Source organism: Enterobacter sp. SST3, from assembly GCF_000286655.1.
GTDB lineage: Bacteria > Pseudomonadota > Gammaproteobacteria > Enterobacterales > Enterobacteriaceae > Enterobacter > Enterobacter roggenkampii.
Map to the genome: position 1 here is coordinate 1 of NZ_ALNS01000013.1, position 115,343 is coordinate 115,343.

At 57.1% G+C, this 115,343-nt stretch carries 92 protein-coding genes, 3 pseudogenes and 1 riboswitch (1 of these 96 running past the window's edge); of the genes and pseudogenes, 46 read left to right on the plus strand and 49 right to left on the minus strand.

Features of this window, described 5'->3' with window-relative positions:
- Window positions 1–39: 39 nt before the first annotated feature.
- From asmA to udk, 3 genes are all read right to left on the minus strand, one after another.
- Complete coding sequence (gene asmA / locus B498_RS13615; protein ID WP_008500853.1) at window positions 40–1,890, minus strand: outer membrane assembly protein AsmA; 1,851 nt, start codon at window positions 1,888–1,890, stop codon at window positions 40–42.
- A gap of 22 nt (window positions 1,891–1,912) precedes the next feature.
- A complete protein-coding gene (dcd, locus tag B498_RS13610) occupies window positions 1,913–2,494 on the minus strand; it encodes a dCTP deaminase (protein ID WP_008500854.1) in 582 nt (193 codons plus the stop codon).
- Between the two features lie 91 nt (window positions 2,495–2,585).
- Complete coding sequence (udk, locus tag B498_RS13605) at window positions 2,586–3,227, minus strand: uridine kinase (protein WP_008500855.1); 642 nt, start codon at window positions 3,225–3,227, stop codon at window positions 2,586–2,588.
- Window positions 3,228–3,573: 346 nt separating this feature from the next.
- Here udk and B498_RS13600 point away from each other — a divergent pair, with 346 nt between their 5' ends.
- Window positions 3,574–6,903: a diguanylate cyclase gene (locus tag B498_RS13600; RefSeq protein ID WP_008500856.1), complete on the plus strand. Its 3,330-nt coding sequence runs from the start codon at window positions 3,574–3,576 to the stop codon at window positions 6,901–6,903.
- Here the strand turns inward: B498_RS13600 and alkA are convergent.
- Entirely contained in the window at window positions 6,862–7,740 is an 879-nt protein-coding gene (gene alkA, locus B498_RS13595) for a DNA-3-methyladenine glycosylase 2 (protein ID WP_008500857.1), read from the minus strand. The genes B498_RS13600 and alkA overlap by 42 nt on opposite strands.
- Window positions 7,741–7,870: 130 nt before the next feature.
- Here alkA and yegD point away from each other — a divergent pair, with 130 nt between their 5' ends.
- The 8 genes from yegD (at window position 7,871) to yegQ (ending at window position 21,959) form a co-directional block, all read left to right on the plus strand.
- The gene (yegD, locus tag B498_RS13590; RefSeq protein WP_008500859.1) at window positions 7,871–9,223 is read left to right on the plus strand and encodes a molecular chaperone; all 1,353 of its coding nucleotides are present in this window, start codon (window positions 7,871–7,873) and stop codon (window positions 9,221–9,223) included.
- A 268-nt stretch (window positions 9,224–9,491) separates the two neighbouring features.
- Complete coding sequence (locus B498_RS13585; protein ID WP_008500860.1) at window positions 9,492–10,694, plus strand: MdtA/MuxA family multidrug efflux RND transporter periplasmic adaptor subunit; 1,203 nt, start codon at window positions 9,492–9,494, stop codon at window positions 10,692–10,694.
- On the plus strand, window positions 10,694–13,816 hold the full coding sequence (locus B498_RS13580; RefSeq protein ID WP_008500861.1) for an MdtB/MuxB family multidrug efflux RND transporter permease subunit: 3,123 nt from the start codon (window positions 10,694–10,696) through the stop codon (window positions 13,814–13,816). Before B498_RS13585 ends, B498_RS13580 begins: the two co-directional genes overlap by 1 nt.
- The gene (mdtC, locus tag B498_RS13575) at window positions 13,817–16,894 is read left to right on the plus strand and encodes a multidrug efflux RND transporter permease subunit MdtC (protein WP_008500862.1); all 3,078 of its coding nucleotides are present in this window, start codon (window positions 13,817–13,819) and stop codon (window positions 16,892–16,894) included.
- Window positions 16,895–18,310 carry an MFS transporter gene (locus tag B498_RS13570; protein WP_008500863.1) on the plus strand — a complete coding sequence of 472 codons (1,416 nt, stop codon included), beginning with the start codon at window positions 16,895–16,897 and terminating at the stop codon, window positions 18,308–18,310.
- Window positions 18,307–19,710: a two-component system sensor histidine kinase BaeS gene (baeS, locus tag B498_RS13565; protein WP_008500864.1), complete on the plus strand. Its 1,404-nt coding sequence runs from the start codon at window positions 18,307–18,309 to the stop codon at window positions 19,708–19,710. The genes B498_RS13570 and baeS overlap by 4 nt, the downstream gene beginning before the upstream one ends.
- Window positions 19,707–20,429, plus strand: coding sequence for a two-component system response regulator BaeR (gene baeR / locus B498_RS13560; protein WP_008500865.1), 723 nt, complete (start codon window positions 19,707–19,709; stop codon window positions 20,427–20,429). Before baeS ends, baeR begins: the two co-directional genes overlap by 4 nt.
- Window positions 20,430–20,597: 168 nt before the next feature.
- Window positions 20,598–21,959, plus strand: coding sequence for a tRNA 5-hydroxyuridine modification protein YegQ (gene yegQ / locus B498_RS13555; RefSeq protein WP_008500866.1), 1,362 nt, complete (start codon window positions 20,598–20,600; stop codon window positions 21,957–21,959).
- Between the two features lie 161 nt (window positions 21,960–22,120).
- Here yegQ and B498_RS13550 read toward each other — a convergent pair.
- Window positions 22,121–22,620 (minus strand): annotated as a pseudogene (locus B498_RS13550) (DUF523 domain-containing protein).
- Window positions 22,621–22,761: 141 nt separating this feature from the next.
- Between B498_RS13550 and yegS the strand changes: the two are divergent.
- Window positions 22,762–23,661: a lipid kinase YegS gene (yegS, locus tag B498_RS13545; protein WP_008500868.1), complete on the plus strand. Its 900-nt coding sequence runs from the start codon at window positions 22,762–22,764 to the stop codon at window positions 23,659–23,661.
- 53 nt (window positions 23,662–23,714) lie between these two features.
- On the opposite strand, the gene fbaB is transcribed toward yegS, so the two are convergent.
- Entirely contained in the window at window positions 23,715–24,767 is a 1,053-nt protein-coding gene (fbaB, locus tag B498_RS13540) for a class I fructose-bisphosphate aldolase (RefSeq protein WP_008500869.1), read from the minus strand.
- 250 nt (window positions 24,768–25,017) lie between these two features.
- On the opposite strand from fbaB, the gene B498_RS13535 reads away from it, so the two are divergent.
- The 3 genes from B498_RS13535 to B498_RS13525 are packed head-to-tail and all read left to right on the plus strand — an operon-like array spanning window position 25,018 to window position 28,246.
- Window positions 25,018–26,295 carry a nucleoside permease gene (locus B498_RS13535; protein ID WP_008500870.1) on the plus strand — a complete coding sequence of 426 codons (1,278 nt, stop codon included), beginning with the start codon at window positions 25,018–25,020 and terminating at the stop codon, window positions 26,293–26,295.
- The gene (locus B498_RS13530) at window positions 26,292–27,296 is read left to right on the plus strand and encodes an ADP-ribosylglycohydrolase family protein (RefSeq protein ID WP_008500871.1); all 1,005 of its coding nucleotides are present in this window, start codon (window positions 26,292–26,294) and stop codon (window positions 27,294–27,296) included. The genes B498_RS13535 and B498_RS13530 overlap by 4 nt, the downstream gene beginning before the upstream one ends.
- On the plus strand, window positions 27,293–28,246 hold the full coding sequence (locus B498_RS13525; protein ID WP_008500872.1) for a PfkB family carbohydrate kinase: 954 nt from the start codon (window positions 27,293–27,295) through the stop codon (window positions 28,244–28,246). Before B498_RS13530 ends, B498_RS13525 begins: the two co-directional genes overlap by 4 nt.
- Here the strand turns inward: B498_RS13525 and B498_RS13520 are convergent.
- Genes B498_RS13520 through thiM form a run of 3 tightly spaced genes read right to left on the minus strand, consistent with a single transcriptional unit; the run spans window position 28,220 to window position 30,576 of the window.
- Entirely contained in the window at window positions 28,220–28,966 is a 747-nt protein-coding gene (locus B498_RS13520; RefSeq protein ID WP_008500873.1) for a GntR family transcriptional regulator, read from the minus strand. The genes B498_RS13525 and B498_RS13520 overlap by 27 nt on opposite strands.
- 42 nt (window positions 28,967–29,008) lie before the next feature.
- On the minus strand, window positions 29,009–29,809 hold the full coding sequence (gene thiD, locus B498_RS13515; protein ID WP_008500874.1) for a bifunctional hydroxymethylpyrimidine kinase/phosphomethylpyrimidine kinase: 801 nt from the start codon (window positions 29,807–29,809) through the stop codon (window positions 29,009–29,011).
- On the minus strand, window positions 29,806–30,576 hold the full coding sequence (thiM, locus tag B498_RS13510) for a hydroxyethylthiazole kinase (RefSeq protein ID WP_008500875.1): 771 nt from the start codon (window positions 30,574–30,576) through the stop codon (window positions 29,806–29,808). Before thiM ends, thiD begins: the two co-directional genes overlap by 4 nt.
- A 35-nt stretch (window positions 30,577–30,611) precedes the next feature.
- Window positions 30,612–30,708, minus strand: a riboswitch (TPP riboswitch).
- Window positions 30,709–31,323: 615 nt separating this feature from the next.
- Here thiM and B498_RS13505 point away from each other — a divergent pair.
- The gene (locus B498_RS13505; RefSeq protein ID WP_008500876.1) at window positions 31,324–32,175 is read left to right on the plus strand and encodes a YadA C-terminal domain-containing protein; all 852 of its coding nucleotides are present in this window, start codon (window positions 31,324–31,326) and stop codon (window positions 32,173–32,175) included.
- A gap of 222 nt (window positions 32,176–32,397) precedes the next feature.
- Entirely contained in the window at window positions 32,398–32,859 is a 462-nt protein-coding gene (locus B498_RS23270; RefSeq protein WP_071530958.1) for a hypothetical protein, read from the plus strand.
- 78 nt (window positions 32,860–32,937) lie between these two features.
- Here B498_RS23270 and B498_RS13500 read toward each other — a convergent pair whose 3' ends face one another.
- Together B498_RS13500 and B498_RS13495 are read right to left on the minus strand one after the other, a co-directional pair.
- Window positions 32,938–34,371, minus strand: coding sequence for a glycoside hydrolase family 32 protein (locus tag B498_RS13500; protein ID WP_008500878.1), 1,434 nt, complete (start codon window positions 34,369–34,371; stop codon window positions 32,938–32,940).
- 16 nt (window positions 34,372–34,387) lie between these two features.
- Window positions 34,388–35,629 (minus strand): MFS transporter, encoded by a 1,242-nt coding sequence (locus B498_RS13495; RefSeq protein ID WP_008500879.1) that lies wholly within the window; start codon window positions 35,627–35,629, stop codon window positions 34,388–34,390.
- Window positions 35,630–35,867: 238 nt separating this feature from the next.
- On the opposite strand from B498_RS13495, the gene B498_RS13490 reads away from it, so the two are divergent.
- The 3 genes from B498_RS13490 to B498_RS13480 all read left to right on the plus strand — a co-directional run bounded on the left by B498_RS13490 (window position 35,868) and on the right by B498_RS13480 (window position 40,069).
- Window positions 35,868–36,875, plus strand: coding sequence for a LacI family DNA-binding transcriptional regulator (locus B498_RS13490; protein ID WP_008500880.1), 1,008 nt, complete (start codon window positions 35,868–35,870; stop codon window positions 36,873–36,875).
- Window positions 36,876–37,207: 332 nt separating this feature from the next.
- A complete protein-coding gene (locus B498_RS13485) occupies window positions 37,208–38,584 on the plus strand; it encodes a diaminobutyrate--2-oxoglutarate transaminase (protein WP_032622864.1) in 1,377 nt (458 codons plus the stop codon).
- An 18-nt stretch (window positions 38,585–38,602) separates the two neighbouring features.
- Window positions 38,603–40,069: a pyridoxal phosphate-dependent decarboxylase family protein gene (locus B498_RS13480; protein WP_008500882.1), complete on the plus strand. Its 1,467-nt coding sequence runs from the start codon at window positions 38,603–38,605 to the stop codon at window positions 40,067–40,069.
- 36 nt (window positions 40,070–40,105) lie between these two features.
- Here the strand turns inward: B498_RS13480 and B498_RS13475 are convergent, their stop codons facing one another.
- From B498_RS13475 to B498_RS13460, 4 genes are all read right to left on the minus strand, one after another.
- Window positions 40,106–40,621, minus strand: coding sequence for a protein disulfide oxidoreductase (locus tag B498_RS13475; RefSeq protein WP_008500883.1), 516 nt, complete (start codon window positions 40,619–40,621; stop codon window positions 40,106–40,108).
- 76 nt (window positions 40,622–40,697) lie between these two features.
- Window positions 40,698–42,878 carry a polysaccharide biosynthesis tyrosine autokinase gene (locus tag B498_RS13470; RefSeq protein WP_008500884.1) on the minus strand — a complete coding sequence of 727 codons (2,181 nt, stop codon included), beginning with the start codon at window positions 42,876–42,878 and terminating at the stop codon, window positions 40,698–40,700.
- Window positions 42,879–42,895: 17 nt separating this feature from the next.
- On the minus strand, window positions 42,896–43,327 hold the full coding sequence (locus tag B498_RS13465; protein WP_008500885.1) for a protein-tyrosine-phosphatase: 432 nt from the start codon (window positions 43,325–43,327) through the stop codon (window positions 42,896–42,898).
- Between the two features lie 2 nt (window positions 43,328–43,329).
- Complete coding sequence (locus tag B498_RS13460) at window positions 43,330–44,466, minus strand: polysaccharide export protein (RefSeq protein WP_008500886.1); 1,137 nt, start codon at window positions 44,464–44,466, stop codon at window positions 43,330–43,332.
- A gap of 489 nt (window positions 44,467–44,955) precedes the next feature.
- Between B498_RS13460 and B498_RS13455 the strand changes: the two genes are divergently transcribed.
- Together B498_RS13455 and B498_RS13450 are read left to right on the plus strand one after the other, a co-directional pair.
- On the plus strand, window positions 44,956–45,288 hold the full coding sequence (locus tag B498_RS13455) for an RcnB family protein (protein ID WP_008500887.1): 333 nt from the start codon (window positions 44,956–44,958) through the stop codon (window positions 45,286–45,288).
- Window positions 45,233–45,718, plus strand: coding sequence for a GNAT family N-acetyltransferase (locus B498_RS13450; RefSeq protein ID WP_008500888.1), 486 nt, complete (start codon window positions 45,233–45,235; stop codon window positions 45,716–45,718). The genes B498_RS13455 and B498_RS13450 overlap by 56 nt, the downstream gene beginning before the upstream one ends.
- Window positions 45,719–45,810: 92 nt before the next feature.
- On the opposite strand, the gene apbC is transcribed toward B498_RS13450, so the two are convergent.
- Window positions 45,811–46,920 carry an iron-sulfur cluster carrier protein ApbC gene (apbC, locus tag B498_RS13445; RefSeq protein ID WP_008500889.1) on the minus strand — a complete coding sequence of 370 codons (1,110 nt, stop codon included), beginning with the start codon at window positions 46,918–46,920 and terminating at the stop codon, window positions 45,811–45,813.
- Window positions 46,921–47,057: 137 nt separating this feature from the next.
- On the opposite strand from apbC, the gene metG reads away from it, so the two are divergent.
- Complete coding sequence (gene metG, locus B498_RS13440) at window positions 47,058–49,091, plus strand: methionine--tRNA ligase (protein WP_008500890.1); 2,034 nt, start codon at window positions 47,058–47,060, stop codon at window positions 49,089–49,091.
- A gap of 110 nt (window positions 49,092–49,201) precedes the next feature.
- On the opposite strand, the gene B498_RS13435 is transcribed toward metG, so the two are convergent.
- The 3 genes from B498_RS13435 to B498_RS13425 are packed head-to-tail and all read right to left on the minus strand — an operon-like array spanning window position 49,202 to window position 52,117.
- Complete coding sequence (locus tag B498_RS13435) at window positions 49,202–49,672, minus strand: DUF1456 family protein (protein ID WP_008500891.1); 471 nt, start codon at window positions 49,670–49,672, stop codon at window positions 49,202–49,204.
- A gap of 46 nt (window positions 49,673–49,718) precedes the next feature.
- Window positions 49,719–50,438, minus strand: a complete 720-nt coding sequence (gene btsR, locus B498_RS13430; protein WP_008500892.1) for a two-component system response regulator BtsR — start codon at window positions 50,436–50,438, stop codon at window positions 49,719–49,721.
- Window positions 50,432–52,117: a sensor histidine kinase gene (locus B498_RS13425; RefSeq protein WP_032622865.1), complete on the minus strand. Its 1,686-nt coding sequence runs from the start codon at window positions 52,115–52,117 to the stop codon at window positions 50,432–50,434. Before B498_RS13425 ends, btsR begins: the two co-directional genes overlap by 7 nt.
- Window positions 52,118–52,335: 218 nt before the next feature.
- On the opposite strand from B498_RS13425, the gene mlrA reads away from it, so the two are divergent.
- On the plus strand, window positions 52,336–53,076 hold the full coding sequence (gene mlrA, locus B498_RS13420; RefSeq protein WP_008500894.1) for an HTH-type transcriptional regulator MlrA: 741 nt from the start codon (window positions 52,336–52,338) through the stop codon (window positions 53,074–53,076).
- Between the two features lie 69 nt (window positions 53,077–53,145).
- Window positions 53,146–53,259, plus strand: coding sequence for a protein YohO (locus B498_RS22710; RefSeq protein ID WP_008500895.1), 114 nt, complete (start codon window positions 53,146–53,148; stop codon window positions 53,257–53,259).
- Here B498_RS22710 and B498_RS13415 read toward each other — a convergent pair.
- The 5 genes from B498_RS13415 to bglX all read right to left on the minus strand — a co-directional run bounded on the left by B498_RS13415 (window position 53,234) and on the right by bglX (window position 59,430).
- The gene (locus B498_RS13415) at window positions 53,234–53,971 is read right to left on the minus strand and encodes an ABC transporter permease (protein ID WP_008500896.1); all 738 of its coding nucleotides are present in this window, start codon (window positions 53,969–53,971) and stop codon (window positions 53,234–53,236) included. The two genes, B498_RS22710 and B498_RS13415, sit on opposite strands and share 26 nt — an antisense overlap.
- Entirely contained in the window at window positions 53,955–54,905 is a 951-nt protein-coding gene (locus B498_RS13410) for an ABC transporter ATP-binding protein (protein WP_008500897.1), read from the minus strand. Before B498_RS13410 ends, B498_RS13415 begins: the two co-directional genes overlap by 17 nt.
- Complete coding sequence (locus B498_RS13405; protein ID WP_008500898.1) at window positions 54,898–56,055, minus strand: ABC transporter permease; 1,158 nt, start codon at window positions 56,053–56,055, stop codon at window positions 54,898–54,900. The genes B498_RS13410 and B498_RS13405 overlap by 8 nt, the downstream gene beginning before the upstream one ends.
- Window positions 56,056–56,067: 12 nt before the next feature.
- The gene (locus B498_RS13400; protein ID WP_008500899.1) at window positions 56,068–56,985 is read right to left on the minus strand and encodes an ABC transporter substrate-binding protein; all 918 of its coding nucleotides are present in this window, start codon (window positions 56,983–56,985) and stop codon (window positions 56,068–56,070) included.
- A gap of 147 nt (window positions 56,986–57,132) precedes the next feature.
- Window positions 57,133–59,430 carry a beta-glucosidase BglX gene (gene bglX, locus B498_RS13395; RefSeq protein WP_008500900.1) on the minus strand — a complete coding sequence of 766 codons (2,298 nt, stop codon included), beginning with the start codon at window positions 59,428–59,430 and terminating at the stop codon, window positions 57,133–57,135.
- A 189-nt stretch (window positions 59,431–59,619) separates the two neighbouring features.
- Between bglX and dld the strand changes: the two genes are divergently transcribed.
- Both dld and B498_RS13385 read left to right on the plus strand, forming a co-directional pair.
- Complete coding sequence (gene dld / locus B498_RS13390) at window positions 59,620–61,368, plus strand: D-lactate dehydrogenase (protein ID WP_008500901.1); 1,749 nt, start codon at window positions 59,620–59,622, stop codon at window positions 61,366–61,368.
- Between the two features lie 111 nt (window positions 61,369–61,479).
- Complete coding sequence (locus B498_RS13385) at window positions 61,480–62,034, plus strand: GNAT family N-acetyltransferase (RefSeq protein ID WP_008500902.1); 555 nt, start codon at window positions 61,480–61,482, stop codon at window positions 62,032–62,034.
- 83 nt (window positions 62,035–62,117) lie between these two features.
- On the opposite strand, the gene pbpG is transcribed toward B498_RS13385, so the two are convergent.
- Entirely contained in the window at window positions 62,118–63,041 is a 924-nt protein-coding gene (gene pbpG, locus B498_RS13380; protein ID WP_008500903.1) for a D-alanyl-D-alanine endopeptidase, read from the minus strand.
- 167 nt (window positions 63,042–63,208) lie between these two features.
- On the minus strand, window positions 63,209–63,796 hold the full coding sequence (locus tag B498_RS13375) for a Yip1 family protein (RefSeq protein ID WP_008500904.1): 588 nt from the start codon (window positions 63,794–63,796) through the stop codon (window positions 63,209–63,211).
- Window positions 63,797–63,953: 157 nt separating this feature from the next.
- Between B498_RS13375 and B498_RS13370 the strand changes: the two genes are divergently transcribed.
- Complete coding sequence (locus tag B498_RS13370) at window positions 63,954–64,526, plus strand: DedA family protein (protein WP_008500905.1); 573 nt, start codon at window positions 63,954–63,956, stop codon at window positions 64,524–64,526.
- Between the two features lie 82 nt (window positions 64,527–64,608).
- Here the strand turns inward: B498_RS13370 and B498_RS13365 are convergent, their stop codons facing one another.
- The 8 genes and pseudogenes from B498_RS13365 to B498_RS13330 all read right to left on the minus strand — a co-directional run bounded on the left by B498_RS13365 (window position 64,609) and on the right by B498_RS13330 (window position 74,861).
- Complete coding sequence (locus B498_RS13365; RefSeq protein ID WP_008500906.1) at window positions 64,609–65,373, minus strand: SDR family oxidoreductase; 765 nt, start codon at window positions 65,371–65,373, stop codon at window positions 64,609–64,611.
- Window positions 65,374–65,423: 50 nt separating this feature from the next.
- Complete coding sequence (gene mdtQ, locus B498_RS13360) at window positions 65,424–66,842, minus strand: multidrug resistance outer membrane protein MdtQ (protein WP_008500907.1); 1,419 nt, start codon at window positions 66,840–66,842, stop codon at window positions 65,424–65,426.
- Between the two features lie 201 nt (window positions 66,843–67,043).
- A complete protein-coding gene (locus B498_RS13355) occupies window positions 67,044–68,438 on the minus strand; it encodes a glycoside hydrolase family 1 protein (protein ID WP_008500908.1) in 1,395 nt (464 codons plus the stop codon).
- Between the two features lie 12 nt (window positions 68,439–68,450).
- A pseudogene (gene bglF, locus B498_RS13350) lies at window positions 68,451–70,416 on the minus strand (PTS beta-glucoside transporter subunit IIABC).
- A 24-nt stretch (window positions 70,417–70,440) separates the two neighbouring features.
- On the minus strand, window positions 70,441–71,274 hold the full coding sequence (gene licT, locus B498_RS13345) for a BglG family transcription antiterminator LicT (protein ID WP_008500910.1): 834 nt from the start codon (window positions 71,272–71,274) through the stop codon (window positions 70,441–70,443).
- A 166-nt stretch (window positions 71,275–71,440) separates the two neighbouring features.
- A complete protein-coding gene (locus B498_RS13340; RefSeq protein WP_413772415.1) occupies window positions 71,441–72,730 on the minus strand; it encodes a carbohydrate porin in 1,290 nt (429 codons plus the stop codon).
- A 359-nt stretch (window positions 72,731–73,089) separates the two neighbouring features.
- Window positions 73,090–74,022 carry a tRNA dihydrouridine(16) synthase DusC gene (gene dusC, locus B498_RS13335; protein WP_008500912.1) on the minus strand — a complete coding sequence of 311 codons (933 nt, stop codon included), beginning with the start codon at window positions 74,020–74,022 and terminating at the stop codon, window positions 73,090–73,092.
- 41 nt (window positions 74,023–74,063) lie between these two features.
- Entirely contained in the window at window positions 74,064–74,861 is a 798-nt protein-coding gene (locus tag B498_RS13330; RefSeq protein ID WP_008500913.1) for an AraC family transcriptional regulator, read from the minus strand.
- 59 nt (window positions 74,862–74,920) lie between these two features.
- Here B498_RS13330 and B498_RS13325 point away from each other — a divergent pair, with 59 nt between their 5' ends.
- From B498_RS13325 to B498_RS13300, 6 genes are all read left to right on the plus strand, one after another.
- Window positions 74,921–75,625: a type 1 glutamine amidotransferase gene (locus tag B498_RS13325; RefSeq protein WP_008500914.1), complete on the plus strand. Its 705-nt coding sequence runs from the start codon at window positions 74,921–74,923 to the stop codon at window positions 75,623–75,625.
- 190 nt (window positions 75,626–75,815) lie between these two features.
- On the plus strand, window positions 75,816–76,211 hold the full coding sequence (locus tag B498_RS13320) for a CidA/LrgA family protein (protein WP_008500915.1): 396 nt from the start codon (window positions 75,816–75,818) through the stop codon (window positions 76,209–76,211).
- Window positions 76,208–76,903 carry a CidB/LrgB family autolysis modulator gene (locus tag B498_RS13315; protein ID WP_008500916.1) on the plus strand — a complete coding sequence of 232 codons (696 nt, stop codon included), beginning with the start codon at window positions 76,208–76,210 and terminating at the stop codon, window positions 76,901–76,903. Before B498_RS13320 ends, B498_RS13315 begins: the two co-directional genes overlap by 4 nt.
- A 129-nt stretch (window positions 76,904–77,032) precedes the next feature.
- Window positions 77,033–77,917: a cytidine deaminase gene (gene cdd / locus B498_RS13310; RefSeq protein WP_008500917.1), complete on the plus strand. Its 885-nt coding sequence runs from the start codon at window positions 77,033–77,035 to the stop codon at window positions 77,915–77,917.
- A gap of 127 nt (window positions 77,918–78,044) precedes the next feature.
- Window positions 78,045–78,761, plus strand: coding sequence for an outer membrane permeability protein SanA (gene sanA / locus B498_RS13305; RefSeq protein WP_008500918.1), 717 nt, complete (start codon window positions 78,045–78,047; stop codon window positions 78,759–78,761).
- Window positions 78,762–78,885: 124 nt separating this feature from the next.
- Window positions 78,886–80,274, plus strand: a complete 1,389-nt coding sequence (locus B498_RS13300) for a glutamine synthetase family protein (RefSeq protein ID WP_008500920.1) — start codon at window positions 78,886–78,888, stop codon at window positions 80,272–80,274.
- A gap of 49 nt (window positions 80,275–80,323) precedes the next feature.
- Here the strand turns inward: B498_RS13300 and mglC are convergent, their stop codons facing one another.
- From mglC to B498_RS13265, 7 genes are all read right to left on the minus strand, one after another.
- Window positions 80,324–81,334, minus strand: a complete 1,011-nt coding sequence (gene mglC, locus B498_RS13295) for a galactose/methyl galactoside ABC transporter permease MglC (RefSeq protein ID WP_008500921.1) — start codon at window positions 81,332–81,334, stop codon at window positions 80,324–80,326.
- Between the two features lie 15 nt (window positions 81,335–81,349).
- Window positions 81,350–82,870, minus strand: coding sequence for a galactose/methyl galactoside ABC transporter ATP-binding protein MglA (gene mglA, locus B498_RS13290; protein WP_008500922.1), 1,521 nt, complete (start codon window positions 82,868–82,870; stop codon window positions 81,350–81,352).
- A gap of 79 nt (window positions 82,871–82,949) precedes the next feature.
- Window positions 82,950–83,948 carry a galactose/glucose ABC transporter substrate-binding protein MglB gene (gene mglB, locus B498_RS13285; protein ID WP_008500923.1) on the minus strand — a complete coding sequence of 333 codons (999 nt, stop codon included), beginning with the start codon at window positions 83,946–83,948 and terminating at the stop codon, window positions 82,950–82,952.
- Window positions 83,949–84,243: 295 nt separating this feature from the next.
- Window positions 84,244–85,266 carry an HTH-type transcriptional regulator GalS gene (gene galS / locus B498_RS13280; RefSeq protein ID WP_008500924.1) on the minus strand — a complete coding sequence of 341 codons (1,023 nt, stop codon included), beginning with the start codon at window positions 85,264–85,266 and terminating at the stop codon, window positions 84,244–84,246.
- 155 nt (window positions 85,267–85,421) lie between these two features.
- Window positions 85,422–86,579, minus strand: a complete 1,158-nt coding sequence (yeiB, locus tag B498_RS13275; protein WP_008500926.1) for a DUF418 domain-containing protein YeiB — start codon at window positions 86,577–86,579, stop codon at window positions 85,422–85,424.
- 19 nt (window positions 86,580–86,598) lie between these two features.
- Window positions 86,599–87,267, minus strand: a complete 669-nt coding sequence (gene folE, locus B498_RS13270; RefSeq protein ID WP_008500927.1) for a GTP cyclohydrolase I FolE — start codon at window positions 87,265–87,267, stop codon at window positions 86,599–86,601.
- A gap of 102 nt (window positions 87,268–87,369) precedes the next feature.
- Window positions 87,370–88,518 (minus strand): YbfB/YjiJ family MFS transporter, encoded by a 1,149-nt coding sequence (locus B498_RS13265; RefSeq protein WP_008500928.1) that lies wholly within the window; start codon window positions 88,516–88,518, stop codon window positions 87,370–87,372.
- 138 nt (window positions 88,519–88,656) lie between these two features.
- On the opposite strand from B498_RS13265, the gene fghA reads away from it, so the two are divergent.
- The gene (gene fghA, locus B498_RS13260) at window positions 88,657–89,484 is read left to right on the plus strand and encodes an S-formylglutathione hydrolase (protein ID WP_008500929.1); all 828 of its coding nucleotides are present in this window, start codon (window positions 88,657–88,659) and stop codon (window positions 89,482–89,484) included.
- Window positions 89,485–89,587: 103 nt separating this feature from the next.
- On the opposite strand, the gene cirA is transcribed toward fghA, so the two are convergent.
- From cirA to yieE, 3 genes are all read right to left on the minus strand, one after another.
- The gene (cirA, locus tag B498_RS13255) at window positions 89,588–91,558 is read right to left on the minus strand and encodes a catecholate siderophore receptor CirA (RefSeq protein ID WP_008500930.1); all 1,971 of its coding nucleotides are present in this window, start codon (window positions 91,556–91,558) and stop codon (window positions 89,588–89,590) included.
- Between the two features lie 225 nt (window positions 91,559–91,783).
- A complete protein-coding gene (locus tag B498_RS13250; RefSeq protein ID WP_008500931.1) occupies window positions 91,784–93,253 on the minus strand; it encodes an amino acid permease in 1,470 nt (489 codons plus the stop codon).
- 158 nt (window positions 93,254–93,411) lie between these two features.
- Window positions 93,412–94,278 (minus strand): DNA-binding transcriptional regulator YeiE, encoded by an 867-nt coding sequence (gene yieE, locus B498_RS13245; protein ID WP_008500932.1) that lies wholly within the window; start codon window positions 94,276–94,278, stop codon window positions 93,412–93,414.
- Window positions 94,279–94,375: 97 nt separating this feature from the next.
- Between yieE and B498_RS13240 the strand changes: the two genes are divergently transcribed.
- Window positions 94,376–95,422 (plus strand): YeiH family protein, encoded by a 1,047-nt coding sequence (locus B498_RS13240; protein WP_008500933.1) that lies wholly within the window; start codon window positions 94,376–94,378, stop codon window positions 95,420–95,422.
- Window positions 95,423–95,486: 64 nt separating this feature from the next.
- A complete protein-coding gene (gene nfo, locus B498_RS13235; protein WP_008500934.1) occupies window positions 95,487–96,344 on the plus strand; it encodes a deoxyribonuclease IV in 858 nt (285 codons plus the stop codon).
- A gap of 46 nt (window positions 96,345–96,390) precedes the next feature.
- Here the strand turns inward: nfo and fruA are convergent, their stop codons facing one another.
- The 3 genes from fruA to fruB are packed head-to-tail and all read right to left on the minus strand — an operon-like array spanning window position 96,391 to window position 100,161.
- On the minus strand, window positions 96,391–98,076 hold the full coding sequence (gene fruA, locus B498_RS13230; RefSeq protein ID WP_008500935.1) for a PTS fructose transporter subunit IIBC: 1,686 nt from the start codon (window positions 98,074–98,076) through the stop codon (window positions 96,391–96,393).
- 16 nt (window positions 98,077–98,092) lie between these two features.
- Entirely contained in the window at window positions 98,093–99,031 is a 939-nt protein-coding gene (fruK, locus tag B498_RS13225; RefSeq protein ID WP_008500936.1) for a 1-phosphofructokinase, read from the minus strand.
- Window positions 99,031–100,161, minus strand: a complete 1,131-nt coding sequence (gene fruB / locus B498_RS13220) for a fused PTS fructose transporter subunit IIA/HPr protein (RefSeq protein ID WP_008500937.1) — start codon at window positions 100,159–100,161, stop codon at window positions 99,031–99,033. Before fruB ends, fruK begins: the two co-directional genes overlap by 1 nt.
- 361 nt (window positions 100,162–100,522) lie before the next feature.
- On the opposite strand from fruB, the pseudogene setB reads away from it, so the two are divergent.
- Window positions 100,523–101,703: pseudogene (gene setB / locus B498_RS0121400) on the plus strand (sugar efflux transporter SetB).
- Here setB and B498_RS0121405 read toward each other — a convergent pair.
- Window positions 101,700–101,954 (minus strand): YkgJ family cysteine cluster protein, encoded by a 255-nt coding sequence (locus tag B498_RS0121405; protein WP_021241515.1) that lies wholly within the window; start codon window positions 101,952–101,954, stop codon window positions 101,700–101,702. The pseudogene setB and the gene B498_RS0121405 overlap by 4 nt on opposite strands.
- 164 nt (window positions 101,955–102,118) lie before the next feature.
- On the opposite strand from B498_RS0121405, the gene yeiP reads away from it, so the two are divergent.
- Window positions 102,119–102,691 (plus strand): elongation factor P-like protein YeiP, encoded by a 573-nt coding sequence (yeiP, locus tag B498_RS13215; protein ID WP_008500940.1) that lies wholly within the window; start codon window positions 102,119–102,121, stop codon window positions 102,689–102,691.
- Window positions 102,692–102,808: 117 nt separating this feature from the next.
- Here the strand turns inward: yeiP and uxuA are convergent, their stop codons facing one another.
- On the minus strand, window positions 102,809–103,999 hold the full coding sequence (gene uxuA / locus B498_RS13210) for a mannonate dehydratase (protein ID WP_008500941.1): 1,191 nt from the start codon (window positions 103,997–103,999) through the stop codon (window positions 102,809–102,811).
- Window positions 104,000–104,202: 203 nt separating this feature from the next.
- On the opposite strand from uxuA, the gene B498_RS13205 reads away from it, so the two are divergent.
- The 9 genes from B498_RS13205 to yejF form a co-directional block, all read left to right on the plus strand.
- On the plus strand, window positions 104,203–105,669 hold the full coding sequence (locus B498_RS13205; RefSeq protein WP_008500942.1) for a mannitol dehydrogenase family protein: 1,467 nt from the start codon (window positions 104,203–104,205) through the stop codon (window positions 105,667–105,669).
- 122 nt (window positions 105,670–105,791) lie between these two features.
- Window positions 105,792–106,778 carry a CobW family GTP-binding protein gene (locus tag B498_RS13200; RefSeq protein WP_008500943.1) on the plus strand — a complete coding sequence of 329 codons (987 nt, stop codon included), beginning with the start codon at window positions 105,792–105,794 and terminating at the stop codon, window positions 106,776–106,778.
- 33 nt (window positions 106,779–106,811) lie between these two features.
- Entirely contained in the window at window positions 106,812–107,525 is a 714-nt protein-coding gene (locus B498_RS13195) for a phosphatase PAP2 family protein (protein WP_157179049.1), read from the plus strand.
- A gap of 415 nt (window positions 107,526–107,940) precedes the next feature.
- A complete protein-coding gene (gene mepS / locus B498_RS13190; protein WP_008500946.1) occupies window positions 107,941–108,510 on the plus strand; it encodes a bifunctional murein DD-endopeptidase/murein LD-carboxypeptidase in 570 nt (189 codons plus the stop codon).
- A 127-nt stretch (window positions 108,511–108,637) separates the two neighbouring features.
- Window positions 108,638–110,194 carry a cyclic di-GMP phosphodiesterase gene (locus B498_RS13185; protein WP_008500947.1) on the plus strand — a complete coding sequence of 519 codons (1,557 nt, stop codon included), beginning with the start codon at window positions 108,638–108,640 and terminating at the stop codon, window positions 110,192–110,194.
- Between the two features lie 73 nt (window positions 110,195–110,267).
- On the plus strand, window positions 110,268–112,073 hold the full coding sequence (locus tag B498_RS13180) for an extracellular solute-binding protein (RefSeq protein ID WP_008500948.1): 1,806 nt from the start codon (window positions 110,268–110,270) through the stop codon (window positions 112,071–112,073).
- Between the two features lie 9 nt (window positions 112,074–112,082).
- Window positions 112,083–113,177: a microcin C ABC transporter permease YejB gene (locus tag B498_RS13175; RefSeq protein ID WP_008500949.1), complete on the plus strand. Its 1,095-nt coding sequence runs from the start codon at window positions 112,083–112,085 to the stop codon at window positions 113,175–113,177.
- Complete coding sequence (locus tag B498_RS13170; protein WP_008500950.1) at window positions 113,177–114,202, plus strand: ABC transporter permease; 1,026 nt, start codon at window positions 113,177–113,179, stop codon at window positions 114,200–114,202. Before B498_RS13175 ends, B498_RS13170 begins: the two co-directional genes overlap by 1 nt.
- Before the next feature lies 1 nt (window position 114,203).
- On the plus strand, window positions 114,204–115,343 hold the 5' portion of the coding sequence (yejF, locus tag B498_RS13165; RefSeq protein ID WP_008500951.1) for a microcin C ABC transporter ATP-binding protein YejF. 450 nt of this gene lie beyond the right edge of the window; only the first 1,140 of its 1,590 coding nucleotides appear in the window; the start codon lies at window positions 114,204–114,206; its stop codon lies off the right edge, out of view.

Genomic DNA, 115,343 nt, shown 5'->3' on the forward strand with positions numbered 1-115,343 from the left:
GGCCGGGTAAGGCGAAGCCGCCCCCCGGCGCAACAGGCATCAAAGCTTATCCAGCAGCTTCTTCACATCCTTGCCGTCCTGTGAATCTTTATTACGATCCGCCCAGCCGCTGAGTCGACGTTTCGCTTCATCCTGCAGATGCTTACGCAGGATCTGATCCACCTGCAGACTGTAATTCAGGGCCTGCCATTTGCCGTATACGGTCAGCGGGACCGGCGTCTCTTTCAGGAAGTCAATGAGCTTGCTTTCCCCCTGCCAGCCGGAAAGTACCCGCACGTTAAAGCGCGTGTCCGCCGTCTCTTTGACCAGATCCAGCTTACCCTCGCCCGTTAATGATAAGAGTGAAGAGGTACCCTGCATTCCGTCGAGAGAGAGTTGTCCGTTGTTCAGCGTCAGGTCCGTGGTGAAGCTGTCGAGGCGCGTGGCACTGTCGTAGTTCTCCTGGGCCTTCACATCGCTGCTGCGCTCCACCGCCTGCTGCACCAGCTGCTGAAAGTTAAGCCCTTCCATACGGGAGTTTTTCAGATCAAGATGCGCCTGCCCCTGCCACTCGCGGCGGAAAGCATCGGCATCAATTTTCGTGCCGGAGAAATCACCCGCGAGCGTCAACTGCCCCGTCAGAGAGATCGGGTAGTTAAACGCGGTCAGGATGGTCCCTATCTCAACGTTATCGAGACGCGGCTGGAATTCGGCGCTGGCAACGTCTTTACGGACATCCAGCGTGCCGGGCAGTGAGAGGTGTCCTGCGCCCATCTTGCCGCTCAGTTCGGAGATCACCAGCAAACCGTTATGGTTAAACATCTGGCTGCTCACGTCGGTAAAGTCCATGCCGCGCCAGCGCAGGCTGGTGGCTTTCAGCAGAATATCCGCCGTGAATCCGCGCAGAGCGTTATAGTCAGGTTGATCGAGATTCGACGAAATAACCGGACGTGATACCGGCGCCTGGCTTTGCCCCGTCTGCGTCGCCTCGCTGTCCGTGGCGCTGGCTGGCAGAGGTGGCAACAGGTTTTCCAGGTTGAGCTTGTCAAATTGCAGATTCAGCACCCACTTCGGCTTCTCTTCAAAGGTGACGCTCGCCTGCCCCTTAAGGCTACTGTCGTTTGCCTGCAGGTTGAGATTATCCAGCTCCAGCTGTTTTTGTTCCTCACGCCACACGGCCTGCAGCGTTCCCTGACCGGCGATCCCCTGGGTGGGCAGATTGGCCCCCGTCAGCTGCCAGTTAAGCTGCTGGATGTTCGCCGTGAGCTGATGCGGATAGTCTGACGCATTTACATTAGCATTCAACGACAGCGTCAGATCCCGCTGATCGCGGTTCACGCGCCCGCTAAATTCCACCGATGCAAGATGGTGCTCATCCTGTTCCATCTGCAGATTAATGTTGCGAACGGTGACCAGCTCTTCGTGCTCATGCTGGAAAACCAGCACGCTATCGGCCACTTTCAGTTTGCCAATATCAAAGGACCAGCCAGTATCAGACGGTTCATCAGGCAGGGTATTTTCACGCGGTGCCACCGGCGCGTTGGCATCACGGACAGCTTCAGTTTGCGGGGTGAGCTGAATCACCGCGCCTTTCAGCATCACCTGATTCACCTGCAGCTGATGGGAAATGAGCGGGATCAGCGCCACATCAAGGCGCATGTTGTCTGCGGACACCAGCGGCTGGGACGCCCCCGGCGCCGTGAGCGACATGCGGCCAGAGAGAATGCTGAGCTGCGGCCAGACGTGCCAGCGCAGCGGCCCGTCCAGCTTCAGTTGATAACCACTGCGTGCCTCAACCTGCCGCACCATATACGCGCGGAAGTCGTTAGGGTTAACCAGCAGAACCAACGCCGAAAGGCCAGCCACCAGCACCACCAGCAAAATCATCAGCGTTGTCAGAACTCTTCTCATGGCATCCTCAATGGACTAACGATCAGTCTTTATCAATACGGCTGGCAACCGCACCCTGCTGGTCGCGATATTTTGCGTCCTGACGGCGGTTATACGGCCTGTCTGCCGGGCCTGACAGCGGTTCAAAACTTAACGCGCCGATCATCATCCCCGGACGAAGCGCCAGCGGCAATTTACCGGCATTGAAGAATTCCAGCACAATACGGCCCGACCAGCCTGGATCGATACGGTGCGCGGTCACGTGTACCATCAGTCCCAGTCGCGCCAGCGAAGAACGGCCGTCAAGCCAGCCGACGAGGTCCGCAGGCAGGGTGACGGATTCAAACGTTACCGCCAGCGCCAGTTCACCCGGATGCAGATAAAAGGCTTCGCCATCTTCGATTACGATTTCGTCACTCATCACGCGATCGAGCGCGGCGCTGACTTCGTCCTTCGGTCCGCTAAGGTCAATGAACGGTGCGGTATGGCCGCTAAAGGTGCGGAATTTATTCCCCAACCGGACATCGACGGTCACCCCATTGATACGCTCAACAGGTGGACGTGGGGTAATAGACAAACGGCCTTCATCCAGCCAGGCTTCAATATCGCGATCACAAAGACGCATGCCTTTTTCTCCTTTCATGCATCGTACCCTGAGCCGGTAAGCGCTCAGGGTAAAACCAGGTTATCTCTGAACGGTACACAATTCACGCGGCTTATTCAAAAAACTGGCTGATTTTCGCTTTTAAGATATCGATCGCGATGCGGTTTTTACCCCCGCGCGGCACGATGATATCGGCGTATTGTTTGGAGGGCTCAATAAACTGCAGGAACATCGGGCGGACCGTTTTCTGGTATTGCGCCATCACGGAGTCCATTGAGCGGCCGCGTTCATTAACGTCACGCTTGATGCGGCGCATCAGGCAAATATCCAGCGGGGTATCGACGAAAATCGAGAAGTTCATGGATTCACGCAGGCGGGCGTCGGTCAGCAGCAGGATGCCTTCAAGGATAATGACCTTTTTCGGCTCGATGCGGATCGTTTCCTGGGTGCGGGTATGTTCTACGTAACTGTAAACGGGCAGTTCGATCGCCTGGCCGCTCTTAAGCGCTTCTAAATGCTGGAACAGCAGGCTGTGATCCATCGCATTTGGGTGGTCGTAGTTCGTTTTAACGCGCTCTTCCATCGACAGATGGGATTGATCTTTGTAATAGCTGTCTTCGGGAATGACGCCGATATGCTCATCACCTACTTGTTCACGCAGTTCGCGATAAAGCGTACTGGCAATTAGACTTTTACCTGAAGCCGATGCGCCGGCGATGCCTATAATGACGCACTGATGAGACTTATCAGTCATAAATTTAGCGACCTGATTAACCTGGATGTAAAGGAAGGACGACGCCGGAGCGTCAAACGCGGCAATTATAGGGATTTCGCGGGCGTGATACCAGTCGAATACTCAGGTTCTGCGAGACTGACCGAAAAGTGACGAGTTATTCCCTGAATGAAATTTAAATGCGCATTTTTTCGCCGCTTACCCGTTTTTTTTCACCGAGTAAGTATTTAATAAGTCTGTGTTGTCAAATTCTGAGCGGTCACCATATGAATTGTAAATTGTTTGTACTAGCATAAACCAAATTATCAAATTCACGCGTTCGGACATCTTCTTCCCTGACGGCATGGCGTCTCTGGATAAAGCGGTAATGAATAAACAATACCAGCGGGTTTTGGTGACCACCCCACATCCTTTATTACGACTTGTCTGTCTGGGCCTGGTCACCTTTATCTTTACCTTATTTTCGCTGGAGCTCACCCGCTTCGGCACCCTGCTGGCCCCGCTCTGGTTTCCCACCGCCATTATGATGGTGGCGTTTTACCGCCATGCCGGAAAAATGTGGCCGGGCATTGCCCTGGCCTGTTCGTTCGGCAATATTCTGGCCTCATGGATGCTGTTCTCCTGGGGGTCGGTCAGCCTCATCTACCCTGCGGTCAACGTCATTGAGGCCGTTATCGGCGCGCTGTTCCTGCGTAAATGGCTCCCGTGGTACAACCCGCTGCAGAATCTGAACGACTGGATCCGCGTGGCCATCGGCAGCGCGCTGGTGCCGCCACTGATGGGCGGCATTCTGGTGTCTCTGCTGGCACCCGGCTCTGAGCCCCTGCGTAATTTCTTCGTCTGGGTGTTGTCAGAAGCCATTGGCGCACTGGCACTGGTGCCACTGGGGCTGTTATTTAAACCGCATTATCTGCTGCGCCACCGTGACCCGCGATTGCTGCTGGAAACGCTGACCACGCTGGCCGTGACGTTAGCCCTCAGTTGGGCAGCCATCACCTGGCTGCCGTGGCCCTTCACCTGCGTGATCGTTCTGCTGATGTGGAGCGCCGTGCGCCTGCCGCGGATGGAAGCGTTCATGGTGTTTCTGGTCACCGTGATGGTGGTGTCGCTGATGATTGCCCGCAATCCTCTGGCGCTGACCACCCAGCACGCCGGGCCGATGCTGAACGCCCCCTGGCTGCCGTTCCTGATGCTGCTCCTGCCCGCTAACGTGATGACCATGGTGATGTACGCCTTCCGCGCCGAACGCAAACATATCACCGAAAGCGAAGAGCGCTTTCGTAACGCGATGGAATATTCCGCCATCGGCATGGCGCTGGTCAGCATTGAAGGCAAATGGCTTCAGGCTAACAAGGCGCTGTGCAATTTCCTCGGCTACAGCCAGACGGAGCTTCAGTCGCTGACCTTCCAGCAGCTCACCTGGCCAGAAGATCTGAATACCGACCTCGAGCAGCTCGAACAGCTGGTCAATGGCGAGATCAATACCTACTCCCTCGAGAAGCGCTATTACACCCGCGACGGGGAAGTGGTCTGGGCGCTTCTTGCCGTCTCCGTGGTGCGCCATGCCGACGGCTCGCCGCTCTATTTTATTGCCCAGATTGAAGACATTAACGATCTGAAGCAGACCGAATGGGTCAATAAGCGCCTGATGGAGCGCATTACGCTGGCTAACGAAGCCGGGGGCATCGGCATCTGGGAGTGGGATCTGGAACCCGACATTATCAGCTGGGATAAGCGGATGTTTGAGCTTTATGAAATACCGCCGCACATCAAGCCCACCTGGCAGCTCTGGCACGACACGATGCTGCCGGAGGATCGCGTCCACGCTGAGCAGGTGCTGCGGGACTCCCTGATTTCCCGCCTGCCGTTTAAGCTGGAATTCCGCATCCGCGTGAAGGAAGGCGTGCGTCATATTCGCTCCCTGGCGAACCGGGTGCTCAATAAGCAGGGGGAAGTTGAACGGCTGCTCGGCATCAACATGGACATGACCGAGGTTAAGCAGCTTAACGAGGCCCTCTTCCAGGAAAAAGAGCGTCTGCACATTACCCTCGACTCCATCGGTGAAGCGGTGCTGTGCACCGATATCAACATGAACGTCACCTTTATGAACCCGGTCGCGGAGAAAATGAGCGGCTGGCTGCAGACCGAGGCTATCGGCCAGCCGATCCTGAAGGTGTTACACATTACCTTCGGTGAAAAAGGGCCGCTGATGGAGAATATTCACAGCGGCGATATGTCCCGTTCCGATATCGATCAGGATGTGGTGCTGAACTGCCGTACCGGCGGCAATTATGATATCCACTACAGCATTACGCCGCTCAGCACGCTGGATGGACAGAATATTGGCTCGGTGATCGTCATTCAGGACGTCACCGAGTCGCGCAAAATGCTGCGCCAGCTGAGCTACAGCGCCTCCCACGATGCCCTGACCCATCTGGCAAACCGGGTCAGCTTCGAAAACCATCTCAAACGGCTCTTGCAGACCGTTCGCGAAACGCGCCAGCGCCATGCCCTGGTGTTTATCGACCTCGATCGCTTCAAAGCCGTCAACGACACGGCTGGCCACGCCGCGGGCGATGCCCTGCTGCGGGAACTGGCTTCCCTGATGTTGACCATGCTCCGCTCCAGCGACGTGCTGGCGCGTCTGGGCGGGGACGAGTTCGGGTTACTGTTACCGGACTGCAACCTGGAAAGCGCGCGCTATATCGCCGGTCGCCTGATTCATGCCATCAACGACTATCACTTTATGTGGGAAGGCCGCCTGCACCGGATCGGCGCCAGCGCCGGCATCACGCTGATTGATGAAAATAACCATCAGGCGTCGGAGATCATGTCGCAGGCGGACATTGCCTGTTACGCCTCAAAAAACAGCGGGCGTGGCATGGTGACGGTGTACGAACCCCAGCAGGAGCGGGATCATCACACGCGCAGCATGATGTCGCTTGATGAACAGTGGCACATGATTAAAGACAATCATCTGATGATGATTGCCCGCAGCGTCGCCTCCCCGCGCATCCCGGAGAGCAGTAATTTCTGGCTGCTGTCGTTACGCCTGTGGACCAGCCAGGGCGAAGTTCAGGAAGAGCATGCCTTCCGCTCGGGTCTGGCGGAGCCTGAGCTTCTGCACGCCCTCGACAGACGGATCTTTAGCGAGTTTTTCCGCACCTATGCCACCCAGATCGCCAGTAAAGGCATGGGCGTGGCGCTGCCGCTCTCGGAGGCCGGTTTAGCCAGCGTGACGCTGGTCGATGAACTGCTCGACCTGCTGGATAAAAGCCCGATGCCGGGCCGTCTGCTGCATCTGGTTATCTCTGCCGATGTGGTGTGCAACCCGGATAAGAACCTGCACAGGGGTCTGCAAAAGCTTCGCCAGGCGGGCTGCCGCGTGATCTTCAGCCAGGTGGGGCGCGACATGAACGTCTTTACCCACCTGACCGCGAATATGGCCGACTATCTGATGCTGGATGCAGAGGTGGTAACCAACGTGTATGGCAATCTGATGGATGAGATGATGGTGACCATTGTTCAGGGCCACGCCCAGCGTGTGGGAATGAAAACTATCGCGGGCCCCTGTAACCAGCCCATCATGATGGATACGCTCTCCGGCATCGGCATCGATTTTATCTTTGGTGACACCATCGCCGAGCCGCAGCCATTAGATCTTCTGCTCAACACCAGCTATTTCGCCATCAACTGACGGTGCCCAGCCGTCGGTATACCAGATGTGCAGCAGCGCGTAGGAGCGCCACGGCTTCCAGCGTTCGGCATAACGACGAATTTGCGCGGGCGTCATTCCGGCGAAGCGCTGTTTAATCAGGTAATCATCCGGCAGAAACACATCTTTCGCCTGCCAGCCGCGCAGGGCCAGATAATTTGCCGTCCAGCGCCCTATCCCCGGCCGCTGCTGTAACGCCTTCATCCCCTCTTCTGTATTCGCGGGCGGGGAAAGCGGAAACGTTCCGTCGATAACCGACTGCGCCAGATGAATCAGCGACTCCGCGCGCTTTAGCGGCATACCCAACGCCTTCAGCGCCAGCGGGTCCGCTGCCGCCAGCGCCTGGGGCGTGGGGAAGCAGAGATAGCCCGGACAATCCGCCACCGGTTCGCCACAGAGCGCCACCACGCGTGACGCCAGCTTCGCCGCCATCGCCACGCTCACCAGCTGCCCGAGGATCGCCCGGACGCCCTGCTCGTACGCATCCATCGCCCCCGGTAAACGCAAGCCTGGCCTTGCAGCACCGAGTTCGCCCAGCGTTTCTGCTATTTGCTGCGGGTTACAGCGGAGATCGAACAGGCGTTCGATGCGTTCAAGACACGCCTGCGCAACCGGAATTAACCCCGGGCTGAGCGTCACGCTCAGCGTATGGCTGGCGATATCCGGCGTCACGCGGAAAATCCCCTGATGCCCCTCGCAGGCAAAACTGCGCTCATAGTAATCGTTGGTGACGGTTTCAATGCCCGTTACCGCGCGCGCGCCAAGAAAACCAAACATCCACTGCCAGTCATAAGGGGGAAGCCAGGTGAGGGTATACATCGTTGCTCCTTTTTTAGTGTTATCAGCATAAACGTAAAGACCCTGTTTTGCCTTGCTTTCATATTCCTGTTGTCGCCATGCAGACATTTCGTTAAAGTCTCGCCCCTTCTCACCGGCATGGGGATTCATCGTGTTTATTGGATTTGACTACGGTACGGCAAACTGCTCGGTTGCGATTATGCAAGACGGGCAGCCACGGCTCCTGAAAATGGAAAAAGAGAGCACGCTGCTGCCGTCTATGCTCTGCGCACCGACGCGTGAAGCGGTGAGCGAATGGCTGTTCCGCCACCATCAGGTTCCGGCCACGGCAGCGGAGACCCAGGCGCTGCTGCGCCGGGCGGTCAGCTTTAACCGCGAGGAAGATATCGACGTTACGCCCTCCAGCGTGCAGTTCGGCCTCGCCTCGCTCGGGCACTACATTGAAGACCCCGAAGAGGTCTACTTCGTTAAGTCGCCAAAATCCTTCCTCGGCGCCAGCGGCCTGAAGCCGCAGCAGGTCGCGCTGTTTGAAGACCTGGTGTGCGCGATGATGCTGCATATTCGCCAGCAGGCGCAGACGCAGGTCTCCGATGCGATTACCCAGGCGGTGATTGGCCGCCCGATCAACTTCCAGGGGCTGGGCGGCGACGAGGCCAACCAGCAGGCGCAGGGGATCCTGGAGCGCGCGGCGCACCGCGCAGGCTTCCGCGACGTGGTATTCCAGTATGAGCCGGTTGCCGCAGGGCTGGACTTCGAAGCCACGCTGACGGAAGAGAAGCGCGTACTGGTCGTGGACATCGGCGGGGGCACGACGGACTGCTCGCTGCTGCTGATGGGGCCGCAGTGGCATCACCGTCGCGATCGTGAAAACAGCCTGCTCGGGCACAGCGGCTGCCGGGTAGGCGGTAACGACCTCGATATCGCCCTGGCCTTCAAGAGCCTGATGCCGCTGCTCGGCATGGGGGGGCAAACCGAAAAAGGGATCGCCCTGCCGATCCTGCCGTGGTGGAACGCGATTGCCATCAACGACGTGCCTGCGCAGAGTGATTTTTACAGCACCGCCAACGGCCGCTTCCTTAACGATCTGGTGCGCGATGCCCAGGACGGCGAAAAGGTCGCCCTGCTCTATAAAGTGTGGCGTCAGCGTCTCAGCTACCGCGTGGTGCGTACGGCGGAAGAGAGCAAAATCGCCCTGTCCGACCGCGCTGAGCATGCGGTTTCCCTGCCGTTTATCAGTGACGAACTGACCACCGCCATTTCGCAGGACGGGCTGGAGACGGCGCTCGCACAGCCGCTGCAGCGCATTCTGGAACAGGTGCAGCTCGCGCTGGAGAACGGCAAAGAGAAGCCGGACGTCATCTACCTGACCGGCGGTAGCGCCCGTTCACCGCTGATTAAGAAAGCGCTGGCCGAACAGCTGCCGGGCATTCCAGTTGCGGGTGGCGATGACTTTGGTTCCGTTACCGCTGGTCTGGCGCGCTGGGCGCAGGTGATGTTTAGCTAGTGCGGTTGTGCCGGGTGGCGGCTTCGCCTTACCCGGCCTACAAAACGTGTGTTTTTGTAGTGCGGTCTGGTGCCCTCTCCCACAAAACACCAAAAACGGCAACATCCGTTGCCGTCCGCATTTACCTTGTAGGCAGGGTAAGCGAAGCGTCACCCGGCAACACTCAGACAATTCCCGACAGTCTTCCATATTTCCTCCATTTTTCCGCTGTGTTGCCTGACTAAACTAGTATCATTCCCCGAAGTATTCAGGATGAGAACGTATAACGATGAAAGGCAGTAACAAATCCCGCTGGGCAATAGCCGCTGGCATCATTGTGGTGGCCCTTGCCGCCGCCTGGTACTGGCACAGTCAATCCGCGAACACCGCCGCACCGGCCGGCGCCACCAGCCAGGCCCAGCGCCCCACGGGTGGAGGTCGTCACGGCATGCGCGGCGGCGCGCTGGCGCCGGTTCAGGCGGCGACGGCGGTGAATAGAGCCGTTCCTCGCTATCTCACCGGTCTCGGGACCATTACCGCTGCCAACACCGCCACGGTGCGCAGCCGCGTCGACGGCCAGCTCATCGCGATCCACTTCCAGGAAGGTCAGCAGGTCAAAGCGGGCGATCTGCTGGCGGAAATCGACCCGAGCCAGTTTAAGGTCGCCCTTGCCCAGGCGCAGGGACAGCTCGCGAAAGACAACGCGACCCTCGCCAACGCCCGGCGCGATTTAGCCCGCTACCAGCAGCTGGTGAAAACAAACCTGGTGTCCCGTCAGGAGCTGGATACCCAGCAGTCGCTGGTCAGTGAAACGCAGGGCACGATCAAAGCCGATGAAGCCTCGGTGGCCAGCGCCCAGCTGCAGCTGGACTGGAGCCGCATCACCGCGCCGATTGACGGACGCGTCGGCCTGAAGCAGGTCGATATCGGCAACCAAATCTCCAGCGGCGATACCACGGGCATCGTGGTGATCACCCAGACCCACCCGATTGATTTAGTCTTTACCCTGCCGGAAAGCGATATCGCGACCGTCATGCAGGCACAAAAAGCCGGTAAAGGCCTGGTGGTGGAAGCCTGGGACCGCACCAACAAGCAGAAGCTGAGTGAAGGGTCTCTGCTCAGTCTGGATAACCAGATCGACACCACCACCGGCACCATCAAGCTGAAGGCGCGCTTTAATAACCAGGACGATGCCCTCTTCCCGAACCAGTTCGTCAATGCGCGCATGCTGGTGGCGACCGAAGAAAACGCGGTCGTGATCCCCACCGCTGCGCTGCAGATGGGTAACGAAGGTAACTTTGTCTGGGTGCTTAACAGCGACAATAAGGTCAGCAAGCACTTGGTTAAAACCGGTATCCAGGACAGCCAGACGGTGGTCATCAGCGCCGGGCTTTCCGCAGGCGACCGCGTGGTCACCGACGGCATTGACCGTCTGACCGAAGGGGCCAAAGTGGAAGTGGTGGAACCGGCGAAACAGGGAGCGACCTCCTGATGCAGGTGCTGCCGCCGGGCTCTACAGGTGGGCCGTCACGCCTGTTTATCCTCCGTCCTGTCGCCACCACGCTGCTGATGGTGGCGATCCTGCTCGCCGGGATTATCGGCTATCGCTTCCTGCCGGTCTCGGCGCTGCCGGAGGTGGATTACCCCACTATTCAGGTGGTGACGCTCTATCCCGGCGCCAGCCCGGATGTCGTGACGTCCGCCATCACCGCCCCGCTGGAGCGCCAGTTCGGCCAGATGTCGGGGCTAAAACAGATGTCCTCCCAGAGTTCAGGCGGGGCGTCCGTCGTGACGCTGCAGTTCCAGCTGACGCTGTCGCTGGACGTCGCCGAGCAGGAGGTACAGGCCGCGATTAACGCCGCCACCAACCTGCTGCCGTCGGACCTGCCTAACCCGCCGGTCTACAGCAAAGTGAACCCGGCCGATCCGCCGATCATGACGCTGGCCGTCACCTCCTCCGCCATGCCAATGACCCAGGTCGAAGACATGGTCGAAACGCGCGTGGCGCAGAAAATTTCTCAGGTCTCCGGCGTCGGCCTCGTCACCCTGGCGGGCGGACAGCGCCCGGCGGTGCGCGTCAAGCTTAACGCGCAGGCCATCGCCGCGCTGGGCCTCACCAGCGAAACCATCCGCAGCGCCATCAGCAATGCCAACGTCAACTCGGCGAAGGGCTCGCTGGACGGCCCAACCCGCGCCGTCACGCTCTCGGCGAACGACCAGATGCAGTCCGCCGACGAATATCGTCAGCTGATTATCGCCTACCAGAACGGCGCGCCGGTGCGTCTGGGCGACGTGGCGACCGTAGAACAAGGCGCGGAAAACAGCTGGCTGGGGGCCTGGGCCAACAAGCAGCAGGCGATCGTGATGAACGTGCAGCGCCAGCCGGGCGCAAACATCATCGAAACCGCCGACAGCATCCGCACCATGCTGCCGCAGCTGATCGAAAGCCTGCCCAAATCGGTCAGCGTGAAGGTGCTTTCCGACCGTACCACCAACATTCGCGCGTCGGTCACCGACACCCAGTTCGAGCTGATGCTGGCGATTGCGCTGGTGGTGATGATCATTTATCTGTTCCTGCGCAACGTTCCGGCGACCATTATTCCCGCCGTCGCCGTACCGCTCTCGCTGGTCGGCACCTTTGCGGTGATGGTGTTCCTCGATTTTTCGATCAACAACCTGACGCTGATGGCGCTCACCATCGCCACCGGGTTCGTGGTGGATGACGCTATCGTCGTTATCGAGAACATCTCGCGCTATATCGAGAAAGGTGAAAAACCGCTGGCCGCCGCGCTGAAAGGCGCAGGTGAAATCGGCTTTACCATTATCTCGCTGACCTTCTCGCTGATTGCGGTGCTGATCCCGCTGCTGTTTATGGGCGATATCGTCGGGCGTCTGTTCCGCGAGTTTGCCGTGACGCTGGCGGTCGCCATTCTGATCTCCGCCGTGGTGTCGCTGACCCTGACGCCGATGATGTGCGCCCGCATGCTGAGCCATGAGTCCCTGCGCAAGCAAAACCGCTTCTCGCGCGCCTCCGAGCGCATGTTCGAGCGCATTATTGCCGCCTACGGTCGCGTGCTGGCGAAAGTCCTTAACCACCCGTGGGCCACGCTCGGCGTGGCGCTGGGAACCTTGGCGCTCAGCGTGATGCTGTGGATTTTCATTCCGAAAGGCTTCTTCCCGATCCAGGACAACGGCATTATTCAGGGCACGCTTCAGGCCCCACAGTCGGTCTCTTTTGCCAATATGGCGCAGCGCCAGCAGCAGGTATCTGACATCATCATGAAGGATCCGGCGGTAGAGAGCCTGACCGCTTACGTCGGCGTGGACGGCACCAACCCGTCGCTCAACAGCGCGCGTCTGCAGATCAACCTTAAGCCGCTGGATGAGCGCGACGATCGCGTCAACGCCGTCATTGAGCGGCTGCAAAGCGCCGTCGCCCGCGTGCCGGGCGTTGAGCTGTACCTGCAGCCGATTCAGGATTTGACCATCGATACCCAGGTCAGCCGCACGCAGTACCAGTTCACGCTGCAGGCCACCTCGCTGGACGCGCTCAGCACCTGGGTGCCGCAGCTGGTGGATAAACTCAAAACCCTGCCGCAGCTCGCCGACGTCAGCAGCGACTGGCAGGACAAAGGGCTGGCGGCGTACGTGAACGTCAACCGCGACGCCGCCAGCCGTCTGGGCATCACCATGGCGGACGTGGATAACGCCCTGTACAACGCCTTCGGTCAGCGTCTGATCTCCACCATCTACACCCAGGCGAACCAGTACCGCGTGGTGCTGGAGCACAACACCGACAACACGCCCGGCCTGGCGGGGCTGGACTCGGTGCGCCTGACCAGCAAAGATGGCGGCATTGTGCCGCTGAACGCTATCGCCACGGTGGAAGAACGCTATACCCCGCTGTCGATTAACCATCTGGATCAGTTCCCGTCCACCACCATCTCCTTTAACGTGCCGGACAATTACTCTCTGGGTGAAGCGGTGGAGGCCATTCAGGCGGCGGAAAAAGCGGTAAGCTTCCCGGCTGATATTCAGACCCAGTTCCAGGGCAGCACCCTGGCGTTCCAGGCCGCGCTGGGCAACACCATCTGGCTGATCGTGGCGGCGGTCGTGGCGATGTACATCGTGCTCGGTGTGCTGTACGAAAGCTTTATCCACCCGATCACCATCCTCTCTACCCTGCCGACGGCGGGCGTGGGGGCACTGCTGGCATTAATGCTGGCGGGCAGCGAGCTGGACGTGATTGCCATCATCGGTATCATCCTGCTCATCGGGATCGTGAAGAAAAACGCCATCATGATGATCGACTTCGCCCTGGCCGCCGAGCGCGAGCAGGGCATGTCGCCGCGCGATGCGATTTTCCAGGCCTGCCTGCTGCGTTTTCGCCCCATCCTGATGACCACGCTGGCCGCCCTGCTGGGCGCGCTGCCGCTGATGCTCAGCACGGGCGTCGGCGCGGAGCTGCGCCGTCCGCTGGGTATCGGCATGGTCGGCGGTCTGCTGGTGAGCCAGGTGCTGACGCTGTTCACCACGCCGGTGATCTACCTGCTGTTTGACCGCCTGGCGCTGTGGACCAAAAGCCGCTTCCCGAAACGTGAAGAGGAGGCATAAGTGAAGTTTTTCGCCCTCTTCATTTATCGCCCGGTGGCGACGATTTTAATCTCGCTCGCCATTACCCTCTGCGGCGTGCTGGGCTTCCGGCTGCTGCCGGTGGCGCCCCTGCCGCAGGTGGATTTCCCGGTGATCATGGTCAGCGCCTCGCTGCCGGGCGCCTCGCCGGAAACCATGGCCTCGTCCGTTGCCACGCCGCTAGAGCGTTCGCTCGGGCGGATTGCGGGGGTCAACGAGATGACCTCCAGCAGCTCGCTGGGCAGCACGCGCATTATTCTGGAATTCAGCTTCGACCGGGATATCAACGGCGCGGCGCGCGACGTGCAGGCGGCCATTAACGCCGCACAGAGCCTGCTGCCGAGCGGGATGCCGAGCCGTCCGACCTACCGCAAGGCCAATCCGTCCGACGCGCCGATCATGATCCTGACGCTGACCTCGGATACCTACTCGCAGGGGCAGCTGTACGATTTTGCGTCTACCCAGCTGGCGCAGACCATCTCACAAATTAACGGCGTCGGGGACGTGAGCGTCGGCGGGAGTTCCCTGCCCGCGGTGCGCGTGGGGTTAAACCCGCAGGCGCTGTTTAACCAGGGCGTGTCGCTGGACGACGTGCGCTCCGCCATCAGCAACGCCAACGTGCGCAAACCGCAGGGGGCGATTGAGGACAACAGCCACCGCTGGCAGATCCACACCAACGACGAGCTGAAAACCGCGGCGGAATATCAGCCGCTCATCATCCACTATAACAACGGCGCGGCGGTGCGCTTAAGCGACGTGGCCAGCGTTACCGACTCGGTGCAGGACGTACGCAACGCCGGGATGACCAACGCCAAGCCGGCGATTCTGCTGATGATCCGCAAGCTGCCGGAGGCCAACATTATTGAGACGGTGAACAGCATTCGCGCCCGTCTCCCGGAGTTGCAGGAGACCATCCCGGCAGCAATCGATCTGCAAATTGCTCAGGATCGCTCCCCGACCATTCGCGCCTCGCTGGAAGAGGTGGAGCAAACGCTGGTGATCTCCGTCGCGCTGGTGATCCTGGTGGTCTTTCTGTTCCTGCGATCCGGCCGCGCGACGCTGATCCCGGCGGTGGCCGTGCCGGTCTCGCTGATCGGTACCTTTGCCGCCATGTACCTGTGCGGGTTTAGCCTCAACAACCTGTCGCTGATGGCCCTGACGATTGCCACCGGCTTCGTGGTGGATGACGCCATCGTGGTGCTGGAAAACATTTCCCGCCATCTGGAAGCGGGCGTGAAACCGCTGCAGGCCGCGCTGCAGGGCACGCGCGAGGTGGGCTTTACGGTGCTCTCCATGAGCCTGTCGCTGGTGGCGGTCTTTCTGCCGCTGCTGCTGATGGGCGGGCTGCCGGGCAGGCTGCTGCGCGAATTTGCCGTCACGCTGTCGGTTGCCATTGGCATTTCGCTGGTCATCTCCTTAACGCTGACGCCGATGATGTGCGGCTGGATGCTCAAGCGCAGCAAGCCGCACTCGCAGCCGCGCCGCAAAGGCTTTGGCCGCGTGCTGATGGCGATGCAGGAAGGCTACGGCAAATCGCTGAAGTGGGTGCTGAACCACACAAGGCTGGTCGGCCTGGTGCTGATCGGCACCATCGTGCTCAACGTGTGGCTGTATATTTCCATCCCGAAAACCTTTTTCCCGGAGCAGGATACCGGCGTGCTGATGGGCGGCATTCAGGCGGACCAGAGCATTTCCTTCCAGGCGATGCGCGGCAAGCTGCAGGACTTTATGAAGATCATTCGTGAAGACAAAGCCGTGGATAACGTTACCGGCTTTACCGGCGGGTCGCGCGTCAACAGCGGGATGATGTTTATTACCCTGAAACCGCGCGGCGAGCGCAACGAAACCGCCCAGCAGGTGATTGACCGCCTGCGGGTGAAGCTCGCCAAAGAGCCGGGGGCAAACCTGTTTTTGATGGCCGTTCAGGATATCCGCGTCGGCGGGCGACAGGCGAACGCCAGCTATCAGTACACGTTACTCTCGGACGACTTAGCCGCCCTGCGCGAGTGGGAGCCGAAGATCCGCAAGGCGCTGGCCGCCCTGCCCCAACTGGCGGACGTAAACTCCGATCAGCAGGACAACGGTGCCGAGATGGCCCTGACCTACGACCGTGAAACCATGTCGCGGCTGGGCATTAACGTTGAAGCCGCCAACAGCCTGCTGAACAACGCCTTCGGCCAGCGCGAGATCTCCACCATCTACCAGCCGATGAACCAGTACAAGGTGGTGATGGAGGTTGATCCGCGCTACACCCAGGACATCAGCGCCCTGGATAAAATGTTTGTCATCAACAACGACGGTAAGGCGATTCCGCTCTCCTACTTCGCAAGCTGGCAGCCTGCCAACGCGCCGCTGTCGGTGAACCACCAGGGGCTGTCGGCGGCGTCGACCATCTCCTTTAACCTGCCCGCCGGTTCGTCACTTTCCGAGGCCAGCGACGCAATCAACCGCGCGATGACGCAGCTTGGCGTGCCGTCCACCGTGCGCGGCAGCTTCGCCGGGACCGCGCAGGTATTCCAGGAGACGATGAACTCGCAGGTGATTTTAATTCTGGCCGCCATCGCCACGGTCTATATTGTGCTGGGCGTGCTGTATGAAAGCTACGTGCACCCGCTGACCATCCTCTCGACGCTGCCGTCGGCGGGCGTGGGGGCACTGCTGGCGCTGGAGCTGTTCGGCGCGCCGTTCAGCCTTATCGCACTCATCGGGATCATGCTATTGATCGGCATCGTGAAGAAAAACGCCATCATGATGGTGGACTTCGCGCTGGACGCCCAGCGCAACGGCAACCTCTCGCCGCAAGAGGCCATCTTCCAGGCCTGCCTGCTGCGCTTTCGTCCGATCATGATGACCACCCTGGCGGCGCTGTTTGGCGCGCTGCCGCTGGTGATCTCGGGCGGCGACGGCTCAGAGCTGCGCCAGCCGCTGGGGATCACCATTGTCGGCGGCCTGGTGATGAGCCAGCTGCTGACGCTGTACACCACGCCGGTGGTCTATCTGTTCTTCGACCGCCTGCGGCTGCGCTTTTCGCGTAAAAACAGAGAAACGGTAAACGGGTAAATGACAGAGCTTCCCAGCAACGTTCGCTGGCAATTATGGATAGTCGCCTTCGGCTTCTTTATGCAGTCGCTGGATACGACCATCGTCAACACCGCCCTCCCCTCCATGGCGAAAAGCCTCGGGGAGAGCCCGCTGCATATGCACATGGTGATTGTCTCCTACGTGCTGACGGTTGCCGTGATGCTGCCCGCCAGCGGCTGGCTGGCCGATAAGGTCGGCGTGCGGAATATCTTCTTTACCGCCATCGTGCTGTTTACCACCGGCTCGCTATTTTGCGCGCAGGCCAACACCCTCGACCAGTTGGTCATGGCGCGCGTGCTGCAGGGCATCGGCGGGGCAATGATGGTGCCCGTCGGGCGACTAACGGTGATGAAGATTGTGCCGCGCGAGCAGTACATGGCGGCGATGACCTTTGTCACCCTGCCCGGTCAGGTGGGGCCGCTGCTTGGGCCTGCGCTGGGCGGTATGCTGGTGGAGTACGCCTCCTGGCACTGGATCTTCTTAATCAATCTCCCGGTAGGCATCATCGGCGCGATGGCCACCCTGGCGCTGATGCCGAACTACAAAATGCAGACCCGGCGCTTTGATTTCTTCGGCTTTATTCTGCTGGCGGCGGGCATGGCCACGCTTACCCTGGCACTCGACGGGCAAAAGGGGCTGGGGATTTCGACCCTGATGCTCGGGTTGCTGGTGGTTATCGGCATTTCCACCATTGCAGGGTATTTGTGGCATGCTCGCAGCAATGACCAGGCGCTGTTCAGCCTGAACTTGTTTAAAAACCCTACCTACCGTCTCGGGCTGTTCGGCAGCTTTGCCGGACGCGTCGGCAGCGGCATGCTGCCGTTTATGACGCCCGTTTTTCTGCAAATTGGCATGGGCTTTTCGCCATTCCACGCGGGCCTGATGATGATCCCAATGGTGCTCGGCAGCATGGGGATGAAGCGCATGGTGGTGCAGGTGGTGAACCGCTTTGGCTACCGTCACGTGCTGGTGGCCGCCACGCTGGGGCTGGCGCTGGTCAGCCTGCTGTTTATGGCCGTGGCGCTGATGGGCTGGTACTACGTCCTGCCGCTGGTGCTGTTCTGCCAGGGGATCATCAACTCCATGCGCTTCTCGTCGATGAATACCCTGACGCTGAAGGACCTGCCGGACGATCTGGCGAGCAGCGGCAACAGCCTGCTGTCGATGATTATGCAGCTCTCCATGAGCGTGGGCGTGACGATCGCGGGGTTGCTGCTCGGCATGTACGGCCAGCACCATCTCAGCGTCGACACGCCGGTGGCGCATCAGGTCTTTATGTATACCTACCTCAGCATGGCGGTCATCATCGCCCTGCCCGCGTTCATCTTCGCCCGCGTGCCGGATGATACCAGCAAGAACGTCGTGATTAGGCGCGGCAAAAGGAGTGGCTCATGAAATTCTGGCGTCCGGGTATTACCGGCAAGCTCTTTCTGGCGATTTTTGCCACCTGTATTGTTTTGCTGATCACCATGCACTGGGCGGTGCGGGTCAGCTTTGAGCGCGGCTTTATTGATTACATCAAGCATGGCAATGAGCAGCGTTTGCAGGGCTTAAGCGATGCGCTGAGTGAACAGTACGCCCAGCACGGCAACTGGCGTTTTCTGCGCAATAACGACCGCTTTATTTTCCAGATCCTGCGCTCGCTGGAGCACGATACCGGTGACGACCGTCCGGGCCCGGGCATGCCGCCGCACGGCTGGCGCACCCAGTTCTGGGTGATCGACCAGGACATGCGCCCCCTGGTTGGCCCGCGCGCGCCGATACCGCCGGACGGCACCCGTCGGGCGATTAAAGTGAATAACGCGACCGTCGGCTGGGTTATCGCCTCGCCGGTGGAGCGCCTGACGCGCAACACCGACATCAACTTTGACCGCCAGCAGCGTCGCACAAGCTGGCTGATTGTCGCCCTCTCCACGCTGCTCGCCGCGCTCGCCACCTTCCCGCTGGCGCGCGGCCTGCTCGCCCCGGTAAAACGTCTGGTGGAAGGCACGCACAAGCTCGCCGCCGGGGATTTCACCACCCGCGTCGATACCCGCAGCCAGGACGAACTGGGCAAGCTGGCGCAGGACTTTAACCAGCTCGCCAGCACCCTGGAGAAGAACCAGCAGATGCGCCGCGACTTTATGGCCGACATTTCACACGAGCTGCGTACGCCGCTGGCGGTGCTGCGCGGCGAGCTCGAAGCCATTCAGGACGGCGTGCGCCAGTTTACGCCGGAATCGGTGGCTTCCCTACAGGCGGAGGTGGGCACGCTCACCAAGCTGGTGGACGATCTCCACCAGCTCTCCATGTCCGACGAAGGCGCGCTGGCCTACCAGAAGGCGCCCATAGACGTCATTAACGTGCTGGAAGTGGCGAGCGGCGCCTTCCGCGAGCGCTTTGCCAGCCGCAACCTGAAAATCGACCTCTCCCTGCCGGACAGCGCGGTGGTGTTTGGCGACAAAGATCGGCTGATGCAGCTGTTCAACAACCTGCTGGAAAACAGCCTGCGCTACACCGACAGCGGCGGCGGGCTGCTGATTTCCGGCAGACAGGAAAACGGGCGCTTTGCCCTCACCTTCGCCGATTCCGCCCCCGGCGTGCAGGACGCGCAGCTGGGAAAACTGTTCGAGCGCTTTTACCGTACCGAAGGCTCCCGCAACCGCGCCAGCGGCGGTTCCGGCCTGGGGCTGGCGATTTGCGTTAACATCGTCGAGGCGCATAATGGCACGATCCGCGCCGCCCATTCGCCTTTTGGCGGGGTTAGCATTACAGTAGAGTTACCTCTGGAACGGGATTTATCGAGAGAAGTATGACCGAGTTACCGATTGACGAAAACACGCCGCGCATTTTGATCGTCGAAGACGAACCCAAGCTGGGACAGCTGCTGATCGACTATTTACGCGCGGCCAGCTATGCCCCGTCTCTGATCGGCCACGGCGACCAGGTGCTGCCGTACGTGCGCCAGACTCCGCCGGATCTGATCCTGCTGGATTTAATGCTGCCTGGCGTTGATGGCCTGACCCTGTGCCGGGAAATTCGCCGCTTCTCCGACGTACCGATCGTCATGGTCACCGCCAAAATTGAAGAGATTGACCGCCTGCTGGGGCTCGAAATCGGCGCGGACGATTATATCTGCAAACCCTACAGCCCGCGTGAAGTGGTCGCCCGCGTGAAAACCATTCTGCGCCGCTGCAGGCCGCAGCGCGAGCTTCAGGTGCTGGACGCCGAAAGTCCGCTGATTGTGGATGAAAGCCGCTTCCAGGCGAGCTGGCGCGGCAAGCTGCTGGACCTGACGCCTGCGGAGTTCCGCCTGCTGAAAACCCTCTCCCACGAGCCGGGAAAAGTCTTCTCCCGCGAACAGCTGCTGAACCATCTGTATGACGATTACCGCGTCGTGACCGACCGCACCATCGACAGCCACATCAAAAACCTGCGCCGCAAGCTGGAGGCGCTGGACGCCGAACAGTCGTTTATTCGCGCGGTGTATGGCGTGGGGTATCGCTGGGAAGCGGATGCGTGCAGGATAGCCTAGCCAGCAGAGGGTCAATCCAGGCCGGGTAAGGCGAAACCGCCACCCGGCACAATAACTTTACCTCCCTGCCCCGCAGCGCTACAATGCCCGCCCTTAAAGTGGGGGATCTCCCCTTACCGCTGCACCAGGTGCACGCGGATCTGACCTGTCATCAGAACGAGAACAAACATGTTTAAACCGGAACTCCTTTCCCCGGCGGGAACGCTGCAAAATATGCGTTACGCTTTCGCCTATGGCGCCGACGCCGTGTATGCGGGCCAGCCGCGCTACTCGCTGCGCGTGCGTAATAACGAATTCAACCACGAGAACCTGCAGCTCGGCATCAACGAGGCGCACGCTCTGGGTAAAAAATTCTACGTGGTGGTCAACATCGCGCCGCACAACGCCAAGCTGAAAACGTTCATCCGTGACCTGAAGCCGGTGGTGGATATGGGGCCGGACGCGCTGATCATGTCGGACCCGGGTTTAATCATGCTGGTTCGGGAGAACTTCCCGGAGATGGATATCCACCTCTCCGTACAGGCTAACGCCGTCAACTGGGCGACGGTGAAGTTCTGGAAGCAGATGGGGCTGACCCGCGTCATCCTGTCCCGCGAGCTTTCGCTGGAAGAGATCGAAGAGATCCGCACCCAGGTGCCGGATATGGAAATCGAAATCTTCGTTCACGGCGCGCTGTGCATGGCCTACTCCGGCCGCTGCCTGCTCTCCGGCTATATCAACAAGCGCGACCCGAACCAGGGCACCTGCACCAACGCCTGCCGCTGGGAATATAACGTCCAGGAAGGCAAAGAGGACGACATCGGCAACATCGTCCACAAGCACGAGCCGATCCCGGTGACCAACGTTGAGCCTACGCTGGGCATCGGCGCGCCAACCGACAGCGTGTTTATGATTGAAGAAGCCAAACGTCCGGGCGAGTACATGACCGCCTTTGAAGACGAGCACGGCACCTACATCATGAACTCGAAAGATCTGCGCGCCATCGCCCACGTCGAGCGCCTGACCCAGATGGGCGTCCACTCCCTGAAGATTGAAGGGCGCACCAAATCCTATTACTACTGCGCGCGTACCGCACAGGTGTACCGTAAAGCCATCGACGATGCGGCCGCCGGTAAACCGTTCGATACCAGCCTGCTGGAAACGCTGGAAGGCCTGGCGCACCGCGGCTATACCGAAGGCTTCCTGCGCCGTCACACCCACGACGACTACCAGAACTACGAGCACGGCTACTCCGTTTCCGAGCGCCAGCAGTTTGTCGGTGACTTCACCGGCGAGCGCAAAGGCGCGCTGGCGGCCGTGGCGGTGAAAAACAAGTTCACCAAAGGCGACAGCCTGGAGCTGATGACCCCGCAGGGCAACATGAACTTCACGCTGGAGCATCTGGAAAACGGCAAAGGCGAAGCGATTGAGGTCGCGCCGGGCGACGGGCACACCGTCTGGCTGCCGGTTCCGGAAGAGGTGGAGCTGAAGTTCGCACTGCTGATGCGTAACTTCAACGGTGAAAGCACCCGAAACCCACACGGCAAATAGTCAATCAGGGAAATTTTTTCGCGCTGGGATAATTCTTAGAATCGGATCACATACCGCTTCGTTCAATACGGGTATTATCCCCCCGCTGAAAAACATAACCCATAAATGCTAGCTGTACCAGGAACCACCTCCTTAGCCTGCGTAATCTCCCTTACGCGGGCTTATTTTTTGCCTTCTCTCTCCTCAATCCAGGCAATGAGTTCGTCGATTTGCTTCTCTGAGAACACGGCGATCCCATTCTCAGCGAGCAACGACGCAGCAACCCCCTCCCCGCTTTCTGTATACCGCGAAACGATCCGTCATAAATAAACTCACTGCCGCACGTTGGGCTGCCATCGGTTAACAATGCAGCGCTACACCCCGACGCCTGAGCAGCGCGTAGCGCGAGCCAGGCTGCAAGCTGATAATGTGCGGTCACATCCTGCCCGGTATTTTCCATAATTCTGGCTTGCCCGAGCATCACGTTTTTCCCATCAGCAGACATAATCTCTGCCGGTGGACGAGGCACAGGCAACCCGGCTGCAAGCTCTGGGCAGTGGATAACCAGACGTTGTTCCTGTTGCCAGCGAGCGAGTTGCGCGTTCATTCGCGCTTTTTCACTTCCGTTATAACGGACCCTGAAGCCCATCAGGCAAGCGCTTACCAAAATTTTATTCATCATCACTTTCCTGTGATTACATTAATCTCATCGCTGAAGTGTAACGCGCTTTTGTGCCTGTTTTGTTCCTTTCATCCTGTTCTTACCCGCTTTTTCCCTCTCTGCTATACACTCTTACTAACGCTAAAAAAGGGAGCAGCGCGGATGGCAACCTATCCAGACAGTTTATTGATTCTCAACGGCAAAAGTGCAGGCAACGATCTGCTGCGTCAGGCCATTCAGGGTTTGCGTGACGACGGGGCGCGCATACACGTAAGGGTAACCTGGGAAAAAGGCGACGCGGCACGCTATATCAATGAAGCCCTCGGGCTTGGCGTTGAGACCATCATTTCCGGCGGCGGCGATGGCACCATCAATGAGATCGCGTCAGCGCTGATCGACCTGCCCCCGGCAGACCGCCCGGTGATGGGTATTTTACCGCTCGGCACCGCCAATGATTTTGCCACCAGCGCCGGGATCCCGGAGGCGTTAGAGAAAGCGCTTCAGCTGGCGATCCTCGGTAAAACGACCGCGGTAGATATTGCGCAGGTGAATGACAAAACCTGCTTTATCAATATGGCCACCGGCGGGTTCGGCACGCGCATCACCAGCGAAACGCCGGAAAAACTGAAGGCTGCGCTGGGCGGCGTGTCGTATCTGATCCACGGTCTGATGCGCATGGATACCCTCAAGCCTGACCGCTGCGAAATTCGCGGCGAAGATTTCCAGTGGCAGGGCGACGCGCTGGTCATTGGCATTGGCAATGGGCGTCAGGCAGGCGGCGGGCAGCAGCTGTGCCCGGAGGCGCTGATCAATGACGGTCAGCTACAGCTGCGGATTTTCACGGGTGACGGCCTGCTGCCCGCGCTGTTTACCACGCTGACGCAGCCGGAAGAGAGTCCGAATATCATTGACGGGAAATCCGCATGGTTTGAGGTAAATGCCCCGCACGGTATGACCTTTAACCTCGACGGGGAACCGCTCAGCGGGACGCAGTTCCGCATTGAGGTGTTGCCCGGCGCGCTGCAGTGTCGGTTGCCGCCAGACTGTGTGCTTTTGCGCTGATGGTATTGCCGGGTGGCGGCTACGCCTTACCCGGCCTACGCTTCGCCCTCAGGTCAGGCAATCGTGACTTTGCTGTCCAGATAGACGTCCTGAACCGCATTGATCAGCTTCACGCCGTCAGCCATCGATTTCTTAAACGCCTTACGGCCCAGGATCAGCCCCATGCCGCCCGCGCGTTTGTTGATTACCGCAGTACGCACCGCGTCTGACAGATCGGTATCGCCGCCCGCCGCGCCGCCGGAGTTAATCAGCCCTGCGCGGCCCATGTAGCAGTTCGCCAGCTGGTAGCGCACCAGGTCGATCGGGTTATCGCTGGTCAGCTTGCTGTAAACGCGGTCATCGGTGTAACCAAAGTTCACTGCTTTATATCCGCCATTATTCTCGGCCATTTTCTGCTTCACGATATCCGCGCCGATGGTCGCCGCCAGATGGTTCGCCTGGCCGGTAAGATCGGCCGACACGTGGTAATCCACACCGTCTTTTTTGAACGCCGAGTTGCGCAGGTACGCCCACAGCACGGTCACCATACCCAGCTCGTGCGCGCGCTCAAACGCCGCAGAGATCTCTTCAATCTGACGACGAGACTGTTCTGAGCCAAAATAGATGGTCGCCCCAACGGCAACCGCCCCCATATTGAACGCCTGCTCGACGCTGGCATAGAGCGTCTGGTCATATTCGGTGGGGTAGCTCAGGGTTTCATTGTGGTTCAGCTTCACGAGGAACGGAATGCGGTGGGCATAGCGACGCGAGACGGAGGCCAGCACGCCGTAGGTGGACGCCACGCAGTTACAGCCCGCTTCAATCGCCAGCTCAACAATGTTCTTGGGATCGAAATAGAGCGGATTCGCCGCGAAGGAGGCGCCCGCCGAGTGCTCAACGCCCTGGTCTACCGGCAGAATAGAGAGATATCCGGTGCCGCCGAGCCGACCGGTGTTATAGAGCGTCTGCATATTTCTTAGCACGGCAGGCGGACGGTTGTTATCGACCATCACGCGGTCAACGTAGTCATGACCAGGCAGATACAGCTGGTCGGCTGGAATGGTCATACAACGATGCTGTAAAAGGCTGTCGGCGTCTTTGCCAAGCAACTGCGCAATATCAGTCATGTGATACTCCCGTAAGTTCGACGTCATGTCGGTGTGCGTTTATCCAGTCCCATCTTTTATGGGCAGACTAAGCCTGGTACCGACTTAACAGATTTTCCACCCTTTGCAATTTTTTTCAGCACAATCTGCTGGCTCGATTCGTGTACAACAAAACTGTTACATTGATCAAACAATCGCCACAAAGGTATTTAAAAGGTATTATTGAATGGTATGTTAAAGGCGTACCCTCTCTGACATGCAGGATTAAAAAATGAAAACGAAAGTCCAACTGTCATTCATGATGTTTGTTGAATGGTTTATCTGGGGCGCGTGGTTTGTGCCGCTGTGGCTGTGGCTGAGCAAAAGCGGTTTTACCGCCGGGGAAATCGGCTGGTCTTATGCCTGTACCGCCATTGCCGCTATCCTCTCCCCAATTCTGGTCGGATCGCTGACGGACCGCTTCTTCGCCGCACAGAAAGTACTGGCGGTGCTGATGTTTGCCGGCGCGATTCTGATGTACTTCGCGGCACAGCAAACCCAGTTCAGTACCTTCTTCCCGCTGCTGCTGGTTTACTCCCTGACCTACATGCCCACCATCGCGCTGACCAACAGCATTGCCTTCGCCAACGTGGACGACGTCGAGGCCGATTTTCCGCGCATCCGCGTGATGGGTACGATCGGCTGGATCGCCTCCGGGCTGGCGTGCGGCTTCCTGCCGCAGATGCTGGGCTATAGCGATATTTCCGATACCAATATTCCGCTGCTGATGACCGCCGCCAGCTCCGCCCTGCTCGGCGTCTTTGCCCTGTTCCTGCCGAACACGCCGCCGAAAAGTACCGGCAAGCTGGACTTCAAAGTGATGCTGGGGCTGGACGCGCTGATCCTGCTGCGCGACAAAAACTTCCTCGTGTTCTTTTTCTGCTCGTTCCTGTTCGCCATGCCGCTGGCCTTCTACTACATTTTCGCCAACGGCTATCTCACTGAAGTGGGGATGAAAAACGCCACCGGCTGGATGACGCTCGGCCAGTTCTCTGAAATCTTCTTTATGCTGGCGCTGCCGTTCTTTACCAAACGCTTTGGTATTAAGAAGGTCTTACTGCTGGGTCTGATCACGGCCGCCATCCGCTACGGGTTCTTCGTTTACGGCGGTGCGGAACAGTACTTCACCTACGCCCTGCTGTTCCTCGGCATTCTGCTGCACGGCGTGAGCTACGACTTCTACTACGTTACCGCGTACATCTACGTGGATAAAAAAGCGCCGGTGCACATGCGTACCGCCGCGCAAGGCCTGATTACGCTGTGCTGCCAGGGCTTTGGTAGCCTGCTGGGTTACCGCCTGGGCGGCGTGATGATGGAAAAAATGTTCGCCTACAAAGAGCCGGTGAGGGGGCTGACCTTCAACTGGGCCGGAATGTGGACATTTGGCGCAATCATGATTGCCGTGATTGCCGTGCTGTTTATGCTGTTTTTCCGCGAATCGGACAAAGAGATCGCTGCAATTGCGGTGGTTGATGGCGATGCCGCGCTGACACAAGGGGAAGTTAAATGAAACAAGAACGTGTTCTCGGTGCCCTTTACGGGCAGGCGTTAGGGGATGCGATGGGCATGCCGTCGGAGCTGTGGCCGAGAAAGCGCGTCAAAGCGCACTTCGGCTGGATCGACCGCTTTTTACCCGGCCCGGCAGAAAATAACGCGGCCTGCTATTTCGGGCAGGCAGAGTTCACCGACGATACCTCAATGGCGCTGTGCCTGGCCGATGCGATCATCGAGTGCGACGGGGAGATTAACGCAGACGTTATCGGCAAGCATATCCTTAACTGGGCGCTCGATTTCGACGCGTTCAACAAGAACGTGCTTGGCCCCACTTCCAAAATCGCGCTGAATGCGATTCGTGACGGGAAACCGGTCAGCGCGCTGGAGAACAACGGCGTGACGAACGGGGCGGCGATGCGCGCCTCCCCGCTGGGCTGCCTGCTCCCGGCGACGCGGCTGGAACACTTTGTTGAACAGGTGGCGCAGGCCTCCAGCCCGACCCATAAATCGGACCTCGCGATTGCCGGCGCGGTGGTGATGGCCTGGGCGGTTTCCCGCGCCATCGACGGCGAAAGCTGGCAGAACATCGTTGATGCCCTGCCGGGGATCGCCCGCTATGCGCAGGAGATGAAAACCACCACCTTCAGCGCGTCGCTGGCGGCGCGTATTGAGCTGGCGCTTAAGACCGTACGGGAAGCCAACGGTATTGAGTCCGCCAGCGAGCAGGTTTATCAGCTGATTGGCGCGGGAACCAGCACCATTGAGTCCGTTCCGGCGGCCATTGCGATGGTGGAACTGGCAGGAACCGACCCGAACCGCTGCGCCATCTTATGCGCCAATCTGGGCGGTGATACGGACACTATTGGCGCCATGGCGACGGCCATCTGCGGCGCGCTCCACGGCGTGCAGGCGATTGATCCGGCGCTCAAAGCCGAACTCGACGCCGTCAACCAGCTTAACTTCGGCCATTATTGCGAGAAACTGCTGCACTTCAGGGAGCAAAGGGAGGGCGTATGAAGGCATTTGCCCAACGTCTCGAAAATCTGCACGCCACGCGCCCGGTGACGGTGCTGGGCGCCGCGGTGATTGACGTCATCGCCGACGCCTACGCCCTGCCCTGGCGCGGGTGCGATATCGAACTTAAGCAGCAGGGCGTGAATATTGGCGGCTGCGCGCTGAACATTGCCATCGCCCTGAAACGCCTCGGGATCGCCGCGCAAAATGCCCTTCCCGTCGGCCATGGCGTGTGGGCGGATATTATCCGCAACGCCATGGCGAAGCAGGATCTGCACAGCGCCGTAGAGGCTGAAACCGGCGACAACGGCTGGTGTCTGGCGCTGGTGGAGCCTGACGGCGAGCGCACCTTTATGTCCTTTAGCGGCGTGGAAAACCAGTGGCAGCAGCGCTGGCTGGATGCGCTTCACGTTCCGCAAAACAGCCTGGTTTATCTCTCCGGCTACCAGCTGGCCTCGCCGTGCGGCGAGCTGCTGACAGGCTGGCTGGAGGGATTACAGGACGTGACGGCCTTTATCGATTTCGGCCCACGCATCGCGGATGTTCCTGATGCGCTGATGGAGAGAATCATGGCCTGCAGGCCAATCGTGTCGCTCAATCGTCAGGAAGCGGGGCTCGCGGCTGAAAGACTGGGTGTGGAGGCTGAAAACCTCGGTGCGGAGTGGCAGCAGCGCTTCGGCGCCGCGCTGATTGTGCGCCATGATAAAGACGGTGCTACGTGGTATGACGGTGACGCCTCGGGCGTTGTTCCGGCGTTTCCGGCTACGGTTGTGGATACCATTGGTGCAGGCGACAGCCACGCGGGCGGCACGCTGGCCGGGCTGGCTGCGGGTTGGTCACTGGCAGATGCCGTTCTGCTGGGGAATGCCGTGGCGTCATGGGTGGTCAGCCACCGCGGCGGGGATTGCGCCCCGACGCGCGAGGTACTACTCCTCGCACACAAAGACGTATAGATCGCTGCGACAGTAGCTGATGCTGTACTCAATCGGCCGGTGCTGCTGGTCAAGCGCGACCTGCTTGATCACCAGCACCGGTATTTTTTCGTCCATCTTAATGTGCGCCTGAAACTCGCTGTCGGGCATGCGGGCGCTCACCCTTGAGCGGGTGCGCTGCGGGAAGATATTCTGACTGCGGAAGTAGTCATAGAGCGAAATGCCAATCGCATCCGGGTCGGGAATTAACCCGACGGGGACCCAGGACTCTTCAATCGACACCGCATCATCATCGACATAGCGAATGCGCTTGAGCAAAAAGACCTCGCTGTCCGGGGAGATCGACAGGTGGTTGGCCACCTCTTCCGGACACTTCACCACCCGCTTGTTGACCCAGAGCGTATTCGGCTTCTTGCCGCGCAGCACCACCTGCTGGGAAAAACCGCGCGCCTCTTTCAGCGAATATTCGAAGATATTGTTGATTTGCGTGCCATAGCCACGGGCGCGCGTCACCACGCCCTCTTCTTCCAGCGCCTGCATCGCTTTACGCACGGTGATGCGCGACACCCCGGTCAACTGGCTCAGATCGCGCTCGCCGGGCAAAATATTCCCGTGCTCCAGCACCCCGCTGCGCACCGCATTTTTTACCGTTTCGGCAAACTTCAGGTACAGCGGCGTGTTATCGGGCGCGGCGATCCGTTCATTCAGTTGAGCGATTAACCGGGTATGCGCTTGTTCCATCTCTGTTTTCTCAGGCGTGATGTATTCTGCCAGTATACTGGCTTACCACCATGCATGAAAATGGTGTACCGGCCCAATACCGTGACCGACTTCCAGAGTATCGGCTTTTGCCAGCGCCGCCGAGAGCCAGGCTTTTGCTTCGCTAACCGTATCGGCCCAGCTTTCATGACGTGGGCGCAGCGCCGCCAGTGCGGCCGAGAGCGTACAACCCGTGCCGTGGGTATTTTTGGTCTGCACGCGCGGCGCGGTAAAGCGTACTTCGCCGTCGCGGGTAAAGAGCCAGTCCGGACTTTCCGGATCATCAAGATGCCCGCCCTTCATCAGCACCGCCCCGCAGCCCATCGCCAGCAGCGCATTGCCCTGCTCTTTCATTTCCCGTTCAGTTTGCGCGTGCGGCGCGCCCAGCAGCGCGGCGGCTTCCGGAAGATTGGGCGTGATGAGCGCCACCTGCGGCAGCAGCTTATTGCGCAGCGTCTCGACGGCGGAGGCGGAGAGCAGCGGATCGCCGCTTTTTGCCAGCATGACCGTATCCAGCACCACGTTTTGCACCTGATAGCGCTTAAGCCGTTCGGCCACCGCTTCCACAATGTCCGTTTCGGCCAGCATGCCGATCTTGGTGGTATCAATACGCACGTCGCTGAACACCGAATCCAGCTGCGCGGCAACAAAATCTGGCTCGATGCGGTAGACCGACTGCACGCCGCACGTGTTTTGCGCCACCAGCGCGGTGATGACCGAGCAGCCGTACGCGCCCAGCGCCGAGAAGGTTTTCAGGTCTGCCTGGATACCCGCGCCGCCGCTGGGATCGGTGCCGGCAATGGTCAGGGCGTTAATCCGCTTCATGCCTGCTCCTCCAGCGTGTAGAGCGCGTCGAGGAACGCGCTGGCAAAACTGCCCGGGCCGCGCGAGTGCGCAACGGCCACCGTTCCGGCCCGCTTCATCCATCCGCAGGCGGCGGCGATGTTATCCAGCCGGTCACCCGGCAGCGAGCAACTCGCCGCCACAACGGCAGAGAGCGCGCACCCGGTTCCCACCACGCGCGTCATCAGCGGGTCACCGCCGGTTACCGTTCGGGTGCGTTGCCCGTCCGTGATGTAGTCCACCTCGCCGGTGACCACCACAATCGTATTGATCTGCCGTGCCAGCGCCTGGGCAGCAGGCACCGCGCTGGCGGCGGTATCGGTCGTATCGACGCCGCGCCCGCCCGCGCTCATCCCGGCGAGGGCAAGGATTTCGGAAGCATTGCCGCGAATGGCGGCCGGTTTCAGGGCAAGGATTTGATGGCAAAACCGGGTGCGGAACGCCAGGGCGCCCACGGCAACCGGGTCCAGCGTCCAGGGTTTGCCTGCCGCTACCGCACTTTCAATAGCACGACGCATCGACTGGGCGCGCGGCGCGGTCAGCGTGCCAACGTTAACCAGCAGCGCATCGGCTATCGCGGCAAACTGCTCGGCCTCTTCGGCCTCGATCACCATCGCCGGAGATGCGCCCAGTGCCAGCAAAACGTTGGCCGTAAAGGTCTGTACGACGTCATTCGTCATACAGTGGGTCAGCGGAGAACGGGTTCGGAAGTGGTGTAAAACGTGTAAATCGAGCAGGTCAGGCTGCATGGGTTCGCTCCTGCCTTGCGTGAAGAAGCGATGACCGGGAAGGCATCTGACTTCCCTACGCTGGCATTATCCAGATCAGGTAATACGGGTATTTCTCAGCCTTCACAAAGAAGGGCACCCCGAGTCAAAATACTTTTAAAACAATGATTTATTAAAATCAATGTTCTCAATCAGTGTAACCGTGGCCACAGGCCAGGCGCAAGGAGTTTTGATTTATCACGGCAGCGTTCGCGTTATGAATCTCCCTAAACACGTTTTCGCTAGCATCTTCAACATAAATATTTTTTCCTGGTATATCCCGGAACAAAAATGAGCTGAGTTCATTTTCATTCGAAGCTGATGAAAGGTTCGATAATAAATAATCGGCAAAAACCCATAAATTTACATAAACTGTTATGTGTATTATTAACCCATTTTAATCAAAACACTTAAATACAATTAATGTATTAGTGTTTTATATCTAATTTCACCTCCATCAATTATAAACGGCTATCTTATTGTATTATAAGATTATTAAGCCGAGCCTTTCTGGATCGACTCGTTTAGCTATTCCTGCTATTTATGATTTAGATCAATAATCAAAATTACACATTCATAGATAGTTACTGCACGTTACGAAATAAGTTATCAAACCAAAATCATCAACCTTATTATCGAATTTATACAGATATAACAAGACGTTGTATCTTCCCGCCAGGATAGCGCCCTTACTTTATTTTTTCTTGTAGTGATGATGAGAGCTTTAAAATGAACTATTTAAATACAACAGCTATCGCTGTTTTTGGTTTTGTGTTCGCTGGTTCAATGAATACTGCAAATGCTGCGGAAGTAAACGTAAACCTTTACGATAACGTCAATAATCCAGGTGCTCACATTCAAATTCAGGGTACCGATAAAACCGCCTATAACCTTGATAACATCGAGGGGAGTAACATTAAGCAAGACGGGCAAATCTATAACCTTCAGGGCGATATTGAAAGAGCAAATACAGCTATTAATAAAGCACAAGATACAGCTAACACCGCTCAAGATGGCGTAAACGCTAACACTCAAGCGCTGGCAGGTAAGGTAGATAAAAGCATTTTCAACGCCGATCAGGATAGACAAGATCACGCCCTTCAGGATGCCTCTGACAAAGCGACTCAGGCATTTAATACGGGCGCTTATGCGCAATCTTTAGCGGTTGATGCACAAACGGTAGCCGCTGCTAACAAAGCTGCTGTTGCTAACGTTCAGTCACGCCAGCAAGCACAAGAAACGACGATTCAGAATCACAGCGCACAATTAGCGAATCATGAATCACGTATTACTGCGTTAGAGAGTCAAAATAACGCTAAGTTCTCTTCTCTGGAGAATCAGCAGAATGAGGATCGCAAGGAATATCGTGCTGGTATCGCTGGCGCTGCTTCTCTTGCTGGTTTGCATTACGTTGATACCGATAACGCGGTTGCCGTCGGTGCTGCCAACTTCAAAGATGCGCAAGGTTACGCAGTCGGTTACCGTCATAAGTTCGCTGAGAATATAGCCGCTACCCTCTCTACATCAGGTACATCCAACGGTGATGAAATTGTTGCGGCGTCCGCATCTTACGGATGGTGATTTAACAATATTAAATTAAAATGCCAGCAAACCGCCAATCAGCTAAAAAACTCACCATTGAGTTTAATTAGCTGGCTATAACTCAATACATTGCTGCTAGCACAAAAATGACAAAGTACATTTTTATTTCCGCTGTTTTGTATCTCACTTTTATTTTATTAGGGATATGGATCGGCTTGATGTTAGGCACCTATATTTATAATTGTAATTACTGAGGCAATAATGAAAAAGTTAATGATGGTAGCGGCTATATTATCTCTTGCTGCGTGTTCCTCACCAGCTCAACGGATGGCTGATTGTCAAAGCAAAGGAGTGAGTAAAGATGCTTGTTATAGTGCAGAGCAAAACCGCACCACAGCCATTAACGCTGCGGCTGAAAAACAGGCTTTAGAGAATGCTGCTCAACTTGCACAGTCAGCGCACAGGCGCCTTCCTGAAGGCTGCACTCAGGTTATGGATGCTGCCGGTCGTTGTGATAGCAAGCCAGCCAAAGTAAGCGGTGATTTAAAAAAGTTATCAGGTGATGCGGATCACGTTATGAATAAGCCTGTCTCTGATGCTGCTGAATATCTGCTTTCGAAAGGCTGGAAGCCAAATAAAGGTTCATGGCACAAGGGTAGCTATATTATGCAGCTGGTTGTCGAAAAAGAGAGAGTTGTAAACGCACAATTATCAAAAATGTGATCTTTGCAGGACGCTACCACCTGATAAGATTTACGTAGCCCCATGTTTATGGGGCTTTGTTTTAGCTCGTTAATAGATTTACTCCAGCAGCCACGCCCCGCCGTGAATAAGCGATGCCCCTCCCATCCAGGCAAATAACGCCAGCTCGCGGCAGTCGGCATCAGGATATATACGGCTGCTGAGGCACGCCTCACCCTCGTTAACAAACACTTCCACGGAGGAGCTATCAAAGAACAAACGAAGATTAAGCGCGTTGCTAAGGTTAAGCGCGACGCTTCGGGTCCCGCACAGGCCATACTGCGGATAGTCTCGCTCCAGCACCAGGCGCTGCATCTGCGCATCAACATAAAGGCGTAACCCGTCGCCAAGACGAATGCCGTACTGCTCCGCGCTGCTGTTGGCGCAATCCCACTGCAGAATGACCTCCATCGCATCGCAGTGTTCCACCAGCGTCATCTGCTGGTTATTAAGCGTACTTATCGGCCAGGGGAACCACGCCCCGCGCAGGCTTTCAACTTCTCTGGCTGGCTGCATTTGCAGATGGTTATCGGCACTCAGCGTCAGCTCGCGCGGTAAGGAGAGCATACCTGCCCAGCCATCCTCCTGTTCCGGCTGCGGGGATTCCCACATGTCCAGCCAGCCGATGACGATGCGTCGGCCATCCGGCGTCAGGAAACTTTGCGGCGCATAGAAATCATGCCCGTAGTCCATCTCCACAAATTCACCTTCACGCACAAAAGGCTGACCAGGCTGCCATTCGCCTACCAGATAGCCGCTCTGGAAGAGATTGCGATGTTTAAATCCGTCTGCCGCCAGTCCCTGAGGCGAAAACATCAGCACGCGTTTACCATTGAGAGTGAAAAAGTCCGGGCATTCCCACATATAACCCAGCTCTTTTTCAGCCACCGCGAGCACGCCCCTGTCCTGCCACTCGCGCAGATCGGCAGACCGGTACACACGCACCTGGCCCGTATCCCCCTCGCGCGCGCCAACGACCATGTACCACCACGCCCCTTCACGCCATACCTTCGGATCGCGGAAGTGATGCAGCCCGGGCGGTGTATCAATGACTGTCCCGTGCCGCACAAAATGGATGCCGTCACGGCTGGTTGCCAGGCACTGAACCTGGTAGAGATTAGCCTCATCGTCTGGATCGCCGTGGAATTTGTGGCCGGTGTAAATCAGCGCCAGCGTGTCGCCATCCACCACCGCTGAGCCGGAAAAACAGCCGTCCTTGTCGTCCGGCCCTTCCGGGGCCAGCGCAACCGGCAGGTGCTCCCAGCGGACTAAATCTTTGCTGCGCGCATGGCCCCAGTGCATTGGCCCCCACTGGGTCGAATACGGATGGTGCTGATAAAAGGCGTGATACCAGCCGTCAAACCAGACCAGGCCGTTCGGGTCGTTCATCCAGCCAGCACGCGCGGCGAGGTGGTAACGGGGGTACCAGCGCAGGTTAAGCCCTTCGCGCCTGGACTGCAGTTCCTGTTCTGCTTTCGTAATGGAATACATCATTTCTCTACTCTTTCGATCAGATGGTGGAAGGTTGCGGCATGAGCGGGTCAGAAGAGGACCTACCCGAGCGCAACAGGAAGATGGAGATAAACGTGGTGCTGAAGACCAGTAGCCCCATGATGAGATAGGACTGGGCAAAGCCGTATTTCTCATAGCTGTAACCTGCCAGCGGCGACAGCACCGAGGCAATCACCGAGCTTGTACAGGCAAAGCCCACCAGATAGAGGGTGGAAGAGAGCCGCTTATCAAAATGCAGGCTGTTGTATTTAAAGATGGAGACCAGCAAAACGGGCAGTTCAACCGCGTGCAATAGCTTGGTAATGGAGATCAATACCGGTCCCTCAACCAGACCCGATGCCACCATACGCATCGCCATCACCATTCCGGCGAAAATCAGGCCGTTTTTCGCACCGAGGCGATTCACCAGCCACGGGGCGCAGAACATGCCCGCCGCTTCCAGGAAAACCTGAAAGGAGTTGAGATAGCCGTACATGGCGTTTCCTTCCTGCAACGTCGGGAACTGTGAGGAGAAATAGACCGGGAACTGCTGGTCGTAGACGCCGTAAATACAGGTGCCAATAACGAAAAACACCAGCGCCCAGAAGCGCGGCAGCGTCAACAGGCGTAAGGCATCCTCCAGCGTGACCTTACCGCCGGATACCGCCTCCTGCATGGCGTGCGGCGCGGAAGAGACTCTTAGGCGCGCCAGCAACACAAAAAACACCAGCCCGGCGCAGCTCGCCACCGCGAAGTTCAGCTTCGGATTGATGTTGAACAGCAGACCAGCAAAAAAGGTTGCCACCGCCCAGCCAAGGGATCCCCACATCCTCGCCTTGCCAAACTCAAACTGACTCTGGCGGGCCACGCGCTCGGTATAGGATTCCAGTACACCAATCCCGCCGTTAAACGTCAGCCCGATATAAATCCCGCCGAAAATACTGCCGAGCAACACGTTAATCTGCAGCAGATAACCAAACAGCAGGAAGGCCGGACCGGAAAGAATGAGCAGGCTGGTCAAAAACCAGAGCAGGTTTTTTCGCAGGCCGAGTTTGTCCTGAATGAAGCCGTAGCAGATTTGCGCGCACAGCGCGGAGACAGACAGCACGGCATAGATGACCCCCGTATCCCCTGCCTTTAACCCCACCTCCTGGTGAAGCCAGATAGAGAGCAACGAGCCGGAAGATGACCACGTGACAAAAAAGAAAAACAGTAATGCGCTTAATAAAGGGTAGCTGTGAGAGTGATGCGTTTTCATCATGACATTCTCATGTTGGAGTAATGACGCAATGGTAACGTTAACATTTACGTTTTCTCATGCTGTTTGGCTGAAATTTAAGATGTTAATCACGAAAGTTAACGTTAACATTAAGAGAATGAGATCGCGATCAAATATTCATCACTGAGGTAAACATGACCCGGCCTGGGCATCAGCCTTTCTTTTACATCAGCGACTTAGTTGTATACCCTTTCACGCAGAGCATTCACGGAGTAAGACAATGGCTTCCCTGAAGGACGTCGCAAAGCTGGCTAACGTATCGCTGATGACGGTCTCCCGCGCGCTGAACAGCCCGGAGCGCCTTAAGCCGGAAACGCTGGCGCGCGTTCAGCTGGCTATCGAGCAGACCAGCTACGTGCCCGATCTGTCCGCCAAGAAAATACGCGGCGCGCATGCCTCGCCTAAAACCATAGGGGTACTGGCGCTCGATACGGTGACGACGCCGTTCTCGGTGGAGATCACGCTGTCTATTGAAGAAACGGCCAGAATGCACGGCTGGAACAGCTTCGTGATGAATATGTTTACCGATGACAATCCGGACGCCATTGTCGACCTTCTCCTCTCTCATCGGCCCGACGGAATTATCTACACCACCATGGGGTTACGTCAGGTTCCTCTCCCGGCCAAACTCCTCACCCTTCCCTGCGTGCTGGCCAACTGCGAAAGCGACGGCGAAAAGGTCGCCAGCTATATTCCCGATGATGAGCAGGGGCAATATACCGCCGTGCGGGCGTTACTCGCGGAGGGTTATCGACGCCCTCTCTGCCTGCATTTACCTGAGGGGCATCTGGCCACAACCCGCCGTCGTCAGGGGCTGGAGCGTGCATGCCGTGAAGCGGGGCTCGATCCGGACGGCCTGGAGCACTGCTATATGGCACTCGGCGATGAGCACTATCGCGACATTCCGGCCGTGTTGCTGGCGCACATGCAGAATGGCATTCCCAGGTTCGACGCCGTTATCTGCGGTAACGATCGTATCGCGTTTATGGTGTACCAGACGCTACTGGGACAAGGGCTTCGTATACCGGACGACGTCGCGGTGATCGGCTATGACAATATGGTGGGCATTGGGGAGTTGTTCCTTCCTCCTCTCACGACGGTACAACTGCCGCACTATGAAATTGGTCGCCTGAGCGCCCTGCATATTATTAACGGTGAAGAACATCAGGAAACCACGCGCGTAGAAAGTCCATTTTTACTGCGTGATTCCGTTGCACAGGCAACGTGAGCACCGTTTTCTGCACCTGCCGGATAAACAGGGAAAGCTTCCCTCCTTTTATGCCGTTCAATGGCACGATTTGTCACACTCTTTTCTGCGACTTTACACACCGGGCAAATAGCCTGTAACTAGCTGTTTTTATTTGGCATAAAATACAATTTTCATTTTAAAAAAGGGGATATTTCCTCGCTATACACACGTGTCACAAAACAGTAAACAAATTAACCATTGAGCCCCGTGGCAAAAGGCTCTATATTGGCGGCGTTTTTTTCAGGCCCCTTCTGTTTTTTAACTTTTTATTCAATCGTGGCTCATAACGAAGCGGCGGTTGTAGGAGTGATATGATGACGGATAAAGTCCGTATTGACACCGTAGATGCCCACAAAAGCAACGAAACCTATCTGGCCCGTCAGGCCGAGTTTGAATCTAACGTCAGGAGTTATCCGCGCAAACTGCCTTTAGCCATCACTAAAGCAGAAGGCGTGTGGATCACCGATGCAGATAATAAAGAATACCTTGACTGTTTAGCAGGTGCAGGGACCCTTGCGCTTGGCCATAACCATCCTGATGTGCTGAAAAGCATCCAAAATGTCATTACCAGCGGCTTGCCGTTACATACTCTGGATCTGACAACGCCTCTGAAAGACTCGTTTTCCGAATACCTGCTCTCTCTGCTGCCTGGCCAGGGCAAAGAGTACTGCCTGCAGTTCACCGGTCCATCCGGTGCTGACGCCGTTGAAGCAGCGCTGAAGCTGGCGAAAAAAGTGACCGGCCGTAGCGGTATCATCAGCTTCTCTGGTGGTTACCACGGCATGACCCACGGCGCACTGTCCGTGACCGGCAACCTGTCACCGAAAGAAGCGGTAGACGGTATGATGCCAGAAGTGCAGTTCATGCCTTACCCGCACGAATACCGCTGCCCGCTGGGTATCGGTGGTGAAGCGGGCGTGAAAGCGCTGACTTACTACTTCGATAACCTGATCAACGACGTTGAAAGCGGCGTGCGTAAACCTGCTGCGGTGATATTGGAAGCGGTTCAGGGCGAAGGCGGCGTGAACCCGGCTCCGGCTGAGTGGCTGCAGCGCATCCGTAAAGTGACTCAGGAACACGGCATTCTGCTGATCCTCGACGAAGTTCAGGCTGGCTTTGCCCGTACCGGTAAATTCTTCGCCTTCGAACACGCGGGCATCGAGCCAGACATCATCGTGATGTCTAAAGCAGTCGGTGGCGGTCTGCCGCTGGCCGTACTCGGTATCAAAAAGCAGTTCGACGCATGGGCGCCAGGTCACCACACCGGTACCTTCCGCGGCAACCAGCTGGCGATGGCAACCGGTCTGACGACGCTGAAAATCCTGAAAGACCAGAACATCGCAGGCAAAGTGGCGGCACAGGGCGAATGGCTGAAAGGCCAGCTGAAAGAGATGGCGAAACGTTATCCGGTTATCGGTCACGTTCGCGGTCTGGGCATGATGATCGGTATTGAGATCGTTAAGCCGCACGAAGCCGCTGACCACATGGGCTGCTTCCCGGGCGACGGCGAGCTGTCTGCACTGATTCAGAAGAAGTGCTTCGAAGCCGGTCTGATTCTGGAGCGCGGTGGTCGTAACGGTATCGTTCTGCGTCTGCTGCCTTCTCTGCTGATCAGCGATGAAGAGCTGAAGATCTTCCTGGATAAATTTGAGCAGGCACTGCTTGCTGCGGGCGTTCGCCCGGCGTAACCGGAGTTATTGATTACGATGTCTGATTCAAACCCAATTTTGTTCTCCTCTGCGCAGAGCATTGAAGCTTACCAGCAGGCGATTGAACAAAGCACTCAGGCTGTGATGCAGTGGCTGAAACAGCCTGAGATGTACCAGGGCAAAACGGTCGCGGAACTGCGCGACCGTATTAAGCTGGATTTCAACCCGAAAGGGCTGGGCAACGAAGCGGCGATTGAACGCGCCGTGGAGTTCTTCCTGAAAGACAGCCTGTCCGTTCATCACCCGCAGTGTGTGGCGCACCTGCACTGCCCAAGCCTGGTCGTAAGCCAGGCGGCGGAAGTGCTGATCAACGCCACTAACCAGAGTATGGACTCCTGGGATCAAAGCCCGTCCGCAACCATCATCGAGATCAAACTGATCGAGTGGCTGCGTACCCGCGTGGGTTATCAGGCTGGCGACGCCGGTGTCTTCACCAGCGGCGGAACCCAGAGCAACCTGATGGGCCTGATGCTGGCGCGCGATGCGTTCTTTGCGCGTCAGGGTCACTCCGTTCAGCAGGACGGTCTGGTGGGCGATCTGCGTAAGATCCGCGTACTGTGCTCTGAAAACGCGCACTTCTCCGTGCAGAAAAACATGGCGCTGATGGGTCTGGGCTACCAGTCCGTGGTGCAGGTGAAAACGGACGAATTCTCCCGCATGGATCTGACCGATCTGGCGGCGAAAATCGAACAGTGTAATGCGAACGGCGAGCAGATTCTGGCGATCGTCGCAACGGCAGGTACCACCGATGCCGGCGCTATCGATCCGCTGCGCGCCATTGCTGAACTGGCGGCGAAGCAGAACATCTGGGTACACGTTGATGCGGCCTGGGGCGGCGCGCTGCTGATGTCTGAGCAGTATCGTCACTACCTGGACGGCATTGAGCTGGTGGATTCCGTCACCCTGGACTTCCACAAGCAGTTCTTCCAGACCATCAGCTGCGGCGCCTTCCTGCTGAAAGAGGCGCGCCACTATGAGCTGATGCGCTATCAGGCGGCTTACCTGAACTCTGAGTTCGACGAAGAAGCCGGCGTGCCGAACCTGGTGTCCAAATCGCTGCAGACCACCCGTCGTTTCGACGCGCTGAAGCTGTGGATGAGCCTGGAAGCGCTGGGTCAGGAGCAATACGCGGCGATCATCGATCACGGCGTGACCCTGGCACAGCAGGTTGCGGCGTACGTGAAAGCGCAGCCTGCGCTGGAACTGGTTATGCAGCCGCAGCTGGCAAGCGTGCTGTTCCGCTTCCGTGGCGAGGTGCAGGCAGATGATGCCGGTATCACCCTGCTGAACCAGAAAATTGGTGATGCGCTGCTGGAATCCGGCCGTGCAAACGTCGGCGTGACCGAGCATAACGGCGTGACCTGCCTGAAGCTGACGCTGCTGAACCCAACCGTGACGCTGGAAGATATCAAAATCCTGCTGTCTCTGGTTGAGCGCACCGCGCAGGAAGTTCTGGCTAAGTAATATAAAACCCCTCTCCCGCCGTGAGAGGGGTTATTCTTATAAGCCCGCCCACCACATCCTGATTTTTAATCCCCAGTAGCTCGTCCAGCCCGTTGTGGTACTGACCACGTTCCCCTTCGATACAATGACTAACGTCGGCGTCACGCTCACCTGCCACGCCTGCGACAGCGCACCGTTTTCATCGTTTATCACCTGCATTTTAAGCTGTTTCTTGTCAACCCAGCGTGCAAGCTTTGCGTTATCACCAGAGCGCATGGCGATACTCACCACGTTCCCGCCCTCTTCTGCCAGCTGATTAACCGCAGGCGTGGTGTAACGGCAAATGCTGCACCAGGTCGCCCAGACGTAGATCAGCAGCGGACGCTCCTGGCTGAGCGCCGCAATATCATGCATTTTTCCGTCGATGCTCGTCATCGGTGTTGCACTAAAACTGGCGGGAAGTGTCGGTTTTCGGTATTGATCAACTCCCCACGCCACGGCCAGCGTCAGCAGAACGAGTATTACCCCTTCCCGCGCCCAGCGGCGCAGTCGATTGATTTTGCAGTTATCCATTGTGACCTCGCGTTTTAACGAAGGTCATCTTAACGGGCAATACACCATCACGCTGTAAAGAAATGTCGCGCCAGGGTTACTCCCGGGTATAGCCATAGTCGTAAGCGCTATACCCCGAGTTGTAATAGAGCGCCGCCGATTTCACAATGTCATTGAGGATCACGCCATTCACCTTTACGTTCATCCGTTCCATACGCTTAAGGCTGGTCTCGATCTCTTTCACGCTGGTTTTACCAAAGCGAGCGACCAGCAGCGTAGTGGCTGCTGCTCTGGCGATCAGCAATGCATCCGTCACGGCAAGCACAGGTGGAGTGTCGATAATCACGATGTCATACCGCTTTTCAATCTGCGCCATCACATCCTGGAAGCGTTCACTCATGAGCAGGTCAACGGGATGCGTAGGTTGAGGTCCGCAGGTCAGTACATCAAAACCGCCTTTCTCAAAGCGTTGAACCGCCTCCTGCCACTCAACGGTTCCGTCGAGCACGCAGGACAACCCCCGATGATTGTTCAGCCTGAACACATTGTGGACATACCCTTTACGCATATCCGCATCAATAAACAGCACCCGCTGTCCGGCCTGTGCCACAATCGACGCCAGTGAAGTACTGACCAGCGTCTTTCCGCAGTCCTGCGTGGGGCCAGACACCACGACAACCCGGTTTGCGGTATCCATCATGGTAAAATGCAAACTGGTGCGCAGCCCACGCATCGCCTCGACAAACGTATCAGCCGGACGGTCAATGGGCAGGAAAGGCACGTTGGATATCCTGTGCTTCCAGTGGGAAGTAAACAGGTTTCTCCTTCGCAGGTGCGTTTTTTTCCATAACCATACCGAGCGCGGAAGCGTTACCAGCAGCGGCATCCCGAACTCTTCCAGTTGTTCTGACGAGGTAATGCCCCGCTTGAAGGCGGAACGCACTAAAACCGTTCCGGCAGAGAGGAGCAGCCCTATCATCATACCAAACAGAATGATGAGGGCTTTGCGCGGTTTGACAGGGGCCGGCTGCGTCACCGCCGGGTCTATGATCCGCACATTCCCGATAGCGCTGGAGCGCGAGATGCTCAGCTCTTGCTGACGCGTCAGTAACTGCATGTATACGGCGCGCCCGGATTCAACATCACGACTCAGGCGTAATATTTCCTGCTGCGTGGATGGCATGGAGGAGACGCGGCTATACAGGCGCGCGCGTTCCCGCTCAAGCGTTTGTTTTTTCTCCAGTAAAGCACGGTAGGTGGGATGGTCCTTTTTGAACAGCTGAGAGACCTCTGCCTCGCGAAACGTCAGCGCGTTAAGCTGATTTTCCACGTTAACCACCTGATCAAGAACCGACTTTGCCTCAAGAGATAAATCGACCGAATCGCTTTGCTCTCGATAAGCATTCAGTCGCGCCTCGGCTTCATCCAGTTCGCGACTGATTTTAGGTAACTGATCCTGTAAGAACGTGAGGCTACGGGAATCTTTAGCTTCCTGGCGCGCAATGTTCTGGCTGAGAAAATTTTCGGCAATCGTATTAAGTACCGTAGCGGTCTTGCCGGGATCGTCACCCGTTAACGTTAAGGCGATCATTCCACTCTGTTTCGACGACTCCACAACCGTCAGTCTGCTCTGAATGGCGTTGATCGCCTCAAGCCTGGTAACGATGTTGAGGGTAAACTGGGTTCCCGGTGCCGCATTGAGGGAGGTCACCAGAAGAGAGACGCCCTCTTTAAGTAGCGCTTTTCCAACAATGCCTTCTGCCTCAAGCGTTTGTCCCTCAAGACGATATCGCCCTTGCTCAAGAACAGTGAGTAAAAGCGTTTGTGGATCCCCCTCCACAGACGGAATATTCAGCGAGCCAATCGTGATTTCAGCGGGGTTGCGCCCGTGAACGTGCTCCCAGAAAGCCCCAATGACGGGGAACAAGCGCCTATTAACCTCGTAGGTCAGCCCTAACCGATCAACGGTCTGTCCGAGGACCATCCGTGATTTAAGGAGTAAAAGTTCTGGAGCGACATCGGGTGAGAGATCGGATCTGAGCGAGGTCAGGTTCTTGAGCAGCGCGTTGCCCTGCTTCGCTTCGACCTGCACCAGGGCATCAGCCTGATAAACCGGCGTGACGCTGAAGGCGTAGATCCCCGCACATACCGTGAACAGAAGCGTAACACACGCGATCATTACCCGGTGATCGAACATCTCAGCAAGCAACTGAATGAGATCCATTTCGTTATTCTGCGGTGTCGCAGCACTATATTTGTCTGATTTAGAAGACGACATTACGGCTTCATTCCTTGTTAACTCAAACGACGAGCCCATTCCTGACTGGCTTTCCCCAATTGCCCGAAAACATATTCAAAGGCTTCACGGCTTTTGCGATACGGGTCGGGAATGTCCTGGGTTTCCAGCCATTGTCCAAATAGCAGCGATTTTCCCCGGTTCTCCGGGGCCATTGTGGCAATAAAACGAAGGTGTTCCGGCTCCATCACCAGAATCAAGTCGGACTGTTGCAACAGACTGCACGTCACCCTGCGGGCAACGTGCCCCTCCAGCGAAAGGCCGTGACGCAAGGCCACAGCCTGCGCACTCGCATCCGCCGGGCGTCCTTCAAGTCCGAAAATACCTGCAGAGGTGACCTGCCTGCCGGGTAATAGCTGACGCAATAGCCGCTCACCAATGGGTGAGCGGCAAATATTGCCGGTGCAGACCACTAAGATCGAATGGAACATGACTACGGCCACGATCGGATGTTACGAACGGTTTCGGTCAGGTCATGTACGCCGCTGATGGTGGGCACCAGTTGGGAGATCACGCGATTCCAGCGCGATAGCGGTGCCGTGGTGACGTAGACAATGTCATACGGCTCAAGCTGGAATTCCGTACCCAGCACCATGGCTGAAGCATCTTCCGCATTCAGCTGATAGATATTGGCGATTTTGTCGGTGTCACCTTTTTTCGATACCTGGCGAATAACAAAAATGCCGGTTGCATCGGCCATATTTTGGTTAAGCCCCCCGGCATTGCCCAGGGCCTCGGCCAACGTCATGCCGCTACGATCCATCTTAAGGGTGCTCTGTTTCACCACCTCGCCCATTACGAACACTTTCAGCGCGTCGTTCCGGGGAACAAACAGGATATCGCCAGGATAAAGCAGCTTATTTTGGGTCAAATCGCCATGCTGCATCAGGGCATAGAGTGAGAGGTGGGCGTCCTGTCCATTGTGTGTGAGCACTACGTTACGCCAGTCGGCATCCGCCGAGAGCCCACCCGCGGCGTTAATCGCATCCATCACCGTCAGCGGAATATTGGTTATCGGCTGTTGACCCGATTTTTCCACCTCTCCGGTGACGTAGGCTTTTTGTGAACGGAAGGAGGCTACGCTGACGTCCACCTGCGGGCTCTCAATGACGCTATCCAGTCGAGCCGTAATCTCTTCACGTACCTGTGAAACCGTTTTTCCTGCCACCCGCAGTTTACCGACATAGGGATAAAAGAGCGTACCGTCAGCGTTGACCCAGTTGCCTGTATCGCTCGCGCTACGATATTGTCCTGCGGGCGTTGTTAATTCAGGATGATCCCAGACGGTGACCGTCAGGATGTCGCCTGCGCCAATACGGTATTCCCAGTTTTTGATCTGCTTGTCCAGATTAGGATTTGCCTGAGATTTCGACACGGGCGGGCGCAGTTTTTCAATCCACTCCGGCGTCAGCGGAAAAATTTCCACGCGCTTATCAAGCTGATAATTTGCCTCTTCCGCCGAAATAACTTTCTTACCTGACACACTTAAGTTCTGACCAGGTGAAAAAACACACCCTGTTAACTGACTAATACTGAGAAATAACAGCGAAAATGCAGTTGTACTTTTCATTAATATAAATATTTCTTTTTAACGTTGCGTTTATCGTTAAGCCTGTAAAAAGACCCAATCCAACCCCATGAAATGTAATCAATTATGCTTATGAGAGATGAACTTCCTGCCCTTATAAAACACACCTCACCCGCGCTTTAAAAAACAGATCCTATACTCGACCTGGTTAAAAAAACGGATGTCAGCACGCTTCATCCGGAGGCAATATTGAATACTCTTCAGAGAGAAAGCATTCGCCTCGCTTTCTAACTTTGATATGGAAAGTTATTTTCAGAATTAATTAATGAAATGATAAATATTAAAAATATAATGCATCGACAATATTCCCGATACTGATAAACATCACGCAATTGGGCTACACAAAACCGTCCACTTTTGTTACATTTTTTTTTCAAACATACCCTGCGTTGATACTTAAAATGGACTGTCTGCTTCGCTTTCGACGTCCCGCAGACGAAAAGTATCTGTAACGATATCACTGGAGAAAAAATGGCTAAGCGTAAACTGCTGCTTCTGGGTGTATTACTGTCTCTGGCGGGATCCGCATTCTCTGCCCCGCAAACGGCCGCTGCACCCTCCGGCATCAAGGCCTATGAAGAACAAGAGTTCATCGCTGACTTCACGAAATTCAAGATTGGCGACACGGCGCCGGCGCAGTATCAAACGCCGGAGTACACCATCAAACAGTACCAGCTGCGAAACCTGCCGGCTCCGGATGCCGGAACCCACTGGACCTACATGGGCGAGAACTACGTGCTGATCGGCGATGCGGACGGCAAAATCTACAAAGCCTATAACGGAGATATTTTCTATCACCGCTAAGACCATTCTGATCCGCCCCTGGCAGGAAAGCGATCGTCCTTTCCTGCGCACGCTCTTTCTCCACGCCCGGCGTGAGGCCTGGCCATGGCTGGACAGTTCAGACTGGCAGCTGGAAGACTTTGACGCGGCCACCCGTGACGAAGTGATTTGGGTTGCCACGCAGAACGGCCATCGCCTGGGCTTTGCCTCCGTCTGGGCGAACGATAATTTTCTGCACAACCTCTTTGTTGACCCGCAGTATCAAAGCCACGGCGTCGGGAAAATGCTTCTGGAACAGGTGCAGAAGACGTTTACCAGTACAGGTTCGCTTAAGTGTCTGGTGAAGAATGCGCGGGCTGTCGCGTTTTACCAGCGGCACGGCTGGCACATTGAGGCGACGGGGGATTCTCCGGAGGGAGAGTATTATTTGATGCATTATCGGCTTGGGTAAAGTCAGGTGGCGCTTCGCTTACCTGACCTACAAAACCGTATTTCGTAGGCCGGGTAAGGCGAAGCCGCCACCCGGCACTAAGCGAAGAGGTATTACACCGCGCGGAACGCGATTTCGCCCGGGATGACTTCGCCCTGCCAGTAAAGCTGCGCCGCAACGCGTCCCGCCAGCTGACGATACATCTCTGCAAATTCGCTGTCCGGACGGCTGACGACCGTCGGCTTGCCGCTGTCCAGATCTTCACGCAGGGTAATGTGCAGCGGCATCTGTCCCAGCAGTTGGGTGTGATACTTCGCAGCCAGTTTTTCTGCCCCGCCCGTACCGAAGATAGGTTCATGGTGACCGCAGTTGCTGCAGATGTGCATGCTCATGTTCTCAACGATACCGAGCACCGGCACTTCCACCTTCTCGAACATCACGATGCCTTTTTTGGCGTCGATCAGCGCGATATCCTGCGGCGTGGTCACCACAACGGCACCCGTCACCGGAATGTTCTGCGCCAGCGTGAGCTGAATATCACCGGTGCCCGGCGGCATGTCCAGCACCAGATAATCCAGATCCGGCCACATCGTCTCCTGCAGCATCTGCAGCAGCGCTTTGCTGGCCATCGGGCCGCGCCAGACCATGGCGTTATCGTCAGTCACCAGGTAACCGATGGAGTTGGTCGCCAGACCGTGCGCCATGATCGGCGCCATGTGGGTCCCATCGGGCGAGGTTGGACGCTGGTTTTCCGCGCCCAGCATGTTTGGAATAGACGGGCCGTAGATGTCGGCATCAAGAATACCGACCTTTGCCCCTTCCGCTGCCAGCGCCAGCGCCAGGTTTACGGCAGTAGAGGATTTCCCCACCCCGCCCTTGCCCGAGCTGACGGCAATGATGTTTTTCACGCCGTTGACGCCAGGCTGGTTTTTCACGCGCTTCAGCGTGGCGATGCTGTGGCTCAGCTTCCAGTCGATCGCCTTCGCGCCGGTAATGCGCAGCAGCTCGGCGCTGGTCTGCTCTTTCAGCGCGTCAAAGGCGCTGGTCCAGACGAACGGCATCTGCAGCTCAACGTGCAGCGTGTCGTCCAGCCAGGCAACGTGGTGTAACGCTTTCAGCGTAGTGAGATTGTGCTTCAGGGTTGGATGCTGAAAGTTAGCCAGCGTCCCGGCGACCATTGCTCGTAAGGCTTCCGGTGATTTGGCCTGGGATTGAGAACTCATCCCGACTCCTTTGTTCTTGTGAATAAGACCTTAGATGAACAAGTTTACCTGAAAGGCCGTGGTTTGTGCTTACTTAATAATGCCCCTTTTGGTAATATCAAAAACCCTTTTCACAGTTAAAAGAAGTAATGCCTACTATGACTCAAGTCGCGAAGAAAATTCTGGTAACGTGCGCACTGCCGTACGCCAACGGCTCAATCCACCTCGGCCACATGCTGGAGCATATCCAGGCTGATGTCTGGGTCCGTTACCAGCGAATGCGCGGCCACGAGGTTAACTTCATCTGTGCGGACGATGCCCACGGCACGCCGATCATGCTGAAAGCGCAGCAGTTGGGGATCTCCCCGGAGCAGATGATTGCCGAAATGAGTCAGGAGCATCAGACCGATTTTGCTGGCTTTGACATCAGCTATGACAACTATCACTCCACGCACAGCGACGAAAACCGCGAGCTGTCGGAGCTGATCTACACCCGTCTGAAAGAGAACGGTTTTATCAAAAACCGCACCATCTCTCAGCTGTACGATCCGGAAAAAGGCATGTTCCTGCCGGACCGCTTCGTCAAAGGCACCTGTCCGAAATGTAAATCCCCGGACCAGTACGGCGATAACTGCGAAGTGTGCGGCGCGACCTACAGCCCGACCGAGCTTATCGAGCCGAAATCCGTGGTTTCCGGCGCCACGCCTGTGATGCGTGACTCCGAGCACTTCTTCTTCGACCTGCCGTCCTTCAGCGAAATGCTGCAGGCATGGACCCGCAGCGGCGCGCTGCAGGAGCAGGTAGCGAACAAGATGCAGGAGTGGTTCGAATCCGGCCTGCAGCAGTGGGATATCTCCCGCGATGCGCCGTACTTTGGCTTCGAAATCCCGAACGCGCCGGGCAAATACTTCTACGTCTGGCTGGACGCGCCAATCGGCTACATGGGCTCTTTCAAGAACCTGTGCGACAAGCGTGGCGACACCGTCAGCTTCGACGAATACTGGAAGAAAGACTCTACCGCCGAGCTGTACCACTTCATCGGCAAAGACATCGTTTACTTCCACAGCCTGTTCTGGCCGGCCATGCTGGAAGGCAGCAACTTCCGCAAGCCAACCAACCTGTTTGTTCACGGCTACGTGACGGTGAACGGCGCCAAGATGTCCAAGTCCCGCGGGACGTTCATCAAGGCCAGCACCTGGCTGAACCACTTCGACGCGGACAGCCTGCGCTACTACTACACCGCGAAGCTCTCTTCCCGCATCGACGATATCGACCTGAACCTGGAAGATTTCGTGCAGCGCGTGAACGCGGACATCGTGAACAAGGTGGTGAACCTGGCGTCCCGTAACGCGGGCTTTATTGCCAAGCGCTTTGACGGCGTGCTTTCTGCCGAACTGGCCGATCCGGCGCTGTATAAAACCTTCACCGATGCCGCCGCTGCGGTTGGCGAAGCCTGGGAAAGCCGTGAATTCGGTAAAGCGATTCGCGAAATCATGGCGCTGGCCGACGTTGCCAACCGCTATGTGGACGAGCAGGCCCCGTGGGTGGTCGCGAAACAGGAAGGCCGTGACGCCGACCTGCAGGCGATCTGCACCATGGGTCTGAACATGTTCCGCGTGCTGATGACCTGGCTGAAGCCGGTTCTGCCGCAGCTGGCAGCCCGCGCTGAAGCGTTCCTGAACACCGAACTGACCTGGGATGCTATTCAGCAGCCGCTGCTCGGCCACAAGGTCAACACCTTCAAAGCGCTGTACAACCGCATCGAGATGAAGCAGGTTGAAGCCCTGGTGGAAGCCTCTAAAGAAGAGGTGAAGGCAGCTGCGGCACCGGTCACCGGCCCGCTGGCGGACGATCCGATTCAGGAAACCATTACCTTTGACGATTTCGCCAAAGTCGACCTGCGCGTGGCGCTGATCGAGAACGCGGAGTTCGTGGACGGCTCTGACAAGCTGCTGCGCCTGACGCTGGATCTGGGCGGCGAGAAGCGCAACGTCTTCTCCGGGATCCGCTCTGCCTATCCGGATCCGCAGGTGCTGATCGGCCGTCAGACCGTGATGGTGGCGAACCTGGCGCCGCGCAAAATGCGCTTCGGCATCTCTGAGGGGATGGTGATGGCCGCAGGCCCTGGCGGGAAAGATATCTTTCTGTTAAGCCCTGACGAAGGCGCGAAGCCGGGCCAGCAGGTGAAATAACAAAAAAGCCGGAGATTATCTCCGGCTTTTTTTTGCCCGGCGGCGCTACGCCTGCACGGGCCTACGGGTTTTGTAGGCCGGGTAAGGCGAAGCCGCCACCCGGCTAAACATCACGCCTTCGGGTGATGCACCCGGTGGGTCAGCCCGCGCAGGAAATTACGCAGGAACTGGTCGCCGCACTCGCGGTAGTTTTTATGATCCGGTGCGCGCATCATGGCGGTCACTTCCGGCACGGATACGCGGAATTTTTGCTCGGTCATGATCGCCACGATATCGTCCGTTTTCAGCGAGAACGCGATACGCAGCTTTTTCAGCACCGTGTTGTTGTTCACCCGACGCTCCAGCGCCAGCTCTGGCGCGGCCGGATCTTTGCCGCGCTTATCGTAAATCAGGCCGTTCAGGAAGCCCGACAGAATGATATCAGGGCAGCGGACAAACCCCTCTTCGTCTTCTTTGGTCATCCACGTGTCAAAACTGGCAGACGTGGATTCCATGTCGGAAAGCGCAAGAATGCGCACCATGTCGTTATTGTTCGCTTTCAGGGTGTAGCGCAGGCTACGAAGAATATCGTTACTTAGCATAGTGCCTTCGAATGTCGATGATGCAATGGCGCGCAGTGTACCAGCTTTACAGCCCAATCGCCTCTTTCAAACTCTTCAGGTAGCGGCGGCTGACCGGGACGGTTTGCCCGGCGCGCAGCACCAGCTCGGCCTGGCCGTTATCTTCCAGGCGGATCTCCTTCAGATGCGCCATATTCACCAGGTACTGGCGGTGACAGCGAATCAGCGGCGTGCGGCTCTCCAGCGTGCGCAGGGTCAGCTCGGTAAACCCTTCGTTCCCTTCCGCGCTGGTAACAAATACCCCGCTCAGGCGGCTGCTGACAAAGGCCACATCATCCATCTGCAGAAGATAGATCCGGCTGTGCCCGGTGCAGGGGATAAACTTCAGCGGCTGCTGGTTCTCCGCCAGCAGCGTGACGTCCTGCACGGTGCGCTCCTGGCGTAAACGGGTGAGCGTTTTATCCAGACGCTTCTCTTCAATCGGCTTGAGTAAATAATCAAACGCATGCTCCTCAAAGGCCTTAACGGCATATTCGTCGAACGCCGTCAGAAACACGATGTAGGGACGATGGTCCGGGTCAAGCATGCCGACCATCTCCAGCCCGCTGATGCGGGGCATCTGAATATCAAGGAACAGCACGTCCGGGCGCAGCTTGTGCACCGCGCCGATAGCCTCAATGGCGTTGGCGCACTCCCCCACAATCTCAATATCCGGCTGCTCCTGCAGCAGAACGCGCAGGTTTTCCCGTGCCAGCGGCTCGTCATCCACAATCAGCACTTTTAACATGCGTTTTCCTCCAGCGGCAGTCGTAGGGTAATACGGGTAAATCGGTCGGGCTCGCAGGCGACGGTAATGCCACAGTCATCGCCAAAATGGGCGCGCAGGCGTTTATCCACCAGGCTCATCCCTAATCCGCCGGAGGCGGAAGGCTGATAAAGCCCGGCATTATCTTCAATATCCAGCACCAGGTGATGGTTGAATCGGCTGGCGGCAATGGTTATCTCCCCCCTTCCCAGCAGCTGTGATGTACCGTGCTTAATGGCGTTTTCGACAATCGGCTGCAGGGTAAAGGCCGGAAGATGCTGATACGCCAGCTCGTCCGGCACGGAGAGCGACACCTGCAGACGCGACTGGAAACGCGCCTGCTCAATCTGCAGATAGGCATTCACGTGCTCAATCTCATCGGCGAGGGTCACGATCTCCGACGGCCGTTTCAGGTTCTTGCGGAAAAAGGTCGACAGAAACTGCACCAGCTGCGCGGCCTGATCGCTGTCGCGGCGGATCACCGCTTTGAGCGTATTGAGGGCGTTGAACAGGAAATGCGGATTGACCTGCGCATGCAGCAGCTTAATCTCCGACTGCGTCAGCAGGGCTTTCTGCCGCTCATACTGCCCGGCGAGGATTTGCGCGGACAGCAGCTGGGCGATCCCCTCCCCCAGCGTGCGGTTGATGGAGCTGAACAGACGGTTTTTCGCCTCATACAGCTTGATGGTGCCCATCACCCGCTGATTCTCGCCGCGAAGCGGAATCACCAGCGTGGAGCCCAGCTTGCACTGGGGATGCAGCGAACAGCGGTAAGGCACTTCGTTACCGTCGGCATACACCACCTCGCCGGTTTCGATGGCGCGCAGCGTATAGGCTGAGGAGATCGGCTTGCCCGGCAGATGGTGATCGTCGCCCGTACCGGTAAAGGCCAGCAGCTTTTCCCGATCGGTTATCGCCACCGCGCCGATATCCAGCTCCTTGTAGAGCACCTGGGCCACCTTCATGCTGTTCTCTTCGTTGAACCCCTGGCGCAGGATCCCTTCCGTCGAGGCGGCAACCTTCAGCGCCGTGGCGGAAAAGGCCGAGGTGTACTTCTCAAACATGGCGCGCTTGTCGAGCAGGATGCGCATAAACAGCGCCGCGCCCACGGTATTGGTCACCATCATCGGAGCGGCAATGCTGCTGACCAGGTGCAGCGCATCCTCAAACGGACGGGCAATCAGCAGAATGATCGCCATCTGCGCCATTTCGGCCACAAAGGTAATGGCACCGGCGGTGAGCGGACTAAATACCTTGTCCGGGCGACCGCGCTTGATCATATAGCTGTGCACCAGACCGCCGAGAAGCCCTTCAACGATCGTGGAGATCATACAGCTCAGCGCCGTCATCCCGCCCATGGAATAGCGATGCAGCCCCCCCGTTAAACCGACAAGCCCCCCGACGACGGGACCGCCGAGCAGCCCGCCCATCACCGCGCCGATAGCGCGCGTATTGGCAATAGAGTCTTCGATATGAAGACCAAACCAGGTCCCCATAATGCAGAATATGGAAAATACGACGTAGCAGAGGAATTTGTGCGGCAGACGGACGGTGACCTGCATCAGCGGGATAAACAGGCGCGTTTTGCTCATCAGCCAGGCAATGACCAGAAACACGCACATCTGCTGAAGCAACAGCAGCACCAGGTTAAACTCGTACATACTCAAAACCGCACACGCTAAAAAACGCGTAACATACACGGATGCGGCTCAACTTTCTTTGAAGCATCCCAAAAAAGCGTAAAATCGTGCCCGTTATCACACCTTTTTCAGAATATCGCATACGCTTCGCATTCTTTGTGCAAAAAACAATCAATTCTTCCTGGTTCGGCAAAGTGGGTCTACAGTTAAGCTGGGGACGCGTAAGCCAGGGGGCGAATATGGCGCTTTACACGATCGGTGAAGTGGCACTCCTTTGTGATATCAATCCCGTTACCCTACGGGCGTGGCAGCGACGGTATGGATTACTCAAACCGCAGAGGACCGACGGTGGGCATCGCCTTTTTAATGATGACGATATCGACCGCATTCGCGAAATCAAAAGCTGGATCGACAACGGCGTGCAGGTTGGGAAAGTGAAGTCCCTGCTGAGCCACGACGACCCGGATACGCAACATCTCTGGCGCGAACAACAGGAAACCCTGCTGCGGCTCCTGCAGGCGGGCAACCTGCAGCGCCTGCGTGGATGGATAAAAGAGCAGGGTCGCGATTACCCGGCGCAGACGCTGATATCCCATCTTTTCATTCCGCTCCGGCGACGCCTGCAGTGCCAGCAGTCCACCCTGCAGGCGCTGCTCAGCATGCTCGACGGCGTGCTGATCAACTACATTGCCGTCTGCCTTGCCTCAGCGAAGAACAAAGCCGGAAAAGATGCGCTGGTTGTCGGCTGGAACGTACACGACACCACCCGCCTGTGGCTGGAAGCGTGGATTGCCACCCAGAAGGGCTGGCGCGTGGATGTTCTGGCGCACTCGCTGGCGCAGCTCAGACCTGAGTTTTTCGACGGCCAGACCCTGCTGGTCTGGTGTGGCGAAGTGCCGTCCGCCTCGCAGCAACAGCTGCTGACGGAATGGCGTGAGAATGGTTACCCGGTCTATTCCCTCGGTCCGGATGAGCCATAACGGCATTTAATGGTTCATTAACAGCTGCGCTTCACCGTATAATTGTTCCGTTAACAACAGGAGCACATGATGAAGGCAACCAAACTGGCCATTATTACCCTTTTTGTCCTGATGGCCGTAAGCGGTATCGGCGGCGTGATGCTGGCAGGATACTCGTTTATTGTTCGCGGCGGTGTCGGCTGAGGTACAGCGCCAGCCGCTCAAAAGCGCGATCGACGACGATTGCCGCCAGCGCAACCAGCAGCGCTCCCTGCACAATATACGCCGTATTAAACCCGCTTAAGCCGATAATGATCGGCGTGCCCAGCGTATTAGCGCCGACCGTCGACGCAATGGTCGCCGTCCCGATGTTAATGATGACCGACGTGCGGATCCCGGCAATGATAACCGGTGCCGCTAGCGGCAGTTCAACCTTGCGCAGCCGCTGACCGCGACTCATCCCCATCCCTTCCGCCACGCTCAGCACGGACGCAGGTACCGCCGCGAGGCCCGCCAGCGTGCCCTGCAGCACCGGCAATACGCCGTACAGAATCAGCGCAATGATGGCAGGCTGTTGGCCAAAGCCCATCACCGGCACCGCTATCGCCAGCACCGCCACCGGGGGAAACGTCTGTCCGATGGCCGCAATCGTCTCCACCAGCGGGCGAAACTCCCGGCCCGCGGGCCGCGTGACCGCGATGCCCGCCCCCACGCCCAGCACAACCGCGATGGCGCTTGAGAGCGCCACCAGCCAGAGATGCGCCAGGGCGAGATTAATGAAGCTCTCCTGCTGATACACCGGCCGCGGCAGCCCGGGAAAGAGACTGTTAAACAGCGCCGCGCTGTGGGGCATCAGAAACAGTAAGCCGACAAAGAGCGCTACCAGCCAGAGAAGCGGATCACGCAGTGCCTTCACGCGTCACCTCCCCGGCCAGCAGATCGCGAAAGTGTAAGGTGCCGCACGGCGCGCCCCGGGCATCCGAAACGGGCAATACTTCGCACTGGCGCGCGACAAACGCGGAGAGCGCATCCCGCAGGCTCATCTGCGCCTGCAGCGGTTCGCCGCTCACCGGCGCCGCCTCCCGACGCATATAGTCGCTGACCGTTCGCAGGGAGAGCAGCCTGACGCCCAACTCGCTGCGGCCAAAAAACTCGCGCACAAAGTCGTTCTTCGGCCAGGTTAACAGCTCAAGCGGCGAGCCCTGCTGCACAACTTCGCCATGATCCATCAGCACCAGATGGTCAGCCAGGCGCAGGGCTTCATCAATATCGTGCGTCACGAGTACGATCGTGCGTCCGAGAATGCGGTGAATGCGGGTCATCTCCGCCTGCAGCGCGCCGCGCGTGACCGGATCCAGCGCGCCGAAGGGTTCATCCATCAGCAGCACCTGCGGGTTGGCCGCCAGCGCGCGCGCCACGCCCACGCGCTGCTGCTGCCCGCCGGAAAGCTGGTGCGGATAGCGGTCGCGCAGCGCGGGCTCTAGCCCCAGCAGAGCCATCAGCTCATCAACACGTTCGGCGATTTTCGTCCGCGACCATTTCTCCAGCTGCAGCACGGTGGCGATGTTCTGCGCCACCGTCCAGTGCGGAAACAGGCCGATAGACTGTATGGCATAGCCCATCCGACGGCGCAGCTCCAGCACCGGCAGGCTGCGGATCTCTTCCCCGGCAAAGCGGATCAGCCCGCTGTCATGCTCCACCAGCCGGTTGATCATCTTCAGGGTGGTGGATTTGCCCGACCCGGAGGTGCCAATCAGCACGGAAAACGCCCCCTCGGCAAAGTTCAGGTTCAGGTGGCTCGCCGCCGGGCGACCGGCAAAGGTTTTACTGACATCATGAAATTCAATCATTGGCTCTTCTCCCGAGCAGCGCGAGCCATAAGGCAAACAATGCGTCGACGACCACCGCCAGCGCAATCGTGGGCACCACGCCCAATAACACCAGATCCAGGGCACTGCTCAGCAGCCCCTGGAAGACCAGCGCGCCAAAGCCGCCCGCGCCAATCAGCGCCGCAATCACCGCCATGCCGACGGTCTGGACTGCCACCACCCGCAGGCTGCGCAACAGCAGGGGCAGCGCCAGCGGCAGCTGAATTTTCCAGAAACACTGCCGCGCGCTCATTCCCATCGCATGGGCGCTTTCCAGCACGTCAGGTGCGACCTGACCTAAGCCCGCGACCACGCCGCGTACCAGCGGCAGCAGGGCATACAGCACCAGCGCGATAAGCGCGGGCGTTAATCCCGTTCCGGCTATTCCCAGCATTCCCAGCGCCGGAAACGACTTCACCAGCCCGGCCAGCGGCGCAATCAGCAGGCCAAACAGCGCGACGGAAGGAATGGTCTGGATAACGTTGAGCACGGTAAAAACCCCGCCCTGGCGTGAAGGATGGCGATAGCACCACATACCAAGGGGGATCCCAACCAGAAGCGCCGGAAAGAGCGTACCGAAGAGGATCGTCAGGTGCTGCGCGAGGGCATCATCAAACACCTCCTGACGGTTGGCATACTCTTTTAACAGCGAGAGGTTGTTCAGCTCCCCGCTGAACAGCAGGAGTAAAGGAATACACCATATCTGCGCATTGAGCACCCATCGCCAGACGGCGCTGGGGATGAGTCGACGAATCGCATCGCTGCAGGCCAGCAGGCAGAGCGCCAGCCACAGCCACAGGCCGCTGCCGATAGTGGTTCTCGCCAGCGGGCTTTCCGCCGAGGCCATATGCGTCGCCGCCAGCCCGGCGCTCCAGAACAGGAGAATAAACAGCCCTTCAGAAAGAAGCAGCGTCAGCCACTGGGCCGGGCGTCCCTGCCAGAGCGACAGGATCACCCACGCGCCCAGCGCCGCCGCCAGCCACCCCGGCGTAAATGACCAGACCTGCCAGAGCGCTTTTCCCTCCCCCGACATCAGGCGGTTTGGGGCAACGTTGACAAACGGTAACGCGACCGCCGCGATGGCCACGCAGGCCAGCAGCAGCAGGACGCGGTTATGACATTTTATTGGCACAGCCTTTTCCCGTTACTTCACAAGCCCTTGTTGTTTCAGGAAGTCGGCGGCCACTTTTTTGGCATCCAGCCCCTCGACGGCAATGCTGGCATTCAGCTGCTGCAGCGTTTTTTCATCCAGCTTTTCGAAGACCGGTTTGACCCATTCTGCAATGTCCGGGTACGCTTTCAGCACCGCCTCACGCACCACCGGGGTCGGCGCGTAAATTGGCTGTACACCTTTTGGATCGGTCAGGGTCTGCAGGCCAAGCGCCGCCACCGGGCCGTCGGTGCCGTAGGCCATGGCCGCGTTAACGCCGGAAGTTTGCTGTGCCGCCGCTTTGATGGTCACCGCGGTATCCCCGCCCGCCAGCGAGAGAAGCTGCGCCTGGTCGAGCTTGAAGTCGTAGGCTTTTTCAAACGCGGGCAGCGCGTCAGGACGCTCGATAAACTCCGCCGACGCCGCAAGCTTAAAGTCGCCCTTCTCTTTCAGGTAGCGGCTGAGATCCGCCAGGGTAGTCAGCTTCCCTTTCTCCGCCACGTCCTTGCGCACGGCGATAGTCCAGGTATTGTTGGCCGGTGCCGGGGTCAGCCAGACCAGTTTGTTCTGTTCCGCGTCCAGCTTTTTGACTTTCTCATACCCGGCTTTGGCGTTTTTCCATGCCGGATCGTTTTCATCTTTGAAGAAGAATGCGCCGTTGCCGGTGTATTCCGGGTAGATATCCAGCTCGCCGGAGGTAATCGCGCCGCGCACGACGGGCGTGGTGCCGAGCTGAACTTTATTGACCGTTTTCACGCCGTGGCTTTCCAGCACCTGCAAAATAATATTGCCGAGCAGCGCGCCTTCGGTATCGATCTTCGAACCCACTTTTACCGGCTCCGCCGCCTGTAACGGCAGGCTCAGCGCCGCCAGTAACACCGCAGATCCCAACATCCCCTTTGCAATCGTCATTCCGCTATCCTCATTTTTTTGCTGCCTTTTTCAGAGGCTTGAGAGAAAAGCGTAGCTTAAAACGGCGGAATTAACCGTCAAAATGCCTTTTTAGCATAAGGTAAGACGCCTCCCCCGCAGGACGGGGGGAGGCAAAGGAGGGAAAGGTTACAGCAGCTCGAACTCGCCTTTATTCACGCGGGCGGAGTCCACGCCGATAAAGACGTTAAACTTGCCCGGTTCCGCATCGTATTTCATCTGCTGGTTCCAGAACTTCAGCGCATCCACGTCGATCGGGAAGCTGATGGTTTTGGTTTCCCCCGGCTTCAGGTTGACCTTCTCAAAACCGCGCAGCTGTTTCACCGGACGGCTCATCGACGCGGTGACATCCTGCACGTACATCTGGATCACCGTAGCCCCTTCGCGCTTGCCGGTGTTGGTCACCTCAACGCTGGCGGTGACCTTGCCGTCACGCTTCAGGGTCGGCGCCGACATTTTCACGTCGGAGACCTTGAAGGTGGTGTAGCTCAGGCCGTAACCAAACGGATAGAGCGGGCCGTTAGCTTCGTCGAAGTAGCGAGAGGTGTACTTGTTCGGCTTGTCGGCGTTATACGGGCGACCGGTGTTCAGGTGGCTGTAGTACACCGGAATCTGCCCGACGGAGCGCGGGAAGGACATCGGCAGCTTGCCCGACGGGTTGTAATCGCCAAACAGCACGTCGGCGATGGCGTTACCGCCTTCGGTACCGGCGAACCAGGTTTCCAGAATGGCGTCAGCCTGCTGGTCTTCCTTCACCAGCGCCAGCGGACGACCGTTCATCAGCACCAGCACCAGCGGCTTGCCGGTGGCTTTCAGGGCGGCGATCAGATCGCGCTGGCTCTGTGGAATGGTGATATCGGTACGGCTGGAGGCTTCGTGCGCCATACCCTGCGCTTCACCCACGACCGCAACAACGACGTCAGACTGCTTCGCGGCGTTCACCGCTTCGTCAATCATCTCCTTCGGCGTGCGCGGATCGACCTTCACCGCTTCCTCGTACTGGTTGAGGAAGGTCACGATATCTTTATCGTTGGTGACGTTCGCCCCTTTGGCGTAAACCACTTTGGCGTTTTCACCGACGGCACTCTTGATACCGGTCAGCACGGTCACGGACTGGTCAGCCACGCCCGCCGCAGACCAGCTGCCCATGACGTCGCGCTTGCTGTCGGCCAGCGGCCCCACCACGGCAATGGTGCCGGATTTTTTCAGCGGCAGCGTGTCGAGGCGGTTCTTCAGCAGCACCAGGCTTTCGCGCGCGACGTCACGCGCCTCTTTGCGGTGCAGGCGGCTTTCGGCATTGGTATCTGCCGGGTCAGAATCTTTCGGCCCCAGGTGGCTGTACGGATCGTTAAACAGCCCCATGTCGTATTTCACGTTCAGCACGTGACGGGTGGCATCGTCCAGCTCCGCCATCGTCACCTTGCCGCTCTTCACCAGCCCCGGCAGGTACTTGCTGTAATACTCGTCGCTCATGCTCATGTTGATGCCGGACTTGAGCGCCACGCGCACCGCGTCTTCCGGATCGGAGGCGGTACCATGCTTGATCAGCTCTTTAATCGCGCCGTGGTCAGAAACGGTGATGCCTTTAAAGCCCCACTGGTCGCGCAGAACGTCTTTCAGCAGCCAGGAATCAGAGGTCGCAGGCGTGCCGTTCAGCGAGTTCAGCGCCACCATCACCGCGCCGCTGCCCGCATCCAGCCCTGCCTTGTACGGCGGCATGTAGTCGTTGAACAGGCGCTGCGGGCTCATGTCGACGGTGTTGTACTCTTTACCGCCCTCCACCGCGCCGTAGGCCGCAAAGTGCTTGACGCTGGTCATCACCGAGTAGCGGTCCGCCGGGCTCTTGCCCTGCATCGCTTCCACCATGGTTTTACCCATCGTGGAGGTTAAAAACGTATCTTCACCAAAGCCTTCCGAGCCGCGGCCCCAGCGCGGATCGCGCGAGACGTCCACCATGGGCGCCCAGGTCATGTTCAGCCCGTCGTCCGCCGCTTCATAAGCCGACACGCGCCCGACGGTTTTCACCGCGTCGAGGTTAAAGGAAGACGCTAAGCCGAGGCTGATGGGGAAGACGGTACGCTGGCCGTGCACCACGTCGTAGGCAAAGAACAGGGGAATTTTCAGGCGGCTGAGATCCATCACCTGGTCCTGCATCTTGCGGATATCCTGGCGGGTGACGGTATTAAAGATGGCACCTACCTGCCCGTCTTTGATCATCTCGCGGATGGCCTCTTTCGGGTTATCCGGGCCGACGCTGATCAGACGCAGCTGGCCGATTTTCTCATCGACCGTCATTTTCTTGAGCAATTCCGTGACAAACGCGTCCCGCGCTTCAGGCGTGAGCGGGTGATTGCCAAACAAATCCTCTGCCAGCGCAGGTTGCAGCGCCAGGCTGACGGCGACACCTACAGAACATAGCCATTTCATGTCGTTTTACTCTCTCATCAATAACCGCCGGACGATCTCGGCCATACCGTGCGAAAAGCGCAGTGTGCCACAAACCCTCCGATCGTTGCAGGGTTATTCTCTGATTTTTCTCGTGAATACTCGACCGCTTAACAGTTAATCGCGCTATGCTTTACAGCGAGAAATTTGCCCCACCACAAGGAGTGGAAGATGTCTTCTGTTCGAACTGACGATAACAAAACCTTTATTAACGAACTGTCGCGCCTGGTTGGCTCCTCTCACCTGCTTACCGACCCGGCTAAAACCGCCCGCTACCGCAAGGGCTTCCGCTCCGGTCAGGGCGAGGCGCTGGCGGTGGTTTTCCCCGGCACGCTGCTGGAGCTGTGGCGCGTCCTGAGCGCCTGCGTCGCCGCCGACAAGATTATTTTAATGCAGGCGGCCAACACCGGCCTGACCGAAGGCTCCACGCCGAACGGCAACGATTACGATCGTGACATCGTGATTATCAGCACCCTGCGCCTCGACAAGCTGCACCTGCTGGACAAGGGCGAGCAGGTGCTCGCGTTCCCCGGCACGACGCTCTACTCCCTCGAGAAAGCGCTTAAGCCGCTGGGCCGCGAACCGCACTCGGTGATCGGCTCCTCCTGCATTGGCGCCTCGGTGGTCGGTGGGATCTGCAATAACTCCGGTGGCTCGCTGGTGCAGCGCGGCCCCGCCTATACCGAGATGTCCCTGTTTGCCCGTATTGACGAAAACGGCAAGCTGACGCTGGTGAACCACCTGGGAATCGATCTCGGCGTCACGCCAGAACAGATCCTCAGCAAGCTCGACGACGATCGCGTGAAGGATGAAGACGTTCAGCACGACGGTCGCCATGCGCACGATCATGACTACGTGACCCGCGTGCGGGATATCAATGCCGATACGCCGGCGCGCTATAACGCCGACCCGGATCGCCTGTTTGAATCCTCCGGCTGCGCGGGCAAGCTGGCCGTTTTTGCGGTACGTCTGGACACCTTCCCGGCCGAGAAAAAGCAGCAGGTATTCTACATCGGCACCAACCAGCCTGAGGTTCTGACGGAGATCCGCCGTCATATTCTGGGCGAATTCACCCATCTGCCGGTGGCGGGCGAGTACATGCACCGGGACATTTACGACATCGCCGAGCGCTACGGCAAAGACACGTTCCTGATGATCGACAAGCTCGGCACCGACAAAATGCCGTTCTTCTTCACCATGAAGGGCCGTACCGACGCGATGCTGGAGAAAGTGTCGCTGTTCAAACCCCACTTCACCGACCGCTTTATGCAGAAGCTGGGCAACGTTTTCCCGGCGCATCTGCCGGAGAGGATGAAAACCTGGCGCGACAGGTACGAACATCACCTGCTGCTGAAAATGGCCGGAGACGGGATCGCCGAAGCGCAGGCCTGGCTGACCGAATTCTTTAAAACCGCCGAAGGGGATTTCTTTGCCTGTACGCCAGAAGAGGGCAGCAAAGCCTTCCTGCACCGCTTTGCCGCCGCAGGGGCCGCCATCCGATATCAGGCGGTACATTCCGAAGAGGTGGAAGATATTCTGGCGCTCGATATCGCCCTGCGGCGTAACGACACCGAGTGGTTTGAACACCTGCCGCCGGAAATCGACAGCAAGCTGGTGCACAAGCTCTATTACGGCCACTTTATGTGCTATGTCTTCCATCAGGATTACATCGTCAAGAAAGGGGTCGATGCACACGAACTGAAGGAGCAGATGCTCGCCCTTCTGCGTGAACGCGGCGCACAATATCCTGCGGAACACAACGTCGGACATCTTTATAAAGCCCCTGACGCACTTAAGCAGTTTTATCGCGCGAATGACCCTACAAACAGCATGAATCCCGGCATCGGTAAAACAACGCGGAAGAAATACTGGAAAGAGAGCGCAGACGAGGAGCGGCACATAACGCAAACGTCTGATTAATTCCTACAGCCAAATTTGAGAGATTGTTAAGCGCTCCTTAATCGTAATAGAGTAACCGCTTATCGCCGGAGAAACGTGTCTCCGGCCTTCGATAAGAGGAGCAGGCACATCATGTCGGCTATTGATGTTTTATCCGAGACCGAGCTGGAAGTGCGCGACGCCCGTCCCGATGATGTGCATGCCATTGCCGCGATCTATGCCTGGCATGTGCTTCACGGGCGCGCGTCATTTGAAGAAGTCCCCCCGACTATTGACGAAATGCGTCATCGCATGAAAAGCGTGGCGGAGAACGGTTTACCGTGGCTTATCGCGCTGTACCGCGGCATTGTGGTGGGCTACTGCTATGCCACCCCTTACCGACCGCGACACGCCTACCGCTATACCCTGGAAGAGTCGATTTACGTGGATGCCAGCATCACCGGGCGCGGTTTTGGCACGGCACTGATGGATGCACTGATCGCACGCTGCGAGCAAGGGCCGTGGCGGCAGATGATTGCCGTGGTAGGAGATGGCAATAACAATGCCGGCTCGTTACGTCTGCATAAAAAACATGGTTTCGTGATTGTCGGTCAGCTGCGCAGCGTAGGCTACAAGAAAGGTGACTGGCGGGATACGGTGATTATGCAGCGCCCGCTCAACGATGGTGACTGGACGCTGCCGGAATAAACGCAAAACGGTAACCTGGGTTACCGTTTTTAGTGTTTGTAGGCCGGGTAAGGCAAAGCCGCCACCCGGCGCTGACAGACGGCTCAGTCGTTCTGCGCCGTCGCCATCTGCTCCGCTTTTTGCTTTTTATACGTCAATGCCGCGGCCGGGACAGGCTGCACTTTTCCTGTTTCAATCCAGGTACGCAGGCGGCTCGCGTCGGCGAAGTGCGTATATTTGCCGAAGGCATCCATCACTACCAGTGCCACCGGTTTACCGTTAAATACGGTGCGCATCACCAGACAGTGTCCCGCCGCGTTGGTAAAGCCGGTTTTGGTTAGCTGAATATTCCAGTTATCCCGGTATACCAGATGGTTAGTATTGCGGAACGGCAGCGTATAGGCCGGGTTCGCAAAGGTCGCCATCTCTTCACGGGTGGTACTGAGCTGACCAATCAGCGGGTACTGTTTGCTGGCAATCAGCATTTTCGTCAGATCGCGCGCCGTGGAGACGTTGTTGATCGACAGACCCGTCGGTTCCACATAGTGCGTATTGTTCATCCCCAGCGCTTTGGCTTTCGCGTTCATCGCGCGGATAAACGCGTCGTAGCCGCCCGGATAGTGGTGCGCCAGGCTCGCCGCCGCGCGGTTTTCAGACGACATCAGCGCCAGCAGCAGCATATTTTTACGGCTGATCTCACTGTTCAGCCGCACGCGGGAGTAGATCCCTTTCATCTCCGGCGTGTGGCTAATATCCACTTTCAGTTTTTCGTCCAGCGGCAGATGGGCATCAAGCACCACCATCGCGGTCATTAATTTGGTAATTGAGGCGATCGGTCGCACCAGGTCCGGATGGCTGGCGTAAATCACCTTATTGGTGTTGAGATCGACAATCATCGCGCTGCCGGACGCAATTTGCGGCTGAGCAGCAGCGGTGGTCACCGCGGGCGTTTTGGCGACGGCCGGTACGACTGCGGACGCACCCAGCAACAGCGCCAGGCTAAGTAAAGAGACTCGGAATTTCAGCATGGTGAGACTTCTGATAATTATTCACGCACGTTATGACGTACACCGCCTGGGTTGTTGGATAAACACAGGCTGGCCTCGGCATCATAGCCGTCAGCGGGCGTTGTCGCCAGAGGATAATCGTGAACGGATGCTGCATTGCTGGCATTTACGCCAGCAATGCAGTGAACTCAGAAGAGTCGGTATCCATAACCCCAAAGAATCACCGTCAGCGCCAGGAGCGCCTCCAGCACCAGCACCCCGATGGCGAGCGTTGAGCTCGAGAAGCTCAGCCCCTCTTCTTTATTGATATTCAGGAAGGTAGGAACCCCCAGATACAGCAGATAACCGGTGTAAAAGAGGGCAATGGTACCGATCAGCGCGCACAGCCAGACCAGTGGATAGAGCGCAACAATACCGCTTAAGAACAGCGGGGTCGCGACATACCCGGCAAAGACCATACAGTGCGCCAGCGATGGACGCTGCGGATAGTTACGCGCCATCCAGTGAATGACGCGCCCCATGACCGCCACCCCCGCCAGCATCAGCCCATAAAAGATGATGGCAAGATAGAGTCCGGTAAACCAGGAAAGCTGAACCACGGTGCCGTCACCGAAGTTCCAGCCGATTTGTGTCGTTCCGATAAAAGCGCATATTACCGGCACCGCGGCCATCAGCAGCACGTGGTGCGTGTAATGATGCGAGACCGTTTCGTTCTCACTTTTAATGACATGCATTTCACGATCGGGATGGGAGAAAAGTCCCCAGACATGGTTCATAGCGCCCCCTTGTTGTCGGCCCGTCAGCGATACCTTAAGTATAATGCAGGCTTTAGATTATTTTATGTACAGTGGGAAATTTCCGTTGATTTCCCCGCCGTTGATTCAAGGGGTATATGATTAAACGAGGCACGCAGAGGGAGAAAACCGTTACGTAATGGATATTAACGCACTCATTGAGCAATATGGCTATGCCGCGCTGGTCATCGGCAGCGTGGCAGAAGGTGAAACCATCACGCTGTTAGGGGGCGTCGCCGCGCATCAGGGGTTACTGAAGTTCCCGCTGGTTGTTGCCGCGGTCGCGCTGGGCGGGATGATAGGCGATCAGCTGCTCTACTTTCTGGGGCTGCGCTTTGGGCCCACGCTGCTCAAGCGTTTCGCAAAGCATCAGAAGAAAATCCGCCGCGCTCAGCGGCTCATTCAACGTCATCCCTACCTGTTCGTTATTGGCACGCGCTTTATGTATGGCTTTCGCATTATCGGGCCGATACTGATTGGCGCCAGCCATCTGCCGCCCAAAATTTTTCTGCCGCTCAATATTGTGGGCGCGATTGCCTGGGCGCTGATCTTTACGACGCTCGGTTATGTAGGGGGGGAAGTGATTGCGCCCTGGCTGCATAATCTCGACCAGCACCTGAAGCACTGGGCGTGGTTGATTCTGGTGGTTGTGGCGGTGATTGCGGTGCGACTGTGGCTGAAGCACCGTGAAAAGACGCGGGATGAGGAGTGAGTGCGGCCTGATGCCCTCACCCTAACCCTCTCCCACAGGGAGAGGGAACTAAAAATACCCTCTCTCACAGGGAGAGGGGAATCTATCCCTCCGGCTTAAACTGCGGGTTCGCCAGCATAAAGCCCCCGTCGACGATAAACGATTGCCCTGTTGTATAGCTGGCGTCGCTGTCACACAGCCACGCCACCAGGCTGGCAATCTCTTTTGTGTGGCCCGGCCTGGCCAGCGGGATTTCCGGCATGGAGCCTTCCTTCACTTCGCTGTCGTCCATGTCGTTCATCGGCGTGGCAATCGCACCCGGCGCGACGGCGTTCACCAGAATGTTGTGCTTCACCAGCTCCATCGCCATGGATTTGGTTAAGCCGCCGAGCGCGTGTTTTGCCGCCGTGTAGGCACTCGCTTGCGGCAGAGGCGTGTGTTCATGCACCGAGGTGATGTTCACAATCCGCCCCCCTTCCCCCTGCTTCACCATCTGCCTTGCGGCTATCTGTGAACAGAGAAACGCACCGTCCACGTCGACGGTGAAAATATTCCGCCAGTCGTCAAACGGCATCTCGAGGAACGGCGCTTTGGTCATCGCCCCTGCATTATTGACCAGCACGTCCAGCCGGCCAAAGCGCGCAATCAGCGTCTCTATGGCCTCAGCGCCTTCCGGCAGTGTGCTTAGATCAAGATGGACAGCCTCCGCGCGCTGCCCCTGCGCTTCGACTTCACGGCAGGTTTCCAGCGCCCCTTTCTCATCCGAGTGCCAGGTGACGCCAATATCAAACCCGCGCTCTGCCAGCATCAGGGCCGTGGTTTTACCGATCCCGGAATCCGATGCGGTCACAATCGCTACTCTGGTCATACTCACCTCCTGAAAAACTGCAAAGAGGTAAGTATAGTTAATGACCTTTTTTAGCCATGATGATAGCCACCGCCCAGCGCGGAGGTCAGCTGCAGCGTGGCGTCCACATACTGCCCCTTCAGCAGCAGTCCTTCGAGGTGCTCTTTAAGGGCCGGTATTCTGGCTTCACTGACCCGGGAGCCCGCAACGATCCCCGCGCTGAAACGCGCCTGCGCCAGCGCTACAACCCGTGCCGCATCTTTTTCAACCTGCTGCTGGTGGCTGTTTTTCGCCATGAGCGTTTCGACTTCACTGGCCGTGTGTGCCACCTGATTGACGGCCTCTACCACCGCTTTGTTGTAGTTGGCTACTGAAAGGTTGTTCTGCGCCTGAGCGATATCCAGCCCGGCGTTAAGCCTGCCGCTGTCGAAAATCGGCAGCGTCAGCCCGGCGGTCACGCCCATCTGCTGCGCGGACGAACGGAACAGATCGCTCAGATGGAGGGCATCCTGCTGTAAGAACGCCATCAGGTTCACGTCAGGATAAAACGCCGCTCGGGCGGCCTCCACTTCACTCATGGAGGCTTCGATATACCAGTGCGCCTCCTGCAGATCCGGACGGCGTGCCAGCAGTTCATAGCCGAGCGTCGACGGTAGCGAGGCTTCCACCGTTGGCAAAGCGTGCCGCGTCAGCTTCACGGAGGAGGCGTTCGTCAGCGCGACCAGGCGCGCCTCAATGGCTTTCATTTTCCCGTTGACTTCGGCCAGCTGCTCTTCGGTTTTGCTGGCGTTGATATCCGTTTCAACGCCCTCCACGGAGGAGGTGATCCCGTGCTGATACAGCTCGCGATCGGCACCGATAATATTGTCCTGCTCATGTTTAATCTGCGCGAGGACCTCCCCCACGGCGGCCTGCGTTTGCCACTCCCAGTAGAGCCGCGCCACGCTGCTGGCCAGCAGCTGACGGGTCTGCTCCAGCTCCGCTTTTTGCGCATTCACTTTGCCAATCCGGGCTTCGACCTGCGCGCGATTTTTTCCCCACAGATCGAGATCCCAGCCTGCCGTCAGGCCAAAGGTGCCGTTGGTGTACCACGGCCCGGTTGTCCCTGCCGCCGGGTCGGTAATGGCAAAGGGCCCCATCAGCCCCTCGGCGGACATTTTCTGACGTTCGGCATCCGCTGAAAAATCAATCTGCGGACCGTCGGCAGCCATAGCCGCTTTGGCCTGGGCTTCCGCAAGCGTAATGCGCTGACGGGCAATCTGCATATCCGGCGCATCGCTTAATGCTTTCGCAATAAGCCCGTTAAGTTCCGGATCGTTATATGCTTTCCACCACTCATTTTTCGGCCAGTCCTGATGATTCAGAACCGTATTCACCGACGCCGCCGTGGTTTGCGTTTTAATGGGAGATACCGTGGCATGTTCAGGCGCACAGGCCGCCAGAATAAAAACGAAGGGAGCACTCAGAGATAAAATAAGAGAACGTTTCATGACGCCATAAACTCAAAAAATAAAGGCGCAAATTACGCTCGATTCTCTTTATTTTTTTAGTAATGCGTGGCAATGCGTAAATTGTCATAGATTTAAATATACGGAAAAGTATTCACCAAAATTATTATTTAAATTGAATTATGCAAATGAAAAATAATCAACCCGACAGGGTGAACATCCTCTGTCAGGTTGATCGCTTTATTAAACTTTCAGCGAAGCGCCTTTTGTCGCAATAACCTCTTTATACCAGTAGAAACTTTTCTTACGGCTGCGCGCCAGCGTGCCTTTCCCGCTGTCATCGCGATCGACGTAAATAAAGCCGTAGCGCTTAGAGAGTTCAGCTTTTGATGCGCTTACCAGATCGATGGGCCCCCAGCTGGTGTAGCCCATCACCTCAACGCCGTCTTCGATCGCTTCACGCACCTGCACCAGATGGTCGTTAAGGTAGCTGATGCGGTAGTCGTCCTGCACCACGCCGTCTGCGTCCGGTTTATCCTTCGCCCCGAGGCCATTTTCCACGATAAACAGCGGCTTCTGATAGCGATCCCAGAGCACGTTTAGCAGAGTACGCAGGCCGATGGGGTCAATCTGCCAGCCCCATTCGGAACTGGCCAGATGCGGGTTTGGCACCATGCTCAGGATATTGCCGCGCGCCTGCTGGTTGAGGGCGTCATCCGCGGTGACGCAGCCCGTCATGTAGTAGCTGAAGGAGATAAAATCGACGGTAGTTTTCAGCGCCTCGCGGTCGGCGTCAGTGACCTCTAGCTGAATGCCGTTGTCGCGGAAGAAGCGCTGCATATACCCCGGGTAGGCGCCGCGGCACTGCACGTCGCCAAAGAATTGCCACGCGCGGTTTTCCTGCAACGTCTCCAGAACATCTTCCGGCTTGCAGGTCAGGGGATACATCAGGCCGCCCAGCAGCATGTTGCCGATTCTGGCATCCGGGATAATCTCATGGCAGGCCTTCACCGCCAGCGCGCTGGCCACCAGCTGGTGGTGGATCGCCTGGTACACCTCCCCTTTGCTGCGGGTTTCCGGCAGACCGACGCCGGTCATCGGCGCGTGCAGAGACATATTGATCTCATTGAAAGTCAGCCACAACTTGACCTTCTCTTTGTAGCGCGCAAACACGGTACGGGCATAGCGCTCAAAGAAGCCGATAGTCTGACGGCTGCCCCACCCGCCGTACTGCTTCACCAGCCCCCACGGCATTTCATAGTGCGACAGCGTCACCAGCGGCGTGATGTTGTGCGCGGCCAGCTCGTCAAACAACCGGTCGTAAAACGCCAGCCCCGCCTCGTTCGGCTGCTGCTCGTCACCGTTCGGAAAAATGCGGGTCCAGGCAATGGAGACGCGCAGGCAGCTAAAGCCCATCTCGGCGAACAGCTTGATGTCTTCCGGGTAGCGATGATAGAAGTCGATGGCGACATCCTTGATGCCGCTGTCCCCAGGGACGCGCTCAACTACCGGGCCGAAGACACCCTGCGGCTGAACGTCAGAGGTGGACAGCCCTTTCCCCTCCTCCAGATACGCACCCTCTACCTGATTCGCGGCAACCGCGCCGCCCCATAAAAAATCGTCCGGGAAAGTTTTCATCACGTTCTCCTGTTATTGATGACTGACGCTGAGTAACGGCGCACCGGCAATGACGGACGTTGCCGCCACGGTCGCCACCTCGCGATACTCGTCGCTGTTACTGATAATAATCGGGGTCGCCAGGTCGTATCCGGCATCGATAATCGCCTGTCGGTCAAACTCCAGCAGCAGATCGCCGGGCTGCACCTTGTCACCGACCTTCACATGGGCGGTAAACGGCCTGCCGTCGAGCTTCACAGTGTCGATACCCACGTGGATCAACACTTCAATCCCGCTGTCACTGAGCAGGCCGATGGCGTGTTTGGTCTGGAACAGCGAAGCCACCACGCCGGCAAACGGGGCAACCACTTTGTTATCGGAGGGAATAATCGCGGCGCCGCTGCCCAGCAGGCCGCTGGCAAACGTGGTATCCGGCACCTGGTCGAGAGCAAGAACGGTACCGGTCATCGGCGATAGCACATCGTTTTCGCCCGCGGAGACCACATTCTCTGGCGCGGTGTTTCCTGGCATACCGGCGAGCAGCGTCAGGCCGCAGCTCAGCACCAGCGCCACCACCGTGCCGATAATGCCTCCCCACAGCGTGGCGTCCACGCCGCCCGGCGGAATCATCTGGGCGATGGTAAAGATATTGGCGAAGCCGAAGGAGTAAACGTGGGTGTCACTGAAGCCGACAATCGCCCCACCGATAGCGCCAGCCACGCAGCCAAAGATAAACGGACGGCGCAGCGGCAGGTTTACGCCATACACTGCGGGTTCGGTGATACCGAAAATACCTGCCGTCACGGATGAACCGGCCAGCATTTTCTGACGCGCATCGCGGGTACGCAGGAAAATGCCCAGCGCCGCCCCCACTTGGCCAAACACCGCAGGCAAAAGCATGGGCAGCATGGAGTCATGCCCCAGCACCGCCAGGTTGTTGATCATCAGCGGCACCAGCCCCCAGTGCAGGCCAAAAATAACGCAGACCTGCCACAGCGCGCCCATCGCCGCGCCCGCCAGCCACGGTGCCAGAACGTAAATAGTCTGATAGCCGTTCGCCAGCATCTGGCTCAGCCAGGTCGCCAGCGGCCCGATAACGAGGAAAGTCAGCGGCACGGTCACGCCCAGACAGATCAGCGGCGCGAAGAAGTTTTTCATCGAGGAAGGCAGCAGCCTGGTGCTCTGTTTTTCCAGCCAGCAGCTGACCCACGCGGCGAGAATAATCGGGATCACCGACGCGCTGTAGTTGAACCACGTGACGGGGATGCCCAAAAAGGCTTCCGATACCGCCCCCGGCTGCTGGCTGGCGTTAAATGCCGCAATCATCACCGGATGGGTGAGCGCCCCGCCGATCACCATGGTAATAAACGGGTTGCCGCCGAACTTTTTCCCGGCGGTATAACCCAGCACCAGCGGGAAGAAGAAAAACAGCGCATCGCTGGCGGCAAACCAGATTTTATACGTGCCGCTCTCGGTCGTGAGCCAGCCGCAGACCACGGCCAGCGCCAGCAGCCCCTTCAGAATACCGGACGCGGCCAGAATGCCGATAAACGGGGTAAAGATCCCGGAGACGATGTCAATCAGGCGGCCCAGCAGGTTCCCCTTTTCGCCCTTCTCTTCCACGACAGGGGCGTCGTCGGTCAGGCCTGCTTCATTGCGGACAGCCTGCCAGACGTCGTGAACGTGGTTGCCAATCACCACCTGAAACTGGCCGCCGCTTTCGACCACCATGATCACGCCCGGGTTTTTCTTGAGCCCTTCCGCATCCGCCCGTTGATTCTCTTTCAGTTTGAAGCGAAGCCGGGTCGCGCAGTGCACAAGACTGACGATGTTCTCTTTTCCGCCAACGTGGCCGAGAATATCCTTCGCTAACGCCTGGTATTCCATCTCGATTTCCTTACATCCGATGCCCGCAGGCACCTGTTGACTGAGTACAAAAATAAAAAAACCCGAGAACGACCTTCTGACGAAGGCCGCGCTCAGGTTTTGCCTGCGTGATGCAGTAACAATCCTGTTTTGAGGCTTAACGCCCCTCTTTTCTCACCCGCTCGATATGAATGGCGAGGAACATAATTTCTTCGGTTGTCAGCTCACGCTGATAGCTTTTGTTCAGGTGCTGCGCAATTTTCTCGGCGCATTTCCACGCCTTCGCGTAGTTGTCTTTGACTGCGGTATGCAGGGAGACATCGTCATCTTCCACCACGGTGCGGGTGAGCATCCGCTGGGCAAAAAACTTCAGGTGGGTGACGAAACGCTGGTAGCTGAGCGACTCTTCGTCATACTCAAGCTGCAGCTGATACTTCACCAGCTGCAGGATCTCCTGCATCACCCGCGTCACGTGCATCACCTCCGGCATTTCGCTGTTCAGCTGCGCGGTGACCAGATGCAGCGCGATAAAACCGGCCTCATCCTCCTCCAGTTCGACGTTAAGGCGTCTGGCGATAATGGCCCGCGCCTCCTGCCCTAACTCAAACTCCTTCGGATACAGCCGTTTAATATCCCACAGCAGCACGTTTTTGATGGCCAACCCGTTCTTCTGCCGCTCAATCGCAAAGTAGCAGTGATCGGTGAGGGTGATATACAAGCTCTCCTGCAGCTTGCCCAGCCGCTGCGCCGCCAGCCCGATGATGCGGTCGCAGGTGGTCATCACCTCCAGCGGAATCTGACTCAGCAGCTCGCCGAGCCGACGCACCAGTTCATCGCTTTGTAACGCAAACACCTTTTCAACCCGCGCGGTATCCAGCGCTTCACCGACGAGCTTCTGAAAGGCCAGCCCACGGCCCATCACCACCTGTTCGCGCCCGCGCTCATCCTGAACAACCACCACGTTATTATTGAGTATCTTGGCGATTTTCATCTGAACCCCAGAAACAAAAAAACCTGACCTCCGGCAGATGCCAGAAAATCAGGTTTTGCCTGCCTAAGCAGTAACAATCCAGTTCTGGCACTCTATCAGTTTCATTCGTAGCCTCAATGCGTCACGCGTCAGAAACGTGACGCGGATCGAACTTGCTACCGTGATATCAGAAGGTCACCACCGTTTTCAGCTCGGTGACCCAGGCATCCTGGGTGCTACTGACCCCGCCGGGATGGTGCCAGTACTGAATGCCCGGCTGCAGTTCAAGCCATGGCACCGGACGAAAGCGGTAGTAAAACTCGCCGTTCAGGGAATGGCCCGGGACCGGGTGATATGCCGGATTGTTGTAGTCGCTCACGCCGCTCAGGCTGTTCAGGTAACGCTGGTTGCGGGCGTACTGGCTGCTCATATCAATCCAGGTTAAGCCAAAGCCAATCCAGTCTTCCGGTCGGGCATCAAACAGTCCGCGATAGCGCAGCGAGGCGGCGTAAACCTGATGCATGTAGTTAGTGAGCTGATCCGCAAGGCTCATGCTGAACGAGGTGCTCAACCCGCGATTCGGGTCATCCTGATGCTGCGTAAGCTGCTGGTTCAGCCCGGCGTACATGAACCAGGTCCGGCTGTGGGTATCGAATCCGTCCGGGTCCGTCGCCCCCGCCCCACCGGATTTGCCGCGATAGAGATCGGTTTGCGGCGCGTTGGTAAACACCACGCCCAGGTTGTACGCGCCCGGCAGGCCGTTAATCAGCGGACGCGCTTCGATTTCAACCGGCAGTAAGATCCCTTTGCTGCCCTTCGTCGACCAGCTCCAGGCATGGCTGCGGCTGGCGGCCTGCGGATTCTGCTCCATCACGCCGCCTTTTAAGGTCAGCGTCGGCGTGAGTTTATAGGCAAGCGTGGTGCCCCAGGTGTGCACGTTCCAGTTGTTCCAGGTCAGCGAGTTGGCTGACTTTCCGCCGCACTGGGACAGCAGCTGGAAATCACAGGGGATAATTTGATCGAAGGTTTGCACCTTGTTCATCATCCCGATGCGCCAGGTCAGACGCCGGTCGTCAAAGCTGCGGGCAAAGGTCAGCCAGCCCAGACGGGTAATCGACTGCCCGCCCCAGCTCTCCTGGGTCAGATCGTTGAAGTTGACGCGCGGGTCCTGCACGCGTTTGGTGGTGAGATCGTCATTGTGGTTGCGGTTGACGATGTTCCCCTCGATACGCGCGTCCGGGATACCGGTCCAGCGCTCCAGATCCTGGTTGAAGGTCAGCGCGAACTGGTCAATATAGGCCACGTGGGAGTCGTGGTTATATCCGCCACCGCCGTTCCAGCCAATTTCATTCAGGTATCCGAGGTTATAGGTAAAACCGTTATCGTTAAGGATTTTACGTATGCCGAGCATTTCGCCCAGCACAGGCTCCGGCGGAGCTTCAAACCCTAATACCGTACCGTTCCAGTCTTGCGCCATCGACAGCGGGGATATCGCCAATAAGGCGAACGCATAGAGTTTATTTTTATATGCCATGATAACAACCTGTGATTGAGTATTGAGTGCGTAACCGGCCGCAGGAAATTTTTCTATTTCCTGTCGATATTTCTTTTTTTAAAAATCATTAAAAAGTGCTAAGCCAAATATCTCTCCTGCGTAAATGACAGGCAAAAAAAAACCTAAGCGCCCCACAGCGAAAATGCTGAGGAACGCTTAGGTTTTGCCTGTTAACCAGTCACAATCCTGCGTTGAAAACAGTGGCACCTTAACACCGTCGCGCCACGTTGAAAACCTGAACTGTTTTCTGTTTTAAAAAAGTGTGAGCAATTTAACGCTTATTATTTGGACTGAATCACCCGCGCAATATCAGCCGACGTCTGTAAAGTACGAATCTCCTGAAATAATTCCAGCGCTTCCTCGTACTCTTTGCGTAAATAACTCAGCCACTGCTTAATACGCGCGACGTGATACAAACCGGTGTCGCCCTGCTTTTCCAGACGGCTGTATTTTTGCAGCAGCGTGACGACATCTGCCCAGGGCATACGCGGTTCGTTATATTTCACCACCCGGCTGAGGTTGGGCACATTCAGCGCGCCGCGGCCGATCATGACCGCATCGCAGCCGGTGGCCTGCAGACAGGCCTGCGCGCTCTCGTAATCCCATATTTCGCCGTTGGCGATCACCGGAATGGAGAGGCGTTTGCGGATCTCACCGATCGCCTGCCAGTTTATGCGATCGGCTTTGTAGCCATCTTCTTTAGTGCGGCCATGCACCACCAGCTCGGTGGCCCCGGCCTGCTGCACCGCATCGGCGATCTCGAACTGTCGGGCATCGCTGTCCCATCCCAGCCGCACCTTTACCGTCACCGGCAAATGCGCGGGCACGGCCTCGCGCATGGCTTTCGCGCCGCGGTAAATCAGCTCAGGATCTTTCAGCAACGTCGCCCCGCCGCCGCTGCCGTTCACCAGCTTCGACGGACAGCCGCAGTTGAGATCTACCCCGTAAGAGCCCAGCTCAACCGCGCGGGCGGCGTTTTCCGCCAGCCATTCCGGGTACTGGCCGAGCAGCTGAATCCGCACCAGCGTGCCGGAAGAGGTTCGGCTCTGGTTGTGCAGCTCGGGGCAAAGCCGGAAGAAGGATTTTACCGGCAACAGCATATCCACCACGCGCAAAAACTCCGTCACGCAGAGATCGTAGTCGTTCACCTCGGTCAGAAGCTCGCGCACAAGGGAGTCGAGCACGCCTTCCATTGGGGCCAGTAAAACACGCATAGCAGTACCTGTGAAAAAAGACGCGCTATAGTAGCCGCTCTCTATTTCGCTGGGAAGCGCTTCTGTTCAGGCAGAAAGTCACCCGGCGTTGCCCCAACAATGGCGCGAAACGCCGCCGCAAATGCCGCCGGGCCGGAAAACCCCAGCATCCAGGCCACCTGCTTAACCGGGTATCCGTTGGCGAGAAGATCCAGCGAGGCACAAATCCTTGCGCGCTGTCGCCAGGCCCGGAAACTAAAGCCGGTATCGTTGATAAACGCACGTGAAAATGTGCGTTCTGACATCGCGGCCCGTTCCGCCAGCCTTTCCAGAGAGAGATCCCAGAGATTGTTGGCAATGATGTCACAGGCCACGCGATGTAAGCGCTCATCCACGGGCATCGGCAGCTCGGCTGAAATCTGCTGCGTCTCGCTGAGGATGTCGAGCAGCAAAACGGCCATGCTGCGCTGGCTTGCCGGCCGGTATTCCGCGCTGAACAGCCCGGCAATCAGCTCTTTGAACAACGCTGTGGCCATAATCACGTGAACCTCGTCTTTCCGCTTAAAAGGTTCGCATTGCGAAATCAGTGCCGGGCTAAACCAGACCGCGCGAAGCTCCGTTGCGGATAACACGCTGTAGGTATGCTCCTGAAAGGGAGGGATCCACAGCGCGCGCTGCGGCGGTATGACCCAGCGTTTGCTGCCGGTTTCGACCAGCATGACTCCTTTGATGGCAAACAAAAGTTGTCCCTGCGAATGCTGGTGAGGCGGATCGACTTCGCCGCGCGTATAGCGAATTGCCCCTCTTGACCATCCGATGGCATCGTCGTGAATTGGCGTTTTATCGATAACGGTTGGCATTTCACATTCTCCCCTTCCTCTTATGATGCTGCTTGTACACGTAACCGGAGAGAGACGCAATGCACATCCATTTTATTATTCATGAACATTTCGAGGCGCCAGGCGCCTATGAAATCTGGGGGAAAAGTCGCGGCTGCAGTCTGAGCTACACCAGAGTGTATCAGGGCGAACCGTTACCTGAGGAACTGGGGCACACAGACCTGCTAATCATCATGGGAGGCCCGCAGTCCCCCGCCACCACGCGTGAGGAATGCCCCTGGTTTGATGCGCAGGCGGAAAAGGCACTCATCAGTCGCGCGATAGAGGCAGGTAAAACGGTGATAGGCGTTTGTCTGGGCTCACAGCTTATCGGCGAAGCGCTGGGCGCCGCGTTTTGCCACAGCCCGGAAAAAGAGATCGGCAAATTTCCCGTCAGGCTCACAGATGCAGGCAAGGCGAACCCGCTGTTTGAGGGCTTTGGCAGCGTGCTGAACGTCGGTCACTGGCATAACGACATGCCTGGGTTGACGCCGCAGGCTAAGGTTCTGGCTTACAGCGAGGGCTGTCCCCGCCAGATCGTGCAGTACAGCGAACGGGTTTACGGTTTCCAGTGCCATATGGAGCTAACGCCGGAGGTGGTAGAGTTGCTGATTGAGCATTCGCAGAATGACCTCCGCCGCGCGGGTGAATTCCGTTTTGTCGAAACGGCGGAAAAACTCCGCTCGCATGATTATCGCGAAATGAACCAGGTGCTGTTTTCTTTTCTCGATAAACTGACCGCCTGACGCTGATGCCTTCTCTGGCGCGTTACTTCGCCAGCGCAATCCCTTTCCTCTAAACTGTAGCCTGCACCAGTAAGGTGATACCGGACGTTCCATTCCGGAATGTCTGGTATGCTCAAAATTCATGATGTGATCCGTGGCACATTTTAAGGTTTAATTGTATGATGAATGCGTTTCAGCAAGGACTATCACCATGAGCAAATCATTGAACATTATCTGGCAATATCTGCGCGCATTCGTCCTGATTTACGCCTGCCTGTATGCCGGGATTTTCATCGCGTCGCTGCTGCCCATCACCATTCCCGGCAGCATTATCGGCATGCTGATCCTCTTCGTGCTGCTGGCGCTGCAAATCCTGCCTGCAAAGTGGGTCAACCCCGGCTGCTTCGTCCTCATTCGCTATATGGCGCTGCTTTTCGTGCCTATCGGCGTCGGGGTGATGCAGTATTTTGATTTGCTCAAAGCCCAGTTCGGCCCGATCGTTGTTTCCTGCGCGGTGAGTACGCTGATGGTTTTCCTGGTGGTGAGCTGGAGTTCACATCTGGTGCATGGCGAACGTAACGTGATTGGGGAGAAAACAAAAAAATGATGGACAATATCTGGTGGTCCCTGCCGCTGACCCTGGCAGTGTTCTTCGCCGCACGTAAGCTTGCCGCGCGTTTCAAAATGCCCTTGCTGAACCCCCTGCTGGTGGCGATGGTGGTGATTATCCCGTTCCTGCTGCTCACCGGCATTCCTTACGAACGCTACTTTGCCGGCAGCAAAATCTTAAACGACCTGCTGCAACCCGCCGTCGTGGCGCTGGCGTTTCCTTTATATGAGCAGCTGCACCAGATCCGCGCCCGCTGGAAATCCATCATTACCATCTGTTTTGTGGGCAGCCTGGTGGCAATGATCACCGGCACGTCGGTGGCGCTGCTGATGGGTGCTTCCCCACAGATTGCGGCGTCAATCCTGCCTAAATCGGTGACCACGCCTATCGCGATGGCGGTTGGGGGCAGCCTCGGCGGCATTCCGGCCATCAGCGCGATGTGCGTCATTTTCGTCGGTATTCTCGGCGCGGTGTTTGGCCACACCCTGCTGAACGCGATGCGTATTCATACTAAAGCGGCACGGGGGCTTTCGATGGGCACCGCCTCGCACGCGCTGGGCACTGCCCGCTGCGCGGAGCTGGATTATCAGGAAGGGGCGTTTAGCTCCCTGGCGCTGGTGATCTGCGGGATTATTACCTCCCTGCTGGCCCCGTTCATTTTCCCGCTGATTCTGGCAGTGATGGGCTAAAATTTGCGATGCGTCGCGCAAATTTCATTTTGATTTCATAAGTTGCATACATAATGAGAAGTGGATCACATATAAAGCCCTGACGGCTCCGTAAACTACCGATCCATTAACCTTTATGAGGCAAACGCCATGCACCCACGTTTTCAAGCTGCTTTCGCCCAGCTTGCAGAGAATTTGCAGTCAGCCCTTGCTCCCGTTCTGGCAGATGCGCACTTCCCCGCCCTGCTGACCCCGGAGCAGGTCACGATGCTGAAACAGGCAACGGGACTGGACGAAGACGCGCTGGCTTTCGCACTGCTTCCTCTGGCTGCCGCCTGCGCGCGGGCCGATCTCTCCCACTTCAACGTCGGGGCCATTGCGCGCGGCGTCAGCGGCACCTGGTACTTCGGCGGCAACATGGAGTTCCTGGGCGCAACCATGCAGCAAACCGTTCACGCCGAGCAGAGCGCCATCAGCCACGCCTGGCTGCGCGGTGAAAAAGCGCTGAGCGCCATTACCGTGAACTACACCCCCTGCGGCCACTGCCGTCAGTTTATGAACGAGCTGAACAGCGGGCTGCAGCTGCGCATCAACCTGCCGGGTCGCGCGCCGCACACGCTGGCGGATTACCTGCCTGACGCGTTTGGCCCGAAAGATCTGGAGATCAAAACCCTGCTGATGGACGAGCAGGACCACGGTTTCGCCCTGTCCGGCGATGACCTGAGCCAGGCGGCGATTGCCGCCGCCAACAAGAGCCACACGCCGTACAGCACGTCCCCGAGCGGCGTGGCGCTGCAGTGCCGCGATGGCCGAATTTTCACCGGCAGCTATGCGGAAAACGCCGCGTTTAACCCAACGCTGCCGCCGCTGCAGGGCGCACTCAACCTGCTGAGCCTGAACGGCTATGATTATCCTGACATTCAGCGCGCCATTCTGGCTGAAATTGCCGATGCGCCGCTGATTCAGTGGGATGCCACTGCCGCAACGCTTAAAGCGCTGGGCTGTACGACGATTGACCGCGTGCTGCTGGCGTAACCCTTCCGGCGGGCAGAAATGCCCGCCAGTTTGCTGAAAAACCCCTCAGTTGAGTCGCTGTTTCTTGCGCTAACCAGGCGGGTAAAGTAGCCTGAGTTAAATTTCACCTTCGGTACGAGCCATCTGCATGTTAAAGCGCGTTTTTTACAGCCTGTCTGTCCTGGTCGGCATACTGCTGTTGATCGTGCTCGGCCTCGACCGCTGGATGAGCTGGAAAACCGCCCCCTACATCTTTGATGACCTGCAGGACCTGCCCTATCGTCAGGTTGGCGTGGTGCTCGGCACCGCCAAGTATTACCGCACCGGCGTCATCAACCAGTATTACCGTTACCGCATCCAGGGCGCGCTGAACGCCTACAACAGCGGCAAGGTGAACTACCTGCTGCTGAGCGGCGATAACGCGCTGCAAAGCTACAATGAACCGGTGACGATGCGTAAGGACCTGATTGCCGCGGGCGTGGATCCTGCCGATATCGTGCTCGACTACGCCGGGTTCCGCACCCTGGACTCCATCGTGCGCACGCGCAAGGTCTTCGACACCAACGACTTCATCATCATCACCCAGCGCTTCCACTGCGAGCGTGCGCTGTTTATTGCCCTGCATATGGGTATTCAGGCGCAGTGCTATGCGGTGCCGTCGCCAAAAGATATGCTGAGCGTGCGCGTCCGCGAGTTCGGCGCCCGCTTTGGTGCCCTGGCCGATCTGTATATCTTTAAACGCGAACCACGCTTTTTAGGCCCGCTGGTGCCGATTCCGGCGATGCACGAAGTGCCGGAAGACGCGCAGGGTTATCCGGCCGTCACGCCCGAGCAGCTGCTCGATATGCAGAAAAAGGAGAAATAGCGGGACCGCCTTTATACTTTCTTTACGGCCGGCCTGATGCTTTTTATCTCCCCTTTACGTCTGCTCTTTTAAGCTGAGTTCACTGCCGCTACGGCTTCATTGAAGAATGACTATGAACTCGATAATGAATGCGTTTTTCCTCAAAAGTCTCCGCCCGTACTTTAACTTTCCCGGTTTATCACTCCCTGGCGCACTTACTTCTGGCCTCTGGCTGGATGAAAAAATTGACGCCCTGCAGCACAACGTTGCCGTGGAAGTGGCCGATTACCTGGAACGTTACCCGCAGACGAAACATGTTGACGTTTACCTGAACGATATCAACGGCATGATGCGCGGCAAGCGCCTCTCGGTAGAGAGCATGCTGAGCCTGGAAAAAGGCTGTTATTTTCCGCTTTCCGTCTACTCAATGGACCAGAAGGGAAACATCGCCGCCCCGCTTTATGATGAACCCGACCGGCTGTGCGTCCCGGTCGCCGGCTCTTTGCGTCCCTGTCCGCAGGATCCGGAGCACACCGCGCAGATCCTGCTGACGATGAAAGACAGCGACGGTAATCCCTGCCCGCTTGAGCCGCGCGCGATACTGCAGAACGTCGTGGCCCGCTTCCACCAGCACGGCCTTTTCCCGGTCATTGCCCCGGAAATTGAGTTTTACCTGACGGGACAGGGCGAACGCGATCCGCAAAATCAGGGCTGTTTTCATATGGATACCTCGTCGGCGCATGCGGCGCTGTTTGACGAGCTGGAACAGCTGGCGCACCTGCAGCGCATCCCGCTGTCAGGGGTCGTAGCGGAAGCCGAGTCCGGACAGTACGAATTAAACCTGAAGCACAGCCAGCGCGTCGTTGAGGTCTGTGATAACGTGCTGGCCCTGCGCCGCCTGACCCGCTATGTCGCTGAAAAGCACGGTCTTCAGGCCAACTTTATGGCTAAGCCGTTCAGCCAGCTCTCCGGCAGCGGTTTGCACATCCATTTCAGCCTGAACGATAGCCGTGGCGAAAACGTTTTTGCCTCGCCGGTGAACGCGCTGAGCAGCATGATGCGTTTGTGCATCGCGGGCCAGCTGGCGCTGATGCCCGCCTCCGTCGCCATTCTTGCGCCGGGGGTCAACGCGTTTCGTCGCCTGCGTAAAAACCTGACGGAACCCGTCTTTAACTCCTGGGGCTATAACACCCGCTCCGCCGCCTTGCGTATTCCCTGTTCGGATGAGAGCAACCGTCGTATCGAGTACCGGCTGGCCGGGGCCGATGCGAATCCGTATCTGGTGGCGGCCACTATCCTGACTGGCATGCTGTACGGGCTGGAACATATCGACGAGGGGGATCTCCCTGAGCCGCAGCATGACCAACCCGAACTACCGCTGTTCCAGCAGGAGGCGATTGAGGCCTTTGCCCGCTGTCAGTATCTCACCGACAGCCTGGGCGACGCCTTTTCCGAACAGTGGGTCGCCTGCAAGCTTTCTGAACTCGACTGGTTTGAGCGGATTGTGACGCAGGAGGAGTCCCATCTGGCATAGGGCATAAAAAAGCCCGCTCGGTGAGCGGGCCGGGTATGGCGAGAAACGATTACTTCTTACGGGCGTACTTCAGTGAATCCAGCGCAACCGCGAAGATAATGATGGCGCCCTTGATGATGTACTGCCAGTACGGGTTCACGCCGATGTAGGTCAACCCGTAGTTGATGACGGTGAAGATGATCACACCGGTCACCACGCCGAGTACGGTACCCACGCCGCCGCTGAAGGAGACGCCGCCCACCACGCAGGCTGCGATCGCATCCAGCTCGTACATGAAGCCAAGGTTGTTCGTTGCAGAGCCGATGCGGCCCGCTTCCAGCATCCCGCCGAAGGCGTAGAACACCCCGGACAGGGCATAGATGATGAGCAGGTTCAGGGCAACGTTTACGCCGGAGACTTTCGCCGCTTCCGGGTTACCGCCGATAGCGAAGATGTTTTTGCCAAAGCGCGTTTTGTTCCACAGGATCCAGACAAAGGCGACCGCAATCAGCGCATAGAAGGTGATATACGACAGGCGGAAGCTGCCCAGCGCGATAAACCCTTGCGTAAAGGTCGAGAAGCCGCTGTCAAAGCCCGAGATGGGCGAAGCACCGACGAAGTCGTAGTACAGGGAGTTGATACCGTAAACGATGATCATCGTGCCCAGGGTGGTGATGAATGGCGTCACGTTCAGGTAGGCGATGATAATACCGTTGATCAGACCAATCACCGCACCGATGGCGCAGACAATCAGGATCACCACGAAAATCGGCATGGTGGCCATTTCCGGGAAGACCTTGTTGGCGTTTTCCATCGACTGCAGCAGGGTTGCCGCGATAACCGCCGCCAGACCTACCTGGCGACCGGCAGAAAGGTCCGTCCCCTGGGTCACGATCAGGCCCGCCACGCCCAGCGCAATGATAATACGCACGGAGGACTGGGTCAGAATGTTACTCAGGTTCAGCAGGCTTAAGAACGTAGGGTCCTGGAAAATGATGATTGCCAGCAAGACTAAAAGAACAACGTAAATACCGCCTTCTTTCAGGTAAGTGAGAAAACTTTTTTTATTTAACGCACTCATGAGGAGCCCCTGATCTTAAAGGTGCAAAGACGCAAGACGCAAAATTTCGTTTTGCGTTGTCGTTTTGGTGTCAACAATACCGGCGACGAGACCATTGCTCATAACCAGAATACGGTCTGTGATCCCTAACAGTTCCGGCATTTCGGAAGAAATGATAATGATCCCTTTATTCTTTTTCGCCAGCTCGGCAATCAGCTGATAAATTTCAAACTTCGCGCCGACGTCAATACCGCGGGTCGGCTCATCCAGCATCAGGATTTCGGGCTGCGTTAATAACCAACGGCCAATAATCACTTTCTGCTGGTTACCGCCTGACAGCGAACCAATCTGGGTGCGGTGGCCTGGCGTTTTCACGCGCATGGAGTCAATCACCCACTGGGTATCGCTTTTCATGCGGGAATTATCCAGCAGCCCGACTTTGTTTTTGTAATTGCGAATGTTAGAAATTAACGAGTTAAAGTTAATATCCAGATAAGCATAAATACCGGTCGAACGACGCTCTTCCGTCACCAGCGCAAAACCATTATTAATGGCTTCGTTGGCGTTGTGGTTATTGATTTTCTTACCGTGCAGCGTAATGGTGCCTTCGGCTTTCTCACGAATGCCAAACAGGGTTTCCACGATATCGGTACGCTTTGCCCCCACCAGGCCAGCAATCCCCAGGATTTCACCCTTGTGCAGGTCGAAGGAGACATCGCGGATAGACGGCTGACGTAACGAAGTCAGATTGCGCACTTCCAGGATCACTTCGCCCGGCTTGTTCTCTTTATCCGGGAAGCGCTGGTTCAGGGAACGGCCGACCATCATGGCGATGATCTTGTCCATGTCCAGCCCTTCCAGCGGCTGCGTGGCGATCCACTGGCCGTCGCGCAGGATGGTGATCTCATCGCACAGCTGGAAGATCTCTTCCATTTTGTGGGAGATGTACACAATGCCGCAGCCGCGATCTTTCAGCTTACGAATAATGGTAAAAAGGTGGTTAACCTCTTTTTCCGTTAATGAGGATGTCGGTTCGTCCATGATGACAATTTTCGCATCATAGGAGAACGCTTTGGCAATTTCGATCATCTGCATCTGGGAGACGGATAATGTTCCCACGCGGGCGCGCGGATCGATATCAATATCCAGCTCGTCGAAAATCGCCTTGGTGTCGCGATACATTTTGTCCTGATCGACAAAAACACCTTTGGTGGGATAACGCCCCAACCACATGTTATCCATAACTGAACGCTGCAGCACCAGGTTTAATTCCTGGTGAACCATCGAGATACCGTTTTCCAGTGCTTCTTTCGCTGAATGGAAATCGATCTCTTTCCCCTGAAAAAGAATGCTGCCAGAATCTTTTTGATAGATCCCAAAAAGACATTTTAATAATGTTGATTTACCCGCACCGTTCTCCCCCATTAAGGCATGAATAGAGTGAGGACGCACTTTTAAATTAACATTATCGAGTGCCTTAACGCCGGGAAATGACTTGTTGATACCGCTCATTTCCAACAGGTATTCACCGGATGACTGAGTTGTTGTGCTGACCATAATTATACCTTGTTGGCCTCGCATATCGCGTTATAAAAGGGCGCAACTCGTTGCGCCCAGTGAAGACAAGTTAACTCTTTTATTTACCGATAAACTCAGCCAGGTTGGACTGGTCTACGCCCACGTAAGGTACGCGAACGATTTTGTTGTCAATTTTCCAGTTGGTGCCATCTGCTGCACCTTTGCCATCGGCCAGGTTTTTCGCCAGGTCGAAGGTGGCTTTCGCCTGGTTGTTGGCATCGTTCAGCACGGTACCGGCCATCGCACCGGATTTAACCAGCGCCAGCGCTTCTGGCAGCGCATCTACGCCGAATACCGGGATAGAGGATTTGTTGTGTGCTTTCAGCGCTTCTACCGCACCCATTGCCATCGCATCGTTGTTGGCGATAACCACTTCGATTTTGTTGGCGTTAGGGCCGGACAGCCACGCGTCCATCTTATCTTTCGCCTGAGCGGTATCCCACATCGCGGTATCTAACGCCAGCTGCTGGGTTTTCAGGCCCTTGTCGTTCAGCTCTTTGATAACGTAGGTGGTACGCGCTTCAGCATCCGGGTGGCCAGGTTCGCCTTTCAGCAGCACGAACTGAATCTGACCGTCTTTGTTCAGGTCCCAGTTCGGGTTCGCCGCCCAGTGTTTCGCGATCAGATCGCCCTGAATAATACCGGACTCTTTGGAGTCGGTACCGACGTAATACGCTTTGTCGTAGCTATCCAGCGCCTTACGGGAAGGTTCTTTGTTGAAGAAGACGATCGGCACGTTCTGGCCGCGCGCTTTTTCAATAACCGTGCCTGCTGCAGCCGGGTCAACCAGGTTGATGGCCAGGGCTTTCACGCCTTTCGCCAGCAGAACGTCGATCTGGTCGTTCTGTTTGGACTGGTCATTCTGGGAGTCGTTCATCAGCAGCTGAACGTCTGGCGCTGCTTTCGCATCTTTCTCAATCGCTTTACGCACAACAGACATGAAGTTGTCGTCGTATTTATAGATGGTCACACCAATACGGGTATCCGCAGCGTGCGCTGCTGCACCAAAAAGCATGCTTGCCATTACAGCAGACAGGGTCAACACCTTCTTATTCATGGTATCTCCGGTTTTTTTTATGCAGGGTAGTTCTTGTGAATAACGAGCGGCGGGCAGATGTTAATAAAACGTTACTGACAGCCGAGGTTCACTTATAAAATTTCTCTCTTCCGTGTTCGGTAACGCTCCAGAAATGCGTTTTATTCGTTGTTTGCGGCACATTGGCTATAGTGAAAGTGAATAATCACTGTTACATAGCGTTTCAGCCCCTAAAACGCTGACATCATAGTCAGCGCCTTGTTAAGATACTGTGAATTTACTCACAGATTGAAAACGGTTACATCACCACATGTAATCAGTTAGTGATCGGAACCACAATTTGCCGGGCCGCGACGGAGTGGCGACGCACTAAAGTCGGCATGAAACAGTGTGTTGCCCCCGGATCCAGCATGCCTGCGGCCCCCTGTAACGCCAGCTCAGTCGCCAGTTTCGCCATAGAGGCAATCGGGTAGCGCACGGTTGTCAGCTGCGGGTCGGTGTAACGGGCAATCGGAATATCATCGAAACCAATGAGTGACAAATGCTGTGGCACCGCAATGCCGTTATCCTTCAGCGCCGTCAGGGCGCCTGCCGCCATGCTGTCGTTATAGGCAAACACCGCAGACAGCTGCAGATTGCGGCCCAGCAGCTCCACCATCGCCGCTTCACCGCCCTGCATGTCCGGCGTGCCGGTCCCCACCCAGCTCTCGGATGGCGTAATGCCGTGCTCTTTCAGGGCGTTTTGCCACCCCTCGCGCCGCAGTTCGTCATCTTCAATCGCGTGGCTGGAGGCCAGATAACCGATCCGCTGATGCCCGTTATTGATGAGCATTTTCGTGGCCATCATGGCGCCGCTGACGTTATCCAGCCCGACGCAGCGGTGGGCATAGCCGGGGACGATGCGGTTGATCAGCACCATGCCCGGGATCTGCTCCATCAATCCGGTTAGCTCTTCATCGCTTAAGGCTTTTGAGTGAACAATCAAGGCGTTACAGCGCTGGCGGATCAGCACTTCAATGGCATGGCGTTCTTTTTCCGCCTCATGATAGCTATTGCCGATCAGGACATATTTCTCATGTTGCTGGGCGACCATATCGACCGCTTTCACGAGTGCGCCGAAAAAGGCATCCGAGACATCCATCACCACCACGCCGATGGTGTCGCTGACCTGCGTCGCAAGCGCCTGGGCATTGGCATTTGGCCGGTACCCGAGCTGGGTCACGGCTTTCATTACGGTTTCTCGGGTTTCAGGGCTGACCAGCGCGCTATTGTTCAGCACGCGTGAGACGGTAGCCACAGAAACGCCCGCCTGACGGGCGACGTCACGAATGGTGATCATATTCACCATCCTTCAAAGGATTGCAGCAACTCACAGACACCCCCTGTGTTTAGCAAGGTGGCTATTTTGGCAGCGAGAGAAAGGGGACTACGTGAAGAAGCTCACAGTCATGAAAACGCTTACATCCGTTTTGTTAATGATTGTGATCCAGATCGTTATCTGGATGTATTTTTCAATGATATCCCTGAAGCACGTGCGGTTAACTGACGCCATACCCACTCCAGCGGTCCCTGGCGGAAATAGCGTAGCCAGAGAACAGAAAACGCCAGGTTTACCGCCCAGACCGGAATAACAAACGCCAGCAGCGTAAGGCGGTCGAATTTCATAAACAGGCCAAAGCGATAGAAAAGCGTGGTGCAGATTAGCGTTTGCAGGAGGTAATTGCTTAACGCCATGCGTCCCACGCAGGCGATAGCGCTGACCATCCACAGACGAGAAAGCGAGGGCCAGAAGCCGTAGATCAGCGCCGCGTAGCCGATGGTCTGGAACGGCGCGCTCAGTTCACGCGGCACCTGGAGCAGGAACGCGCACCAGCGGTAATCCCAGTGAATATGCCACTGCGCCATCACCGCCGGGAGGTTAATCAGCACGCCGAGCAGCACCAGACCGGCGCCTGTGCGACGATAGTGACGCAGGCTGAATTCCCCTTTCAGCCAGCCGGTGCGCATCAGTGACGCGCCCATCAGCATCATGCCCGCCAGCTGCCAGCCGTATTGCGCGCCCAGCGCGAGGAGGTTATCCCCCAGCATATCCGCGCGGTTGCTTATCGCTTCCGTACCGCCCTTCAGCTTCCAGAACTGTTCGTACTGCAGGTTAGCGGCATCCGGGATCCAGGCACGATTCGTCGTCTCCCCGGAGATCATCCCCAGCAGCAGCAGTACCCCAAGCCCCATGACATAGAGCATCACGCCGGTGTTGAACAGGCTTTTAACGCTGTGCGCATCGCGAATGAGGCGCCAGCAGATGAGCCCGACTAACCCATACGCGAGAAGAATATCGCCGTCCCAGAAGAACAGGCCATGGATAAAACCGAGGATAACCAGCAGCGTCAGGCGCGACTGGATCCAGCGCGTACCACGTTTGAGGAGAAGCTGCAGGCCTGCGCCAAACAGCAGGGCGAAGAGCGTAAGGAATTTGACCTGCGCAAAGAGATCGAGGATTGCCCAGGTACAGGCATCACTGCGGGTGATGTCGCCATACCACGCGGGATTGAGATACGCCGCCTTCGGCAAACCGAAGGCGGTGATATTAAGCAGCAGGATACCGAGAATGGCGACGCCGCGAACAAAATCGAGCGTGACGTTTCGCTCCATGGTCCCTGCCCTGTCAGACTTAGTTGTGGTGACGTACGGCGCGCAGGAACTCCTGGCGGGTATTCTGGCTCGATTTAAACAGACCGCCCAGCGAGGTTGTGGTGGTCGCACTGGTGGCATCGCGCACGCCGCGCGCTTTCACGCAGTAGTGAACCGCGTCGATAGAGACGGCCACGTTATTGGTGCCCAGCAGCGTTTGCAGCGCGGTCAGGATCTGCTGGGTCAGGCGCTCCTGCACCTGCGGACGCTGAGCGAAGAACTGCACGATGCGGTTGATCTTCGACAGGCCAATCACCGTATCTTTGGGGATATACGCCACGGTCGCTTTACCGTCGATGGTCACGAAATGGTGTTCGCAGGTGCTGGTCAGCGTGATATCGCGGACCGTTACCATCTCATCCACTTTCATCTTGTTTTCAATGACGGTGATTTTCGGGAAGTTGGCGTAATCCAGGCCGGAGAAAATTTCGTCGACGTACATTTTCGCGATGCGGTGCGGCGTCTCCATCAGACTGTCGTCACTCAGATCGAGATTCAGCAGCTCCATGATGTCGGTCATGTGACCGGCAATCAGACGCTTGCGGGTTTCATTGTCCAAATCCTGTACGGGCGGACGCAGTGGCGTTTCAAGACCGCGCGCAACCAGGGCTTCGTGGACCAGGGCAGCTTCTTTACTGAGTGATGACATTTTGTTCTCCTGCAGGTGTGGCGTCTTTTGCCCTCGTTGTGGCAAAAGTATGCGTTCATTGTGCGTGAGGCGGCGCACATAATCCAGTATTCACGACGATAATTATTGCGATTGCTGTTGCCTTTCAGCGTGACGATTCCAGACCAGGGCCCCACCAACGAACAGCGCAATGCCCGCCAGCCCCAGCGCCGGCTCCAGCCGGTGGGTAAGCCAGGTTGATAACGCCGAGGTGACCGGACCAATCAACTGCCCAATCGCATACCCGGTGGTGAGCAGGCCTGCCATATAACGCGTGTGGTTTGGCGCCAGCTCGCGGCCGTATAAAAGAGAGAGCTGCACGGCACACAAAAAGCCGCCGCCCACCAGCAGCCCGCCCGTCAGCAGCCCGCCAATCCCCGGCAGCAGCCAGGCCGCCAGCACGCCTGCGCCCTGTAACCACAGTACGATCGCCAGCCTGCGGTTAGCCGTTGAGGTATGGCGTAACAGAATACTGAGCCCAATGCCCACTACGGCAGCGAGACCAAAAATCGGCCAGACAAACTGGGCAAACAGGCTGCCGGGAAAACGCACGGCCGCCATTTGCGACAGGAAGGTCGCCGGGAGGATATAGCCAAACCCGGCCAGGCTGTAGCTCCAGACCAGACGCGTTAAATCCGCCGTCAGCACCAGCGGCTCCGGCGCGGTGCCGGGTCGATGGAGCTGCCCGGATCGTGGCAGATAGCGCGCCACCAGCGCAATCAGCACCAGCGCCAGCACGCCGTAGATTTGCCATGCCGCCCCGGCCGACAGGGACTTCGCCTGAATATAGACGGCGAGCAGCCCGCTCAGGGCAATGCCCGCCCCCGGTCCGGCAAACACCGCAGCGCTCAGGCCCGGTTTACCCAGCTGCCCCAGCCGTTCGTTGGTCCAGGCGGCAATGAGTACCATCGACCAGCCGCTCATGCAGCCAATCACGAAGCGCAGCAGGCCGTGCACGACGGCGTTATCCGCTGCCGCGGAGAGCAGCGTCAGCGCCACCGCGCCGGTGATGCCCAGCCAGAGGCGTGTTTCAACGAAGCGGTGCGCACGCATCGCATCCCACGCACCCACCAGATAGCCCAGATAATTCATCGCCGCCACCAGACCCGCGCTGGTCAGCGTAAGCTGTCCGGCAGCAATCATCAGCGGTACCTGAGGCGTAAAGGCAAAGCGCCCTATCCCCATCGCCACCACCAGAACGACAAACCCACTGAGCGCAATACGCAGCGCCATGACCGCTCCAATTGTTAAAGAAAAGTAAATTTATGATGCAGCATCTCGCCGCCTGGCGAAAGTGAAAGTTACTCACAGGTCAATGAAAAGGCTGTATTATGGGTTTTATGAATACGCATTCTCATTAAGGAGCCCTGCATGGAACTGCTCGAAGAGCACCGTTGTTTTGAAGGTCGACAGCAGCGCTGGCGGCACGACTCCACCTCTCTGAACTGTGCAATGACGTTCAGCATTTTCCTTCCGCCGACGGAAAACCCGCCGGTTTTGTTCTGGCTTTCCGGCCTGACCTGTAACGACGAAAACTTCACCACCAAAGCGGGCGCGCAGCGTATTGCCGCCGAGCTGGGCATTGCGCTGGTGATGCCAGACACCAGCCCGCGTGGCGACGATGTGGCCGACGATGCCGGATACGACCTGGGCAAAGGCGCCGGGTTTTATCTCAATGCGACCGAGCAGCCCTGGGCACGCCACTACCGCATGTATGATTACCTTCGCGATGAACTTCCTGCGCTGGTGCAGTCGCAGTTTGCGGTTGGCGAGCGCTGCGCGATCAGCGGCCACTCGATGGGCGGACACGGGGCGCTCATCATGGCGCTGAAAAATCCGGGTAAATACGTCAGCGTGTCGGCATTTGCGCCAATTGTGAACCCAACGCAGGTGCCGTGGGGGCAGAAAGCCTTCACACACTATCTGGGTGAGGATGCGGAAAAATGGCAGGCATGGGACAGCTGCGCGCTGATGCTGGCCAGCAAAGCTGAAGAGGCCATTCCCACCCTTATCGATCAGGGTGATGCGGACCAGTTCCTCGCCGGACAGCTGCAGCCTGCGGTGCTGGCAGAAGCGGCACGCCAGAAAGACTGGTCGCTGACGCTGCGCATTCAGCCGGGATACGATCACAGCTATTATTTCATCGCGTCCTTTATTGAGGATCATCTCCGCTTCCATGCGGAGCATTTATTTGCATAAGCACCGCCTGTTTTGCCCGGTGGCGCTTCGCTTACCGGGCCTACGGGCCTGTGCCCTTATGTAGGCCGGGTAAGGCGCAGCCGCCACCCGGCACATGGCTGAATCAGAACTTATAATCCACGCCGACAAAGTAGCGACGGCCATCTTCCGTGTAGCTGTAATCGTCGCGGCTCAGATCTTTGTCCAGCAGGTTCTGCACGCCCGCGCGCAGCTTCACGCTTTTCGTCGCCTGCCACGCGGCGCCGGTATTCCAGATAACATAGCCACCCGGCGTTGGGTCGCTGCTGGTCAGCGCGCGTTTCTCACCGGTGTAGTTGCCCTGAACATAGAACGACCAGTCCTGCGTCGCCTTCCAGTCAACGGTCCCGTTGGCGGTGTGGAACGGCAGATCGGACAGCGGCTTGTTGCCGCCGTTGCTGATATCACGACCGTCGTTGTAGGTGTAGTTCAGCGTCACTTTCCAGTCGTCCGCCAATGGGAATTTCAGCTCGGTCTCCACCCCACGGATGCGCGCCTTGTTGACGTTGTAGTAGCGGAAAATCGGTTCACCGTCCGCATTCAGGCCAACGTAGTTAGGGTAGCTCTGCGCCTGCTTCGCATTGGCCGTACGGCTGATGCTGATGCGGTCATCGACGTTATTCTGGAAGGTGGTCACGCTGGCCTGCACGCCCTCTAACCAGCCCTCTTCCCCGCTGTAGTACAGGCCGAATTCGAAGCTCTCGCTGGTTTCCGGCTTCAGATCCGGGTTACCGACAATCTCACAGGCACCGCGGCACGAGCCGGTGACCCAGTCCGGGCTCAGCTGCAGCAGTGACGGCGCTTTAAACGCGGTCGCCCAGCCCCCTTTCACCGTGACGGTATCGGTCGCGTTGTAGACCAGATAGGCGCGCGGGCTCCAGTGGTCGCCGTAGGTATCATGGTCGTCCATACGGATGCCGGTGGTCAGCGCCAGAGGTTCAAAAATACGCCACTCGTCCTCCAGGAACAGGGCATACTGGCTTGTCGACGTACTGCTGCTGGAGCCGCCCGTCAGGTTGACCGGATCCTTCAGCTTATCGTGACGCCATTCGCCGCCGAAGGTCATCAGCTGGTTGATGTCGCCCAGCGGCAGCACGTATTTCCCGTCTACCGCGTTGCTCTCGGAGGTGATCGGATTGCTGTTGCCCGGGTTTTTGTTATCCACCTTCTCGCCGTAAACCTTCAGCTCGCTGTTGCCGACGCCCCAGCGGCCGTTGTGGCTGAGAGAGTAGTTCTGACGCTCAAGGCGGTTTTTGTCGAGGGAATCCGAGTCACGATCCTGACGGTCGAAACCGTAGCCCGCCGTAAAGTCGTGATTTTCAGACGGCGTCCAGGCGAACTCCACATTCGCATCGCGGCTGGTGAAGCCTTCAATGCGCGGTGTTTCACCGCTCGCCGTGGTAGAGGACTTCTGCTGACCGTCTTTCTCACGCTTTGCGAGGCTACCGTAGGCTTTCAGCCCCAGCAGGCCGTCCACCAGCGGACCGCTGGTATAGAATTGACCGTTGTAGGTGTCTCCACGGTCGCGATGTTCCTGAATTGTGGAATCGGCGCTCAGGGTGCCCGTCCATTTCTGGCCGATTTTTTTGGTGATAATGTTCACCACGCCGCCCAGCGCATCGGAGCCATAAAGCGAGGACATCGGCCCGCGCACGACTTCGATTCGTTCGATGGCGTCAACCGGCACCCAGTTGAGGTCGAAATCATTATGGCGGAACACTGCGTTACGGGAATTGACGCGCTTGCCGTCGATCAGGATCAGCGTGTAGCTGCTGTCCAGCCCGCGAATACTTACCCCTTTACGGTTGTCCCCTTCGCTCGTGAGCTGCACGCCCGGCACATCCCGTAACACATCTTTCAGGTTCTGAACGGGTTTGCGCTGCAAATCTTCCTGGGTAATCACGCTGATGCTTGCCGGTGCGTCTTTCAGGTTTTGCTCGGTCGCGGAGGCCGTAACAACCATTGTGTCGCCGGATTCCGCTGCGATAACAGGCAGGGCCAGGGACATTGCGGACGCACAAAGTCCTCCCCTGACGAAGGGATTCAACCTAAACATTCCATATCTCCATGAGGTAAATACAACTCAATCAAATCATCATTGCTCACAGCGTCTTCCTTGCCGCCCACATCTCCGGTGGGTCGGTGACACGCTTATTTTTGATAACGATAAAGCAAACGATAATTATTATCAATTAAATTGTTAAGAAATATATCTTTGTGACAGGGGGCGGAAATAAAAAAGCCCGCTCAAACGAGCGGGCTAAAGAGAGAGGAAGTGCGATTATTGTTTAAATCGTTCCGGGAATTCCATTTCACTGTAGCGAACGAAGTGTGTTCCTTTCGTCAGCTTGTAGCCAAACCAGATGACGAGGAACAGCGGAATACCAATGTAGGTTGCCGTGACGGCGCCCCAGTCAATGGTGTCCGCCAGGAACGCTTCATAGTTCTGTCCCAGCGTAATAATCAGGCACAGAATGAAGGCGAAAATGGGACCCAGCGGGAAGAACCCTGAGCGATACGGCAGCTGGTTAACGTCATAACCCTGTTTGACGTAGCCACGGCGGAAACGATAGTGGCTAATGGCAATCCCCAGCCAGGCAATAAAGCCCGTCATCCCGGAGGTGTTAAGCAGCCACAGGTACACCGTCTGGTTGCCAAACATAGAGGTCAGGAAGCACAGGCCGGCAATCACCGTTGTGGCGTACAGTGCGTTGCGCGGTACGCCGCCACGGGACAGCTTCGCGAAAATACGCGGCGCTTTACCGTCGCATGCCAGCGTGTAGAGCATACGGGTGGACGCGTACATTCCGGAGTTACCGGCAGAAAGTACGGCGGTCAGGATAACGGCGTTCATCACTGCTGCGGCTGAAAGCAGGCCGGCATGCTGGAAGACCAGCGTGAACGGGCTGACGCTAATGTCTTTGACGTCATTACGCAGCAGGCTTGGATCGGTGTACGGAATGATCAGGCTGATAATCAGGATCGCGAACACGTAGAACAGCAGGATACGCCAGAAGACCTGACGAACCGCGCGCGGAATATTCTTCTCCGGGTTCTCTGACTCACCGGCAGCAATGCCAATCAGCTCGGTTCCCTGGAAGGAGAAGCCGACAATCATTGCCACGCCAATCATTGCCGACAGTCCACCGGCAAACGGCGCATCGCCTATTGTCCAGTTACTCCAGCCCGCAGGTTCAGCGCCTTTGAAAATACCAACGATCATCGCCACACCGACGACGATAAAGATGATGACGGTTGCCACTTTGATCAAAGAGAACCAGTATTCCGCTTCGCCGAAACCGCGCACGGAGATGTAGTTCAGCAGGAAGATGACGGCCAGGAACAGGGCGCTCCAGATCCAGCCCGGCGTATCCGGGAACCACCAGTTCATCACCAGCTGTGCGGCGACAAGGTCAACGGCGATGGTGACCGCCCAGTTGTACCAGTAGTTCCAGCCCAGCGCGAAGCCGAAGCCTTCTTCAACGTATTTTTGACCGTAGGTCGAGAACGAACCGGATACCGGCATGTACGCGGCCAGTTCGCCGAGACTGGTCATCAGGAAGTACACCATCAGGCCAATCAGGATATAAGAGAAAAGTGCCCCACCCGGGCCGGCTGCCGAAATCGTTGCGCCAGAGGCAACGAAAAGACCTGTACCGATGGAGCCGCCAATGGCGATCATCGTCAGGTGACGCGCCTTGAGTTCACGACGTAGCGTGGGCGCTTCTGTGGTTTTAATTTCTGAAACCATATGAAAATGCTGTCCATTTAATAAATGAGGCGCGATTGTAGCAGACGATCCGCGTTCCTTCCGGCAGAAATACTCAGTTATAAGAGAGCTTCATGACGCGGCCAGGATTATAAGTAAAGCATAATTTTTCCCTCTTCCCTTTGGGGTGAGGGACGATGTCAGATTTCGCAATAGCGCAGAAAACGCTGCAGGGAGCTGGAAAGGTGTTTCTGGCGATGATGAATGCACCACAGCGTGCGCACCAGTTTCGGGAGCGGAACGGGAATCTCCACCAGCGATCCGGTTTCCAGCTGTTCGGCAATAACGCGCCGGGAAAGACAGCTGATACCCAGCCCGTGGCGCACCGCGTGCTTAATCGCCTCTGAGTTCCCCAATTCCATCCCCAGCTGGAAATGCGGCAGATGGGACAGCAGCAGGTAATCGACAATTTCACGCGTGCCGGAGCCCTGCTCGCGCAGGATCCACTGCGCCTGCGCCAGCCGCTCCAGCGTCACCTCGCCCTGCAATAATGACGAGGCCGGGGACGCAAACACCACCAGCTCGTCTTCCAGCCAGGGCTCGGCAATGATATCGACGTTGTGGCAGGGTCCTTCGATGAGGCCGATATCCACGCGGAAGTCGATCACCGCGTTGATGACGTCCTGGCTATTGCCCACGCTCATCTCCAGCGGCAGGGTGGGAAAATCCCGGCGATAGCGGGCAATAACTTCCGGCAGAATGTAGTTCCCGATGGTGCTGCTGGCGTAGACGCGGATCGCGCCGTTATCTTCGCGGAACAGCTGTTCGATTTCGATAGCCTGCTCCAGCAGCGCCAGCGCGCGTGGATAAAGAAGACGACCGTGTTCGTTGACCACCAGACGCTTCCCTACCCTGTCGAAAAGCTGAACGCCCAGCTGTCCTTCAAGATCGGTCAACGCCGCGCTGACCGCAGACTGCGAGAGCGCCAGCATTTGTGACGCCTGGGTCGTCGAGCCGCTTTTCAGCACCTCGGCAAACACTTCCAGCTGACGCAAAGTAATGTGCATGGTTGCTTACCACTTATATAGATTGATTATAAGTATATAATCAATTTTATTTTTAAGCCAGACCGCCGTAACCTTTAGCCAGACAAAGGAGAAGGTTATGTCAGAAATCACCTTACAACATCATCGTACAGTGTGGCACTTCGTGCCGGGTCTTGCGCTCAGCGCCGCAGTGACCGCCGTCGCGCTATGGGGCGGCGGCATCCCGGCCATCGCAGGCGCAGGTTTCAGCGCGCTGACGCTCGCCATTTTGCTCGGCATGGTCGTGGGTAACACCGTTTATCCACATATCTGGAAATCCTGCGACGGCGGCGTAATCTTTGCCAAGCAGCATCTGCTGCGTCTTGGGATCATTCTTTATGGCTTTCGTCTCACCTTTTCGCAGATTGCGGATGTGGGTGCGAGCGGGATCGCCATCGACGTTCTGACCCTGACCAGCACCTTTTTACTGGCCTGCTTTATCGGTCAGAAAGTGTTTGGCCTGGACAGGCAAACCAGCTGGCTGATCGGTGCCGGGAGCAGTATCTGTGGCGCAGCGGCGGTGCTGGCAACGGAGCCGGTCGTGAAAGCCGAAGCCAGCAAGGTAACGGTTGCCGTCGCGACGGTGGTGATCTTCGGTACGCTGGCGATTTTCCTCTACCCGGCCATGTATCCGCTGGTCGCCCACTGGTTTAGCCCGGAAACCTACGGCATCTATATCGGCTCGACCATGCACGAAGTGGCCCAGGTGGTCGCAGCAGGACATGCCATTAACCCGGACGCTGAAAACGCGGCGGTGATTGCCAAAATGCTGCGCGTGATGATGCTGGCGCCGTTCCTGATTTTCCTGGCCGCACGGGTTAAACAGCTGGCACCGGCTGGCGGCAGCGAGAAGAGCAAAATCACCATTCCGTGGTTTGCGATCCTGTTCATCGTGGTCGCTATCTTTAACTCCTTCCACCTGCTGCCGAAAGCGGTGGTGGATATGCTGGTGACGCTGGATACCGTACTGCTGGCGATGGCCATGGCGGCGCTGGGGGTGACCACACACGTCAGCGCGCTGAAAAAAGCCGGTGCGAAACCGCTGCTGATGGCGCTGGTGCTCTTCATCTGGCTGATTGTCGGCGGTGGCGCAATTAACCTCGCGGTCCATAGCCTGATGGCATAAACCACTACATCCTTCTCCTGTTAACCCGCTATCATAGGCATTTCGGGTTAACAGGAGTCCCTTTATGAAATATGTTGGAGCGCACGTTAGCGCTGCAGGTGGCCTTGCGAATGCCGCCATTCGCGCCGCCGAAATTGAGGCGACCGCTTTCGCCCTGTTCACCAAAAATCAGCGCCAGTGGCGCGCCGCACCGCTCACCGCTGAGGTGATTGATGATTTCAAAGCCGCCTGTGAGAAATACCGCTACGGGCCCGGCCAGATCCTCCCCCACGACAGCTACCTGATCAACCTCGGTCACCCGGTTGAAGAAGCGCTGGAAAAATCCCGCGAGGCGTTTCTGGATGAAGTGCAGCGCTGCGAACTGCTGGGGCTGACGCTGCTGAACTTCCATCCGGGCAGCCATCTGATGCAGATCGACGAAGATGCCTGCCTGGCGCGCATTGCGGAGTCCATCAACATCACTCTGGATAAAACCAAAGGCGTGACGGCGGTGATTGAGAACACCGCTGGTCAGGGCAGCAACCTCGGCTTTAAGTTCGAACATCTGGCGGCGATTATCGACGGCGTGGAGGACAAATCCCGCGTCGGCGTGTGCATTGATACCTGTCACGCGTTTGCCGCCGGTTATGACCTGCGCACCACCGAGGCAACAAAAAACACGTTTGATGAGTTCGAGCGCATTGTGGGCTTTAAATACCTGCGTGGAATGCACTTAAACGATGCGAAAAGCGCCTTTGGTAGCCGCGTTGACCGCCATCACAGCCTGGGCGAAGGCAACATTGGCCACGATGCGTTCCGCTTTATTATGCAGGACGCCCGCTTCGACGGTATTCCGATGGTGCTTGAAACCATCAATCCGGACATCTGGGCAGAAGAGATTGCCTGGCTGAAGGCACAGCAAACCGCTGAACAGGCGGCATAAAAAAAGCCGGGTTGCATTAGCACCCGGCTTTTTTATTGCTTACCGCTTACGCTGCTTTCGCCACAACTTCCGCTTCCGGACGTTTCAGCACCGCGTAAGAGAGGCCCGCCACCAGCGTACCGGCAACAATCGCCAGCAGGTAGCCCAGTACAGGGGTGATGGCGCCAGGGATCAGCAGCACGAACAGACCGCCGTGTGGTGCCATCAGTTTTGCGCCAATCGCCATGGAGATTGCACCCGTTACCGCACCACCCGCGATACAGCACGGCAGCACACGCATTGGGTCACGCGCCGCGAACGGAATCGCACCTTCGGTGATGAAGCACAGACCCAGCACCAGCGCGGCTTTACCACCTTCCTGCTGCGCTTTATCGAACTTACGACGGGCAATAATTGTCGCCAGGCCGAGCGCCAGCGGAGGCACCATGCCTGCCGCCATGATCGCCGCCATTGGCGCGTAGGTCTGGGTACTCAGCAGGCCCACACCAAAGGCGTACGCCGCTTTGTTCACCGGACCACCCATGTCGGTACACATCATGCCGCCGAGAATCGCACCCAGCAGAACCGCGTTCGCGGTGCCCATGGTCTGCAGCCAGTGGGTCAGACCCGCCAGGATGCCTGCAACCGGCTTACCAATCAGGTAAATCATCGCCAGGCCGACCACCAGGCTGGAAATCAGCGGGATGATCAGGATCGGCTTCAGCGCTTCCATACTCTGCGGCAGCTTCAGCTTCGAGCTAATCAGCTTCGCGACGTAACCGGCAAGGAAGCCCGCGATGATACCGCCGATAAAGCCAGAACCGGTGCTCACGGCCAGCATACCGCCGATAAGACCCGGGGTCAGACCCGGGCGGTCAGCAATGGAGAAGGCAATAAAGCCCGCCAGTACCGGCACCATCAGGGCGAAGGCTGAGCCCCCGCCGATCTGCATCAGCGCTGCCGCCAGCGTTCCTTCTTCTTTAAACGCGGTGATACCAAACGCGAACGAGAGCGCGATACACAGACCGCCCGCGACCACCATCGGCAGCATGTAAGACACGCCGGTCAGCAGGTGACGATAGGCGCCTGCGGACTCTTTCTTCCCTTCCGTCGCGGTCTGACGCGCGCCGGTTGCCTGATACGGCTTCGCTTCCACCAGCGCTTTATCAAACTCCTGCGCGGTCTTTTTCAGCGCCAGGCCGGTGGAGGTGCGGTACATTGGCTTACCGGCAAATTTCGCCAGGTCCACTTCGATATCCGCCGCCACAATCACCAGATCGGCCTCAGCCACTTCCTCTGGGGTGATGGCATTGCCGGCACCGACGGAGCCGCGCGTTTCAACTTTTACCCACCAGCCGCGTTTTTTTGCTTCGGTTTCAATGGCTTCAGCCGCCATAAAGGTGTGAGCCACCCCCGTCGGGCAGGCCGTCACCGCCACAATGCGTTTCGGGCCCGTGGCCGCAGCCGGTGCCGTCGCGACAGGCGCGCTGTAGACAGACGCGTGACCTTTCGCTTCGCTCAGGAACAGTTCCGGATGTGCCACCGCGCGATTAATATCGCCCAGCCACACTTTTTTGCCGTTCAGCGCACTGTCAGCCGGGATGTTGTCGCCCAGGACAATGGCCAGTTCGGCATCGCCCGGGTTATCAGTCATCTCGAGATGTGCTTTGTTCGCCGCCGCTCCCAGCAAGGTCTTCGCCATATAGGCGCGTGCCTGTCCGAGACCGGAGTCAATGATCAGCAGCGTTTTCATTATTCCTCTCCTGCTGTTAGTTAAAAGGTTTTAAGTCAACGCGCGCCATCATCGCGGCTAACTGGGTACGATCGGTAATACCGACATTGCTCTGGCTGACGGCCAGGGCAGCAACGGCAGTGGCAAGACGTAAAGTATGTTCACTGGATTCCCGCATCAGCAGACCATAAATCAGTCCGCCAACCATGGAATCCCCTGCGCCAACGGTACTCACAACCTCCATTGACGGCGGTTTGGCGATCCATTCGCCAGACGCGTTAACCCACAACGCGCCTTCTGCACCAAGCGAGATCACCACGTGAGCGATACCCTGCTCGCGCAGCGCATGGGCAGCGTCAATCACATCTTTTAATTCTGGCAGCTTACGGCCGGCCCAGATCTCCAGCTCGCGGCGATTAGGCTTCACCAGCCACGGAGAGGCTTTCAGGCCCGCGACCAGCGCGTCACGGCTGCTGTCAAAAATAATGCATGGGCACTGGCTGCGCAGGCGCGTCATCCAGTCGGTAAACGCTTCCGGACTGACGCCGGACGGCAGGCTGCCGCTGACGCACACCATGTCAAACTGCCCCAGCCAGGTCAGCGAGTCGTTGACAAAGCGTTCCCAGTCTGACGGCGTCACTTCGAAGCCAGAGAAGTTCAGATCGGTCACTTCACCGTCTTTCTCCGTCAGCTTAACGTTGATACGGGTACGGCCCTGAACAACCTGGAAACGGTTGGCAATGCCCAGCTCGCTGAACAGCTGCTGGAAACCATCCTGGTTGTCTTTGCCGAGGAATCCGCCCACGGTGACATCGATACCGAGATCCTTGAGCACTTTCGCGACGTTAATCCCTTTGCCCGCAGCATGCAGGCCGGTGGTACGCACGAGGTTAACTTCGCCGCGCTCAATTTCCGGGCAAAACCCCACCAGGTCATAAGCCGGGTTCAGCGTAATAGTCGCAACACGTCTGCTCATTATGCGCCCTCCCCCAGACCCGCCGCGATGGCATCGCCAATCGCTTTCAGCGCCTGTTCAGCATCGGCACCCTGCGCGGTGAAGCGCAGACGGTGGCCTTTCTTCACGCCCAGCGCGACCACTTTCATCAGACTACGGCCGTTGGCCGGTTTGCCCGTGCCGTCAAGATTCGCCACGGTAATCTCACTCTCAAATTGTTTAATGGTATTCACCAGCATGGTGCCCGGACGGGCATGCAGGCCGTGCTCGTTACGCACCACGAACTCCGCGGTTAGCACGTCATCCGTCAGCGCATCATCACTGGTCAGCAGTGCCAGCACGGTGGACGCATCAGCGTTCAGCAGTTTTTCAGCTTTGTTGTTCAGCAGCAGATCGCCAAGACGCTTCAGCACGGAAACCGGCTGTTCATCAGCCATCGCGACGGTCACCAGCATGGCTGCGCGCTCGCCTTCTACCTCAAACGCCGAGGCAGCACGGCTCACGGCAATCGCACTGCGCAGGTTGCCTTCAGCACTGTCGTTCAGCCAGATGCCCTGACCCAGATTCAACGGCTTATCGTTAATCACGCGCGTCACAAAGGTGGCATCCGCCGCGCCGGCTTCTTTCAGACGACCCGCGTTCAGCGCCTGCAGCGTCACCAGATCGGAAGCAACCACATCCAGCGTCAGCGTTTCATTATCCAGTTTCAGCGCTTCACTCTGTTTTTCGCCCATCAGCAAGGCGCGCAGCTCTTCCGCGGTGGTGGCGGATTTAAGCTGTTCAGCCACCGCGTCATCGCTCAGGACATGCGTCAGCTGACGCAGCAGACCTAAGTGTTCATCGCTGCTGGCCGCGATACCGATGGCCACATAGGCCACCTGACCGTCGCCCCAGAGCACGCCCTGCGGGAACTGATACACCTTAACGCCGGTTTTCAGCACCTGATCGCGGGTGTCGGTGGTACCGTGCGGAATGGCAATGCCATTGCCGAGGAAGGTTGAAGTCTGCTGCTCGCGGGCCAGCATGCCGTTGACATAGCCGTCCGCGACGTTACCCGCCTGCACAAGCGCAGCGGCAACCTGGCGAATAGCCTCTTCTTTATCCCCGGCCTGAGCGCCCGGGTGGATATCCTGAACAGATAACTGGAACATGGTTCTCCACTCCTGCTGAACTTGAATCGTTTCAGCTTTAATGAGAAAAAATGCGCTAGCCTGCTCCGTTTGTTAAAACAAGATAGCGCTGAAACGTTTCAAAAAGTCTTGCGCTTTCTGCTGTACCTTGCAAGTAAACTCGTCTTTCTGATATCAGAATTTAGAGATACAGCACATTTCTTCTTCATTGAGCTGAATTTTGCTGAAGTTCAGCAAGTCAGTTTCAGCTAAGGTCAGCAGCGTGAGAGGCAAGTTGAAATGCCATTTTGATTTTTCGTGGCATCATTGACCGCACCCACTGTTTATTTTTTAGCTGACGGCGTACACTCCGCCCCTCTCTGCTACTCGCTAATTATAAAACATGCATAACACCCCTGCGGCTGCCTCGCCAAAGCCCTTTGACTTGACCTCAGCGGCCTTCCTGATTGTTGCCTTTTTCACGGGCATTGCCGGTGCGTTACAGACCCCGACGCTGAGCTTATTTCTGACCAATGAGGTTCATGTTCGTCCGGCGCTGGTTGGCTTCTTTTTTACCGGAAGCGCCATCATCGGCATCCTGGTCAGTCAGTTTCTGGCGGGGCGATCCGACAGAAAAGGCGATCGTAAAGCCTGATCGTTTTCTGCTGCCTGCTGGGGGTCATGGCCTGCGTTCTGTTTGCCTGGAACCGCAACTACTTCATTCTGCTTTTCGTCGGGGTATTCCTGAGCAGCTTTGGCTCGACGGCTAACCCACAGCTGTTTGCGCTTGCCCGCGAACACGCCGACCATACCGGACGTGAAGCGGTGATGTTCAGCTCTGTCCTGCGTGCACAGGTGTCGCTGGCGTGGGTGATTGGCCCGCCGCTGGCCTACGCGCTGGCGATGGGTTTTGGCTTTACGGTGATGTACCTGAGCGCGGCAGTCGCGTTTGTGGCGTGCGGCGCGCTGGTGTGGTTCTTCCTGCCGTCCATGCGCAAAGAGCCCAAGGTGGCAACGGGTGTGCTGGAAGCGCCGCGCCGTAACCGCCGCGATGCCCTGCTCCTGTTCGCGATCTGCACGCTGATGTGGGGCACCAATAGCCTGTATATCATCAATATGCCGCTGTTTATCATTAATGAACTGCACCTGCCGGAGAAGCTGGCGGGCATCATGATGGGCACCGCAGCCGGGCTTGAGATCCCGACCATGCTGATCGCAGGCTATTACGCAAAGCGCTTCGGGAAACGTTTTTTAATGCGCATCGCCGCCGTCGCCGGTCTGCTGTTTTATATCGGTATGCTGACGGTACATACGCCGGGGCTGTTGCTGGCGTTACAGCTGCTGAACGCTATCTATATTGGTATTCTCGCCGGGATAGGCATGCTTTATTTCCAGGATCTGATGCCGGGCCAGGCAGGCTCCGCCACCACCCTTTATACTAATACCACCCGCGTGGGCTGGATTATTGCCGGTTCAATGGCCGGTGTCGTGGCCGAAATCTGGAACTATCACACGGTGTTCTGGATTGCGCTGGTGATGTGTACGCTGACGATTGGCTGCCTGGCGAGGATTAAAGACGTTTAAGGCGCGGTGAGCGCTTCCAGCTCAAGAAGGTACGTTATCGCCTGCTCTCGCGTGCTGCCGCACATTTCAGCCGTGGGCTGAAGCCCGGAGCAGACCTTCGGGCGCAACGGTGAGCCAAAGATCATGCATAGGTTCGTTTCCGAGAGCTGAACGCAGCGGGTATTGGCAGGCTTGCCCTCGGGCATTCCTGGAATGGGGCTTGAAATGGACGGTGCAGTACAGCACGCGCCACAATCGGGACGACAATCCATAAATGCTCTCTTTCGCTGGCGAATGCCCGTACGGTCGGGCATCGCGCGCACAGTAACACCTTATGTGTATTGATAGCAAAAGCCACGAATTCCTCTTGCCTGAAAGGCCGCGCGCGAGTAATTTGGCGCGATATTTTTTACCTCCCGTAAACAGGATTACTGCAATGCCAAGAGCGAACGAAATTAAGAAAGGTATGGTACTGAATTACAACGGCAAATTGCTGATTGTGAAAGATATCGATATTCAGGCACCAAGCGCCCGTGGTGCAGCTACGCTGTACAAAATGCGTTTCGCCGATGTGCGTACCGGCCTGAAGGTGGAAGAGCGCTTTAAAGGGGACGATATCGTCGATACCGTGACCCTGACCCGTCGCTATGTTGATTTCTCCTACATCGACGGCAACGAATATGTGTTCATGGACAAAGAAGATTACACCCCGTATATCTTCACCAAAGACCAGATTGAAGAAGAGCTGCTGTTCATCCCGGAAGGCGGTATGCCTGATATGCAGGTTCTGACCTGGGACGGGGTGCTGCTGGCGCTGGAACTGCCTCAGACCGTCGATCTGGAAATCGTTGAAACGGCACCAGGCATCAAAGGCGCATCCGCCAGTGCCCGCAACAAACCGGCTACCCTGACCACCGGCCTGGTTGTGCAGGTGCCGGAATACCTTTCTGCTGGCGAGAAAATCCGCATCCATATCGAAGAAAAACGCTATATGGGTCGCGCTGACTGATTGCGGCGTTTGTCGGGTGGCGCTACGCTTACCCGACCTACGAAAAAACCGGCCCTGAAGCCGGTTTTTGTGTTTTTGTAGGCTGGGTAAGGCGAAGCCGCCACCCGGCAATTCCGGTTACAGCAGCTCCGGATACTTCGTCATCTTCAGCGCCAGCTCAACGCCGCGCACTTCCGCCATCCCTTTAAGACGGCCAATCGCCGAATAGCCCGGGTTGGTTTTCTTACGCAGATCGTCCAGCATCTGGTGTCCGTGATCCGGACGGAACGGGATAGGACGCACATCGCCAGCCTGCTTGCGACGCGCCTCTTCCGCCAGAATAGCGTCCACCACCGCGACCATATTCACATCACCGCCCAGGTGCGCCGCCTCGTGGAAGGTTTTTGGGTTCTCTTCACGGCAGGTCGCACGCAGATGCGTAAAGTGAATACGATCGCCGAAGGTTTCAATCATCCGCACCAGATCGTTATCGGCCCGCACGCCGTAGGAGCCGGTACACATGGTAAAGCCGTTGTGGATGCTGTCGACCGTCTCTTTCAGCCACTGCATATCTTCAATCGTAGACACGATACGCGGCAGGCCGAGGATAGGACGCGGTGGATCGTCCGGATGTACCGCCAGGCGAACCCCCACCTCTTCCGCGACCGGCACAATTGCGCGCAGGAAATACGCCATGTTTTCACGCAGCTGCTGCTTATCAATATTGCCGTACTCCGCCAGGCGGGCGCGGAACTGATCCAGCGTATACCCCTCTTCGGCACCCGGCAGGCCCGCAATAATATTACGGGTCAGCTTTTCGATATCCGCGTCGCTGGCGGCATTGAACCATTGGAGCGCCTGCTGCTGCTCTTCCGCGGTGTAATCCGCGTCGGCGCCAGGGCGTTTCAGAATGTGCAGTTCGAATGCCGCAAAGGCAATCTGATCGAAGCGCAGCGCTTTTGAGCCGTCCGGCATTTGATATTCGAGGTCTGTACGCGTCCAGTCCAGAATGGGCATGAAGTTGTAGCAAACGGTATCAATACCGCAGGCCGCGAGGTTACGGATGCTCTGCTGATAGTTGGCAATCCAGGTCTGATACTCGCCGGAATGGGTTTTGATGTCTTCGTGAACCGGAATGCTTTCCACCACAGACCAGGTTAATCCCTTTTCCGCCAGCAGCGCCTGACGCGTCTGGATTTCCTCTACCGGCCAGACCTGACCGTTAGGAATATGATGCAGCGCCGTGACGACACCCGTTGCGCCAGCCTGACGCACATCATCAAGAGAAACCGGATCGTTCGGCCCGTACCAACGCCAGGTTTGTTCCATTGCCTCACCCTCTTAAGTTGTTATACCAATATGCGTTACTACAATGACGACTACCATACATGTTTACCGCGAAGGGTCAATACACCGCCACACATTGATTGATCAAACTCACATAACGGGGATATTTACGGCTCACCAATTTTATTTGCTGTCATATAACTTTACACTGGCATTGTTAATTAATGGTTAATCAGGTGTATCTCATGAAGACAATTGCCTCCACCACCCTTCCTGCCCGGGTTCAGCAACCGCGCTACGATCGTCAGCAACTGCGCTCCCGCATCGTCCACTTTGGCTTTGGCGCGTTTCACCGTGCGCACCAGGCCTTGTTAACAAATCGGGTGCTGAATGAAAAAGGCGGCGACTGGGGGATTTGTGAGATTAGCCTCTTCAGCGGCGACGTGCTGATGAGCCAGCTGCGCGCGCAGGATCACCTGTTCACCGTGCTGGAGAAAGGGGCTGAAGGAAATGAGGCGATTATCGTCGGTGCCGTCCATGAATGCCTGAACGCAAAGCTGGACTCCCTGCCCGCCATTATTGAGAAATTTTGCGAGCCTCAGGTCGCGATTGTCTCGCTCACCATCACAGAGAAAGGCTATTGCATCGATCCCGCGACCGGGAAACTCGACCTGAATAACCCCCGGATCGTCCACGACCTTGAAAACCCCTCAGAGCCACATTCCGCCCCTGGGATCCTGGTCGAAGCGCTCCACCGCCGCCGCGAGCGCGGCCTGCCCGCCTTTACCGTGCTCTCCTGCGACAATATCCCGGACAACGGGCACGTGGTGAAAAACGCCGTGCTGGGCATGGCGCAAAAACGTTCCGCAGGGTTATCTGAATGGATCGATACCCACGTAAGCTTCCCCGGAACGATGGTCGACAGGATTGTTCCCGCCGCGACGGAGGCCTCGCTGGCGGAAATCACCGACGCGCTCGGCGTGGAAGATCCGTGCGCCATCAGCTGCGAGCCGTTCATTCAGTGGGTAATAGAAGATAATTTTGTCGCCGGCCGTCCCGAGTGGGAAGTGGCGGGTGTCCAGATGGTGCAGGATGTTCTGCCGTGGGAGCAGATGAAATTACGCATGCTCAACGGCAGCCACTCTTTCCTGGCGTATCTCGGATATCTTGCCGGCTACGCGCATATTAATGAATGCATGGAGGACACAGCGTTCCGAGAAGCCGCCCGTCGGCTGATGCTGAACGAGCAGGCCCCCACGTTACGGATTAAGGATGTCGACCTCACCGCGTATGCCGATAGCTTGATCGAACGCTTTGCCAACCCGGCCCTCCAGCATCGGACCTGGCAAATCGCGATGGACGGTAGCCAGAAGCTTCCGCAAAGAATGCTGGACGGGACCCGCGTTCATCTTGAGCGAAACACGCCGTGGCCGCTGCTGGCCCTGGGCGTGGCAGGCTGGATACGCTACGTCAGCGGCACCGACGAGCGCGGCAACGCGATTGACGTTCGCGATCCCCTCAGCGATAAAATCCGCACGATCGTCGACGCCAGCAGCGACATCGACCGCGTCCCCGCGCTGCTGGGGCTGAGCGAAGTGTTTGGTCACGATCTCGCGCACAATCGTGTTTTTGTTGAGGCTGTTAGCCAGGCCTATCAGCGCATCACCCGTCACGGCGCACGTCAGGCTGTTATCGAAACGTTAAATATTTAACGATTGTTGCGCTTAACGCGAACGGATAAAGCCTCCGTTCGCCCTTCCCCTTCTCACAGGTCACGTTTTTCGCCAGGATAGAGAACAGTGTTATCGCATCATCATTCTCATCTGGAGCGCACGTGACCAAAACCAACCTCATCACCGGTTTTCTCGGCAGCGGTAAAACCACCTCAATTCTCCACCTGCTGGCGAATAAAGATCCGGCCGAGAAGTGGGCCGTGCTGGTCAATGAATTTGGCGAGGTGGGCATTGACGGCGCGTTACTGTCATCCAGCGGCGCGATGATTAAAGAGATCCCCGGCGGATGCATGTGCTGCGTCAATGGCCTGCCGATGCAGGTGGGGCTCAATACCCTGCTGCGTCAGGGCAAACCCGACCGCCTGCTGATTGAGCCGACCGGGCTGGGCCACCCGAAGCAGATCCTCGATTTACTGACCGCCCCGGTTTACGAGCCGTGGATCGATCTGCGCGCCACACTGTGCCTGCTCGATCCGCGTCAGCTTCTGGATGACAAGGCGGTGGCCAACGAGAACTTCCGCGATCAGCTCGCCTCGGCAGACGTTATCGTCGCCAACAAGGAAGATCGCGCCACGCCTGAAAGCCAGGCCGCGCTGGAGGCGTGGTGGCAACATTTTGGCGGCAATCGCACGCGGGTGCAGACCACCCAGGGGAATATTGATAGCACCCTGCTTGACCTGCCTCGTCTGAACCTCACCGAGCTGCCCGCCAGCGCGGATCATGCGCACAGCCATCCGGTTAAGCAGGGTCTGGCAGCCCTGAGTCTGCCGGAGCACCAGCGCTGGCGTCGTAACCTGAACAGCGGCCAGGGATACCAGGCCTGCGGATGGATTTTCGATGCTGAAACCGTTTTTGACACCATTGGGATCCTGGAGTGGGCCCGCCTTGCGCCCGTCGATCGCGTGAAAGGGATCATGCGCACGCCGGACGGACTGGTGCGGATCAACCGCCAGGGCGACGATTTCTTCATTGAAACGCAGAACGTGGCGCCGCCTGACAGCCGAATAGAGTTAATTAGTGCGGTTAACGCCGACTGGAATGCCCTCCAGTCCAGCCTGTTGAGGATTCGTTTAAGTTCGGGCGGCTAACGTTACCCCAGTTTTCACTCTATGCAGAACGTTATGACAACTCGATTTCCCCTGATATTACTGCTTAATGTCGCCGGTCTGGCGCTTTTCTTCTCCTGGTATATCCCGGCGAATCATGGTTTCTGGTTCCCCCTGGATTCTGGCATCTTTCACTTCTTCAACCAGGCGCTGGTGAAGAGCGACGCATTCCTGTGGCTGGTGGCCATCACCAACAACCGCGCCTTCGACGGCTTCTCGCTGCTGGCCATGGGCTGCCTGATGCTCTCTTTCTGGCTGAAAGAGGATAAAGCGGGACGTCGGCGTATTCTGATTATCGGTCTGGTAATGCTGCTGTTTGCTGTCGTCATTAATCAGCTGGCTACCGCGGTTATTCCGGTTAAGCGTTCCAGCCCTACGCTCTTTTTCACCGATATTTATCGCGTCAGTGAGCTGCTGCATATTCCAACAAAAGATGCGTCGAAGGACAGTTTCCCCGGCGATCACGGCATGATGCTGCTCATTTTTTCCTCAGTCATGCTTCGCTATTTCGGCCGAAAAGCGTTTGCCATAGCCCTGATTATTTTTGTGGTTTTTGCCTTCCCGCGCGTAATGATTGGCGCTCACTGGTTCACCGATATTGCTGTCGGTTCGCTCTCCGTTGCGCTGATTGCGCTGCCGTGGTGTTTAATGACCCCGCTGAGCGACAGGATAATAGCGTTGTTCGATCGCTATCTTCCCGGTAAGGCGCAACAACAATTAAACAAATAACTAACCTAAATTAACGTGAGCTATCAGGGATCGACATGATCCCCGATAGCCTTCCCGCCACGATCTTTTCCCTCTGTCATATTCCTGTCATCACATTCATGATAAAAATGAAGCAATTGCGCGATCACGCGTCGGATCCGACCGCATTTTAAGCAATTACGGATTTTTACTTTCTGTATCACATTTTCTTATAAAAAAAAGGCTTTTTTTACTCGCAATACCCCTGGCAATCGGTTAATCTCGAACTCGTTTTGCCCCATAGGGATAATTATTTCGATGGTAAATAATTTTGTGCGCTATGCCACAAATGTGACCAGAAAGAATTGTCTCGATGTGAACAGATAATTAGTCTCGTCACGTTTGGCATTTTTATAACGATATTTGTCGTTAAGGACTTCAAGGGAAAATAAACAAAATGGTCAAATCTCAACCGTTTCTGAGATATATCTTGCGGGGGATCCCGGCGATAGCAGTCGCGGTACTGTTATCTGCATGTAGTACATCGAACACCGCGAAGAATATGCATCCTGAGACGCGTGTTGTGGGAATGGAAGATTCCTCTTCACTGCAAGCCTCTCAGGATGAATTTGAAAATATGGTACGTAATCTGGACGTGAAATCCCGCATTATGGACCAGTATGCTGACTGGAAAGGCGTGCGTTATCGTCTTGGCGGCAGCACGAAAACAGGTATTGATTGTTCCGGTTTTGTACAGCGTACGTTCCGCGAGCAATTTGGGTTAGATCTTCCGCGTTCAACCTATGAACAGCAGGAGATGGGCAAGTCGATTTCACGTACCAAACTGCGCACCGGCGATTTAGTTCTGTTCCGCGCGGGGTCTACAGGTCGACATGTTGGCATCTACATTGGTAATGACCAGTTCGTACATGCCTCCACCAGCAGCGGTGTGACCATTTCCAGCATGAACGAACCGTACTGGAAGAAGCGTTATAACGAAGCGCGCCGCGTACTGACCCGCAGTTAATATAACTATTGTATCGTTGGTTATCCCTTGGCTGGCGATATGATGAAAAAAAGCACTGCTTCGGCAGTGTTTTTTTTTGCCCGTTACACTGAATACATCAAGCGGCTTTTCAGGAATCACGACGTCTATGCTCACCCGCTACTTCTCCAGTAATCGTAAAATACTGATCCTCAGTATTATCACGGGTCTCATCACCGCCCTGCTCCTGGGTTCCCTGCAATTTTCGTGGAGTTACCACAAGCGGGAAGTCAAATTCGACACCCTGGTGAATGATGTGAGCGCCTACATGGGGAGCTATTTCGAAGACCTAAAAAAAGCGGTCAATGTCCTCCAGCCTCTCACGCTGAACACGTGCCAGGACGTCAACCAGGAACTCACCTCACGCGCGGCCTTCAGCATTAACGTTCGCGCCTTCCTGCTGGTCCGGGACAAGATGGCATTCTGCTCCTCGGCAACAGGCCCGATGAATGCCCCGATGGAGACGCTCATACCTGAGCTGAACATCAATAAACAGATCGATATGGCGTTGCTTCCGGGTACCCCCATGCTGCCTGATGAACCTGCGATTGCGATCTGGTACCGCAACCCATTAGTGAAGGACGGCGGGGTGTTCACTTCTGTGAATATTAATCTGACGCCTTACCTGCTCTATACTGAGCGCCAGGACGAGTTCGCGGGTATCGCTATCATTATCGGCGATAACGCCTTGTCGACGCGGTCCAGCACGCTGGTTCATACCCGCGACTTGCATGACATCCCGGTCCGCACGGCGACGCTGAAAGACCTCCCCCTGACCATCAACCTGTATGCGGACGCATGGACCAGCGATGAAATTCTCTACGCGCTGTTCTTCGGGCTGGTATGCGGGATTTGTGCCGGATCGCTTAACTACTACATCCTCAGCATTCGGCTCAACCCGGGTAAAGAAATTTTAAGCGCTATCAAGCGCGGTCAGTTTTATGTGGTTTATCAGCCCGTCGTCGATGCCAAATCGCTCAGGATGACCGGGCTTGAAGTCCTGATGCGCTGGAAACACCCGACAATGGGGGAAATTCCGCCGGACGCGTTTATCAATTTTGCCGAAGCACAGAAGCTGATTGTCCCGCTGACGCTGCATCTCTTTGACCTTATCATTCACGATGCGCCCGTGTTACAAACGCTGTTACCTCCGGGCGCAAAGGTGGGTATTAACATTGCACCGGGGCATCTGCATGCGGAAAGCTTCAAGGACGATATGCGCACCTTCAAAGCCCTGCTGCCGCCGGATTACTTCCAGATCGTGCTGGAAATTACCGAGCGCGATATGCTCAACCATCGGGAGGCCAACACCCTTTTCGAATGGCTGCATAACGAAGGGTTTGAAATCGCCATTGATGATTTTGGTACCGGCCACAGCGCGCTGATTTACCTTGAGCATTTCACCATGGACTACCTCAAAATCGACCGTGGTTTTGTTAATGCGATCGGTACCGAGACCGTGACGTCGCCGGTGCTGGATGCCGTTCTGACGCTGGCAAGACGACTGAATATGTCGACCGTCGCCGAAGGGGTAGAGACGCCGGAACAGGCGGCCTGGCTGCGCGAACACGGCGTTAACTTTTTGCAGGGATACTGGATTAGCCGCCCGATGCCGCTGGCGCAGTTCCGCGAATGGCGGCCTGATATTTCGCCCGAAGGCGATTAATTTCACATTGCCCGTGACGTCACTTATTATTCAGCTTAACCGAGCCGGTCTGTAGAGAGGGAGCTGCCGCGAGATGCTTATGCGCTTTATGTTGCTGATGTTGGCATTCACGAGCCTGTCCAGCCAGGCGCAAACCATCAAAGAGAATATCGCCTTCGCGGTGATTGGCGAGCCTAAATACGCGGTCAATTTTACGCACTTCGATTACGTCAACCCTGCCGCGCCAAAAGGCGGTAAGGTCACGCTTTCCGCCACGGGAACCTTCGACAACTTCAACCGCTACGCCCTGCGCGGCGTGGCGGCCGCGCGAACGGAATCGCTTTATGATACGCTTTTTGTCACGTCTGATGACGAGCCCGGCAGCTACTATCCGCTCATTGCCGAGAACGTGCGTTACGCCGATAACTTCGCCTGGGCGGAAATCTCGCTGAACCCGCGGGCACGTTTTCACGATGGCACACCGGTGAAGGCCAGCGACGTTGCGTTCACCTTCCATAAATTCATGACCGAAGGCGTCCCCCAGTTCCGCATCGTGTATAAAGGCGCGTCGGTCAGAGCCATCGCGCCGCTCACAGTGCGCATTGAGCTGAGCGAACCGAACAAAGAGAATATGCTCAGCCTGTTCTCGCTGCCGGTGATGCCGGAATCGTTCTGGAAAAATCATAAGCTGAGCGACCCGCTTTCAACGCCTCCGCTGGCTGGCGGCCCCTACCGCATTACCGACTGGCGAATGGGGCAATATGTCGTCTATTCCCGCGTCAAAGACTACTGGGCGGCCAATCTGCCGGTCAACCGCGGACGCTGGAACTTCGACACCCTTCGCTATGATTACTACCTCGACGATAACGTGGCGTTTGAAGCGTTCAAAGCCGGGGCATTCGATTTGCGCGTCGAGAGCAGCGCCAAAAACTGGGCGACCCGCTATATCGGCAAAAATTTCGCCAAAGGCTATATCGTCAAAGACGAACACAAAAATGAATCTGCCCAGGACACCCGCTGGCTGGCGTTTAATATTCAGCGTCCGGTATTTAATGACCGCCGGGTGCGGGAAGCCATCTCCCTGGCCTTTGATTTTGAGTGGATGAACAAAGCGCTGTTTTACGGGGCTTATAGCCGCGCCAACAGCTATTTTCAGAATACCGAATACGCCGCGCGTGATTATCCGAAAGCCGACGAGCTGGTCCTGCTGGCCCCCCTTAAAGCAGAGGTACCGCCAGAGGTGTTTACAACGGTGTTTCAGCCGCCCGCATCGAAGGGTGACGGTTACGACCGCGACAACCTGCTCAAAGCCAGCAAGCTGCTGGATGACGCAGGCTGGCACCTGAAGAATCAAAAACGTGTGGATGCCAAAACGGGCAAGCCACTCAGCTTTGAACTGCTGCTCTCGTCCGGGGGCAACGACCAGTGGGTGCTGCCGTTTAAGCACAACCTTGAGCGGCTGGGCGTAACCATGAACATTCGCCAGGTTGATAACGCGCAGATCACCAGCCGCATGCGCAGCCGTGATTACGACATGATGCAGCGCCTGTGGCCCGCGCAGCCGTGGCCTAGCTCGGACCTGCAAATCTCCTGGGCCTCCAGCTACATCGACTCCTCGTACAATGCGCCGGGGGTAAAAAGCCCGGCGATTGATGCGCTCATTGCGAAAATCGTGGCGGCGCAGGGGGATAAAGACAAGCTCGTGCCGCTCGGGCGCGCCCTCGACAGGGTCTTAACCTGGAACTACTACATGCTGCCGATGTGGTATATGGGCGAAGATCGCCTTGCGCGCTGGGATAAGTTCTCCGTGCCTGCCGTGCGCCCGGTCTATTCTCTGGGCTTTGACACCTGGTGGTATGACGTTAACAAAGCCGCCAGACTTCCCGCTGAGCGGCGATAAGGAATTATCATGGGTGCCTATCTTCTCCGCCGTCTGCTGCTGGTCATCCCCACCCTGTGGGCCATCATCACGATTAACTTTTTCATCGTGCAAATCGCTCCTGGCGGGCCGGTCGATCAGGCCATTGCCGCCATTGAATTTGGCAATAGCGGCGGCATGCCGGGCGGCGGCGGTGAAGGGATGGGCGCCAGCCATGCGCGAACTGGCGTAGGGAATATCAGCGAAAGCCATTACCGCGGCGGACGCGGGCTGGATCCGGAGGTGATCGCCGAGATCACCCACCGCTACGGCTTTGATAAACCGATTCACGAGCGCTATTTCAAGATGCTCTGGGATTACATCCGCTTTGATTTTGGCGATAGCCTGTTTCGCAGTGCGTCAGTGCTGACGCTGATCAAGCAAAGCCTGCCGGTTTCGATCACGCTCGGGCTGTGGGGTACGCTGATCATCTATCTGGTCTCTATACCGCTTGGGATCCGCAAAGCGGTGTACAACGGCAGCCGGTTCGATATCTGGAGCAGCACGTTCATCATTATCGGCTATGCCATCCCGGCGTTTCTGTTCGCCGTTCTGCTGATCGTCTTTTTCGCCGGGGGCAGTTATTTTGATCTCTTCCCGCTGCGGGGCCTCGTCTCCGCCGATTTCAGCTCCCTGCCGTGGTACCAGAAAATCACCGACTACCTCTGGCATATCACGCTGCCGGTTCTGGCCACGGTCATTGGCGGGTTTGCGGCCCTGACCATGTTGACCAAAAACGCCTTTCTCGATGAAATTCGTAAACAGTACGTCGTTACGGCCCGCGCTAAAGGCGTGAGCGAGAAGCAGATCATGTGGAAGCACGTGTTCCGCAACGCCATGCTGCTGGTGATCGCCGGATTTCCGGCCACGTTCATCAGTATGTTTTTTACCGGCTCGCTGCTGATAGAGGTGATGTTCTCGCTTAACGGTCTGGGCCTGCTGGGCTATGAGGCCACCGTGTCGCGTGACTATCCGGTAATGTTCGGCACGCTCTATATTTTCACCCTGATTGGCCTGCTGCTGAATATCATCAGCGATATCAGCTATACGCTGGTCGATCCCCGAATCGATTTTGAGGGCCGATGATGCCGCGTTTAAGCCCCGTCAACCAGGCCCGCTGGGCCCGCTTTCGCCACAACCGCCGCGGCTACTGGTCGCTGTGGATTTTTGCCGTGCTGTTTGTCTTAAGCCTGTTTTCAGAACTGATCGCTAACGATAAACCGCTACTGGTGCATTTTAACGATCGCTGGTACGTGCCGGTCATCGCCAATTACAACGAAAGCGACTTTGGCGGCCCGTTTGCGACGCCGGCAGAGTATCAGGACCCGTGGCTTCGCCAGCAGATTGAGCAGCACGGCTGGGCGCTCTGGGCGCCGGTGCGTTTTGGCGCAAACAGCATTAACTTCGCCACCACGACCCCCTTCCCTTCCCCGCCCTCCGCGCAAAACTGGCTGGGAACGGATGCTAACGGCGGTGACGTGCTGGCGCGCATCCTGTATGGCACGCGTATTTCGCTTCTCTTTGGGCTGATGCTGACGATCTTCTCCAGCGTGATGGGCGTCGTGGCGGGCGCCATTCAGGGCTACTACGGCGGGAAAATTGACCTCTGGGGCCAGCGGGTGATTGAGGTCTGGTCAGGCATGCCGACGCTGTTTCTGATCATCCTGCTTTCCAGCGTCGTACAGCCCAACTTCTGGTGGTTATTAGGCATTACCGTCCTGTTCGGCTGGATGGCGCTGGTCGGTGTGGTCAGGGCCGAGTTTCTGCGCACCCGTAATTTCGACTATATTCGCGCCGCGCAGGCGCTTGGCGTGAGCGACCGCGGGATCATCTTCCGCCATATGCTGCCCAACGCCGTGGTGGCAACGCTCACCTTCCTGCCGTTTATTCTGTGCAGCTCCATCACCACCCTCACCTCACTGGATTTTCTCGGTTTCGGGCTACCGTTGGGTTCCCCGTCGCTCGGCGAACTGCTGCTGCAGGGCAAGAACAACCTGCAGGCACCGTGGTTAGGCATCGCCGCCTTTCTTTCCGTGGCCGTGCTGCTGTCGCTGCTGATTTTTATTGGCGAAGCCGTGCGCGATGCCTTTGATCCTAACAAGGCGGTTTAAAATGACCCAGCCTCTGCTCCGTATTGATAACCTGTCGATTGCTTTTTCAAAGCAGGACGAGACGCGCACCGTGGTCAGCGACCTGACGCTGCAGATCCAGCGCGGTGAAACGCTGGCCCTGGTGGGTGAGTCGGGTTCAGGCAAGAGCGTTTCGGCGCTCTCCATCCTGCGGCTGCTGCCTTCTCCGCCAGTGAGCTACACGCAAGGGGATATCCTTTTTCACGGCCGTTCGCTGCTGCACGCCGACGAACAGGCCCTGCGCGGCATTCGCGGCAACAAAATCGCGATGATCTTCCAGGAGCCGATGGTGTCGCTTAACCCGCTGCACAGCCTGGAAAAACAGCTCTATGAAGTGCTCTCCCTGCACCGTGGGATGCGCAAAGAGGCCGCGCGGGGAGAAATTCTGGATTGTCTTGAACGCACAGGCATACGCAATGCGGCCAAACGGCTGAATGATTTTCCGCATCAGCTCTCCGGCGGCGAACGCCAGCGCGTGATGATCGCCATGGCCCTGCTGACGCGCCCCGAGCTGTTGATTGCCGACGAGCCCACAACGGCGCTGGACGTGACGGTACAGGCGCAAATACTGACGCTGCTGCGGGACCTGCGTGACGAGCTGAACATGAGCCTGCTGTTTATCACGCACAACCTGAGCATTGTGAGAAAGCTGGCCGACAGCGTCGCGGTGATGCAAAACGGCCGCTGTGTTGAACAGAATGCGGCGTCCACGCTGCTGAGCGCGCCGCAACACCCCTATACGCAGCGCCTGCTCGACAGCGAACCCTCCGGCGACCCGGTTCCCCTCGACGCTGACAGCACGCCGCTGCTGCGCGTTGAGGATCTGTCCGTCTCGTTCCCGATCCGCAAAGGTATTCTGCGCCGCATTGTCGATCGCAACCCGGTGTTAAAAAATATCCGCTTCTCGCTGCGCCCGGGCGAATCCCTCGGGCTGGTGGGCGAATCCGGCTCGGGTAAAAGCACCACCGGTCTGGCGCTGCTGCGCTTAATTGCCTCACAGGGCGAAATCCTGTTTGACGGCATGCCGCTGCACCGCTGGAACCGCCGCCAGATGCTGCCCGTACGTCCTCGCATGCAGGTGGTCTTTCAGGATCCCAACTCCTCGCTTAACCCGCGGCTCAGC

What these genes read in the sequence shown, in the direction of transcription:
- B498_RS13180 (WP_008500948.1), top strand. Translation starts at nt 110,268, where the DNA reads ATGCTTATGCGCTTTATGTTGCTGATGTTGGCATTCACGAGCCTGTCC.
- fruA (WP_008500935.1), bottom strand. Translation starts at nt 98,076, where the DNA reads ATGAAAACGCTGCTGATCATTGACTCCGGTCTCGGACAGGCACGCGCC.
- B498_RS13425 (WP_032622865.1), bottom strand. Translation starts at nt 52,117, where the DNA reads ATGTACGAGTTTAACCTGGTGCTGCTGTTGCTTCAGCAGATGTGCGTG.
- B498_RS13375 (WP_008500904.1), bottom strand. Translation starts at nt 63,796, where the DNA reads ATGAACCATGTCTGGGGACTTTTCTCCCATCCCGATCGTGAAATGCAT.
- asmA (WP_008500853.1), bottom strand. Translation starts at nt 1,890, where the DNA reads ATGAGAAGAGTTCTGACAACGCTGATGATTTTGCTGGTGGTGCTGGTG.
- yeiP (WP_008500940.1), top strand. Translation starts at nt 102,119, where the DNA reads ATGCCAAGAGCGAACGAAATTAAGAAAGGTATGGTACTGAATTACAAC.
- B498_RS13480 (WP_008500882.1), top strand. Translation starts at nt 38,603, where the DNA reads ATGTCTGATTCAAACCCAATTTTGTTCTCCTCTGCGCAGAGCATTGAA.
- btsR (WP_008500892.1), bottom strand. Translation starts at nt 50,438, where the DNA reads ATGTTAAAAGTGCTGATTGTGGATGACGAGCCGCTGGCACGGGAAAAC.
- fruB (WP_008500937.1), bottom strand. Translation starts at nt 100,161, where the DNA reads ATGTTCCAGTTATCTGTTCAGGATATCCACCCGGGCGCTCAGGCCGGG.
- udk (WP_008500855.1), bottom strand. Translation starts at nt 3,227, where the DNA reads ATGACTGATAAGTCTCATCAGTGCGTCATTATAGGCATCGCCGGCGCA.
- B498_RS13580 (WP_008500861.1), top strand. Translation starts at nt 10,694, where the DNA reads ATGCAGGTGCTGCCGCCGGGCTCTACAGGTGGGCCGTCACGCCTGTTT.
- B498_RS13410 (WP_008500897.1), bottom strand. Translation starts at nt 54,905, where the DNA reads ATGATTGAATTTCATGATGTCAGTAAAACCTTTGCCGGTCGCCCGGCG.
- B498_RS13600 (WP_008500856.1), top strand. Translation starts at nt 3,574, where the DNA reads ATGAATAAACAATACCAGCGGGTTTTGGTGACCACCCCACATCCTTTA.
- fghA (WP_008500929.1), top strand. Translation starts at nt 88,657, where the DNA reads ATGGAACTGCTCGAAGAGCACCGTTGTTTTGAAGGTCGACAGCAGCGC.
- B498_RS13570 (WP_008500863.1), top strand. Translation starts at nt 16,895, where the DNA reads ATGACAGAGCTTCCCAGCAACGTTCGCTGGCAATTATGGATAGTCGCC.
- yeiB (WP_008500926.1), bottom strand. Translation starts at nt 86,579, where the DNA reads ATGGAGCGAAACGTCACGCTCGATTTTGTTCGCGGCGTCGCCATTCTC.
- B498_RS13355 (WP_008500908.1), bottom strand. Translation starts at nt 68,438, where the DNA reads ATGAAAACTTTCCCGGACGATTTTTTATGGGGCGGCGCGGTTGCCGCG.
- bglX (WP_008500900.1), bottom strand. Translation starts at nt 59,430, where the DNA reads ATGAAATGGCTATGTTCTGTAGGTGTCGCCGTCAGCCTGGCGCTGCAA.
- B498_RS0121405 (WP_021241515.1), bottom strand. Translation starts at nt 101,954, where the DNA reads ATGGATTGTCGTCCCGATTGTGGCGCGTGCTGTACTGCACCGTCCATT.
- B498_RS13465 (WP_008500885.1), bottom strand. Translation starts at nt 43,327, where the DNA reads ATGTTCCATTCGATCTTAGTGGTCTGCACCGGCAATATTTGCCGCTCA.
- fbaB (WP_008500869.1), bottom strand. Translation starts at nt 24,767, where the DNA reads ATGACTGATATTGCGCAGTTGCTTGGCAAAGACGCCGACAGCCTTTTA.
- B498_RS13170 (WP_008500950.1), top strand. Translation starts at nt 113,177, where the DNA reads ATGCCGCGTTTAAGCCCCGTCAACCAGGCCCGCTGGGCCCGCTTTCGC.
- fruK (WP_008500936.1), bottom strand. Translation starts at nt 99,031, where the DNA reads ATGAGCAGACGTGTTGCGACTATTACGCTGAACCCGGCTTATGACCTG.
- B498_RS13175 (WP_008500949.1), top strand. Translation starts at nt 112,083, where the DNA reads ATGGGTGCCTATCTTCTCCGCCGTCTGCTGCTGGTCATCCCCACCCTG.
- B498_RS13495 (WP_008500879.1), bottom strand. Translation starts at nt 35,629, where the DNA reads ATGATGAAAACGCATCACTCTCACAGCTACCCTTTATTAAGCGCATTA.
- B498_RS22710 (WP_008500895.1), top strand. Translation starts at nt 53,146, where the DNA reads ATGAAGGCAACCAAACTGGCCATTATTACCCTTTTTGTCCTGATGGCC.
- B498_RS13400 (WP_008500899.1), bottom strand. Translation starts at nt 56,985, where the DNA reads ATGACGATTGCAAAGGGGATGTTGGGATCTGCGGTGTTACTGGCGGCG.
- dcd (WP_008500854.1), bottom strand. Translation starts at nt 2,494, where the DNA reads ATGCGTCTTTGTGATCGCGATATTGAAGCCTGGCTGGATGAAGGCCGT.
- B498_RS13385 (WP_008500902.1), top strand. Translation starts at nt 61,480, where the DNA reads ATGTCGGCTATTGATGTTTTATCCGAGACCGAGCTGGAAGTGCGCGAC.
- yegQ (WP_008500866.1), top strand. Translation starts at nt 20,598, where the DNA reads ATGTTTAAACCGGAACTCCTTTCCCCGGCGGGAACGCTGCAAAATATG.
- B498_RS13490 (WP_008500880.1), top strand. Translation starts at nt 35,868, where the DNA reads ATGGCTTCCCTGAAGGACGTCGCAAAGCTGGCTAACGTATCGCTGATG.
- B498_RS13340 (WP_413772415.1), bottom strand. Translation starts at nt 72,730, where the DNA reads ATGGCGCAAGACTGGAACGGTACGGTATTAGGGTTTGAAGCTCCGCCG.
- B498_RS13525 (WP_008500872.1), top strand. Translation starts at nt 27,293, where the DNA reads ATGAAGGCATTTGCCCAACGTCTCGAAAATCTGCACGCCACGCGCCCG.
- B498_RS13535 (WP_008500870.1), top strand. Translation starts at nt 25,018, where the DNA reads ATGAAAACGAAAGTCCAACTGTCATTCATGATGTTTGTTGAATGGTTT.
- B498_RS13455 (WP_008500887.1), top strand. Translation starts at nt 44,956, where the DNA reads ATGGCTAAGCGTAAACTGCTGCTTCTGGGTGTATTACTGTCTCTGGCG.
- B498_RS13330 (WP_008500913.1), bottom strand. Translation starts at nt 74,861, where the DNA reads ATGCCAACCGTTATCGATAAAACGCCAATTCACGACGATGCCATCGGA.
- baeS (WP_008500864.1), top strand. Translation starts at nt 18,307, where the DNA reads ATGAAATTCTGGCGTCCGGGTATTACCGGCAAGCTCTTTCTGGCGATT.
- mdtQ (WP_008500907.1), bottom strand. Translation starts at nt 66,842, where the DNA reads ATGAAACGTTCTCTTATTTTATCTCTGAGTGCTCCCTTCGTTTTTATT.
- B498_RS23270 (WP_071530958.1), top strand. Translation starts at nt 32,398, where the DNA reads ATGAAAAAGTTAATGATGGTAGCGGCTATATTATCTCTTGCTGCGTGT.
- B498_RS13435 (WP_008500891.1), bottom strand. Translation starts at nt 49,672, where the DNA reads ATGCTAAGTAACGATATTCTTCGTAGCCTGCGCTACACCCTGAAAGCG.
- B498_RS13500 (WP_008500878.1), bottom strand. Translation starts at nt 34,371, where the DNA reads ATGATGTATTCCATTACGAAAGCAGAACAGGAACTGCAGTCCAGGCGC.
- B498_RS13315 (WP_008500916.1), top strand. Translation starts at nt 76,208, where the DNA reads ATGATGGACAATATCTGGTGGTCCCTGCCGCTGACCCTGGCAGTGTTC.
- B498_RS13250 (WP_008500931.1), bottom strand. Translation starts at nt 93,253, where the DNA reads ATGGTTTCAGAAATTAAAACCACAGAAGCGCCCACGCTACGTCGTGAA.
- baeR (WP_008500865.1), top strand. Translation starts at nt 19,707, where the DNA reads ATGACCGAGTTACCGATTGACGAAAACACGCCGCGCATTTTGATCGTC.
- cirA (WP_008500930.1), bottom strand. Translation starts at nt 91,558, where the DNA reads ATGTTTAGGTTGAATCCCTTCGTCAGGGGAGGACTTTGTGCGTCCGCA.
- B498_RS13325 (WP_008500914.1), top strand. Translation starts at nt 74,921, where the DNA reads ATGCACATCCATTTTATTATTCATGAACATTTCGAGGCGCCAGGCGCC.
- cdd (WP_008500917.1), top strand. Translation starts at nt 77,033, where the DNA reads ATGCACCCACGTTTTCAAGCTGCTTTCGCCCAGCTTGCAGAGAATTTG.
- B498_RS13530 (WP_008500871.1), top strand. Translation starts at nt 26,292, where the DNA reads ATGAAACAAGAACGTGTTCTCGGTGCCCTTTACGGGCAGGCGTTAGGG.
- mepS (WP_008500946.1), top strand. Translation starts at nt 107,941, where the DNA reads ATGGTCAAATCTCAACCGTTTCTGAGATATATCTTGCGGGGGATCCCG.
- B498_RS13460 (WP_008500886.1), bottom strand. Translation starts at nt 44,466, where the DNA reads ATGAAAAGTACAACTGCATTTTCGCTGTTATTTCTCAGTATTAGTCAG.
- licT (WP_008500910.1), bottom strand. Translation starts at nt 71,274, where the DNA reads ATGAAAATCGCCAAGATACTCAATAATAACGTGGTGGTTGTTCAGGAT.
- B498_RS13265 (WP_008500928.1), bottom strand. Translation starts at nt 88,518, where the DNA reads ATGGCGCTGCGTATTGCGCTCAGTGGGTTTGTCGTTCTGGTGGTGGCG.
- sanA (WP_008500918.1), top strand. Translation starts at nt 78,045, where the DNA reads ATGTTAAAGCGCGTTTTTTACAGCCTGTCTGTCCTGGTCGGCATACTG.
- metG (WP_008500890.1), top strand. Translation starts at nt 47,058, where the DNA reads ATGACTCAAGTCGCGAAGAAAATTCTGGTAACGTGCGCACTGCCGTAC.
- B498_RS13505 (WP_008500876.1), top strand. Translation starts at nt 31,324, where the DNA reads ATGAACTATTTAAATACAACAGCTATCGCTGTTTTTGGTTTTGTGTTC.
- yegS (WP_008500868.1), top strand. Translation starts at nt 22,762, where the DNA reads ATGGCAACCTATCCAGACAGTTTATTGATTCTCAACGGCAAAAGTGCA.
- uxuA (WP_008500941.1), bottom strand. Translation starts at nt 103,999, where the DNA reads ATGGAACAAACCTGGCGTTGGTACGGGCCGAACGATCCGGTTTCTCTT.
- alkA (WP_008500857.1), bottom strand. Translation starts at nt 7,740, where the DNA reads ATGTATACCCTCACCTGGCTTCCCCCTTATGACTGGCAGTGGATGTTT.
- mglB (WP_008500923.1), bottom strand. Translation starts at nt 83,948, where the DNA reads ATGAATAAGAAGGTGTTGACCCTGTCTGCTGTAATGGCAAGCATGCTT.
- galS (WP_008500924.1), bottom strand. Translation starts at nt 85,266, where the DNA reads ATGATCACCATTCGTGACGTCGCCCGTCAGGCGGGCGTTTCTGTGGCT.
- B498_RS13205 (WP_008500942.1), top strand. Translation starts at nt 104,203, where the DNA reads ATGAAGACAATTGCCTCCACCACCCTTCCTGCCCGGGTTCAGCAACCG.
- B498_RS13240 (WP_008500933.1), top strand. Translation starts at nt 94,376, where the DNA reads ATGTCAGAAATCACCTTACAACATCATCGTACAGTGTGGCACTTCGTG.
- B498_RS13370 (WP_008500905.1), top strand. Translation starts at nt 63,954, where the DNA reads ATGGATATTAACGCACTCATTGAGCAATATGGCTATGCCGCGCTGGTC.
- mglC (WP_008500921.1), bottom strand. Translation starts at nt 81,334, where the DNA reads ATGAGTGCGTTAAATAAAAAAAGTTTTCTCACTTACCTGAAAGAAGGC.
- dld (WP_008500901.1), top strand. Translation starts at nt 59,620, where the DNA reads ATGTCTTCTGTTCGAACTGACGATAACAAAACCTTTATTAACGAACTG.
- nfo (WP_008500934.1), top strand. Translation starts at nt 95,487, where the DNA reads ATGAAATATGTTGGAGCGCACGTTAGCGCTGCAGGTGGCCTTGCGAAT.
- B498_RS13585 (WP_008500860.1), top strand. Translation starts at nt 9,492, where the DNA reads ATGAAAGGCAGTAACAAATCCCGCTGGGCAATAGCCGCTGGCATCATT.
- dusC (WP_008500912.1), bottom strand. Translation starts at nt 74,022, where the DNA reads ATGCGTGTTTTACTGGCCCCAATGGAAGGCGTGCTCGACTCCCTTGTG.
- B498_RS13450 (WP_008500888.1), top strand. Translation starts at nt 45,233, where the DNA reads ATGCGGACGGCAAAATCTACAAAGCCTATAACGGAGATATTTTCTATC.
- B498_RS13300 (WP_008500920.1), top strand. Translation starts at nt 78,886, where the DNA reads ATGAATGCGTTTTTCCTCAAAAGTCTCCGCCCGTACTTTAACTTTCCC.
- yieE (WP_008500932.1), bottom strand. Translation starts at nt 94,278, where the DNA reads ATGCACATTACTTTGCGTCAGCTGGAAGTGTTTGCCGAGGTGCTGAAA.
- B498_RS13195 (WP_157179049.1), top strand. Translation starts at nt 106,812, where the DNA reads ATGACAACTCGATTTCCCCTGATATTACTGCTTAATGTCGCCGGTCTG.
- B498_RS13485 (WP_032622864.1), top strand. Translation starts at nt 37,208, where the DNA reads ATGATGACGGATAAAGTCCGTATTGACACCGTAGATGCCCACAAAAGC.
- B498_RS13470 (WP_008500884.1), bottom strand. Translation starts at nt 42,878, where the DNA reads ATGTCGTCTTCTAAATCAGACAAATATAGTGCTGCGACACCGCAGAAT.
- B498_RS13185 (WP_008500947.1), top strand. Translation starts at nt 108,638, where the DNA reads ATGCTCACCCGCTACTTCTCCAGTAATCGTAAAATACTGATCCTCAGT.
- folE (WP_008500927.1), bottom strand. Translation starts at nt 87,267, where the DNA reads ATGTCATCACTCAGTAAAGAAGCTGCCCTGGTCCACGAAGCCCTGGTT.
- B498_RS13365 (WP_008500906.1), bottom strand. Translation starts at nt 65,373, where the DNA reads ATGACCAGAGTAGCGATTGTGACCGCATCGGATTCCGGGATCGGTAAA.
- B498_RS13520 (WP_008500873.1), bottom strand. Translation starts at nt 28,966, where the DNA reads ATGGAACAAGCGCATACCCGGTTAATCGCTCAACTGAATGAACGGATC.
- B498_RS13320 (WP_008500915.1), top strand. Translation starts at nt 75,816, where the DNA reads ATGAGCAAATCATTGAACATTATCTGGCAATATCTGCGCGCATTCGTC.
- pbpG (WP_008500903.1), bottom strand. Translation starts at nt 63,041, where the DNA reads ATGCTGAAATTCCGAGTCTCTTTACTTAGCCTGGCGCTGTTGCTGGGT.
- apbC (WP_008500889.1), bottom strand. Translation starts at nt 46,920, where the DNA reads ATGAGTTCTCAATCCCAGGCCAAATCACCGGAAGCCTTACGAGCAATG.
- thiM (WP_008500875.1), bottom strand. Translation starts at nt 30,576, where the DNA reads ATGCAGCCTGACCTGCTCGATTTACACGTTTTACACCACTTCCGAACC.
- thiD (WP_008500874.1), bottom strand. Translation starts at nt 29,809, where the DNA reads ATGAAGCGGATTAACGCCCTGACCATTGCCGGCACCGATCCCAGCGGC.
- B498_RS13475 (WP_008500883.1), bottom strand. Translation starts at nt 40,621, where the DNA reads ATGGATAACTGCAAAATCAATCGACTGCGCCGCTGGGCGCGGGAAGGG.
- mglA (WP_008500922.1), bottom strand. Translation starts at nt 82,870, where the DNA reads ATGGTCAGCACAACAACTCAGTCATCCGGTGAATACCTGTTGGAAATG.
- mlrA (WP_008500894.1), top strand. Translation starts at nt 52,336, where the DNA reads ATGGCGCTTTACACGATCGGTGAAGTGGCACTCCTTTGTGATATCAAT.